This window comes from Rahnella aquatilis CIP 78.65 = ATCC 33071, assembly GCF_000241955.1.
Classification (GTDB): domain Bacteria; phylum Pseudomonadota; class Gammaproteobacteria; order Enterobacterales; family Enterobacteriaceae; genus Rahnella; species Rahnella aquatilis.
Genome location: NC_016818.1, coordinates 2,813,955 through 2,929,297 on the forward strand (window position 1 = coordinate 2,813,955; position 115,343 = coordinate 2,929,297).

The following is a 115,343-nucleotide window of genomic DNA, read 5'->3' on the forward strand; positions in this document are numbered from 1 at the left end:
CTTCACCGTTTTACTGAATGCATCCACCGCCAGAATGGCGTTCGCCACGTCTTCGGCAGAAAGATTGTGGTTCAGGTTACCCAGCGTATCGCCCTCGCCGCCTGCCAGCGCACCGATTTTCACCAGACTGGCAAAAGATTCGTTTTCCAGATGCATTTCTTTCAGCGTGGTGGGTATTTTAATGGCACGGTAGAAACGGACGTATTTCGCGATTTCTTCGTCCGGGCGCTGTTCCAGCACCATCTGTGTCAGCGTACCGTAGGCCACTTTTTCGCCGTGGGTCAGATGGTGAATGTCACCTGAAATCGCGGTGAAACCGTTATGGATGGCATGCGCGCCCGCCAGACCGGCATTCTCAAAACCCAGGCCGGAAAGCAGCGTGTTAGCTTCCACCACCGCTTCTACGGCTGGCGTCACCAGTTTCTGCTCAACCGAGGTATACGCACTGTAGCCGTAAGTCAGCAGCGTTTTCTCGCAGGCCTCAGCTATCGCCATACCGGCAATCGTCGGATCCCCACCCACCATTGAGCGAGAGTGTGAACGCAGCACAGCCTGCGCCTCAACAAACGTCGCCAGACCGTCGGCGATACCCGAAGCAAACAGGCGTACCGGCGCCTGAGCGCACACATGGGTATCTACCAGTACCAGATCCGGGTTTTTATTGTAGAAACGGTAAGATTCGAAAACGCCTTCATCTGAATAGATAACGGAAAGCGCGCTGCATGGCGCATCGGTAGAGGCCACGGTCGGCACAATCACCACGTTTTGTTTCAGTTCATCAGCAATCGCTTTCACGGTATCAAGCGTTTTACCGCCACCGAGGCCGACCACGACCTGGGTCCCCGCCTTGCGGGCAATCCCGGCCAGACGGGTAATTTCGCTGGCAGAGGCTTCACCGTTAAAGCGTTCATAGTGAAATGCAACGTTGGCTTTTTTCAATGACTTCTGCACGCGGTCACCGATAATTCCCCAAACAACGTCATCAGCAATCAGGAATGATTTCCCGCCCAGATCCGGCAGATAATCTCCTAATTCATCCAGCACACCACTGCCCTGAACGTATTTTCCTGGCGAAGAAAAGATAAATTTACTCATGATAAAAACCTCTTTTCATTGATAATGTGAAAGTGAATAACGGACCTGAGCGTATCGCAGCACACCGGGAAGCCCAACCCATTTAATTCACTTTAACAGCATGACTCACAAAGAATTTTTCAAAGTGTGCGGATAATTAAAATAATGAGGGAAATTATTTTTGAATGATCTGATACCCCTTAATGATTATTAAAATCCGCATAATTCATTACTCATAGAACCTGTGCCGACTGTTAGCTTTTAGCTATTGAATGCATCAATAAAAGCGTCTTTCGCTTATCAGGAAAACCCGTAGAATTCATCCCATTGGCAGCACGTCGTAAGCAGTGGTCATTAGCCAGCTCGCTGTTAGCCATTCCATTAATATTTCTGAGATTAATAAGGGACAGCATGTACAATTTTCAGCGCTATAACGCCAAAGAACTGGCGCTTGCCTATATGAGCAGCAAACCACACGACTTTTCGCCGAATGAGTTTTTACAACAGTTGAAAGAGGTCGAGAAATCTTTCGACACGGCGCTGAGAAATCCTCAGCAGCAGCCACAGAACGGAATGCTGGTGAAGGCGTTTTGATTGCCATCTTGGTCTTCATCAGTTGAGTGCCGTGCGTTACCCTTGCTTTACCCGTTGAAGTATTTTGCACGTTCCTGCATTAGGTTCATCTGCAAAAATAAAATAGAAAAAAAGCAAAAGCCCCGAAATATTCGGGGCTTTTTGTATTTATTAATGACAACTCCCCTAAATCATTCAAGTTGCAGGAAGGCGGCAAACGAACGAATCCCGATGCGCTGACTAAAGTCAGTGATTCGGGTGAGCGAATGCAGCCAACGCACCTGCGGTTTGAAGGATGACGGGGACTACTTCGTCATCTGACGGTCATCAATGTACTTGCGTTTATCCGGCGCTGGCGGGAAATACTGATACAGCCAGGTTTCAGACAGCGCAGTCTGGCCGTTGCGCAGGAACATACGCAGCTCGACCGGTGCGACTGAATCACTGTCCGGATACCAGTCGAACAGGATGCGGTAACCGTCGAACGGCTGCACATACAGAATTTCGATATTTTTGATTTTACCCGCCGAGACGTTAATCACCGGCTCGATGCCTTTATCCGCAAAAGCTTTCAGCTCACCGCCAATGAAATCGATAGCGAAACGGCGCGCCCAGACTTGCGGATAGTTCTCACCCGGTGCCCAGCCTTCCGGGAAGCCGCCCATACCGGTACGGGTCGCCAGTACGTTCGCCAGCGGGCTGCGGTGAGGAGGTTCAGAACTCCAGTACAGTTTGTAGCTGAAATTAAATTCAGCACCGGATTTCACCGGATTTTCAGGCTGCCAGAAGCACACCACGTTATCCAGCGTTTCGCCGGTGGTGGGGATCTCCATCAGATTGACGGCACCCTTCCCCCAGTCTCCGACCGGTTCCACCCACAGGCTCGGACGCTTGTTGTACCAGCCAATCACGTCCTGATAGTTGTCAAAGTCATGGTCGAGCTGTAACAGACCAAACCCTTTCGGGCTGTTGTCGCTGAAGGCGTTGAACTGCAATCGCTGCGGATTGTTCAGCGGGCGACAAATCCATTCGCCGCTGCCGGTCCACATTTCCAGGCGGTCAGAGTCGTGGATTTGCGGGTGGATGGTGTCGCAACGACCCCGTTCACTGGTGCCGCAACTGAACATACTGGTCATCGGAGAGATGCCCAGTTGTTTGATATCTTCCCGGGCATGCAGATGGTTTTCAATTTCCATCACCACGCGGGTCGGTTCGCAGTGGATGACAAATTTATACGCGCCGGTAATGCTCATGCCGTCCAGCAAAGCGTAAACCGTAAACGTGGTGTCGCCCGGTTTTGGCGTATCAAACCAGAACGCGGTGAAATCAGGGAATTCTTCCGGCTGATCGGTAAAGGTATCGACTGCCACGCCACGCGCTGACAGGCCATACTGGTAGGTGTCATCCACCGCACGGAAATAGCTGGCCCCGAGGAAAGAAACCACGTCACGGCGCGTCAGCTCAGGGGCTTTATTGACTTTAAAACCGGCGAAACCAAGATTTGAGAAACCTTCAAGCTGTTTGGTATCAACACCTGCGTCGTGATAATTGAACAATTCAGGGCGGAAATGGATTTCGCGCGCCACATGTTTCACCGGGTCCACGGAATACATGCGCACGCGGCGTTTGAAGCCCATGCCGACGTGGAACAACTCCACATCAAGCTGCCGGTCAGGCAGACCATTCCACAGCGAATGTGCGTGATCATACTGAATCGCGTTGTAGGCCTGCGGCGTGAGTTCAGCCAGCGTCTTCGGCAAAGGCTGCGGCGCGCCACCATACGGCTTATCCGCTAAATCTTTCGCCATCTTCTTCAGCGCGTTGAAATCAAATGGCAATTCGCCGCCGTCTGCCACATTCGCCTCTGCCGCCTCAGCGGAACGGGTGAACAGTGTGGACATAGCCGGCACACCACACCAGGCGGCGAATGCCATAGATGCTTTAATAAATGCTCTTCGTTCCATGCCAGAATCGTTTCCTGTACTGGGCAAAAAAATCTGGGGGCTTCGTCACAAAAACGCAGTCCCCGCGTATTCAGAATTTTCGACCCTAAGGCTAACGTAAAATTCACAAGCCGAGTACAAGAAATTGAATGCATTCAGCTAATATTTCGCTTGAAAAAGTTAGCGCTTATGACAGTGCTCATCCCCCGTATGACAGGGGATGAGCCGGTTTTCAGAAACGCCGGTTTTAGCCGTAATTCCTGCCCTGTTGAGGTGCGTAACCGCCGGGTGACTTTAGGAGCATTCTGTTACCGGAAGGTGACTATCACTCATCGCTCAGCGTGTTATTCGGGTCGGTTAGCACGTCTTTTGCCCGTCCTGCTATGCTGAATTCTTATTGTTTTGTGATGTTTTTGTTTACTGCATTGAGGTTTCAGCATGTCCGATGAACAGATTCAGGTGAAAACGCGTGAGCTGTACGCGCAGTTAACGGGCAAAATTTCACTCCCCTGCACGCTGCATGTCAGCGGTACGGGCAATCTTGCGTCTTATTATCCGGTAACCCCGCTGGTTGCCGCCTCTGTCGCGCTGGCGGGTATCACGGTTTCGCAACTGCTTGCGTTAAGAAACGGCAAACACGATACGGTGACCGTGGATCGCCGTCTGGCCTCGTTGTGGTGTAAGACCAGTATCCGGCCTGACGGCTGGGATATACCGCCAGCGTGGGACAGTCTGGCCGGTGATTATGCTACGGCGGACGGCTGGATCCGTTTGCATACCAATGCCCCCGTGCATCGCAAAGCCGTCGAAACGCTGCTCGGCAAAGCGGAGAACCGGGAGGCGCTGGCGTTGCGGGTGTTGATGTGGAAAAAAGCAGAACTGGAACAAGCCTTGGTACAGGCGGGTGGATGTGCCGCACAGATGCTCAGCCCGCAAGAATGGCAACAGCATGTCCAGGGAAAATCGCTGATCGCGGAACCCCTTTTTCAGCATTCGTTATCCGTAAAAGCGGCACCGCCACAATGGGAATTATCCCCGCAACGCCCGCTGGCAGGTGTGAAAGTACTCGATCTGACGCGGATTATCGCCGGACCGGTGGCAACGCGTTTTCTCGCAGGGCTCGGTGCGGATGTGTTACGTATCGATCCTTTCGGCTGGGATGAGCCCAGTCAGGAAGCAGATGTCACGCCAGGTAAACACTGCACACGGCTGAACCTGCATAACCCGCAGGACAGGCACCGTTTCGAAGAATTGCTGCGGGACGCGGATGTGATCGTTCATGGTTATCGCGCTGGCGCGCTGCACAAACTGGGGTACGGCAGTGAGCAACGTCGTACGATTGCGCCGGGGCTGGTGGATGTGTGCCTGAATGCCTATGGCTGGAACGGGCCGTGGCGCGAACGGCGCGGGTTCGACAGTCTGGTGCAAATGAGCTGCGGGATTGCCGAACAGGGAATGCAGAAGTCAGGCAGCCAGAAACCCGTCCCGTTGCCGGTTCAGGCGCTGGATCACGCCACCGGTTATCTGATGGCGGCAGCCGTGCTTCAGGGGCTGGCGCAGCGCGTGGAAACCGGTCAGGGCAGCGAAACGCGGTTGTCGCTGGCGCGCACGGCCCGCGAGCTGATGGAAAATAACCCGCAAGCGGACAACGAACCGCCGATCGGTTCCACCGGACAGGCCGATTATTCTGTGGAACCGGAACACACGGTCTGGGGAACCGGCTGGCGTTTACGGCCTCCGGTCTGGCTGGAGAATTCCCGGCTGGTGTGGGAATTCCCTGCTTCACCGCTCGGTTCCGCACCCGCTATCTGGCGTTAAATCGTCAGAGAAAACGCCGCCTTGCGATACTGCAACGGCGTTTTACCGATCATCTTTTTAAAACGGGTAATGAAATACGGCGCGTCAGTAAATCCGCATTGCAGTCCGATCTCTTCAACCGAACGGTCGGTGGAGCGCAGTAACTCACATGCCCGTTTAACCCGCCGCGTGGCGAGGTAATCCTGAATTGAACCACCGGTTTCCTGCCTGAAAACCCGCGAGATATAACTTTCTGACAGCCCGATGGCCGCCGAGAGTTCCGCCAGAGAAAACTTCTGCACATAATTTTCTTCAATCCACTGCATCACTTTAGAGGCAGTGGTCCGGCTGACGGTTTTAGGCAATGCGTCTTCTGCAGGCATAAATGCCATCAGTTGCAAAATCAGCAGGGTGATTTCTTCCCACTGATCGGCCTGCGCTTCGGATAACTGATTGAACTGTTCGAGAATGACTTCGATATGACTGGCGTATTCGCTGAGATCATAAATGTGTGCGGCACGGTCGGCATTCCACAAGCTGGCGAACCGCGCCCGGCGTTGCGGAAATGATTGCAGGCAGCCATCCAGCAACTGGTGATCCAGATGGATGGTGGTACGCAAATACAGGTTCTTTTCACCGGCCTCGACAAATACTTTGTGCAGTTTAAAAGGCGGAAAGACAAATAGCCGCCCGGGGCGCAGCGTGTATTGCTGATTGTCCACGATGACAATGCCGTAACCCTGACTGACGAAAAGTAATTCCAGACACTGATGCCAGTGGAAATAATTAGCACTTCCGCGGTTCATCCGGTTAAAAGAAACCTGACGTTCATTAAGGGCAATGCGTTCCAGATAATCAGATACCGGCATTCCAGTTTCCCTCAGTTCATTTTTACGCCATTGACGGCAAGGACAACAAAACACAATTTTCAGTCAGCTTTTTATAATTTAAGCCGTTTTAGTCGCGGTTTAATAATCACAATTTCAAAAATCACGCCATTCTGTGAAGCACGTAACAATCAGTGTTTCTCAGTTCTCTATATTTCACTCGCAGCACAGAGAATTGAAATAATATTTCAAATTAATAAACCCTTATTTTCTGCTTCCCTCATGTCACCGGGAGAGTTTTTATGACGCTGAAAAAAGTGAACATCAATAATCCGTTGCAGACCCGCGATGAGGTGCAGCATCTGCTGAAAGAGTTGCTTGCGGCGGTGTCACCTTATACAGAAGAAGGCAAAAGCGGCATCAGTCTCGGGAATTCCACCACCCATTACGGCAAAGAGATTGCCAAAATGGAAGCACTGTCACGCATGCTGTGGGGAATTTTCCCGCTGCTGGCCGGTGGCGGTGAATGTGAAAATTTGCCTTTTTATCTGAATGCCATTCGTTTCGGCACGGATCCGCAGCATCCGCAATACTGGGGGAAAATCCGTGATTTCGATCAGCGCTGTGTGGAAATGGCGGCGTTTGGTGTCGGGCTGACGCTGCTGAATAAGCAACTGTTGCAGCATTTCAGCGCGCAGGAACAGCAAAATCTGGCGGACTGGCTGAACCAGGGACGAGACGCCATCATCCCGAATAATAACTGGAATTTCTTTCCGGTCATGGTGCAGATGGGCTTTAAAGTGTCCGGATTGCCCTGGGACAGCGACGCCGTCGCAGCGCGCTTTGCGCTGATGGAAGATTATTATCTCGGCGATGGCTGGTATTCCGACGGCCCCGGCAGACCGCGTGATTACTACATTTCGATGGCGTTTCATTATTACGGGTTGCTGTACGCACAGAATATGGCGGATGTGGATGCACCGCGTGCGGTCATGCTGCGTGAACGGGCACAATGTTTCGCACAGGATTTCATTACGATGTTTTCTGCGGGCGGCGCGGCGGTGCCTTTCGGACGCAGCCTGGCCTATCGTTTTGCCGAAGCAGCGTTCTGGAGTGCGGCGGCGTACAGCAAACTGGATGTGTTCACCCCGGGCATCATCAAGGGGCTGATTTTACGTCATCTGCGCCACTGGCTGAAAGAGCCGATTTTCGACCGCGACGGCGTGCTGAGTATTGGTTATCACACGCCGAATCTGGTGATGGCTGAAGACTATAACGCGCCGGGTTCACCTTACTGGGCATGCAAACTGTTCCTGGTGCTGGCATTGCCGCCGGACGATGCCTTCTGGCAGGCAGAAGAAGCCCCGCTTCCGACATTGTCCGATACTCACTGCATTCCTCACGCCAGCCAGATTCTGACCCGCGACGCCGAAGGCCAGCATGTCGTGATGCTCACCTCCGGCCAGCTTGAGCTGAATAATTTTGTCAATACCGAAGCCAAATACACCAAATTCGCCTATTCCAGCCAGTTCGGGTTCACGTTAGATCGCGGCCGGTACGGGCTCAATCATGCCGGTTGCGATTCGATGCTGATGCTCTCTGAAGGCGACGGCTATTACCGCGGACGCCGGGACTGTGCCGATACCCGCATCACCGGCGAAATGATTTATTCCCGCTGGCTGCCATGGCGCGACGTATCGGTGCGTACCTGGCTTATTCCCTGCGGCGACTGGCATCTGCGGGTTCATCACATCGAAAATCAGCGTCCGCTGGAGACAGCGGAAGGCGGTTTTGCGGTAATGCAGGAGCCTTCAACACAAACGCAGCAGTTGGCAGAAAAACGTGCGGTCACGGTCACGGCGCGCAACGGCATCAGCCGGATTGTCGCGCTTGAAGACGGCTCGTCGCGCGAAGCCTCCACCGTTGTCACGCCGCCCAACAGCAGCATTATGTTCGCCGAAACCGCCGCCATTCCGGTGCTGAAAAATGCCCTGCCTGCGGGTTCTCACTGGCTGATCACCGCCGTTTGCGCCTCGGCCAGCACGGATATCCGCGACATCACGCTACCGGAAGTTTCCCGTGAGGGGCAGTTGCTGCGCTGGCAATATCCGGGTCATAACGGACAAATCATTTTGGCTTAAACGCCAATACCCGTTTTCAGGAGTCACTATGAAAGCCATAAAAACAGCCAGTAAAACGGCTTACTACAAAATGAGCAGCTTTATATTCCTGTATTTCTTCACCTGGTCTTCAAGCTTCGGGCTATATGCCTTGTGGCTGGGGCAAAAAGCCGGGCTCGACAGTGTCAGTATCGGCACGGTGTTTGCCGTTAACGGTGTGTTCGCGGTGATCATGAAGCCGGTGTATGGCTATATCATGGACAAAATCGGCATGAGCAAATCTCTGCTGTACTTTGTCGTGCTGGTTTCCGCCCTGATGGCACCGTTCTTTATTTTCGTTTATCAGCCCCTGCTGGACAGCCATCTGATGCTCGGGATTATCGTCGGTGCGCTGTATCTGAGCCTCGGCTGGTACGCCGGTGTCGCAGCCTCCGAATCTTATGCTGACCGCTTCAGCCGCCTGTATCACATGGAGTTCGGGCAGGTCCGCATGTGGGGATCACTCGGCTGGGCGCTGGCCGCGTCTTTTTCCGGCGTGCTGTTTAATCTCTCCCCGGCCTGGAACTTCGGGCTGAGCAGCGCCACCTCGCTGGTTATGCTGGCGGTGTTGCTGTCGTTGAAAATCGGCGATGAAGAACTTAAAAATAATGACGTGATTTCACAGCAAAAGATCGTGTTCAGCGATGTGATTTTGCTGCTCAAAAACCGCAAGTTCTGGATGTTCTCGCTCTATGTCGCCGGTGTTGCGTGGATGATGTTTGTCGCCGAACAGCAATTCTCACGCTATTTCGTCACCTTCTTTGACACCAAAGAGCAAGGCAACGCCTGGTACGGTTATCTGAGCACCGTACAGTCCGGCCTCGAATTCCTGATGATGATGGTGATCCCTTTCCTGGTGAATTATTTCGGTGCCAAGAAAAGCCTGCTGCTGGTCGGCGCGCTGGTGGGATTGCGCCTGATTGCTTCCGGGCTGACCAATGATCCGCTGCTGATTTCGATTATCAAACCGTTCTACGGGCTGGAAATCGCGCTGCTGCTGGTGTCGGTGTTCAAATACATCGCCGAGCATTTCAGCAAACGCGTCAATGCCACCATGTATCTGCTGGGCTATCAGGCCATGATTTATGTCGGCTCGATTGTTGTCGCGCCCCCTGCAGGTTACTTCTACGACCGCATCGGTTTTGAACACACGTATCTGATTATGGGCGGTATCGCACTGTGCTTTACGCTGATTTCCGCCTTCACACTATCCGCCTGTCACAGCCTGCGATCAGGCACCCCCGTGCCTGCGGTACAGGCTGAAGTTGAAACTATTGGAATGGAAAGGGAGAAGGTATGACTATCACCATCGCGAAAGAGACGTTATTACCCGTGGAACTGAATCAGCTGGACAGGATCGCCTTTGCACAAAAGATGCAGCGGGCGCGCCAGACCGTGCTGAGCAAAATTTCCCGAAATCTGGAGAAGTTCGGCGATAAGTTCCCGGCGGAAACCTGCGAAAACGGCCATTACCCGCTGACAGAGAATGTGGAATGGACCACCAGTTTCTGGACCGGTCAGCTGTGGCTGGCGTGGGAAATGACCGGCGATAACCGTTACCGGCTGGCGGCAGAAAAGCAGGTGACGTCGTTTGGTAACCGTATCGCCAACCGCCTTGATACCGCGACGCATGACCTCGGTTTTCTCTACAGCCTCTCGTGCGTCAGCGCGTACAAACTGACCGGCAACCGGCAGGCGCGTGGTTTTGCGCTGCTGGCGGCTGAAGCGCTGATGGAACGTTTTAATGCCCAGGCAAAAATCATTCAGGCATGGGGCGACCTGGATGACCCTGAACAGGCGGGCCGCATGATTATCGACTGCAATATGAACCTGCCCCTGTTGTACTGGGCGAGCGAGCAAACCGGTGAACCGCGCTTCGCCGATGCCGCCCGCGCCCATGCAGAGCAGGCGGCGAAATACATTGTGCGCCCCGACGCCTCGACCTATCACACATATTACATGGATACCGTGACCGGCGAGCCGCGTTTTGGCAATACGCATCAGGGATATGCTGATGACTCCTGCTGGTCACGCGGTCAGGCCTGGGGCATCTACGGTTTTCTGCTCAGCTATCGTTATACCGGCGACGAAGACCAGGTCGAGCTGTCACGGCGTCTGGCACATTATTTCCTTAACCGCTTACCGCAAGACGATGTTTGCCACTGGGATTTGGCGCTGCTCGGTACCGATGCTGTTCGTGACAGTTCGGCTGCGGCTATAGCCGTCTGCGGCCTGCTGAGTCTGGCCACCGCGCTGCCAGCCACCGATGATAAACGCGCAAGCTATGAAGAAATGGCGCTGCGTATTATGGATTCACTGACTGAGAATTATCTTACCGGTGAGCAGGAAGATTGTGACGGTTTGCTTAAGCATTCTGTCTATCACATGGCGAGCGGTAAAGGCGTTGATGAGTGTTGCAGCTGGGGCGACTATTTTTATGTCGAAGCCCTGACTCGCGTGACGCAGTGCTGGCAGTCCTACTGGTAATCTCTGTGACGCAGTGTTTACGCACTGCGTCCGGTTTATCTGCCATTTTTCATTCGTGAATTGTTTTTAAGCATAAGCGGGGTTATCCGCATATTGTTATGTGTGCTGGCGTGTTACCGTAACATTCAAATCAATTAACTTTTCTTGTATGCCGTTACATCCATTAAGAATAATCTTAATTCACTCCTTTTTTTGTTCAGTCACACAGTAAATTGTGACATAAACCAAATTTATCAAAACTCTCCCTGCCCCTTAAGGGGTAAATAAATCACTTCCAACAATTCATTTTTCATGCAAAAAGTAGAGTCAGCACGCAGTTTGTACATTTTGTGCTGACACCAAAGAATCCAATCATTATGCAGAACAGGGACGTCCTATGAGGACTTACTATGCAAACGATAATCTTGGATCCATGCCGGTATACGCGTCTCGGATTGCAACAATTTCTCGCCAGTGAACAAGACATCAGTTACATCAGCCATTTTGAGCAACTTCCGGAGGGTTGCAGCAAACTGGATCCTTCCCTTGTTTTTATTAACGAGGATTGCATATCGTCTCATTCAGGTAATAAAGAACGTCTGGGGGAACTGATCACTGAATATCCTGATACGCTGTTTTTTATTTTTATGTCCCGTACACGTATTCATTTCGAAGAGTATATTTTTGTTCGTAAGAACGTCATTATCACCTCGAAATCCATTAAGGCCGGTACGCTTAAGCAGTTAATGAATCATCCGTTATTACCGCAGGCGCAGGATCCCGCCGGCAGCGGAATGCTCGATACCCGGCCCGTGATGCTCAGTCGCTCTGAATCAGCGATGCTCAGAATGTGGATGTCCGGCAACGGCACCCTTGAAATATCCGACAAGTTACAAATTAAAACCAAAACGGTGTCTTCCTATAAGGGAAATATTAAAAGGAAAATAAAATCACCGAATAAACATATTATTTATCACGTCGTCCGTTTATGTGATCAGCTTACCAACGGCCTCTACGTAAATTAATCTCCCCCGCCCTTCTCGTTTGGCTTCCTGCTACAGGCTGCGCAAGGGCGTGGCCTGTAGAAATCCGGGTTAATCTCTGAAAATGAGATCTCCGCCACAAATATAAACTGAATCCCTCCGCCGGATTGCCGATGACACCTTATGGCGATTTTTTCGTCACGACCGGACTTGCCCGCTGGCAATGCCTTTATCGCTGTCACTGACCGCCCGGAACAGGCGGTATGCAGGATCAATTGAGCGGAACAAAATAAAATGGATACTCCTACACACTTAACGACCAGAACTTCTTTTATCAGCAATATTCGCCTTATTACCCTGATTAGCCTGATTCTTACCGGGATCCTTTTCCTTTTTGCAGTTTCCATCGGCACCTCCGGCTTCTTTCTCAAGCAAAGTAATGCCGCGCTGGCAAACGCGACCCAGGAACTGCAAATCCGCCTGGCGCTTTCCAACAGTTCAAACCATCTGCGTACCGCCCGTCTGTTGCTGATTCAGGCCGCTGCGGCCGCGCGTATTGGCGATCAGGATGTGTTTAACCAAAACCTCAAGGACGCTGCCAGCCGTATTAAACAGTCGCAAACTTCATTTGATACGTATATCAACCGGCCAAATAAAACCGATAAAGATCGGGCGCTCGATGAGCCGCTGAAAAAAGCCTACGACGCCTATCTGACCCAAGGCATGGCACCGATGCTGGAATCGGCCAAACAGGCACATTTCGAGGAAGTGATTTCTCAGGAAGCGGAAACGGTACGTGGTCTGGATCTCGCCAATAATATCCCGCTGCTGGCGGCGATTGCCTATCGCACCGAAACCGCTAACGCTATCAATGATAAAGCGCAGCGTAATGCCGTGCTCGGTTATACCCTGATGGGCGGCGGGTTCCTGCTGGCGCTGGTGCTGACCTTCATCACTTACCTGGTCATGCGCAAAGTGATTATTCATCCGCTGAACCGGATGGTGATGCGCATTCAGAAAATTGCCGGGGGAGACCTGACGCAGCCCATACAAGCGCATGGCCGGAATGAAATCGGCGTGCTGAGCAACAATGTTGACCAGATGCAACGTTCGCTGGCGTCAACGGTGCTGACCGTGCGTGAAGGTGCGGTGTCTATTTATCAGGGGTCGACAGAAATTGCTTCGGGCAATACCGATTTATCATCGCGTACCGAACAACAGGCGGCGGCACTGGAAGAAACGGCTGCCAGCATGGAACAGCTGACGGCGACGGTGAAACAGAACTCCGAAAACGCCCATCACGCCAGCAAACTGGCTGCCGATGCCTCAAATAAAGCGCAAAAAGGCGGAAATATCGTCGCAGACGTTGTCAGTACCATGGATAAAATTTCCCGCAGCTCAACTAAAATCGCTGAAATTACCAATGTGATCAACAGCATCGCTTTCCAGACAAACATTCTGGCGCTCAATGCCGCCGTAGAAGCTGCACGCGCCGGTGAACAGGGGCGCGGATTTGCAGTGGTGGCCAGCGAAGTGCGCAGCCTTGCACAACGAAGTGCACAGGCGGCAAAAGAAATCGAAGCGCTGATTGAAGAATCCGTCGATTACGTCGGCGAAGGCAGCATTCTGGTAGGCGATGCGGGTGACACGATGTCCGAAATTGTCACCGCGGTCAGCCATGTGACGGATATCATGGGCGAAATCGCTTCGGCATCGGATGAACAAAGTCGCGGGATCAGTCAGGTCAGCCAGGCAGTATCAGAAATGGATGGTGTCACGCAGCAAAACGCCTCGCTGGTGCAGGAAGCATCGGCAGCCGCCGCGTCACTGGAAGAACAGGCCGCGCGCCTGACACAGGCTGTGGCGGTGTTCCGTCTGGATGGCAACACACGCAGTGTACAGCCACAGCCCCCGGCATCCTCCCGCGCCCTGCCCGGTCCGGCTTCCCGGTCGTCAAAAGGGGTGAACGATGAGCCGAACTGGGAAACGTTCTGATAGTCACATCAGCATGATCCCCGGCAGACAATAAGTAAAAAAATACCGGCGGCAAATCAATTTGCCCCGGTATTTTTTTATTCGTGACGGACGCAGCGTAAATGTTATTCAGAACCTTCACGTGGTTCGACGAACGTGCCGTCTTTGGTGTCGCCTTCATTGAAGAACCAGATACCTGCCGGATAATCTTCCAGCGACACCAGATACATAACGCCTTCGTAAAACTCTTCTACGGCTAATACTTTACCTTCACGGCGCGGTCCGCCGTCGGTTTTCACTGTCACAAGATCATTAACTTTCATCAGGTTATCCCATAGTTTTCAATTATGATTATTGTAGTACAGACCACTGCATAAAGGCATGGCATGAGAGGAAAGATAATGCGAAACGGGCAGATCCTGACAAAAGGCACAAACAACAGACGTAAAAAAACCCGCGCATGCGGGTTTTTGTCATCTGTACTTTTATCGCTGAAACAGCGGTAAAGTAAGATTAGATAGCGGTAACGTTAGCCGCAGACGGACCTTTAGCACCGTTCTCGATAGTGAACTGTACGTTCTGGCCTTCAGCCAGGGTCTTGAAACCTTGATCCTGGATAGCGGAGAAGTGTACGAACACATCTTTGCTGCCGTCAGCAGGAGTGATGAAGCCAAAGCCTTTAGACTCGTTAAACCACTTAACCTGACCTTTCATCATTGACATAGGAATTACCTTTTAAAAATAAATTTCGCCACCATGGGCATGTTATAGCCGGATTTCAGTCGTTACTTATGGAGGCACTAAGAAGGAAATTCGTCAGAGCAGGGTTATCATGGATAACGCTTTAAATTGGAACAACTTTACTCAGGATGTCGTGCATAAATAGGTCTGTACCACAGGCCGGTATGTATTTACTCATGACTGCCCTTTAATAGCAACTCTTTTTAATGCAATGCTGCGGTAAAGTGCAAAATGAGTCGATTTTTGAACCAGATAGTACAATCAATGTACAGCTATCAGGCTATTTTTCAACAGGTTGTGGATTATCGGCCGCTAAAACCGCTCCGCAGTGCGCGCAAAATTTTGCCTCTATTTCATGGCCGGAATGCAGACAAGTCTGACAGGAACGGGCAGCACGACCTTTTTCTAATTCTTGTGACATATAAGCTGTTAAAATCCCGGTCGGCACGGCAATGATCGAATACCCCAGCAGGATCAGCACCGACGCAAGCATTCTTCCCAGCGCAGTATGCGGTGTAATATCACCGTAGCCGACCGTCGTCAGCGTCACCACAGCCCAGTAAACCGACGCCCCCAGCGACGTAAATCCCCCCCTGCCGCCTTCGGCTGCAAACATCAGCCCGCCGAAAAGACAAAGAATGATGGCGACAAAACCGAAGAAGATGCCGAGCTTACGTTTCGCGCGTATCAGGCTGCGCCATAAAACCCCGGCGTCGCTCATGTAGCGCAGCAGCTTCAACACCCGCAGCACACGTAAAATTCTCAGCAGACGGATCAGGAGCTCCACATTCCCCGCCCCCGCAAAGGAAGGCAGCATCCACAGGATGTACATAGGCAAAATGGTGCAGAGATCAATAATGCCGAAAAAACTCAGCGGATAACGGGCTTTGCGCGGCGAACAAACTACCCGTAAGACGTATTCCACCGTAAAAAGCGCGGTAAACCCCATTTCGACCAGGCCGAACAATGGGATGATATCGGGTGTTGCCGGAAACAAATCATGTGCGCTGGATTCGATAAACAGCACCAGAACGCTGAGCAGTGACGCCAGGATCCAGAATATTTCCATCCGGTGGCCGCTGCGGGTCCGGTGTTCAAATAAAAGGGCATAACAACGGCGTCGGGCTGACGCGAAAAAGCGGTAATCCTGAGACATAACCGGCACCCGCAAAAAGGAATTATGGCAAGAATAGCCGCTTTTCATCGCCGCGCCTACGGACAGGAAGTCCAAAAAAAACGCCGGTCACACAAGGTATTGGTTAAATACACGGTGTGACCGGCGTTTGCTGGCAGGTCTGCAGGCGGCACGAGAATTAATCCATTAGTTCAGACACCGCGTGGCGAACATACGCCGTGATTTGCGCGACGTCTTCTGCGCCGGCACTGCCGCCGCCAATCGACCGCACGGTATTCTCCAGATGGCCGATATCCTGCTCAACTTTCTTCGCAATCTGCACTTTAACAATGGTGTCGACTGAAGAGATAAAAGCCCGCATGACGGCTTTCAGCGCGAAAATCTCACCGAAAGAATCGTATGCAGGTTTGTCAGAGACCGCTGGTTGAGCAGCCCGTGGTGGCAAGTTTTTCAGCCTGTCCACATGTTCAATCATCAGATCCATGTCTCTGATGAGTTCATCAAAACTCTTAGCCACTGGTTTTCCTTCGCCCGGCGAAAGGCAGCAGGATACCACCGCGCTTTCAAGGGGAGAAGTCACAGAAACGTGTAAAGCACAAATTTCGGTTCAACACGCCCTGTCAGGCATTTTTCAACGAGGCCATATCCACCACAAAGCGGTATTTCACGTCGCTTTTCAGCATGCGTTCGTACGCGCCGTTGATGTCCTGCATGTCGATCATTTCCACATCACAGGAAATATCATGTGCGGCACAAAAATCGAGCATTTCCTGAGTTTCAGCAATACCGCCGATCAGAGATCCGGCCACGGTTTTGCGGCCCATGACCAGTTTGCCACTGTGCAACGCAGGTTCGATTGGCTCGATCAGACCAACCAGAATATGGGTACCGTCGCGTTTAAGCGTGTCCAGATACGGGTTCAGGTCATGTGGATTGGGCACGGTGTCCAGAATGAAATCAAAGTGGCTTTTGACTGCCGCCATTTGTTTTTCATCAGTAGACAGCACCACGTGGTCAGCGCCCAGACGGTAAGCTTCCTGCTCTTTACCTTTGGAACGGGTGAACAGCGTAACATCGGCGCCCAGCGCTTTGGCAAATTTCAGCCCCATGTGACCCAGACCGCCCAGACCCACCACAGCCACTTTATGACCTTTACCGACTTTCCAGTGTTTCAGCGGAGAGTAAGTGGTGATACCGGCACACAGCAGCGGTGCGGCAGATTTGATGTCCAGTTTTTCAGAAACGCGCAGGACGAATTTTTCTGAAACCACGATTTGTTCGGAATAACCGCCGTAGGTCATCATGTTGTCATGACGATCATGGCTGTTATAGGTCATGGTAGCGCCTTCTTCACAGTACTGTTCCAGGCTTTCCGCGCAGGATCCACAATGCTGACAAGAATCGACCATACAACCAACACCGACGGTATCGCCCACGCTGAAGCCAGAGACTTTCGCGCCAACCTGTTTCACGCGGCCAATAATTTCATGCCCCGGAACCATCGGATAAATGCTTTGATGCCATTCATTACGCGCCTGGTGGATGTCGGAGTGACAGACACCGCAGTACAGAATGTCGATCACAACGTCGGTATCACGCGGGTCACGGCGAACAAAATTATGAGGCGCAAGAGGCGCATCCGCTGAAAGTGCAGCGAAACCACGAACGTTAAGCGTCATTTTTATCTCCTGATTGGATTACGGAATACTTCATGCCCGCCGAAAAGGCAGACACCGTAAAATTATGACGGCTTACATTGACTGACTGGTATAACGATCCTCGCCATTACTTGCCTGAATCTGTTTTTTTCAGGATTTTCAGACGGGATTGTGCAGAGACTAAACAGTGGCGCCCTGCCCGCAAAGCGCCATGTTTTCAGAAAGGATTAAATCAGACCCGCTTCTTTCAGTTCGCTTTTCAGGTAAGCGTAGTAGATAGGTGCAGCCACCACACCGGCTATACCAAACGCCGCCTCGAAGATAAGCATCGCCAGTAAAACCTCCCAGGATTTCGCCTTGATACGGCTGCCAACGATGCGGGCATTCAGGAAATATTCTACTTTGTGAATGATGATCAGGTACGCCAGCACCAGCGCGCCGACCCACAGTGACAGCGACAGACCGACGATGAAAATCAGCGTATTCGAAATCAGATTACCGATCACCGGCAGCAGTCCGCAGACGAAAGTCACGACAACCAGCGTTTTTGCCAGCGGCAGATGAATGCCGAACAGCGGTAAAATGCCGAACAGGAAAATACCTGACAGCACGGTATTGATCAGGGAAATCTGGAACTGCGCAAAGACCACATTGCGGAAGGCTTCGCCCAGCAAATGCATCCGCTGTAACAGCTCTTTTTTAAGCGGTGCATGCAGTTCGCCCTTGCGCGGCTGCTGAAGTGAAATAATCGCACCGAGGATCATACCGATTATCATGGTCAGGAAAACGTGGGCAGCGTTCTTGCCAACCGCCTGAATCATAACAATATGTTCACGCAGCCATTGCAGGAAACTGCGTTGCAATTCTTCAATATTCGCCGGTAAATAATGCAGTAATACGGGCGATAAACGGCTTTGCGCGTCTGTCAGCAGACGCGATACCATGGCGTTAAAAGCGACCGGGTTACGCATATCCTCCATCAGAAAATTTGCAATGCCCGCAATGGCCAGCGTCAGACAACTGATCACCAGGGTAGCAATAATGGCCACCACCACCCAGCGGGCACGTTCGCCGCTGATGATTTTTTGAAAGTACGGGGTAAGCGCATTAATGAGTTCAAACACTAAAAAACCGGCAATAAAACATGCCAGTAAATGAAGAGGAAGAATCAGTAACAGCCCGCCCGTCACGATCAACACACTGAGCCAGCGAATTTGATTCGATCTCATAATCTGCATTGCCTGTATCCTTAGATCACGGTGCACCGGGCCTCGCCCGGACGTGGTCATATCATAGCACTGAAGTCCGGCGCACAATCCTCCGGTAACTTAAACAGTTAAGAAAATTTTGGCAAACAAAGAGGTGCTTCTCTCATCCCCTCTCTTTTTGTTATACCCGGCCAACAGGCCGGGTTAATTATTCTGTTATTTCGCCCGCCCCCTGTCAGATACGCCAGTGATAATTTACACGCCAGTTATTTATTTTTGCCACAGCACTAAGCCTGATATTTCCAGAATAATTTCCTATGACCGCCTCTGCCTTTGCATCTTGCGTTCACCGTTAACGCTTGTTACTTTCCGCCTCACGTTTTTATTTATATACATTAAGAATAAGTAATAACACCCAGTTATTACACGCATATCAGAGCTGTTTATATCCATTAAAAATATAAAACAAACACAATATTATTGAGGGACAAAGTATGTGGGTTTTAATTGGTATTCCGATCGTCGTGCTGGGTTTTGCCCTGCGGTTTAATCCTTTATTAGTGGTGACGGTTGCCGGTATTTCTACCGGTCTGGCAGGCGGAATGCATACTGTCGATATCATCAGCGCATTTGGCAAAGCATTCACCGATAACCGCTATATGGGACTGATATGGCTGACACTGCCGGTGATCGCCATCCTTGAGCGCAGCGGCCTGAAAGAGCAGGCGCGCCATCTGATTTCCAAAGTGCATGCTGCGACCACCGGCCGCGTGCTGATGCTGTATTTCTTCCTGCGCCAGTTGACTGCCGCGCTGGGGCTTAACTCGCTGGGCGGCCACGCGCAGATGGTACGCCCGCTGATCGCCCCCATGGCTGAAGCCGCGGCCACCACTAAATACGGCGATCTGCCCAATGATGTGCGCCAGAAAATCCGTGCTCATGCCGCTGCGGCCGATAACGTCGCGGTTTTCTTCGGCGAGGACATTTTCATTGCGGTGCAATCCATCCTGCTGATTAAAGGTTTTCTGGAACAGTACGGCATTAACGTTGAACCGTTGCACCTGTCTGTCTGGGCGATCCCGACCGCCATTGCGGCACTGATTATCCACTTTATCCGTCTGTGGTTGCTTGACCGCTCGCTGGCTAAACGTTTTGACGTTCAACACGGGAGCACAGCGAAATGATCACCTTGCAGACTGTTTATATCCTTGCGGGCCTGCTGTTCTGCGCCTATGCGTTCTTCAACGTGCGCGATAAAAGCCATTCACGCCGTTATGTCAACGCGCTGTTCTGGGGCATTTATGGCATCACTTTCCTGTTCGGCGCTGAATTGCCGCACTTCGTCACCGGCTGTATGGCGATTTTACTGGCGATCATCGCCGGTAGCGGGCAACTGGGTAAAGGCAAATCAGAAAGCGAGCAGCCCGAACGGGTCGAAAAACGTGAAGCGGGCGCCAAACGCTTTGGCAACAAATTGTTTATCCCTGCCCTGTTGATCCCGGCTGTGACTCTGACTGGCACCCTGACGCTGAAATACACGCCGCTGGTCGAAGCCAAAAACGTCACGCTGATTTCGCTGGTGCTTGGCACGCTGGTGGCCTTTATTGTGGCGCTGATTATGCTGCGTGATTCGCCGGTCAAAGCCGTGAAAGCGGGCGGACAGACCATGGATACCGTCGGCTGGGCGGCCATTTTGCCGCAAATGCTGGCCGCACTCGGTGCGCTGTTTGCACTGGCGGGAGTCGGTGGCGTGGTGTCGGAGCTGGTCAAAAACATCATTCCGCTCGGATCACCCCTGGCGATTGTGATTGCCTATACCTTCGGCATGGCGCTTTTCACGATGATTATGGGAAACGGTTTTGCCGCCTTCCCGGTCATGACCGCGGGGATCGGGCTGCCACTTATCGTCAACCAGTTGGACGGGAATCCGGCAATTATGGGCGCGATCGGCATGTTGTCCGGTTTCTGCGGCACCTTAATGACCCCGATGGCGGCCAATTTTAATATCGTTCCTGCGGCGCTGCTGGAATTGCAGGACAAAAATGGCGTGATCAAAGCGCAGTGGAAAACCGGTGTATTGCTGTTGCTGGTGAATACCGCGTTTATGTATTTCTTTGTGTTCCGTTTCTGATAAGGAAAGGCGATGACGACGCAACAACGTACCACACTGACGCCGGAAATGGCGTCCCGCTTTGCCTCACTGGCACTGAACCATTTGACGCGTGAATTTCCGAACAAACTCATGCATGCCATGAGCAGCGCGGCGGATGCACAAACGCCACGCCAGTTACATCCGATCTTTTACGGCAGCTATGACTGGCATTCCTGCGTGCACGGATACTGGCTGTTGCTGCGTCTGCTGGATCGTTTTCCGCAATTACCGGAAGCTGAAAAAATCATTGCGGTGATCGGCCAGCATTTCACATCAGAAAATGTCGCCGGTGAAATGGCTTATCTGCAACAGCCGCAACATGCCGGATTTGAACGGCCGTATGGCTGGGCATGGTTTCTGGCGCTGAGCCAGCAATTGCATGAGATGGACATGCCGCAGGCTGCTGAATGGGCGAACACGCTGGCACCTGTGAGCCGGTTTTTCGAAAAGAGTTTTAGCGTGTTTCTGCCAAAGGCGACCTATCCCCTGCGGGTCGGCAGCCATTTCAACACCGCCTTTGCACTGGCGTTAACGCTTGATTATGCCCGCTGCGTTAAGCATCACAAACTGGCGGAACTGATTGAAGAGACGGCGCTGCGATGGCATCTGGAAGATGTGCATTGTCAGGCGTGGGAACCGGGCGGTGATGAATTCCTTTCGCCATCCCTGATGGAGGCTGAACTGATGCGCCGCGTATTACCGGCCGAAGCGTTTGTGACCTGGTTTGGCCGTTTTCTGCCGGATCTGGCTCACAGCCAGCCCGCAACACTGTTTACCCCCGCCACGGTCACTGACCGCAGCGACGGTAAAATTGGCCATCTGGACGGGCTGAATCTCAGCCGCGCCTGGTGCCAGCGTTCTCTGGCCTCTGCGCTGCCAGCGGGCGATCCGCGTGTGGTTTTGCTGCGTCAGACGGCAGAAGCACATCTGCACAGCGCGCTGAACCACCTTGACAGCACCTACATGGGCGAACACTGGCTGGCAACCTTTGCCCTGTTAGCACTTGACGCCTGACAGCCCTCTTCCTCTGTTTAGCCGCAGGACTGTCGTGGAGTCGTTAGCGAATGATCCCGCGCGCCGAACGAAGGAAAAAAGTATTGAAGTGGCACAGTAATGGATATTCCGCGCTGAGCCGCTCAATTTCTGACTTCACACGTTCCACTCCTTCCTGCTGGTGATAAAGCAAATCGTACAGATAGCGGATGATGTTTTGCTGCGTACTGCCAGCCTGGCAAAAATCTGCTGTCTGCTCGTTTATCCCTTTAGGTACCGCACGATTTCCACCTGCCATCACAAACGGTGGAACGTCCTGCACCACGCAAGTATTGGCAAGAAGATGGGCACCTGCGCCAATAATACAAAATTGATGCACTGCGCTCAGGGCATCAATCCGCGCATCATTGCCTAATACAACATGCCCTGCCAGCGCACTGTGTTCGCCGATAAACGTGGCATTTCCCACCTGACAATCATGGCCAAGGTGCACGCCCCGTTCAAAAACATTCAGATCCCCTATCCGCGTCATGCCGCCGCCCTGCGCGGTACCGCGATGTAATGTGGCGTGGCAGCCAATCTGGTTTCCATTGCCGATTTCCAGCCCGGTCTCTTCTCCGGCGTATTTCAAATCCTGACTGACTTCGCCAATGGACGAGGCCATGCCAATCTGGTTATCCGTGCCAATTTTGGTATTGCCGTTGATGACGACATGAGAAGAAATGTGGGTTCCTTCGCCGATTTGCACACCGGCGGAAATAAGACAGAAAGGCCCGATAACCACTCGCGGGCCGATAATGACACCTGGCTCTATGATACTGCTGGCCGCAATTGTGGCCGAAGATGAAATCAACACAAACATCCTTCTGACAGCCAGCAGGCAGTCAGTGGTGAATTAAACCGGTCAGGCATAATCAGGGAAAGATCAAAATGAGCGGAGGGAAACGCACTCAGAGAGGTTTAAACAAGGGAGTGTTTCTTTGAACATTCACATCGCTACGCCGCCTAGCATAAGGCTTCAGGGTCAAAAAGACGGTCTCTTATATTTTATTTATTTTCTGAACCTTTTCGGAAATGCTACATGATGAAAATTTTATGACAGGCAGATTAAGGCTTTCTTAAGCTTGAATGACTATTATATTGATCATTCATTTCTATACGTTATGTTTCCCTCACATCAACGCTGCTACCGTCATTCTGTTGGGAGTTTTCATTGCGCAATATATTCCCGAAGATCAGTTATTTTACGCTGACTTTACTGCTGACCCTGTATTTTACGTTTGTTGTTAACCTGCCGATTTTACTGCACTTTTACCGTATCTTACATGCACTCCCCGCCTACAGCCTGGCCTTTGCCCTGAGCATTCCGGTCGCGCTGTTCGCCGCACTGAACTTTGTGTTCACCCCTTTCAGCTTCCGTCCGTTGCTTAAACCTTTCTTTATTATTGTGCTGCCGGTCAGTGCTCTTGCCAGTTTTGCGATGATGACCTTCCAGGTCGTCTTTGACCGCGGCATGATTGAAAATATTCTTGAGACGCAGTCGGCTGAAGCGTCGTCTTACCTGAATCTGAAAGTGGTGCTGTGGTTTGTCTTCACCGGCGTTTTGCCCGCTATTTTGCTTTTCCTGACGCCGGTCAGCTATGAAAAAACGCCACTGCGCCGTCTGGGTGTCCGTCTGGTGTCGATGATCATTTCATTGCTGGTCGTGGCCTCCGTCGCCGGGGTTTTCTACAAAGATTATGCCTCCGTGGGCCGTAACAACCGCACCCTGAATCTGGAAATCGTGCCGACGAACTATCTTTACAGCGCGTTCCAGTACGTGAATCACCGTTACTTCACGCCGAAAATACCGTTCCAGACTATTGGCAACGATGCAAAACTGGTGCAGCAACCGGGGCAAAAACCGAATCTGGTGTTCCTGGTGATTGGAGAAACGGCGCGGGCGCAAAACCAGTCGTTTGAGGGTTACGCCAGACCGACTAATCAGTACACACAGGCTATTCCGGACGTGGTGTTCTTTAATAAAATGACATCATGCGGCACGGCGACGGCCATTTCTGTGCCGTGCATGTTCTCGGATATGAAGCGCACCCGCTACGATGCCAACCGCGCCCGTAACAGTGAAGGCCTGCTGGATATCCTGCATAAAGCCGGGGTTTCGGTGTTCTGGAAAGACAATGATGAAGGCTGTAAAGGCGTATGCGACCGGGTGCCAAACATCACCATAGATACCCAAAAGGACGGGAAATATTGTGATGGTGATACCTGCTACGACATGGCACTGATGCAAAATATCGATGATGACATCAAGACGGACGGCAAAAATACGCTGATCGGCTTACATTTGATCGGCAGCCACGGCCCGACGTATTACAAACGCTATCCGCCGGAATTCCGCAAGTTTATGCCAGACTGCCCGCGCAGCGACATTGAGAACTGTTCGCAGGAACAACTGGTGAATACCTATGACAATACGCTGCTTTACACAGATTACACGGTGTCGCAGGTGATTGAAAAAGCGGAGCAGTATCAGGATAAGTACAACGTGGCAGTGATTTATCTTTCTGACCATGGTGAATCTTTAGGTGAAAATGGCCTGTATCTTCACGGCACGCCTTACAGCGTGGCACCGGCGCAACAGACCCACGTGCCGATGCTGTTCTGGCTGTCAGAAGGCTATGTCAAAGCGCAGGGAATAGATATGCAATGCCTGAAATCTAATGCCGCGAACAAAGACGTTTCGCAGGATAACCTGTTCCACACGGTACTGAGCGCGATGGACGTACAGACCTCAGAACGGGATCCGCAACTGGATATTCTGGCGACCTGCCGGACATCACAAAAGTAATTACGCCTCCTGTTGAAACGGTTTGCTGCCTGAACGTTATGGCAGCAAACCGCACTCCTTCAGTATGCTTTGTGCCAGTGCGCTGACCGTTTTATCGAACCTCTCCGATTCATTATCCATCACCATATACAGAGCCGTCTGCCGTACCGTTCTCGCGGCTAATTCCAGACGACGGAGCAAACCGCTCTCCAGCGCTTTTTCCACACTTTCCAGCGGCAGCCAGCCGTACCCTACACCCACCGCAATCGCTTCCATCGCTGCCCCGACGGTGGTGAATGTCCAGTTGGCCACGGGGCCGGAGCGTACATTTTCTGCATGCGGCGAGTGCCGGTCGGCCACGCTTATCAGCGGGAAACGTGCCAGATCCTCTGCGGTCAGCGGAACGGCGAGACCCATCAGCGGATGATCGCTTTTCGCCACCGGTACAAAATCCACGTCAAGCAGGAAACGGCCCTGTATCGCATTTTCCGGTGCCAGCGTGGTGATGTATAAATCGGCTGATCGTTCATTTAATTGCTCAAGACTTTCGCCGCGCAGAATTTCCGTCAGATGTACCCGGGTATCGGGAAACTGCTGCTGAAAATTTTTGAGCGCGCGAAACAAACGGTATTTGGGAAAAACGCTGTCGACAACCAGGCTCAGTTCGGTTCGCGTTCCGCCTTTCAGCCCGGCAGCACGGTGCTCAAGTTGCAAAAAGGCGGAAATCAACGGCGTTGCCTGCATCAGCAACGCCCGCCCCTGTTCGGTCAGGGTGGCTTTGCGGCCATGAATTTCCAGCAACGGCAGGCCAAGACGCTCCTGCAATCCGCTCAGGGCATAACTGACAGAAGACTGGCTGCGGTTCAGCACCCGCGCCGCCAGCGCATAACTCCCCTGTTCAATGACCGTTTGTAATACCACCCACTGCTCAAGTGTGGTCCGGGGAAGTGGCATACTGTTAACTCCTTCAGAAAAAAACACATCGGAATTTTAGATTATTTTCATCTGAAATTAGCGTTTTTTTATCAATTTTTTAGCGGGTAATATCTCTCTATCGAAACAGCACGTTTCCTGCGACACATCATTAAGGAGAATTATCATGAGCAGCTTTGATAAACATGACCTGAGCAATTTTATCGGTAAACACATTGTTTACACTTACGACAACGGCTGGAATTATGAAATCTATGTGAAAAATGCTGAGACGCTGGATTATCGCATTCACAGCGGGCTGGTCGGCAACCGCTGGGTGAAAGACCAGAGAGCCTATATCGTGCGTGTGGCTTCTGATGTGTACAAAATTTCCTGGACAGAACCCACCGGTACAGATGTCAGCCTGATTGTGAATCTGGGTGACAGCGTGTTCCACGGCACCATTTTCTTCCCGCGCTGGATCATGAACAACCCGGAAAAAACCGTGTGCTTCCAGAATGAACATATTCCGCTGATGAATTCTTACCGCGATGCCGGACCCGCTTATCCGACTGAAGTGATCGACGAATTCGCCACCATTACCTTCGTCCGTGATTGTGGTGCGGATAATGACACTGTGATCGACTGCGCGGCCAGTGAGTTACCGGCTAATTTCCCGGATAATCTGCGTTAATCGCTAAACAGCAGGCATAAAAAAACCGCAGCCCGTAAATGGCTGCGGTTTTTTATGAACAGGGTTTCAGGAATACAGGAACCTCTCAGCGCGCCAGCGTTTTCAGCAACGCCGCATTGAATTTTTCCGGTTCTTCCATCTGCGGAGCGTGGCCCAGACCTTTAAACTCAATCAGTTTCGCGTGCGGGATCAGCTTCGTCACTTGTTTACCCAGCACATTGTAATGACCGATTTTTGCTTTCACCGCAGGCGGCGCAATATCGCTGCCGATGGCAGTGGTGTCAGCCGTCCCGATCATCAGCGTGGTCGGTACGCGCAGATTTTTGAATTCGTAGAACACCGGCTGCGTGAAAATCATGTCGTAGATCAGCGCCGAGTTCCACGCCACCAGCTTGTGCCCCGGCCCGTTGTTCAGCCCCGCCAGCATATCAACCCAGCGGTCATATTCCGGTTTCCATTTATTCACATAATAGGTTTTCAGCTCGTACTGTTTGATGCTGTCCGCGGAGGTTTTCAGCTCACGGTCATACCATTGATCAACTGTACGGTAAGGCACGCCTTTGGCTTTCCAGTCTTCCAGACCAATCGGGTTCACCAGCACCAGTTTTGACACTTCCGGCGCATACATCAGGCTGTAACGCGTTGCCAGCATGCCGCCTGTCGAATGCCCGACAATCACCGCTTTGGTGATCTTCAGGCTTTTCAGCAAATCATGCGTGTTGGTCGCCAGTTGCTGGAAACTGTACTGGTAATGCGAAGGCTTGGTCGACGAACAGAACCCGACCTGATCGGGCGCGATAACCCGGTAGCCTTTACTCACCAGTGCCGAAATAGTGTCACCCCAGGTTGCGGCACAGAAATTCTTGCCATGCATCAGCACCACGGTCTGACCGTTTTTGTGCCCGGTGGGCGCAACGTCGAGATAGCCCATTTGCAGCGGCGCACCCTGAGAATTAAAGGAGAATTGTTTCAGCGGGAACGGATAATCAAATCCCTGTAATTGCGGGCCGTAAGAAGGCGCATCGGCAGCCATGGTTGCGCCGGAGAAGGAAAAGGATAAAACAGTAGCCCAAAAGAGCAATTTAAAACGCGGGAGCATCGGGTTGTCCTGGTGACGTTCACTGAACAGACGGCGTAAAGCCCTATGCTACAAACTTTACGCCGTCAGGAAAACCACTTAACACAAGTGGATTCAGTCCTTCGATTGCAGAATGTAACGGTAAATCAAACCGCCTGCCACGCCACCAACCAGCGGCATCACACAGAACATTCACAATGTGCTGATGAGATTATGTGAGTGTCAGATTGACCTTCTTATTTCTCTTGTGGCAGTGGATAACACCATTATAGGTTATATTGACGGGGCGAATCGTCGCTCACAGGCTCTCACTGGTGGTTACCCTTGGCTTTAAACTGGTTAAACCGACGCTACGTCCGGATATGCCTTTCACTGCTCGCATTCATTGTTGTCGCTGCACTCGGAACACTGGCAATCTCGTGGCAAACTTCCCAGGGATTACGGCGTGATACCGGCGCAAATCTGCAACAGTCGGTGAGGCTGGTGGATATGACGCTGGACAATGCTGCCATTGCGAGCAGCGCCGTTGAAAATTTGATTGGTGTGCCCTGCGATGCCAGAACCGTGCAAGCGCTGCGCTGGCAGGTGGCGAAGGTGCCCAATGTTCGTACTGTCAATCTTTATCGCCAGAATACGATTTACTGCGCTTCCTTGTTCGGCCCGCGATCTGACACTATCTCGACCGATAAATATGTGGGTGGAAGGCTGATGCTGATAAGCGGCAACAGCATCACACCCGATCATCCGCTTATTGCGTATCGTTATGATGTCAACGGCAGCGGCGTTCTGGTCGGTGTCGATGGCTATTTTCTGCATAATATTCTTTCATTGCTCAGCACACATGCTTATCTGATCCTGCAGGTAGGCGACCAGTGGATGGACAGCCATGGCAAAATTCACAGTGGTGAAAGCTGGCCGGACGGCGAGCGCATGGAGCTGACTTCTCAGCACTATCCTTACGCGATTCGTTTAGTCATCCGGCAAAGCGACCACTGGCGTTATGTCTTTGATTACGCCACTCTCAGCCTGGTGTTATTCCCGCTGCTCAGCCTGTTTATGGCTTTCATGACCTATATTCTGCTCGGTCGCGTCGGCGGCCCGAGGGCTGTGCTTAAAGAGGCGCTGGAGAAAAAACAGTTCATCCCTTATTTACAGCCGGTGGTGGATGGCACCACCCATGAGCTGACGGGTGCTGAAGTGCTGATGCGCTGGCAGCATCCGCAATCAGGTCTGATCCCGCCTTATCAGTTTATTCCGCTGGCTGAAGAGAGCGGACTGATTGTGCCCATGACGCGCCTCATCATGGCGCAGGTGCGTGAACAGTTCGCTCCGCTGGCGTCGCAGTTGCCTAAAAATTTCCATTTCGGTTTCAATATCTGCGCCAGCCATTTCAAAGACCTCTCACTGGCGGAAGACTGCAAAGCCTTTATTGATGCTTTCAGCGAGAACCCGATTAATCTGGTACTCGAACTGACTGAACGTGAATTAATCGAACCGAGCGACATCACCTATAGCCTGTTCCGCACATTGCGACAGATGGGAGTGTTAATCGCGATGGATGACTTTGGCACCGGACATTCCAGCCTGGCGTACCTGCAAAAATTCCACATCGATATTCTGAAAATCGACCAGAGTTTCATTGGCCGGATTGGCACCGACGCGCTGGCCGGACACATCGTTGATAACGTGATTGATCTTGCCAAACGTCTGCAAATGATCATCGTGGCGGAAGGAATTGAAACCCAGACGCAGGTGAATTACCTCGCGCCGTACCGGCTGGAATTCCTGCAAGGCTACTTTTTCGGCAAGCCCGTACCGCCCGGCGATTTTATCGGGAAATGGCTCTGACGTTCATACTCTCAGTGACGGACGTTATCCTCGTCACGCGGCGGGCACATTTGTGGCTCTGTGACTAGACTAATAACGTGAGCTACGTCTTATAAGATGCGTACTCTTTTTGCTAAAAAACCGTCGATGTGTAACATCCATACAGAATCCGTCTGATAAATAAGCTAACTTGTTGAAGTTACTTGTATTGGAGTACTCTGGCGGAGAACCCTGCTGACAATCAGAATGATCACTTTGCGAGCAAGATGATGATTAAGTGGCCGTGGAAAGCAAATGAACTGAAAATTGAGAAATCAGGCGCATGGAATGAGGCGCTGAATATCCCACTTTTATCTTGCCTGAACGAAGATGAGAAACTCCGTCTGATTCAGGTCGCCAGCCAGTTGCTGCAACAAAAACGGCTGGTTCCGCTGCAAGGCGTTGAGCTGACGGAGCTGATGCAGGCGCGTATCGCGCTGCTGTTTGCGCTGCCGGTAATGGAACTGGGCGCCGCCTGGCTCGACGGTTTCCACGAGATCCTGCTTTACCCTTCCCCGTTCGTGGTTGATTCTCCCTGGCAGGATGAAAACGGGCTGGTGCATGCCGGTTCACAAATTCACGCCGGCCAAAGCTGGGATCAGGGGCCGATTGTTCTCAACTGGCAGGACATTGAGGACTCCTTCGACAACTCCGGTTTTAACCTGATTATCCACGAAGCGGCGCATAAGCTGGATATGCGCAACGGCGGTGAAGTCAGTGGTATTCCGCCCATTCCGCTGCGCGAAGTGGTGTCATGGGAACACGATTTACAAGCCGCGATGCAAAATCTGCAGGATGAAATTGACACTGTGGGTGAAGAAGCTGCCAGCATGGACGCCTACGCTGCAACCGATGCCGCCGAATGTTTTGCTGTACTGTCGGAATATTTCTTTAGTGCGCCAGAATTACTTTCAGAACGTTTTCCGCTGGTATACGGCCATTTCACCCGTTTTTATCAACAGGACCCGCTGGCAAGGCAACGTCGCGGCCAGCGTTGCGATTGTTAAATCCCGTTTTGACGGACATTTTTTCGCGCTAAAGTGCCCTTTTGTGGCTGCATTGATTAGTTGCTGAGCAGTCGCACGTTTTTGGCAAATTTAGCGTTGACACTCCGCAGCCCTCTGGATATTATGCGCCCCGTTCACACGATTCCTCTGTAGTTCAGTCGGTAGAACGGCGGACTGTTAATCCGTATGTCACTGGTTCGAGTCCAGTCAGAGGAGCCAAATTTATGTTTTCATGCATCTTCACGAATCTTTATACGATTTAGATTCAACAAGTTAGTGTGAAAAATCTTCCCGATGCATTTTTAGTTTTCCCTCCGCATCGGGAGAATTTGGTGGTCAGATTTGGGGTCATGTTGGTTCGATGACGGAGTGACCCCCAAATGTCTCTTAACGACTCAAAAATCCGCAACTTAAAACCATCCCCAAAACCCTTTAAAGTTTCTGATTCTCATGGCCTGTACCTTTTAGTTAATCCAGGCGGTTCACGTCTCTGGTATCTCAAATATCGTATCAATAGAAAAGAATCCCGTCTCGGCTTGGGTGCCTATCCTGATGTCTCTCTGGCTGATGCTCGTCAACAGCGTGACGGTATCCGTAAATTGCTGGCGCAGAATATAAACCCAGCACAACAGCGATCCGCTGAAAGAACCCCTTCCACACCAGAAAAAACCTTCAAACATGTGGCACTGGAGTGGCATAACAGCAACCGAACATGGTCTGAGAACCACGCCTCCCGTCTGCTTGCCAGCATGGACAATCATATATTTCCTGTGATTGGACACTTGCCGGTAGCTGAACTGAAACCTCGTCACTTTATCGACCTGCTGAAAAGCATTGAGAAAAAAGGTCTGCTGGAAGTCGCAGCACGTACCCGGCAGCATATGTACAACATCATGCGTCATGCTGTGCATCAGGAGTTGACAGAGCACAATCCGGCAGCAAATCTGGACGGTATCATCGCCCCTCCCATTAAACGCCACTACCCTGCCCTTCCGCTGGAGCGACTGCCGGAACTGTTGATTCGCATTAGGGACTACCAGCAAGGACGAGAGTTAACCCGCCTGGCCGTATTGCTCACCCTGCACCTTTTCATCCGCTCCAGCGAACTGCGTTTCGCCCGTTGGTCTGAGATCGATTTCAAAAATAGAATCTGGACCATTCCTGCCACTCGCGACTCCATCCCCGGTGTCCGCTACTCTGGGCGTGGCGCAAAAATGCGTACTCCACATATCGTTCCACTCTCTCGTCAGGCCATAACCATCCTGAAACAGATATGGGAAATATCCGGACATCAGGAACTTATATTCCCCGGCGATCATAATCCGTATAAACCGATGTGCGAAAACACGGTCAATAAGGCGCTACGCCTGATGGGCTATGACACAAAAGATGAAATCTGCGGCCACGGATTTCGGGCAATGGCATGTAGTGCCCTGATGGAGTCTGGCCTATGGGCGCAGGATGCGGTTGAACGGCAGATGAGTCACCAGGAGCGTAACAGCGTTCGAGCGGCTTACATCCATAAAGCAGAATATCTCGATGCCCGTAAAGCGATGATGCAGTGGTGGTCGGATTATCTGGATATGTGCCGGAAAGCGTATGCCCCACCTTATATTTGTGGGAAGGAAATCAGTTACACAATGGGATAACCCTTCTGACAAAATAAACCTCAAAAAAAGCCGTATCAGTCTGTACTGGTACGGCATATTTCTAGCTTTAATTCGGAGAAATTGTTAAGCCGTTTATGAGCATCTTCAGAAGCCGGTTATTCCCGATTATGAATGGATCACATACAGGGTCAGGCTCACGAGGAGCAAGCCTAATACTATGGTTTGTTAGATAATGGGGAGCAGGTAATCTATTATCTAGATACTTACACCCGGACTGCTAGGACTGTTCGTGCATTCACCTTCAGCTACGTCGTGAAGACTTGCAGATTAACCACAAGAAAACTCACCGGATTTGTTGTCTGGAAGAGTTAAATCTGAGATGCAAACTTCCTTATCGCCACGTCATGGCAATGCATCGTTAGCAGCAGTCGGTACTAAATTATGTTGATTAGTGCCAGAATATGGAGATAGCAGGATCCTTTTATTACTATCCCCCTGAATAAACAAAGAAAGGCCGCCGTTAAACAAAAAATAGACGGAGCATTAGTATGTTTATTCTTATCTTAATTTCATTGAATAATTATTAGTGTATATGAAAGCAAACATACAAAATCAGTTGAAATCTTGAACTGTGTTTTTTCATTTGAAAAAATGCAAAAATCGCAGAATGCAAAAATTACACTCGCGTATTATCTCTTGTAGCCATAGTCTTCTTTTTGTAATAAAATGGCTTTTCAATAAATCTAAAGCTTAACATTGCAAAGAATATTGATAGTGCACAACATAAACCGAAGCTGATGAATTTATTGTGTATAAATGTCCCATCAAGGATCCATCGAAAAGAATGATTAAATAAAGTATGTATTAAATATAATGATAATGAGCTCTCACCTACATATAATAACCATGGTGGAATTAGAACTTTAATCCAGCCTTCATTAATAACTATGCCGTAAAATAGTATACCTAGTAACCAACCAGACGATGATAAATCGAATCGAATCATGTGTAACCTAAATACTCCCCAATAAAAAACAAAACAAGACATTATTAGGAAAATTACCCTTATAATCTTGTGAATTTTCATCACTCTTTCATAGTGAACACCCAAAATATAGCCTAATAAAAAAACATAAATAATAGGGTTTGTCACTAGATTTAAATATGGAAAACACGAGTCAATACCTTTCTTAGAAAACGTAAAATCATAGCCCATAAAAAAAGGGAAAAGTGAAACAGTAACGAAAAAATATGCCATTATTAATTTCCAATCGTTTTTAATCAAAATAAAACAACCAATTATAATATAGAAGTATATTTCATAATTTAATGTCCACCTTATTCCATATATCCCATCATCACTTAAATAAAAAGGAGGGTTACCACTATCAACCGGCATAAAAAAAAACGCACTGACATAATCTTTCAAAGGGATATTATCTATGACTCCTGTCATAAAGAAATTTAAAGAAAAAGTAATGATTAGCAACCCATAATAAGCGGGGAAAATTCTCTTAATTCTCTTATTACAATAGGATTTAAAATTACAAATATTGCTTTCCATATGCTTTGTTGTTATTGCTATTACAAACCCACTGATAATAAAAAATAAATCCACACTAATTGACATCCACCAAAAAAGGATCTCCCCAAGATTAGAACTAACGGTATTTAGAGACCATCTGAAATGATAAAACATTATAAAAAGAGCCGATAAGCCTCTAAGAGCTTGCACAGAGTAAATTGTATTTTTATTGTTTTCAATCAACATTAGCAGCCCCTTCTAACTAAAAAGATAATTGAGACTATTTTAATTCAGTATTAGTTATATTCACAAACTGTCCCCACTTTGCCTTTTCCACATATCTGCATAAACTCCGTTAAGTTCTAATAATTTTTCATGTGTACCCTTTTCTATAATACATCCATGGTTCAGCACAATTATTTCATCACATTCAATAATTGTAGACAACCTATGTGCAATTATTAAGGTTGTTTTGCCTATGCTAACATCAAGCAAATTACTTTGGATTTCTTGCTCTGTTTTAGTATCAAGTGCGCTAGTAGCCTCGTCAAATATTAATATAGCAGGGTCTTTTAATAGCATTCTAGCTATTGCAATCCTTTGTTTTTCCCCACCGGATAATTTTAACCCTCTCTCACCAACTTGAGAATTATAAGAATCTGGCAAAGAAATTATAAAATCATGGATCTTTGCCATTTTTGCAGCATGGAAAATTTTTTCTTCTGAGGCGCTAGGATTTCCATAGGCTATATTGTAATAGATAGTATCATTAAAAAGCACAGTATCCTGAGGAACGATCCCAAGACATTTCCTAAGGCTTCTCTGAGTAACCTTTTTAATATCTTGGCCATCTATTCTGATTTCACCTTCCGAACAATCATAAAACCTAAATAACAACCTTGATATAGTGGACTTACCACTTCCAGTATGCCCAACTATCGCCAGACGTTTACTCGCCGGTATAACGAAAGAGATATTTTTCAATACAGGCCTAACTTTATCATAGCTAAAACTAACATTATCAAAGAATAAATTACCGTCATTAACCTCTAAGGTTTTAGCTGAACTTTCATCTGTTATTTCTTTATCTACATCCAAAATATCAAACATATTATCCATATCTAGTAATGCTTGTTTTATTTCACGATACATGAGACCAAATGTATTTAATGGTTGATAAATCTGCAAAAGATAAGTATTAACAAGAACAAAGTCACCAATCGTCATATGGCCTTCTTGGATACCTTGTATAGCTAAATGCATCATGAAAAATAAACCAGTAGTTATTATTAAAGCTTGTCCAAGGCTTAAGTAAGAAAATGTTACTTGGTTTTTTATCGCGGCTTTTTCATATCTCAATAACGAATTATTATACCGTTCAAACTCATGCATTTCATTACCGAAGTATTTTACTGTTTCATAATTCAATAAACTATCGATAGACTTAAAGTTTGAATCATAATTTGAGTCATTTAATTCTTTTCTAAGTTTTGTACGCCGCATAACTAAAATAACTGTGTATAATATATAAACCACAGCCATTAATAGAGTCAACAAAGCGAACTCAATATTGAATAGCGTCCATAATATGTACGAAATGAATCCTATTTCAAACAACACAGGGACTAGTGAAAACAATAATTGTGAGAGTATTTTCGATGCACCTTGTTTTCCTCTTTCTAAAGCTAAAGCTACGCCACCAGTTTGCCTAGAAAGATGAAATCTTAAGCTAAGATCATGTAATTGCTTGAACATTTTCAAGGATACTGCTTTTGATGCATGCTGGTTTACTCGGACAAATAGTATATCTCTTAATGTTTCAGTAAACGATGATACCAACCTTAACAAACAATATGAAATAAGCAAGAGATAGACAATATTTATAGATATTGGCGATATATTCAACCTATCGACCAAAAGTTTATAACCATAAGGAACACCAGCAGAAAAAACTTTTGTAAGTATTAACAAAACAAGGGAGGATAAAACCAATAATTTTATTTTCATATTTCCTTGGGGCCAAAGATAATCCCAAAAAAAACGTTTAAAATGATTTTGCTTTTTATTCATAAATGCACTCTGATTAATTAAGGGATTCGATTATCAACATTAGAAGATTCCAATCTGAACTTACGCTCATGAATGATCTTGTAAGCAAGTACAACATCATGATTAGCAATATGACACAATTCATTTACCTTCAAAGGTTTCATAGCAAGTACAGTTTTAGCAATATGCTCTGCTGACTCGCTACCCATAAGAGACTGAAAATACCTTATACTATCTATTATAGTCATCAAAGTCATTTCGTATTCATTAACATTTGAATAAGAAATTCTAGCCCATTCAAAATGCACTCTATATTGATGGTGAGGCCGAGTAATAGCATAGATTTTATTGAATAAATTATTAGCCCATCTGTTTGCTAAAATCTTAACACCAAATGACCAGTCTTGCCATTTTTGTAAACCGAGAAGATAATTGTCACCTGTATCTAAATCAGATTTTCTATAGATTATAGAAGTAGGAACATGATGTTTTGATACGATCAAATCCTCATTTAATGGATAGGAAGAAATTGTCATTCCTGAGTATTCTCCAAACATTTCAGAATAACAATGCACAAAAGCCACGTCGAAATCATTTTCCAATACATTTATAGCCTCATCAATATAAGAGCCTCCATCAATATTATTATGTAGCTTATCATCAGAATCCAGCGTCATTAAAAAATTACCATTAGATTTTACTATACCAATATTCCTAGCATACTGTACACCATGATTATGAGGTAATCTCTCAACAATGACATTATCTAACGACATAAATTTCCCTAATAGATCTAAAGTAATATCATCAGTGGATCCATCATCAACAATTATAACCTCAACAAGACATTTTATTTTTGATGCTAAAATTGAGGCAATACATTCCGCCAAGAAAAAACCAGAATTGAAACAGGGCACAACAATTGAAATCATATTATTCTTGCTATTCATAGACTCTCCTACCTTATAATCATTTCTCACCGAAAAAATTATTATTTTCAATATCCTGGAATGTAAATTCGTCATCATTTACAACCTCAGGCCATTCTGGAAAATCAAAGTTAAATTCAATTTTTATTTTCTCACCATTATTTTTAACTGCCTTTGATAATCCTTCAAGCAAAGTAATTGTTGGAAGATGTGAAGCAATATCACTATATGTTTTCTCTCCCTTGATCCATCGCAGAAATATTTCAGATTCAGAGCAGTAGGAAAATGATTTCCCGTAAGGCTTAACAATTTTTTCTTCCCTGAAAAATTCTTGTGTACCTGCAATATCCGCATTAGAACGAACCGTTACATGCCCAATATTTTTTCCTCTTAAATCTTGTTTATTAACACGGGCGCCAATAGGCGTTTTGACAACATTAGCATTAGCTGAGAATACTGTTGCCAAGCGAACATCAAGGTCTGTACAGTGTAATCTCCCATTTATATTGTATGGGACTTCAGGAAATGGGCCCCAGCTACGCATGCCTGGAGTTGTTTGTTCAAGAGATAATGTTCCTAAGCATATTACTTGATTAGTTTCCTTTAATTTTAGTGAACAAACCATAACGACATCATTTTCTCCATAAACATAATTTTCTTCAAGGTGTTCAAAGTCAGTAATATAATCAGTCAGTCTTGATGTTACGGAATTGGGTATTCTTATATTCTGGTCTGAGGGAAAGGTGCTAAATCCCGTAATTTCTAATAGCATATCTTTATTTGGAAATAGATTTTTATTCATCAATAAGAAACGTGCAAATATGTCAATGTAATGATATGAGCCATGCATGAGCATCCCATATCCAAACTTATAAGGATGGTCCTCTCTTAGCGAGTATTCGTAGGGTAAATTCCATACTCCAGAAGCAGTTTTTAAATGAATTGAAGTAATAGGAACACGTAGTCTATTCATCATGAACATAATATAATTACGTATTTTTTTATCATAAATTTCATGATGCCGCCCTAAGCATATTAAGCTATGCCGGTGAGCATTTTCACCTGCAAGTTCAATTAGCTCATGGACCTTTTCCACCAATTTTTCAGGTGCAAAGAGACCATCTTTCATTGGCAAGATCAATGGTTTAGTGCATAACGTGTCAAATCCCATTTTTATACAATATTTTAAGTACTCTTCGTGTGCTTGGGCTTCCGTAGCGATCACAACTTTTAATAAACCTTTATATTTACAACTTGTTTTTAAAAAATAATCATTTAACCATCCAATCCCATCTGAAATACTGTCTTGCAAAAAAACATCCGGAATAAATATAATATCTAACGGTTGAATAGAGACGCTTTCCAGTCTATTCATTACAACGTCTTTTTTAGATTCCTTATCAATTATGGTATAACCATCAATGTGTTCCCCTTCAACTGCCAGCTTAATAAATCTTGTGTATTTATATCCTGACACTGGACCAAACCCAATAATTATTAAATGACCTTTCATACTTTCCTCACATGTGTAAATAATATCATGGGAAATTACCGTTTATTGAAAACATCCCAAGTCCAATAAATCTCCAACAAAATAGTTCCACTCATCCGGTTCGAACCTAAGATTTCCGCCACATGGATACAATGTAAATTCGCCGAAATATACTCTCCCGTGGATATTATATAAATCCACCCTCAAGAAAGGAAAACCTTCACTAAGTGTTTTTGCGATAGACAACATTTCATTAAAATTTTTAGGTTTCAAAACGGGGCTAGTAACTGGCGCATAATTAGGGTTATGAAATGGCAAGGGATTCCAATTAATATCCAGATGCATTTGCACTCTAATATCATTTCTACCTGAATCGTATTTCACCAACTTTGGTTCGCCATTAAAACAGTAAACTTTATAATCATCAGGTATATCGCCATCAACTTCTAATAATTCCTCAATAATTAACAATGGTTTTTTGATTTGAGAATACGCCCATTCTCCATGCATTAAGTAATGATCATCTTGCAACCATTCTGAGGATTCATTTCTTGACTCGCTCCAGTTAAAAGTATCTTTGTTGAAACAGAATATATTTTTATTCCATGAATGATTTGCTTTTAAAACGAATTTTTTTGGCAAAGCATTTCTATTTACTTTGGATAGGTCATCACCAACCCAGTAACACTTTGGAAGATATTTTTCACCGACTTTGTTTTTTACGATCTCTCTAGCTTTATATTTGTCGACATAATCGCCAATATGACTTTCCCTAAAATTAATCTTAAGCCAATGCAACTTGGAGGATATGTCTTTAGGATTGCACAAATCCAAATCTCTTTTGTTATCAATTCTATATTCCATTTTAGATAAAGATATATCAATATTTTCATCTGGGAAAAGACTTTTAGCTATAGCTCTTTTCCTCTCTACTACATCATGTATCCCACGAAAATCATTTTGTGCAAGAGATAACCTTCTGTCAAAATTATTCATTTCAACTCCTAAAAATTAAAAATGTTTTCAATCAGCCATGTGAAAAAGTTTGTGTTACAACTTTATTTATATCTTCTATAGAACACACATTAATAATCTCAGTTTCAAGATCCAAACATCTATAATCACCTTTGCAATATAAACCTGTCGCGTGTAGCAAGACACTTTCATATTTTTTTATCAACCCTCGATCAATAGCATTTAACACTCCTGTAAATACCATGCTAAATGACCGTTCATAAATATCATAAAATGACTCCGGTAGGATTATGTCTACACTCGTTGATTCTAATAGTTTTTTTATTTCTTTGTGCCGCAATAAACACTCTTGCTCTGAAACGACGATACCGCCGCCTCCGTTATTCCGAATAATTTCCTTCATTTGTTTAGATGTAGTAGGTCTCAAACTATAGAAAGTTGTATCGAGCATTTCTTGTGTATCGCTTGTTACATAAGGAAAGTATGGTGTTTTATTTTGATAATATAAACAATCACTCTCTTGACTATATTCTGGCACGTTTTCTCTTGAAAAAGAGTCGTAATATAGATCAAGTACCATATCAGGATTATACAAATGTTGGACTAAAAAATATTTTTCTTTTAAATCCCTTTGTATTTTATTTTCTAACCATTTAATTCCATAATTATGCCCCAATAAGCCATAAGCACTTGATACAGCATGAGCCTGAATCCTTTCAGGGAAATATTTTATGAAATCCATCTCGATCATGGCTCTTAATGAATCTGCATAGATATAATTCTCAACAGTAAGTGTGAACCAGATGTTTCTACCCGAAGCAGAGATCTCCGCTCCATACCTTTTATTGAAGTCATTAACTAACTCTTTTACGGTTTTTTTTCCGTCAAATATTAAAACTGGATTTGATTTATTTAGATATATGTCATCGTTTAAACCTGACGCCCTTAATTTTTTTATTGAGTTGGCCGGAATAACACTCACTATATTTATTTTATCTGGATTTACCAATTTAAAACTTATGGCTCTTAATACAGCTTCTCGTAATGCCATTGCTTTATTTGCGGAGGATGGTGTTATTATTGTTACACCCTTACCACTACGGTTGATATATGCAACAACTCTAGCCACCATAATCAAAGAAGCAAAAATTTTGGTTGTCTGAGTTTCTTTGTTTTTTGTCATATTTAGAATTGTTATATTTACATTTTTATATTCATCAATCTCTGTCCATGAAACATCACTACAATTAAGAAAGTTTACCATCCTGTCATCGAGTGGAGGCAGTTCATAACCAGGATTAAAATCATCGTTTTGGACAGTTTGACGAAATTCATATTCACCTTTGAGTAAAATTTCTTTTATTTCATTATAATAGAATGCTAATGAATTATTTAAAGTCCCAGACTTTTTTACATCTAAAGAATACGGATTACGTTGCAGTTTATTGTTGCTCATCACATTACCCCCAAACTTTATAATCACATGGTAAATAACTAGTAAATAAATCGCTAATAGAACCATTTATTGTATCTTGTCGAAAAATTTCTGAAGCGTTCTCAAGTGTCTTGTTCATAAGACTATTACTTATTTCAAGATCAGGAATGCTCAACTTTGTCACCATTTTCATTATCGGAAAATAGAGAATATATAATACGTCTACTTTTTATAATCTAAATATCATTTGTGTTTGATAAATAATCAACCTGTCAGAATTGACAGGTTGATTATTTATCACTTTTCATTAAAAGATGAGTACGTTCAAACTTAAGGAACAGATATGAATATAGAGCTATGTACCATCAATGATCTAATTAAAAATGACTTTTTTTTCAAGTGCAGATGTGAAGTTTTTTCAAAACGGTTAAATTGGGACGTTATTGTCAATAATGGGAAAGAATATGATCAATATGATAACGAAAATGCAACCTATATTATAATTTTTAGCAATTATAATATCATAGCTAGCGTTAGATTAATTGAAACTAAGCACCCTCATCTTCTTACAGGTTCATTCAATAATTATTTCTCAAGCAAAAGTGACTCAACTATTGAGGCCACTCGTTTTTTTGTACGGAAAAACTTAACTAGCAGCAAGGAGCCAATTTGCCAAATATTATTTTCTTCCATGATTGAATATTGCATCACAAAGGGACATAGTTCAATCATGGCAATAGTAGGCAGCGGAATGAATAAATTATTAAACAAATATGGATGGACACATGAAATTATTGAAGAATGCATCATAGATGATAAAACTGCTTACTTAGTAAGTCTTCCTATATCATTAGACACTTGTAAAAAAATAAAAGTAAACGCATCAATAGACCCTTGTAAATACTTCATCCCTTCAGTTAAATAAGGCCATAAAGGGCGGCTTTTTTTAGGGCATACTTAGTGTTATTTGCATCAAGTTTTTTTAGTATATTAACCAAATGAAACCTAACTGTCCTTTCACTTATGCCGCATATCAATGAGGTCTCATTATACGTCTTACCTAACCCTAACCACCCTAATATTTCATGTTCCCTAAGTGTGAGTTTTATTTTCGAATTAATTTCGCCTGCGATATCCTCTTCAAAGCATTTCAAAAGTAACATTTGAATTTTTTCTTCTTTTTTTCTCATATCTATAAGAAAATCCCTACTATCATTGTAGTTACATATACTCAAGATAGAAAACACACTTTCACTACGATGCGCAACAAAGCATACTCCGCTTGATATTTCATATTTTTCAGACTGTTCGAATATATTGTCGTTTTCATTACCCTCTTTATTCCATAAGAAAGGAGTGATTTTATATTTTGCCTTTTTCACGACTGGGTCCAATTCATAATATTTATTTTTTAAATATATCTCCAACCATTCTGTGGGGTAGCTTGATATTAATTTAATGCTATTGTTGTTTTTATTTATACGGAGATATGCGTAGGACTCTATGCCACTGTCCTTCATTCCCTCTTTCATTAAGTGAACTAAAAAGCTTTCATTGTCATGAGATTCTATATTTACATCCTTATAGTAAGATTCACCTTTCATATGATCGCACCTCAAGTTATCAGTATGATCACTAATAACTAACTAACATTCTCAGAGCTTTCAATTACTTTTAATTATAAATTATTTCATAATATTTCATGTAAATGTTCTTACCTAAAAGCTTGGCCTTTAGCTCTTTATGTGCATTCCCCAAAAATTTCGCTAAGTTTGGTCACTCCCTGGTGCCATATGAAGATACTATTTGTAATTATTTTTAATAAAATTACACATTATGAATATCATACCTGCTGTGTTTGGATGTTTGTCCTTCATCTTACTTCTGTGATAAAACCTTACAGAGCTGCGGATAGACTCATTTTAGTAAAAAATTTATGATAAAACTATGGTTATGCATTAGAAAACTGTGCTCGAACGTGGCACATCCCATCCTTCAAGGTAAAATGCGATAAACCATCTCTGCCAAAAGTTTATATTAGGGATTATGTCCCTAAAACGTATCATTCTAATTATGCTCCGCCCTCTTCCTCTATGGAGTCGTATTATTCCCAAGCAATTTCTACTCCCGTCAAAGGACAATAACGTTGCATCACTTCCATCAATACATCTGGAACAGGTTAAAGAAAAACTGGCCGAAAATGTTCACAAATCTGCCTGCATATGAATGACGGTATGTTTCCCCGTTCAATCAAGATTGGCCCGGTAGCGTGACCTCGCTCGAATCGGAAATTGACGAATGGATCAATATTAAATTGGTCCGCTGCCAAATAGGCTGAAGGGAGAAAACGCAACAATTTTCCATCAATTAATTACACCGTATAAACCGATGTTCCGCATGTATTGAATGATGGCAATTTCTTTCACTGTGAACCGCTCGAATTCACTTGTGAGGAAATGAATGCCCTCAATCAACTGTCACTTTAGTGAGCTGTTGTTTATCATCAGCAGTTTTTGGCTGTGATGGTTCATCACGATGCATTGCTCCTTATCCTGGCAAAACCACATGAAGAGTTCTGCAGCAGCGGAAAATCAATCACGTCATTCGGCTGGGGGGCGATTGCTCTGCTGAATCGCTATTTTGGTCTCACATCCAATGAGGTCAGCCTACTTCGCCGGTTGCTTGATGTCGCCATCCCTTAGGTTTGATACCCATCCCAGATGAAGAGACTGATGCCCAAATGGCAAAAATGCCAATTGGCTAATCTCGAAACAGCCGATGCACTAAACGCTATGATGCAGGTCACCGTGATATTGTTCATACAGCCCGGTAATCCTCGCTCACTGTCATCTGGAACGGTATTACAACGCTGACTGAAATGAAAAAAGTAATACCCTCCGCATTATTACTCAGCGCCATGGCGTCATATTCAACTTCCGTCATGGCCGCTGACGCCTGTGAAGTGGTGTTATGCATGTACGGTAAAGCCACCGGTAACGGCGGCGGCAATGAATGCCATTCTGCTGAACGCACATTCTTTAATATCGTCAAAAAGAACAAGCACGGTTTTCTGCCGGACCATACCGCCGATGCCAGAAAATCATTTTTACTTGAATGTGACTCGGCAGCCCCGGCAATTATCAGCCAGATTATCAATAAATTCGGCCGCGTGCATGGTTAATTAGCGGAGGTTATCTTTATGACCAAACCGGGTTTTATTCAGCATCCCTGGACACATCAGCGTGGGGATTCCATGCGCGCAGCCTGCGTTATTGAGTACATTGAAAATGAGGCGATGCGTGGATGCGGCATTTATTATGAAATTTATCACTACCGGGTTATATGCCGGTTATTGCAATTACTGCAAACGCTGAACGCTACCGACAGAGTAACGCTGACAGAAGAAGCTAACCTACGTGGATTTACGCTGGATGAAACCAGCATTAAAGAAAGTCGTCAGTGTTATTCCGACATCATCAGGGAAATCCGTGAGAGCCACTATTAATCCCTGCCTTAGTTTTATTCGCAGGTCTCCTATAGTGCCAAAATATTTTAGCCGAGTCCGGCTTAAGGAGTGGCGGTTTTCAGGTTTTTACGGCCCGGCACATTTTTCGCGAATTAAGGAGTGAAAAATGCGGGCCGTAAAAATGAGGCAGCGGACAGAATTATTTTCGCGGGTTAAGGAGCGAAAATAGTTCAGGCGCCGCGCCTCACCGGCAAACAGCCGCGCCCACGCGGATTTTGCCGGCCGGGGGGAGCCGAATAAATTTCGCCGCCCCAGCGAGCGAAAAGCTGTCGCCCACGACAGCGGTTTATTTGGGGGGCATAGCCCCGCACACCGTCGCGGCTAAGTCTCCGGCCAAAAGCCGGTAGCGTGGCGCGACCACCCTCTTTAAAGGTCAGCTTCCCTTTTATTCCCGCTGCGAGGAACGAGCAAAGGGAATAAAAAGGCTAAAGCGACCGTCTTAAAGGGGGTGGTCGCGCGTAGCGGGCGACGGTGTGTCGCCGTTGACGTTGGGGGTTTTGGCACGGCGTCCAGCCGCGACATTACCCCCATGCGACAGGCAATAAGGGCGTCCAGCCCGCATGTAGTGGCGCACGCCGTTTAATGCAGGAAAGCATGCTTCCCTGCATATGGCCGCAACGCGGCCACCTTCTTTACCCCATACGCTCGCCCCGCCTTTTCGCCCAACACCGTTGGGCGAATTGATGGGGCGATGTCGTGGGGCGAACGGCTGACGAAGGAGGCATCGTGATTTTGAATAAGCTGGCCGTTTCACTGTCGCCGATAGTGAATGGCGCGCTGAGCTTCATTGCTTTTATGCAACAGCATCAGCTGATGCTGGCGCTGTTATCGGGGTTGACGATGCCGTTTTTCGCATCGATGAAAAGCGATGAACGGCAAAAAGCCCCGTTGTGGCAAAAGTTGATTATGGCTTTTTCCATGCTGTGTTTTCTTTCCGGTACGATGGCCCCGGTTGTTATCTGGATTTTCCAGTGGCTTTATAAAGGCCGTGTAGTCGCCAGCATTCCCGTTCTGGCATGGCCGGTGCTGATTGCCTTTACCGTAACGGGTTTTATTTTGCATATTCTGCTGCGCAGGGTATTAACCCCTGAATTAGACAAAATAAAGAAACGCCTCGTCATAAAGACAACGCTTGAACGGGAATTGCGCACCGATATCCGCACGGTGAAATCACTGCTGCCGGAAACACTGCATTATGACCCGCTGGATTATATCGACCTGAACAAAGGGTTATTTATCGGCATTGACCGCGATATTCATCCGATGTATTTGCCGTTAAAAGACTGGCAAAAACAACACGCGGATATTATCGGCACCACCGGGGCCGGCAAAGGGGTTGCCACCGGGATATTACTTTATCAAAGTATTCTGGCCGGTGAAGGCGTATTTGTGATGGACCCCAAGGATGATGAATGGGCTCCGCACCTTTACCGAAAAGCCTGTGAAGATGCCGGGAAGCCCTTTGCCTTAATTGACCTGAGGAAACAGGCATACCAGTTAAATCTGATTGAAGAAATCACCGCCGATGAGCTGGAAGAGCTTTTTGTTGCCGGTTTCAGCCTGGCGGAAAAAGGTCAGGAATCTGACTTTTATCGCATTGACGACCGGAAAGCGGCCCGGATAGCCGCGCAGTTTGTCACCCGTAATACTGCCTCAACCATTCGGGATGTTTATAACGGCGACTACGTTCAGGGTATTGCAGATAAGATAAAAGCCTTCTTCGGGAAAATTGAAGAGCTGGCCCTACTCAATGCCATTAATGCCCCCACCGGATTTTCGCTTAATAGGATATTTGATGAAGGGGGTTGCTGTTATGTGATTGGCTCAATGCGCAACAGCAAAATCATTACCGCTCAGCGCATGCTGCTGGTTCGCCTGTACCAGCTGGCAGAAAGGCGCGAGCGGGTGAAAGACGTCCCCCGCCCCATTGCTATTTATCTTTCCGAGCTGAAATACCATTTATCCAGACCGGCGCTAGAAGGCTTAGGCGCGGCACGCGATAAAGGCGTGCATATTATTATGGACCATCAGTCGATTGCCGATTTAAAAGACTGCCCGGCAGATTTGAAAGGTGACGCCGTTGTCGGCGCTGTCGTTGAAAACGCCAAATTCAAACTGGTTTATCGTGTCATGGATCCGGACACCGCTGAATGGGTGGCCAGAATGTCGGGTACTATATTAGTCGATGATGAGGTCCGCAAAGCGAAAATCGACGCCGTGCTGACAGAGACTATCGACAGTGAACGCACCATCAGGCAGGCCGAACGTTTCTTTACCGACAGCAATATGATCCTGAACCTCCCCGATTTTGTCAGCTTTATCTTTACGACGAGAACACTTCCCTCCGCCTCACTGATTTCCCCCATCAGGGTGAAAAAACGCGCACTGGAGATCTGCGCCGTGTCGCCCGCGATTGCCGCCAGCGCCGCAACGGTAAACATCACCCTGGATTTTAACGAGGAGGAAACTTCCCCCGGACCCGCATCAACACCGGATATCACCACAACGCGGCCCGATCTTTTTTTTGATGGGGCGGACAAAAAAGACACGACAACACAGAATACCGGTAAAGAGGAAAACCCGTCATTACTGGATTTTTAGTAGGGGGAATGATGCTGATCACCGCATATAGCGAACGCCAGACGCGACACCGCGAAAAAATACAACGACTGCTGAATTTCCTGAAAGAAGAAACGTACAGTGATTTTAAAACGCTGATGCTGCTGTTTGGCTTCAGAGATCATAAATCGCTGTATTCCCTGCTTTCAAAAGTCGAAGGCATGGGCTTAATACAAAAGCACGTCCTAGTATCGCGCACGATGAAAATTTCATTGTGGGGAATAACCAGTGACGGGATAGCCGTCGTGTTGACCCCCGACGATGCGCTTTTCCCGGCGCGGTTTGAGCCTTCAAAAATCACCGGCTGGACGCTGGAGCATCACCTTGATAATCAGGCGGCCCGGATCATCCTTGAGCAAAAAGGCGCATCCGGGTGGATAAACGGCGACCGCACAACCTTCCTAAGCCGTTATCAGACCAGTCACCGCCCTGACGGGCTGATTACCCTGCCCGGCGGCACCGTGATCGCCATTGAGACCGAGCGTCGCATGAAAACCAGAGCCCGTTATCAGTCGATTATCGCCAGCCATTTACTGGCCCGGACCCGTAAAGACTGGATTTACGTTTTTTATATCGTGCCGGACCCGCAGAAAAAACGCGGTCTTGAACGGCTCTTTGACAACATCAGGCACGTCATCGTTAACCATCAGCACATCCCGCTGGAAACCCGCCACCGAAATGTCTTCCGCATCTACACGCTCGACGAGTTGCAACGGCTGGATTTAGGCAACTGCATATAGTTGTTCTGTATCACCAACTGCCCCAACCAGCCCACCAGCAGCGCAACGACCGGAAGTAATGCCCTACCGAAATATTCCCCCATCATCAGAACAGACAGGAGTCCAGAATGAACAGAGAAACTGACAGACTTTCGGACGTACTAACCGAAATGAGCGCAAAAGCGCTGGTGACATGGATGACGCATTCCGCGTTAAAGGGCGTGCCACGTGAAGTATTACTGGTTCGCGGCAATGATTTTGTCTATGCCCTTCACGCAAATTTTGTGCTGCTGCGTGATGTTCTGTCAGAAACACTGGAAGATATTGAGCAGCAGAGTCATGGCCTCGAAGAAAAACTGGATAGTTTGGAACAGCGGCTGCAGACGCTTCAGAAAGATACTGATAATTTGTATTAACTCAGACTTGACCTGACACAACTACGACACAGGGCCAAACCTAATCTGACAGGCAGCTTTGTGCCATGAGCGGAAGTTGCTAACAACAGTCTGTGTGGAACAACGGGGTAGTAGATCATAATGCTTGAAGCTGAGGAGGAATGGATGAGCTTCGATTAGCTTTTGCCGCTGATTATCATCGGACCGTTCGGTGCCAGAAGCGAATTTCGCTTTGCACATCCCGCAATAAACTTAGAGACAGGCATGCCCAATCGATTGTATAAACATAGTCAGCCAACCCTCTAAATGGTACAGTTTTGCGTAGCATTATTACTTAATTATATTAACCAGCTAGTTAGAAATTGTTTGAGTTCCACAAAAAAATATAAGGGAGTTTTATTTTGGAATTAACACCTTTCTACATAGTGTCATACACATCAGATAGAATAATGTTACCTCTGCATGATGTGGCCGACGGTAAGTCAGGACCAAAAGTTTCAGTTATAATCGGACCGAATGGATCCGGAAAAAGTTCAGCAATCGCGAGTTTAGTAGATGAGTTGGAGGTGATGTACCTTCTGTTAACCTCATCTAAAGATAACTTTAAGAAATTACGCCATCCTAAACAAGCAGAAATTGAATTTAGATATGGCGGGGATATATTTAAAATTATGCGGGATGGATTAGTTCTTACCGCTTTAAAAAATGAAGTTACCATCGATATAGACCGAGATTCATTCCCAAAGCATGCATTAGCTGTAGCACATTTACCGACAGATAAATTTAGATTTTCTCGCAATGATGATAATTTATTTTATCGGTATTTAGGGTTGCGGCAAGCGACAAATATGGTAACTACAGGTGCTCTTGAAGCAAAAGTAATATCAAGTCTTCTTAATCAATCTCAATGTAGTAGTTATCATCAGGCACTTGAGGAATGGTTGAAAGTGCTTAATGTTGGAGGTGATTTCGAAATTGAATTTCGGGGTTTGAATACTGATGTATTCCACATGGGCGAAATTAAAGACCTCAATAGCATATCCAGACGCATTCAATATCGAAGCGTGGAAGACTATATTAATCATTTACAGGAAACCGTTGATGCTTCGATAACAGAATCAAGCATTACTATGTTCTTAAGCATTTTTGGTAAAATTTGTAAAGAGTTAGGGGAGGAAAACCTAGACTCCAAAGGCAAGAGAAAAAACTACATACTTCCCCTCAATTTGCTAATAGATGATAGCAAGATCGATAGCATATCTTGGGATCTAGGGGTGGAAATTATACGCAAACTTCGAATCTCTGACGAAATACGCCTAATTGTCAGCAAGAATGGGGAAAAAAAAGCATTTTCTGATCTAAGCTCAGGAGAACGCTGTGTCATTGGTACAGTGGCACGCTTGTTTGAATTCGCTACAGAAAGATGTGTAATTGCTATTGATGAACCCGAAGTGAGTTTACATCCCTCATGGCAGATAAAATATATACCCACACTAATGAAAGCAATGAAACATCTAAAGTCGGCACATGTTTTAATTGCAACTCACTCGCATTTTTTAGTTTCGGATGTGGATGAGTCTTCATCGCTTATTATAGCAAGTAACAATGATGTGGGGCAGATTCAGTTTGATAGATTTGATGGGGATGTTTATGGTAGGACTCCCGATAACATTCTCTATAGGGTATTTGGTGTTGGTGCTGCGACAAATTTCTACGTTGAGCATGATCTCTCCGAGGCCCTTCAAATTCTTTCCGAACCAGAAAATATGAATTTTGTTAAACTTAAAGAAATTAGAAGACGGCTTAATAGAGTTTCGGCAGATGATAATCCAGCTTTTAATGAAATATTAAATATTATAGATAAATCTTTGGAAGGGGTTAATGATGCTAAAAATTAATAACCCTGCAACTATCGACCCTGCCGTTCAGAGAAAACTGGATGATATTCCCGAAGTTGAACGCCCAATAAAATGGGATACTTCAAGAACTAATGCTATTAAAAACTTCAGAAATGAAATCATGACACATGGGTTAAAGGAGCAAGATAACAGATGTGCCTGGTGCACGCTTCCTGTTGGCGCAACTGGCAGAAGAACTGCTCATAGAGATCACATTGCTCCGAAGAAGCTTTATCCAAAATGGACATTTCATGCGAAAAATCTGGTTGTCGTATGCGAATACTGTAATGGTTTCGCTGTTAAATGCGACCTTGATACCGTTAAAACAGAAAAAGCAGCTTATGATGACATGGAGTTTTTTATAGTACATCCGTACCTTCACGACACCGAAAAACACATTCGATTCCGTGAAAAAGAAGGAAATGAACCAGGGGTTGTTGTTGAAGGAATTACTCCAGAAGGTATTTGGACGGTCAATCAACTCAAGCTTTATGAAGATGGATTAACAGTACTTCGTGCACAAGAACTAGTTTATTATCGCAAGATAAATAAACTCCCTCATCACTTCCAAATTCTTCTAAATAAAGCGACTGGCCGTGAGTAACATATGAAGTTCAGGCTAATAGTATTAGTTAGCCAACATTGATGTCCGCTCTTCGCTCACAGCGGACACCGCCCTGCTTGCCAGTCTGCTTCGTGCCATGAGCGGAAGTTGAAGGACTTATGGTAAAACGGTTGTATTAGGGGGTGAGCCTGACAGATTGTTATTCAACACGTATCACATCAGGATGACGCTCTGTTGCTGCTTCATGGAAAATATCGCCCAGCCAGCCAATGATCTCGTCTTCTGCCATACTGTCCGGAATAGTAATATTGTAAAGTCGGGAAAGTTTTCGCTCTGTCAGGTCTGCGCGAAATATCAGTAGCGATCATCTTCGCGCTTGATCCCAATGTGTCGTCCCAATACGTTGTAAATCAACATTATTGTTTGTGCCATTCGGCATGGGTCAGTGTAAACAGCATGCTGGCTGGAGCATTTTCCACATCATGAATGTCACGTACATACCTTAGTCCGGCATTCGTTAGGACTTTCTGTGACGCCAGGTGATTTGCTCTTACTGTGGCAGATATATCAGGCAGTTTGAGCTCATTAAACCCATAGCTGACCGCATAGTTAGCAAACTCTGTCGCCAGGCCTTTTCCCCATGACTCAGTGGAGAAACGATATCCCAAGTTATTGATAGAAATATCGGCATAACTGCGGATGTTTAGCCCGCCAAAACCGATAATCCTTTCAGGATTCTCTTTTAACGAGATAGCCCAGTTTCCGAAACCGTAATCTTCCCAGTGTTTAAGCCATCGAGCCAAGACATCACGAGCATAATCAATATCAGGATACGGTCCTGCAGGATTAAACGTATTTGTGGCAGGGTCGCCATAAATTCTGAAAAGATCATCTCCGTCTGAGTTGATTACAGGGCGAAGATGCAGTCGAGAGGTAGTTATCGGCAAAATGTCTCCTGAGTTTTTGATTCATTCAATGAGTTATCTTGCTGTTTTTATAACCAAAACCCTTCAGATTCACAACAGGGATGTTATGCTTAAAATGATGAAAATATTTAGTAGTCCTCAGTAAACGTCTGCTGTTCGCTCTCAGCTGACTTTGGGCTTAGTTTGCTTGTCCGCTCATGCCATGAGCGGACAAGCAAAGATGCTCCTTGGGAAAATGTTTAAATTATCTCTTTAAACCAATTATTTAAATTAATATTTTTTCTAAGAAACCTTGAAAACATCTGTTTTTTAGATGTAATATCAGGTTTAGCATATTATCAAAGTAAATTATAAGTTTAAATAACATGAGCCAACCATTATGATTTTATCTTCATTCAAAGCTAAAGGAATCATTCAATGAATCCCGAACTTAATTTAGCCTGCAATATAAGGATTTTAGAGTCAAATGAAAAGTATAAGTACATTGCAAGTTATTTGTTTTTCTACTCCTTATTAATTTCAATACGACAGAATCATGAAAAACTTATCTGTGACTTGTCAGATTTACAAGATTTAAATTTCAAAACCGATAAAACCAACATTTTAGATAAAAAAGTTAGAGTGCAGAACTCTTTGTTAAACCTTTTGAATTCCCATAAATTCTTCATTGACATTTTGGAACGGGAATATAAAAAAACAGAGCCTAAAATGTACCGGCGTTTTAAGACTGTCGCTGCTTATCATTATGATAATGATTTTAATTATCGTATGTTCGAGGCTTTAAGAAATTATTGCCAGCACGCTAACATAATACCCATGGATATTTTTTCTAATTTCGAAGGTATGAGCTATATATTTATAAATAAGCAAGAACTTGGTAAGGATATTAAAATAAAAAAGAAGATTAAAGGCGAGATTGACTCCCCTCATCCTATCGAGTTAAATTCTATCGTTGTTGAATGGACAGATACTGCCTCGCATATACATGAACTCGTTTTGGATTATTTTGCATACAAAGCAAAGCCAGTTGTTGATGATTACCTAGGTCAACTAGGGATGAATACACTCTCAATAAGTTCAGATCCTGACGTAATGGAAGCCCTTCGTTCAGTCGAGTTGAAAATTATTAAAAAGAACATTTTATTCCCAGTTTTGCCTGACCCCAGAATAGCTGTAAATAGTATTCATGAAAGACTAAAAACTTCAGAACACGTAGAGAGATACTTAAGAATGCAGAAAATCTATCTTAGTAACCGATCTGCTAAAAATTCAAAGCGACATCTAAGTAAATTAGGCGCCGATTTTGAATTTCCGAGATTTGACACATTGTTTTTTAAAAACATAAATAAATGGTTAAATGGTGAGGATCCTTTTTAATTAAAACATTACACGTTCTAAGTTTATAAGAACACCACCATAAAGCCATGGAAGAATTATGAGCTACAAACAGCCACTAATTAATATAAACATATTTTTTAATGGATTAGTCTTGGAAGACAGTGTGGCTACGTCCGCCTTTCGCTCATAGCAGACCTCGCCACGCTTCGGGCAGTCCGCTACGTGCCAAATATAGTCATTCGAACCCTGAGGGTTACACTTTTAAGTGATTCAGGGTATGCGCTTACTGGTTACGAATATTGTGCCAGAATCATGTGATTTGATGATTGCCGCTTTGCTTTCGAGCCAGTAAGTGCTCCACGTTCGCTAACGAATACTCAGGGCATGCAGATAAACTGCTGACTATATTTCTTTCGAAGGGCGTGGAATGCATACCAATCCCCGGTTAAAAGGAGTTGGTGATGACTGCTATAGATCAGTTTGCTGCTCATGTTGGTTTGGACTGGGCGGATAAAAAGCACGATGTCTGCGTTCAGTTTAAAAACGGTGAGCGCACATTCCATGTGATTAACCATACGCCGGAAGCGCTTGATACCTGGCTCAATGAGTTGCACCAGAAGGTCAAAGGCAGGATCGCTATCGCCCTTGAACTGAAGAAAGGTCCGGTAGTATATGCTCTCCAGAAATACCCCTTTATTACTGTCTTTCCTGTACACGCGTTATCATTGGCCCGCTATCGGCAGACCTTCTGGCCAAGTGGTGCGAAGGATGATCCTCAGGATGCCGAGTTGGCGTTAGATCTGATGCTTCGCTATCCCCAAAAGATAAAAGCCATCGAATCCGACAATGCTGATATCCGTTTACTTCTACAACTAGTCGAGCAGCGTAGGCTGCTGGTAGAAGACAAACGCCGCTTTGTTAATCGGCTCATTAACACGCTTAAGCAGTATTATCCTCAACCCCTGGAATGGTTCTCGCATCGGGACAGTTCATTGTTCTGTGAGCTCATAATCCGCTGGCCAAGCCTGCAACAGCTCAAACGTGCCCGGAGTGATACCGTCCGTCATTTTATGAACGCAAGAGGTGGTCCCGCTGTTGCGTATACAGAACAGCGGGTCACAAGCATTGCCAACGCGATTCCCTTGACCACTGATAAAAGTGTCATCGAGGCGAACGCGCTAATGGCAACAGCTCTTGCATCACAAATCAAACTTGTAGGTGAACTTATCAGAACCTACGACGAACGAATCGAATCGTTATTCGATAAGCTTCCGGATGCAGAGCTGTTCAAATCACTACCGGGCATGGGGCCGTGTATGGGCCCACGTATGCTTGCCGCACTGGGTGATAACCGCGACCGCTTCAACAGCGCTGAGGAAATTCAAAACTACGCAGGTATTGCACCGGTGACTGAACGAAGTGGCCAGAAATCCTGGGTTCACTGGCGATGGCAGTGTGCCAAGTTCGTCAGGCAAACCTTTGTCGAATGGGCCGCCAAAACGGTTAACTCATCATACTGGGCCAAGCTGTATTATCAGAGGATGCGAGAAAAAGGAAAATCTCATCAATCAGCGATCCGGGCTCTGGCATTCAAATGGATAAGGATTATTTACCGCTGCTGGAAGACCAGAACCCGTTATGACGAAGCGAAATATTTGCTGGCACTGGAAGCGCGAAAATCGCCTTTACTAATGCTGTAGAAAGCTTGTCGAATGTCTCAGGGCGTGAAGCGGACTTTGCAAATATCACTGTTTTAATTAGAGGATAACAGGTCATAATATGTGGGCCTCATTGACTGCGTTCCATCAATTCAAGCGTCTGACCATCAGGGCTTTGTAAATATATTACTCTGGTTCCCTGCATGGGGCCTGACAACACTGTCTGAGGTTTACCCGGCGTCTTCCAGCCGTAGTCCGATACTTTGCCCAAGAGCGTATCAAGATCCTCAACTATAAAAGCAAGGTGAGCGTAGCCTGGGATATAGGGCGCTGAAGGTTCTTCTGGCTGCTCAATGTTATTGTATTGTAGTAATTCAATTTGAATATCAGCCAGTTCAAGCAAAGCCATTCGTACATCAGCTCCCCTTGCACCTGTTACCTCATCGATTATAGGTCCAGACATTTTTCCTTCACGTAATAATTTACCTCCAAGAATCTGAGTCCAAAATAATAATGAGTCTTCAATGTTTTTAACTGAAAAACCAACGTGATTAACACTTAAGATCATGCAATTACCTGCTGAGTTTTGAAAATTCATCATCCAACTATATAGAAAGCCTGCTTTATTTCTACACGATAAATGCGCTGACCTGCCCCCAGGATTAGATACAACCGTCAGTTAGTAATGTCGGTTTGTTTACCTTCACATTTTCCATTTCGCCACCGTGCTGCAAACTCTGATGGCGTCAGATAATTCAGTGCCGAATGTGGACGACACTCGTTATAATCCTGCCTCCAGTCGTTAATGGTTTTCCTGGCGTGAACGATATCGCTGAACCAGTGTTCGTTCAGACACTCATCGCGAAAGCGTCCGTTAAAACTCTCAATAAATCCGTTCTGCGTTGGCTTACCTGGCTGGATAAGCCGTAGTTCCACACCATGCTCAAAGGCCCATTGATCGAGCGCGCGGCAGGTAAATTCCGGGCCCTGATCGGTTCTTATTGTCGCCGGATAGCCCCGAAACAACGCGATGCTGTCCAGAATACGCGTGACCTGAACGCCTGAAATACCGAAAGCAGCGGTGATCGTCAGACACTCCTTCGTGAAATCATCCACACAGGTCAGGCACTTGATCCTGCGACCGTTGACCAGTGCGTCCATAACGAAATCCATCGACCATGTAAGGTTCGGCGCATCCGGGCGAAGAAGCGGAAACCGTTCGGTCGCCAGCCCTTTACGGCGTCGTCTGCGTTTTACGCTCAGTCCATTAAGGTGGTAAATACGGTATACCCGCTTGTGATTGACGTGAAGGCCCTCCCTACGCAGCAACTGCCAGATACGCCGATAACCAAAACGTCTGCGTTCAAGCGCCAGCTCAGTAATACGCCCTGATAAATGTGCATCAGCAGCCGGACGCTGAGCATCATAACGGCAGGTCGACAGGGACAAACCTGTAAGCCTGCAGGCACGACGTTGCGACAGACCGGTCGCATCACACATCAACATCACGGCTTCCCGCTTCTGGTCTGTCGTCAGTACTTTCGCCCCAGAGCCACCTGAAGCGCCTCCTTATCCAGCATGGCTTCGGCAAGCAGCTTCTTGAGCCTGGCGTTCTCTTCCTCAAGCGACTTCAGGCGCTTAACCTCGGGCACCTCCATACCGCCATACTTCTTACGCCAGGTGTAAAAGGTGGCGTCGGAAATGGCGTGCTTACGGCAGAGCTCACGGGCAGAAACCCCGGCTTCAGCCTCGCGGAGGATACTGATGATCTGTTCGTCGGAAAAACGCTTCTTCATGGGGATGTCCTCATGTGGCTTATGAAGACATTACTAACATCGTGGTGTATTAATCAACGGGGAGCAGGTCAATGTCCAGTTGGCATGAGTTATTTCAGTAAATAATCGAACTTCTCTTCCCAATTAAAACTCAGATCTTGCAGTTTTACCCTCTCAAAAACCTCGATAATTTTATCGAAATAATTGCCAAGACCCACCTTGGATAGCTCGGAACTCAACCATATTATTTTTACTGGTCTTTCAATATCAGTGCTAAGGCGATCCCACAATGCATCAAGATTTCTGCCATAGTAAGGTCCAAAGTTTAAAGATAAAGAAATAATAGAATGAAATTCTTTTTCAGATAGGACGCATGCTCCATCCAAATAAAATTCATTAACACTCATTTTCTGTTCACTCACTTTGACGTTCTACCCGTTAATTAACACACAAAAATGCAAGTGATTTCCACCTTAACGGCTTTAACAATTGCGAACTTCCGCTGTTCGCTCACAGCGGACACCGCCCTGCTTGCCAGTCTGCTTCGTGCCAAAAGCGGAAGTCACGAACAGTAAAGTGCGTTAATCAAAGGGATGCAGGTCAATCACTCAACTCGACGCTGCTTTAATATTTTGCCTATTTCGTTCACTGCCGCCTGCTCTTCTTTTTGGAACGTATTTGGTTCAATGGTCGCAATCAAAGATTGATAACCTAAAAATGCGGAAACAGCTCCCATCAATATCGTAATAAGATCAGTCTTTCCGTTGTACATAGCCCAGATAGCCGCAGCGAAAGCTAACAAAACGGTAAGAGCATAGAACGGCTTCAAGCGCTGGATTTTCTTTCGTTGTTCAATTTTGATGTTTTCAGCTCTAAAGGGACGGTCAGCCAGTAATTCTTCGTTTGTGCAATAAATATAGAGTTTAAACTCACTTTTAGAATTATCATTTACATTAAAATCCCCGCTAACGTTTATGTCACCGCCATTGTTAAAGTCTCTCAATTTTAACTCCATACTGTAACATTCCACGATTGAATGCTAACAATTTAATAGATGGTGCCTCACCCGTAAGTGATGCACTCCCCACCTTCTTTTCTGATCATTACTCATACCAAATTAACGTCGATATACATCTTTTTCAACATGTTTTCCTGAAATAGCCAATACGTCTCCCGATAAAATTTATACATAGAGTATAAGTATTCCGCTTAGCGGCCGCGTCAGAATCAGCGGTATTTTTGAAAACTCTTCGTATTCTCATTTGATTTTATCTAGGCTGCTCATTAACACCGTCATTTTCCTAAGCGGGTGTATGCAAATTCTCCTAACCCGGCATTTCCTGTTTGCGGGGTTAGAAGGTGTTCAGATTTTTTCAGTCAACCAGCCACGCCTCATGGCAAAGAGTGTATTACTCAACTATTACGCCCTTTTAGATGCATTCTTAGCATACCAAAAGGAGGGGAATCACCACTTAGCTCCAAGACTACATACCGCTCTCGAATTCCAGATGAGTCGCTTGATTTGTATTTCGAGAAATTGAGCCTGAAGATGAGGCCCCGTTTGCAGGATTTGAGTGTATCGTCGAGCCAGCCACACTCTGCCCACAGGATACCGGCACCTGAATCACAAAGGACCGACTCTGCCCGATGAGGCTGCTAAAGCCCGTCTTATCCAGTACGACGGGTAAGACGGGCGAACTGAGAATCCAGTGCGCACAGCCAGTTTGCCGCCATGACGGGCAGACACAAGGATTTTTCATTATATAAATATTGCATTCAGAACCCTCCCGTTGTCAGTCTGACTAAAAACATAAGAATCCTATGCCAACACCCATGTTGGCATGGCCTTTTCTAATCCAAGGTGAGAAAAATGAAAATCAGTCAGAGCGAATGGGAAATTTTTTTAAATAAACACGGCGATATTGAGAGTAATTTCAAATCGGCAGCAGAGCTGGCCGCTGACGCTGAAAGGCGAAAAAGCTGGATGCTGGCAGCTCAACTATGGCTAAAAGCCCAGGAACTGGCAAAAAAGCCAGATAATAGAGTCTGGGCCGAGCGGCGCAGCGAAATATGTTGTGTACAAGGACTCATACTGCTCTGACGCCATCCCTAAATTTTAGCTAACCCACAGATAAACCTGTTGCGCAGGAGAGACTACGCCCCGGCCTGGATCCCCATACTGTTCTTTGCGTAACATATGACTCTGTGCAAATGCGGGCCAGAATGGTCTGTGCATGGCCAAACACCTTAAACGACTCCGCCTCTGTAATGAGGACCGTGAGTAGACTAAGTATAAAATCCTACGTTAAGCTCAAAAGCCTTAACGTAGGATAATTTCCAAACTCCCAGCAACCTATTTAATCTACCGAGAATATTGATAAAAACCCTGTTGTTTCATCTGCAATATAGAGGCGCCTATTTTTTTCATCAAAGACAACGGAGTCTGCCTGAGCGCTAATGTCAGTGACATAACTTCTCAATGTCACTAAGTCAAAAATTACAAGATTGCCCCTTTTATCGCCTTCAAGGTCATTGTCAGGAATAGCAAAAATAGAATTATTTTTACCATCTAAAATTATATTAAACTGGCCGAGTTCAGAGGGGAGTCTTAAAAACTCACCTTTTGTACCCAGTCCCGTATCGGTAATCCCTAACCGCCACAACCCAACGCTATCACTTGACTGAATAGCAACGTACAACTTTTTATTTCCATAATCCACGGCAACATCCCAAGGGATATACAACCGGTTATTTGCCTGAATATTTCTGTATAAAAAAACCTGGTTGTTTTTTATGTTGTACGTAGTAATTGAACCATAGGATGGATTAGCGAAAAAAATGAATTCCGAACCAAACATCCCCAATCCGGAATTGTCAGTAGATAAATCTGTATTGTCATTTACATAATTATCAACCGACTGCACATATTTATTTTGTCTTGCATCGCATTGTATGATGCTAAATGAACCTTTAGGATATCCCAGAGGCCCTCCAGTCGCCTGCGGACCTGTAGCAATAAATAACTGTTGCGTTCCCTCGTCAAAAATAATATTTTCAAACATCGAGTTGTACTCTACTTCCTCTTGTAAAGGGATCGATATGAATCCAACCTTCAAGTAATCATTATTTGGATCAATTATCCTCACCCCATAATCAAAATCGGAACCGCTTACATAAGAAAAATATAGTAAACCAGACCGTGGGTTAACAGCCATCGAATCCGATGGTTCTACAAGGATTTTAGAATTTAATATTTTATATTCCCCATTAATGAAACCAATACACGTTATTTTATTGTCAAAACCGCCAATATATGCATCAGAAAAAACATAAGCCAACTGCCTTTGTTGATCCAGAGCGAGTCCCCAGGGAGCATCGCCAATATAAAGATCTTTTATTTTAGTTAATTTATTCATAACTTTCCTCACATTCCTATTTATTTAGCTTATTCACAGATGAATTTAATGTGTTCCTCCTGCCATCCAACGTCCTGAAAAAAGAAAAATGGAACGCCGTGTTAAATAGCAGCACCGTTAGGTGGCAGAGGGATAGCAAAATAGCATCAGCTAAAGTGATGCAGTTCATGATTATGAATTTGTCTAACTCTTCCGATGTCGTCAGGACGGGAAAGCGGGACGCTTTCAGGCGTTACCGACCTGCTATTCTCCCGGGATCACCTGGGAAATGCAAAACCTCCAACGTTAATCATGTACTTTAACGGTCCGGTTAATTATTAAGTTGGCTATGCGGTTGCTGCCGTTGCCTGCACGTGCTACGCAAAGGCCAGGCAAAGTCATTTTATTTCGACCATCTTCTGAGAGAGTGCGCCTGACAAGAAAAATTTCTACAATGTTAGTCTTTGTCACTGAGACATAAACTTACTCATCCCTCTGTTTGCAACAGGACCTTTAACAGGCACTACATCCAGTTTTTTTTGAAAAGGGTCCAAGTTTTGTTACAACTAAACAACAAATGAAATAAGTAATCAGGTAAATAATTTTTTTTAAATAATATAATACTCACAGCTTTACTGTTTCATTAGACCTTTCTAATGACATTCTTATTATACAAGGATCTCGAAAAATGGATTATCAAAACGTCTTTCAATTAACTGATGCAGAAAGAAAAGAATTATTTTTAGCTTTGGATAAAATCACGTACGATCCCACTGGGGGTGATGCGTATATAAATGCCATCCGTTCGACTATGACAATGTTCTTGCCACGCAGAATTAATGCGGCATTAAGTCAGCAAAGAGCTTCAATCAAACCAAGACCGTATCTTATTTTAAAAAATGTACCTGTAGATAATGAGATTTTTTTCTCTCCATGTCCCAATCAATACACACCATCCGCTAAATCAGGAAATATTAGTGAAAACCTTTTAGTCGGCATATCCTTGCTGGTCGGTGAACCCTATTCGATGTATTTTGAAGGTAAGGAGCTGATCAATAATTTGATTCCAAAGCGTGAAGCCAAAAAAGAGTATACCGGGCTGGGATTTGACGTCGAATTGGATTTTCATATAGAAAATGCGGCGTTGAAACATCTGCAACAATTCAATGTTTCACCGATGGGCTTGCTGCTGGCAGGAGTGCGAAGTGATCCGCAAAGCCCACTGACGCGCATTTCTGACTCGCGCCTGGCCATCGCACAGCTAGACAGTGAAGACATTGCGACACTCACCAGCCCGCTGTATAGCATCAAGCTGCCTTACCGGTGGCGACAGTGTACGCAGGGGGGACGTGAAGAAACGGAATTAGTACCACTTATTTCACAAAACCATGTGCTGCCAGATATTAGTGCTGTCTTTTACCCTGGAATGATCTCGGCCAGCACACTGCGAGCTAAAGCTGCGTTGGACCGTTTCTACAACCTGGTGAAAGAGAACGCTACCTGCATCGATATTTGCCCTGGAGATCTGGTGTATATCGACAACCGTTTTTCTTTGCATTCACGCGATAAATTCACGCCTTCTTATGACGAAAAAGAGACACCATTACGTTGGGTTCAGCGCGTCTTTGTTTCGGCAAATTTATGGAATCATCGCAATCTCAACCAGGTCGAAGAGCGTATTTTCTCGATTTAAGGTGAACATCGATGTTAAATGTTTTTCTTTCCATATTACCCATTTTCTTGTTAATCTTTCTTGGTTTTTTGTCAAAATTTTATATAAAGGATGTTGCTGTATTCTGGAGTTTTTCTGAAAAATTTGTTTATTATTTATTTTTCCCGGCACTATTAATACTGGATGTCAGCGAGGCAGACTTCAGCGGGGCGGAAAGTTTTTATCCGGTAATGGCGACGATTATTGCTACATTGACGGTCGCACTGATTATTTTTGCCGGGAAATTACTCTTTGATACCCCACCCGAACTGTTTACCTCTATTTTTCAGGGTGGAGTTAGATATAATTCTTATGTTTTTATCGCACTGTCTCAATCATTGTTCGGCAGTAAAGGAGTGGCTTTGTCCAGCTTCTTTGTGGCGTACATGATTATTTTGACCAACATTATGAGCGTGTTGGTGATGAATTATTATGGAAGCTGCAACAAAAAAAGCCTTACCGGTGCCCTGTTGGCACTGACAAAAAATCCGCTCATTATCGGCGCGCTACTGGGAGTTGTGGTAAACATGTGCAACGTGCATATCACCGGGTCGATCAAACAGGTGTTCCTGTATCTGGCTAACGCCGCCACGCCATTGAGCCTGATGTCCGTCGGCGCGGGATTGATCATCAGTATGCATATCCGAAAGTTGGTTTTCATCTCATACGCAACCCTGCTAAAACTGATAGCAATGCCGTTGATCACCATCGCTTTGATCCACTATTTCGGTGCCTCCGGCATGGCAGCCCACATTGCCATTCTTTACTCCGCGGTTCCTTGTGCAGGCAATGCCTACATCCTGGCGCGGCAGATGGGGGGGGATCATGAAGCAATGGCATCCATCATTACCTGGTCGACGTTGCTATCAGTGTTCAGCGTGGCGTATATTCTGAGCACCGTTACGCTCTAAACGTTAACAAAACCGGGATAGGGGCTCTCTGGTCTAAACCCCTATCCTTCTCATCATGGCCCCGAGCACAATGACTTTAAACACTTCCGAGCCGTTCTTCATTATCGCGTCTCATGGTAAACCGCCTCAATATTATAACCGTCAGGATCAAGGACAAACGTGGCGTAATATCCGGAATGATAACGAGGCCTGTATCCCGGCGCACCATTATCTTTTCCACCGGACCGGAGGGCAATACAGTGAAATGCATCCACTTCCTCTTTGTTTTTTGCACTGAAAGCAAGATGCATTCGGGGCGTTGATGGCGTACCCTGCGTGATCCAGAATCCGCCTCCCGGGTCTGCACCTTCATCGGGTCGGGCAGGACCAAAACCTACCGCCTTCTCAGGGATTTCAAGCCGGGCAAGATGACCAAGGCTTTCCAGAACATGCGTGTAAAAAAGTTTACTTACTTCAAGATTGGTGACGCTGAATCCGGTGTGATCAATCATTCTTATATTCCTGTCAGCGAAGAAGAGTATGCAATATAAGGGGTCTGAAGCCCAATAAGATGCCGTTACCTTACGAAGATATTCTGGTCAAATTAACGGAAATAAAAATCTATCTCTCCATTATTTATTTCATTTTTAACTATCTTGCCGTTGATTCCTGATGGCGTTTCTGGCTTGTATTGTTCACTGTCAACGAAAGACCATTTCAACGGAGTATTCGGGGGAGTAGAAAACATAACATCAAGGGAAATATCATGCATTTTAATAAGCAGGTCGGGTGGAAAATATTTATAATTATCAGTATAAGGCTCGAAACAAAGCAATGCCATACCATAATTTTTTGTCGTGGTAACTGATTGCGTTAAATGTTTAAACCTCTCACCGCTAAAACGCACTTCATAATGGTAAGTTGTTTGGATACCAACTCCCCCTGACGAGCCTTTATACTCTATAACACCTTCAAGCTCCTCCCCTGTTTTTACCAGGAAATAAGGAGAATAATTGTAATGCCCATTGTCATCTGTATAAACTGTGCAGGCATACCAGCCATCCGCCCATGCAAGCACTGGTTGAATTATCCCTTTATAATCAGATGACTCAAGCCCATTCCAAAGAAAAAGCGAAATGGGTATCCCGTTCTGATCCCACACATATTCTGGATGGGAAGGAACAGTCCACTTTGTCTTGAACTTCCTTATCCTACCTTTATTTTTAGCAATATCTATCTGCGCAAGATAGCTTCCCTGGGCATCGTCAGTTGTTTGCATCGGATGTTTATTGTGCAAATAAAACCTTTCGGTGCGGTTTATCATCACTTCCCCTTACATTATAAATGGCTAAAAGCTTCATGGAAATATGCATTTTAAATTAATATCATCCGTAATTATGCATAATGTTATCTTTTACGCGTCCAAAATTTTTATTCAGTAAATTGATACTAACGTCAGAACCCATAATGCAATTTTTTTGTTGAAAAAGTGTGACACGTATCCATGAAACTCCGCACATAGTTGGTAATGGATAATTCATACTAGCAATGTCACCGAAACCAAATCATTATTATATATTGAATACTGATGAGAAAGTTTTGCATGGTTACGTTCGGCAAGATTTAAAAGGAAGGTAGAATGAAAAAAATCATTTTAATGGCGGCGTTACTGGGGGGATCGACCTTCTCCTTTGCAGCGGCCGTATTTTCCCCCACTGAAGGCGTAGTATGCGATAAAAAGGCCAATTTCTGTGTGGATAATCAGGGTATTTCCATGAGATTCACCGCGCAGTATTTGGGGAAACAAGCTCAGCGGACATTACAAAAAAGTCTGGGGGATGGTACGGGAATTGACCTTGGAGAATATACATTCAGTAATGGCGTACATTGTGTTTCCGAAGATAAACAGTGTTATTCAGATCGTTTTTATCCACGAACAGGGGATAAATATGAGTCTACATGGACTGCAAAAATTTTCGATAAAGCGCGTTAGAGCATTTTGTCTTTTGCAAGGATAGGGAAGAAATGAACGGCAACTCTCTGAGCAGCGGGACTAGAAGCTCAGGGTTTGGTTTTGGGAAGATCATAAATAAGCCAGATAAAAGATCTAGAAGCCACTATTGCACAATGATGCATAGGGCTTCTGTTTTTAAAAAAAGGCTTTAAACAGGCATGTTAGTTGATGAATGGATCCCAGTGGTATCCGCCACACGGATCATTTCCGCCGCCACCGCCACCATTACTACCTTCACAACCACCACCACCACCACCACCACCACCTACGTAGAGTTGGAACTTGGTGTGGTAGGTTACCTTACCCGTTTTCAGTACGGTTGATTCCCAAAATACATCTTCTTTTGAGGTGAGAATAACCCTATTCGAGACCGCATCAAGCTGCGGAGTTATAATCGTTTCCCTTCCGAGCACAGGCGGAGTGATATTTACCGCCCCATTATTGATGACAAACCCCGTGATCACTCCCTGATAATTGCCCCCCATTGAGAGGGTCGTCATACGCCACCGGATTTTGTCGCCTTGCTTAGCGAAGACATCAAGTTCCGAATCTGCTTCATCCCGCGCATGATACCATGTAGCGATCATGTATATATAACCATGCGCCTCCCCAAGGCTTTGATATTGCCCTGTTTTTGCAACATCATTTTTATGAAAATCACGAATTATTCGTGGTGCGTCAACGGCAATCAAAACATCAACGATTTCCATCTTAGTGACTCCTAATCAATTAGAAAGGAACAACTCTTCTTGCGAGGAAAGCCAAATCTGCTGGTGAATGAAGCATCACGCTGATAGCTTTCCAAACGCCTGTTATTTAGTAAAATTAAAACTATAAACCTCTGGCTACTTATGCATAAAGTAAATGAAAAACTCGCAAAAGTTGCATCGATTTCGCGACTTATTAGCTCAGTAGGTGCAAACAGCAAATATCGTCACCCACTATTTATCACTAGCCCAGAGATACCCTTTGTTTATGTACACGGGAGATACGGATAAGCAATCAGTTTGGTTGTTAATTTAGCTGTGGCGATTCAGATGGTATTAGGTGTACGATTAAATAATTGTTTTTCTTCAGTATTGAAGTGACTCTTTTATGGCTAGCCTCTACCTCATTTTGTGTCCACTAGCTTGTCAGGTATTTCAGGCTCTTCCACGGTACTGAAATAACGCTTACTCTCTATCTGCCTCTTTTTAAGCAGTTTTCAAACTTTATTGGGCTTTTTTGAATAAATCGAACTTTTGCCGCAATCAGGATCAGATCACCACATCACTGCCCCTGTAGTGGTACCCCGTGGCAAAACAAAAGTTCAAAATCACCAATTGGAAAGCCTACAATAAGGCGCTCATCAATCGAGGCTCACTGACATTCTGGTTGGATGAACTGGCTATTCGGGACTGATACGACGAACCAAAAACGCCGTCACGTGGTCGTCCACAACGTTATTCTGCGCTCGCTATTTCCACAGTACAGATGCTCAAACGCCTCTTTCGCCTCACGCTGCGCGCCGCTCAAGGATTCATTGATTCCATTTTTACCTTAATGAAGCTCCCGCTCCGTTGCCCGGATTATTCCTGCGTCAGCAGACAGGCTAAGTGTCCGTCAATATTCCTTTCAAAAACCCCACGCGCGGCGAGATTGCCCAGCTCGTTATCGATTCCACCGGCTTAAAAATCTTCGGTGAAGGCGAATTGTACCGGGTTAAACAACTGTTCGGTGGGCACCTGACGCTGCGTGACTACGATGTGCAGGTTGGTGAGGCTATGGCCATGAACCATGCATTGAACAAAATAACGCGTGCAGGTATGCCAGAAAGTGTACGAACTGCCTGAGGAAATGACTGAGTGGGGGCAGTTTTATCTAAATCCGACTTATTCAACAAAGCCTCGAAAAAGGCGCCGCAAAGAAAGCCCTTTGCATAATAAGTTATAAGCATATGCTCTTAATTTAGTAGGCCATTAAATGGCATGTGCTGCCACTATTGTCGCAGCACACGTGTCTAATAACCTATAATGGTTCCATGCACATTACGTTAACAAGATTATTGCCAGTCATATCATCCGCCATGATATTTAGAGATACATTGTATCCCCAGTATCCATTTGGACTATTATATGTAGTCCAGTAGGTATCACTTACGAAGCCCCCACCATTATATTTACTCAGGTCTCTCCATTCACCCAAATGACCGGGTTGATTATTTCCATCCGAAGAGGTTAAATCATCAAAGCCAGGCATTTCTGCTGAGTTTTGTTGACAATAGTTAACTCCATCATCGTGATTCTTTAAATCTGCAATATTCGTAAACCATTTTTTAACTGTAAATTCATAAAGTTGCTTTTCTCCCTTACCATTTTTTGGCGTTGCTGTAATAGTGACCTTGTTTTTATTACCTTTGCCGGTAAAGGTCACTACTCCGTTGGTATCTACAGAAACCCATGTAGCATCAGACACCCAGTCAAAATCCTTTGCATCACCATTACTAATATCAAATGCGAAGGATGCACCTTTAAATCCTGTTCCAGGGAAACCCAATGTTGAGGCCACACTTAATGCCAAATCATTGCCCTGGACGTCAATACCGCTAAGTTGTGGAATTGCGGCCAGAGTAGCCGTGCCCTGCAGGCTGCCAATCGGGTTGCCGCCGAACTGCGGTGTCACGGTGAAGGTGTCGGCCTGGATCCCCATGAGGGTGGCGGTGTAAACGCCGGTGGTGCCGGTCTCGGTAAGGGCGCTGACTGTGACGCGGCCAGTGGCCGGCGCCGTGCCGTTGCTGTCGCGAACGGCGAAGGCGACCTGCGCGGCCTGGCCGGTTATGGCATTGCCGTTAGCATCGCGGACCGTCAGGGTCAGGGTGGCGGGCGTGGCACCGTCGGCGGGCACGGAGGCGGGGGAGACGGTCAGGCCTGACAGTGTCCCGCCCGGTACTGAGCTCTCTATGTTTACTTTAGAAGAGGGCAATTTATAATCATTTAGTTCAGGAGTGATAGTCAAAAGGTCTGGACTGCTGCCTGCAGTAATAGTTATTTCATAAATACCGGGGGATTTTTTGATCGGTTCAGAAACAACTGTTTTTAAGTTATTCCTGGAGCTGATTATAAATTTTAAGAACGATGTGGGTACATCAATATAATTATCATTATTGTCTTTGAGTGTGAGCACTAAAAGTTGAGTACTTTTCCCATCCGCAGGAAGGTTACTTGCGTTTGGTAAAAAAGTACTTTTATCTTGGCTTATTACCGGGGCCATGACACTAACTTGTGTCTCACTTTTGCGAGAGTGATTTCCCTTTAAGTCAATTGCGGTGCCATTGATTATATATGCATTAACCGATTTCCCATCAAACTGGTAATAGGGGAGGGTTATTACATAATTATTTGAATTTAGTTGTGTAATTTTTCCACCATTAGAATAAAATTCGGGAGCAACCCATTCAATTCGATCCAAACCATACTTACTATCAACACTAACTTCTAATGGTTTTTTTTCACCAGGATAACCAGTAATTAGTTTAGCTACACGCAGGCGGATAGTCTCTTTTTTACGATATTCAAGTATTATATTATTGTTTCGATCAACAAGATCATAACGTGAGCCAGCCAATGTACGCATGGTTGATACATAATCAGTTGTAATTTGTTGCTGCCACGGCACACCAATTTTGTAGTTTAACTGCATACTTAGTTGAGAGTCATTCTGACCGGATTTACCTTGACGCTCCTCAGCACTAAATGTGACCAAAGGTATTGGAGTATAGTTAATAGAAGCAGAAATAGCATTTGGGTTGCGTTTGCGGTGTTCCTTACCAAACAAGTCAACCTCATTTCCATAATACTGCTCATATTTCAATTTCGCCCCTAACTGAGGGACATCTGGTAACCATGCTTGAGCATGTAAGTCCCAACCATTCGCCGGGCGTGCTTGATAATCTCTAACATCTGGCGAATCTTTCCAGTTTGTAATGCGGATATAACTGTTCGCACCTAGTTTAACAAAATCACGCCAGTATTCGATCCCTAAACCTGTACGAACATAGCCCCTGGATAAATCATCATCCAAAAAAATGTTTCCGCCATACATTGAGGAAGAATCAAAACTACGTAAACCAAGCCCGAAGTTTATTTGGCTTCTGTCATCGGTACGATGAATGCTTGATTGGTTAAATAAGAGAAATTCTTTATTTTCAAAAACGGGCAATAATAAATCTAGCTCAGAATTATCAAGAGAGAGATCTCGGTCAGTACCGATTTTGACTTTTGCAGTCCCAAAATGACTTAGCCAGTGCTGAACTTGCTCACTCGCCTCACTGGAAGCGAGTCCTAATGCCATTGAAGATGCAGTTGTGCTATTCGGATCATGTGAAAAAAAAGTACCAGTCTGAGAAGCTATATTTGCTACAGATTGTGTATTGGCAAATTTGTCAGGGGCTTTATTGACTGATCTATTTCCATTTTGTTCTGAGGCCGAAAAAAAACGAGATTTTGATGATTGTAAGGGAATGTCAATTTCATCACCTTGCTTCAAGTGATTGAAACCATGAGAAAATGTTCTGAACTCATTGATTTCGCGAAGTTTCGACAAAGGAATTCCTAGTTTAATGGCAACAGTTGAAACAGTTTCACCATAAGAAAGAACATAGGGTTCAGTATCGTAAGTATAATTTTCATACTTACCCACTGGATTTTGAGATGCATTTTCTTCAGCAACTGCTTGCGGGGGGTAAAAAAAGGCCAGTGACAATATACACTGCATTATAAAGTAGACAGTGAACATCGTCCTAAAGGAGCATAGATTATGTATAGTGTGTTTAGCAGCAGTTGTTTTCATGATTTTTGACCATCAATTCTTGACCGTAAAATGAGATTTCTTACACCAACTTGAGGTTGATGGACTAATAATATAATCGCGGATAACCCTTTTAAAAAAATTGGCTCGCTTTACTTTTTAGATCTAAATGGGAATGATGTTTTATGATGAATATATTCTGCTTCACTACATTTATCTGAAATTACTAATCTTTAAAAAACACTCGACCATTTATGTTGCCTGTTTTATAACTTTTTGCTATAGGAAGCACCTCTATTTATATGATATTGAACATTCTAAACAAAAGTGTACTGCAACTAACATATGTATTAAGGAAAACCAGCCTTTCCATAATGGAATCAATCATCGGAATGAGCCTAATCACGAGAGAGGTATAAATGCAATAGGCGATATAAAAATTGTGAGCAGACTAATCACAGGATAATAAAAGTGGGTAGTTCAGTTTTTTTATTCGTTTTGACCTGCCCCCAGGATTAGATAAAACGCTCAGTTAGTCATGTCGGATCCTTGACCCGTTCCCCGTATATGATCCATTCATAATGAGGAATAACCGGCTTCTGACCCGCTCCCCGTATGTGATCCATTCATAATCAGGAATAACCGGCTTTGTGTTGGTTGTGTATTCTGGCAACCGGCAGACTTCTCAGCAAATTCTGACGGGGTCATCCAGCCCAGCGCAGAATGGGGACGACTCTGGTTATCGTGTATGCGCCAGGCCTCGTTTTTGCACCGTGCATCCTCCGAAGACATGAACCCGTTCTCGTTCAGGCATTCCTGCCGCAACCTGCCGTTGAAGTACTCGACCGTAGCGTTGTCCGTCGGTGTTCCCAGGCGTGAGAAGTCGATCCTTATCCTTCTTTCATATCCCCACCTGTCCAGTTTTTTCCCTGCAAATACAGAACTATTATCAGTTTTCAGCAACTGCGGTGAAGGACGCCTGAGGAAATAACTGAGAGGGGGCAGTTTTATCTAAACCCGACTTATTCAACAAAACCCCTTTTCGATTAAAATTATTTAAAAAATGTTGTTGACTTAAACTATCTACCGTTTTCATAAAGAGTACGACATATAGAAAAGGTAGTAAGACTCAACCTTTTCATTGATATGAGGTTTGAAGGTGTATTAATTACATCAACTTTTTATATAAACAATCACGAAATTATCAAAAGGAAAAAATTATGCCTGGTATCTATTCCTACGACGTACCTAAAAATGCCGCTGTCATCAAAGGGCAATCCGTTCGAATTCTAGTAACATACAAAGCAGCTTCAGCAGTGGGTAATAAGCTTTTAAAACTTGGGGCTACTGATGGTATATTATATTCCCAAATAGAACTACAAACTTATCCTGATCCAAACACTATACAAGCTTTCGTTGATTTGACAATCGATCGTAATGCAACAAATCCACCCTCCTTTACTATAGCTAATACATTGAATGCAGATACAGACACTCACCCATTTACTGCTTATGATATTAATACAATAGACCAAGACGCTCTATCCCCCATCATTAGTGGAGGATTTATAAAAGATCCTAATCCGGTAGTTTTTCCAGCAATACCAGACATTGACACGCACATGCACGTATCGATGCAACTAAATGCTCGTGATAATAATAATCAAAGTTTGGCTAACTATCAATTTCCATTAGTCGTTGATGCCAATCGAACAGCGATAAGGTTATTTAAAGCAACAAATACCGGCGGAAGCACAACCATTGGTGATGAAATAAAACCAAGTAAAGATGGTGGTACTGCATTTTATGTAAACACCGATACATCAGGAACAATTAATCTATTAATCTTCGCTGACAAAAGAGTAACTAGCAGTCAAGCTGGCTTAGCTGAAATATACGTTAATCTTAATGAAGTACTAAAGGATCCTGCATCACAAAGTGTACTAATTACTACAGTAGAAACACTTACTGGTAAAAAACTTAAAGCTATCATAATCCCAGAATTAAAAGGTGACATTCTTGATGCTACCAATCATGATTTAAATTCAGAATTCCGCGTTGTAATTCCGGAATATACGGGTCACTTTCCTACTGACACTGCCTATATAATAGCCTTTGATACAAAAAACAAGAAAGATACGTTTTTAAACAGTGGTACATTTCCTGAAGATTATAAATGGGGCATACAGCCTTTCGCATTTATTCCTTACGACGCTTTCCCTAGAGTTGGGGATTATGATATTTACTATTACGTTCGAGATAGTAACCTTAGCATTTCTCAATCAATACCGCTTCATATTAAGTTGACAGGTCAAGCACCAAATAAGCCAGATAAAAATCAAAATAGGCCATATAAAAAAGTTGTTACTGTTTATGATGGCTCTCAACATGAAATAACTGATCATAGAATTAACGCTGATGATATCATTGGAGGCATCACTATCCGCGTTCCGGTCTCAACTTCTCCAGGATATGTAAATAAAGGACAATATATTCAAATTGAGATGAAGACTGATGGTTGGGATCCTCAGGAAAACAAAAAAGCTGTAACGCTTCAATTCCCCCCTACACCTCAATTAGTAACAGACGCGGATATTGCTAAAACCTATGCTGAAATTCACATCCTTGCTTCAAAATTTACCGGTTATGAATCAGGCCCGGATGGGTACCCTGGAGATATTTCATTTCAATATCATGTAGATGATAATTATTCTGAACCCTGGAGCGGCTATCTGGATACAACCGCACCAGGCAGTGTTTAACCTTCCGTTAGCGCTTATATTAAGCGCTACTATTTCCATATATTAATATCTTGGTGACACTTCACATTAAGTGCCTTAGATGAATTGTTCCATTGTAATCTTCTGCTTAAAAGGGTAAAAAATGTCAACTCAAAACTCAGCAGATAAAGAACTCAAGTTAACCTGGATATCAGGAATTAGGAAGGAGTCCTATTTAAAAAAAATAAAAGTAGCACTCAAGGTAAGCAAAAATAATTATTTGATGCCTAACAAATATATTAAATTCACCTTAGATGGAACGGATATTAAGTTCTCTGATCATTCTAAAACCCCGCAAGAGATTATTGTTTCAACGGATATCCTTGGAAGAGCAAAGGTAGAAATATCAGCAGTCAATAAGAAAGTTGGAAAATTTAAACTTAACGCTTGCTTATATGCCGATAGCTCAATAAAAGCACCTTCTTTGGAGCTGGAATTTATTAATCCGCAGGTTTCATCTCTTACCCTGCAAACAGTTACGGATAATCAAATTGCTAATGGCTCAGCAGAAGATAGGATCATTGCTACCGTGTATGATGAAAACGGACATTCACTATCACAGGATATCGAGGTCGACTTTACTTCTACCTCCAATGAGGTAACCATTGTAACTCCTAAAGTTCTAACCGATCAAAATGGAAAATCATCGACAAATCTTACTAGCAGAACACCTGGTCAGTTTTCAATAACTGCAACCGCAGGAGGAAGATCTGCAACCGTCAGTGTGACATTCCTTCCTATTGTACCACCGGTTAAGGAGGGAGATTTTAGGCTCGTGTCTGTATACTGGAATCCTCAGCGTAAGCTTGAAACTGCAGTAATAGCTGCCAGAGATGAAAAGGAAAAACTTTTAAAAGGAAAAAATGTCAGCGTTGAGCCTGGAATAGATAATATTTTTAAAATGTTACGATTTGACAATAAAACCGACATTGATACTGGTACCTTTAATATAGACTTATCGGGTAATGAAGGAGATTCTGGGTTGCTTACCATAAATGCGTCAGGTTATTGTGGTTCCTTGGCCATTGTAATTGGCCAAGATCCTAAGAACGCTAATACTTTAGGAGATTAAAATGAAAAGTATTATAGTCGAACAATCAAGTGAAAAAATCACTAATTCTGAATCGGATCAAAAGCCTTTCTTATTTTCAACTTTTGCTAAAGGTGATTATATTTCATGGATCTGCACCACTCAAGCGGCAAACCGAGTTCACGTGATTTTAAGAGATTCCGAAAAAACTTATATTGACGCTGAAAAACAAAGCAGAAATATTGATCCGCCCTTGAGTGTTAGTCATGATAGAATGGTAGGTGATAATCTACAGCTTCTTGTTCTCGAAAATAATAACTCAGTCAAGAAATTTCAGAAATCAGTTACTATGCTTACATCTGATGATGGAACTCCAATTGGTTCGGTGGTGAGTTTAGCTTATGAAGATGAAAATGATGATGATTATAATGATATTTATTTCAATATAGTTTCCTGGAAAACAGAGGGTTAATTTATACAATGGTACACCTACTGAGGCGTGCCATTTATCCCTCATTATTAAATATTTAGCTCTTATAAATATTTTTCTTACCTTTTTTATTAGAGGAATGCTATGAATAATCAATCCATATTATCAGCAGTACATAAGTGTATCATTACGCAGAATGCTGCACCTTCCGATATAACTAATTATCCTAATCTTAATCCATCAAACATTGTAACTGTTTACGGAACGCCTGGAATCCCCCTTATTGCAAGTGTATCTGGAAATGTTTATTTCTTGGATGACCACGGGACTAAAGGGTCATCCTCTATCCCTTTTAGTTGTGATGAGGATGGTGAGGCTAGTTTTCGGATACAGGCACCTTTATCTTCGATGATTGAAATGAATTTCGATTTAAGTGCATCACTGACAATTTCTTCTTTGGATGGCAGCATCCCCATATTAACTTACCCACTTATTTTTCTAGGTTACATGGAATCAACATTAGCTATAGAATTTATTGCTTATAACTACACTACAGGTGCTCCTGGAGATAACAAAACGCCGTGTAGCATCTATCTTCTTGTCGATCGTGAAAGGAATGGAGTGGATCACGTTACAATAACTGTTGACGTACCTGTTCAAATTGTTGGTCGTAAAACAACATGTGTTGGTAAAAAAAATTATGCAGATATACCCTTACTTTCAGATGGCTCCGCAACGATAGATTTAGTTTGCGCAAAGAAAAACACATACCATGTCCAACTAACCGCAACGTCCGATGGCGATAATGTGGATTTTGACATTTCATTTTTAGACATTTAATGTGGAATTCATTATGCTCACGAAAAATTCTTTACCAGCTCCTTTTTTACCACAATTGGATAAAAATGGTATTATTGACATTGCAAAAATCCAAGAAAAGAACACTCTGATTATTAGACTTGACAAGTATGTTCCTAAACCATACGATACCTTGGTTGGGTTTGCTAACAATATCCTCTCCACCCCTTTAACAATACCTCAACCTGCTACTTTCCCCAATGAGATTTATATTCCTTTTTCTGATATACCAGATGGCGCGTATGATATTGGATATAATGCCACTGACTTTAGCGGAAACATTGATGGGTCATCAAATGTGGTACAAGCCATCATCAAAAACTCACCATCAATAAAGTTCCCCCCTCCCTATTTCCCCGATTCAGTTAACTTTATTGTTTCCTTCTCATCGTTGATAGCGGAGAGCGGCCTTATTGTTCGCATCAAATATGAAACCATGAAAAAAGAAGATTGCATTTCTTTCTCTTGGTCAGGAACTGATGCTCAGGGGAATTATATTAATGATTCGAAATGGGAGTATACCACGACCATCTCAGTTAATGATGTCGCTCAAGGGTATAAAGAGTTTATTGTCCCAATTAAGTATGTGGTATGTTTAGGTCAAAATGGGACTGGGATGGGGATATATATTGTCAATAAGAATACAACTTCAACTCCTGGCACAACTATGGTGAACCTTGAGGATATCCCATACATTAGAACTCATTCTACCTATGGCTCCCCTTTGAGCACGGATATTATTTCCAATTATTTCCCACATAATACTGTTACTGTTTTTTCTCAACCCGGTAAAGAGTTAATTGCAACAATAGATAACGGGCTAATTTACGGTAATTCAACAGGGGGAATAGATATAAATTCAACTAACTCAGAATATAGATTCACGCCTGATAGTTTTGGTTTGGCTCAATTTTCAGTACTTAGTTATGATAAAAATGTTGTAAATTGTACAATTGGCTCTGTTGACGGGGCTTTACAAGCTAACCTGGAAAATATAACTTTTTATCTTTGGCATGATGGTGTTGGTGCTTTCAAAGCTTATGCTTTCACTACTGCTGCGTTGGCTGACGGCCGCTCAAGTTGCATTTTTTATATTCTAATCGATAGAGATACCTATAGCGGGAACCAAATCGTAGTTTCTGCAAATGGGAATAGCTCTATCGTTGGGTGTTATCAAAAACCAACAAATGTAGATATCTTAAAAAATGGCGTGGTTATTTTCAATATTATCAATGATAATGTGGAAAATAATATAATCACAATTTCACTGCCTGATACAAAAGATAGTATCGATATTCCAATCTTTTTTTCAGAGCCAAAATGGTATTAAAATAAAACCCTTAACTTAAATTGAAAAGTCACTTCTTATATATCAAGATGCGTATCTTTAATATTTTTATTTTAAATAAATGAGGTTGTATGTTAAAATTAAACTTAAGTACAATTTGAATATTGGGAATTATTTCTAGTTAAACTATTTCTTCAACCATAAAATACTATCGGAGATTACTTTTTGAGCAGCGCATCAGTTTTTCATCGGTGTGATCAACTATTCATTGTTAATTCATGAATCAGAGAATTTTTTTTGGCGGGGTGAGCGATAGAGAAAGAGGTATTTCTCACCTTCGCATTTTTTGAGCACATCCCTACCTTGTCGAATATGCTGTCCATGTTTTTACCTATGAAGGTTTGATACCGGTGCATCTGATTACATAACGTATTGGCTACCGTCAAATAAATAATAATATTTGGACATCTACGATGGGATATTGGCTTTGTTGAATAAATCGGACTTTTAGCAGCAATCAGGGTCAGATCACCACATCACTGCCCCTGTAGTGGTACCCCGTGGCAAAACAAAAGTTCTAAATCACCAATTGGAAAGCCTACAATAAGGCGCTCATCAATCGAGGCTCACTGACATTCTGGTTGGATGAACTGGCTATTCGGGACTGATACGACGAACCAAAAACGCCGTCACGTGGTCGTCCACAACGTTATTCTGCGCTCGCTATTTCCACAGTACAGATGCTCAAACGCCTCTTTCGCCTCACGCTGCGCGCCGCTCAAGGATTCATTGATTCCATTTTTACCTTAATGAAGCTCCCGCTCCGTTGCCCGGATTATTCCTGCGTCAGCAGACGGGCTAAGTGTCCGTCAATATTCCTTTCAAAAACCCCATGCGCGGCGAGATTGCCCAGCTCGTTATCGATTCCACTGGCTTAAAAATCTTCGGTGAAGGCGAATGGAAGGTGAAAAAACACGGTCAGGAAAAGCGCCACGTCTGGCGGAAACGGCGATGCACCTGGTTAAACAACAGTTTGGTGGTCATCTGACCCTGTTGGATTACGAGGCAAAAGTCGGAGAAGCTATGGCCATCGTCCGTGCTTTAAACAAAATGACGCGTACAGGTGTGCCCGAAAGTGTACGGATTATCTGAGAAAATGACTGACAGGTGACCTGTTATCTAAATCCGATTTATTCAACAAAGCCACTTTGAGCTTTACTCATAATGACACCCCGCCGTTGCAACCCACAATGTTGATATCCCTGCGCAGACTCGTTGTAAGGGGGGATAATATGCTCAACCCAACTGTATTTTTTAGAATAAAAGATTTTTCAAGTAGTGCGTGTAATTGCATAATAAATACCAAATTATTTTTAACGGAGCAGTATGGCGATGAAATAACAGTATCGAGGAATTAGATTGCAATAAGGACTTTAACCACCACTTAAGAAAACCTTATTGACTCCAACTGAAATTAACAATTAATAATTAATTAAATAAGTTCACGTATTTATAAACTCAACTAACTCATAGATTTAAAGAAATGATAATGTATTGAAAATAACGATACTTATTACCAACAAAAGGGTCGCGTAGTGGCCTTCATCGTCCTCTGGCAACAACGATTGCTATTATCAGAAGGGTTATGTCTTAAAGACAATGCATCGCCCTCATTAATAGGCAACAACACGCACACTGCGATGATTAATCCCACTAAATCTAAGATGCTTAATATATTACACACGGCTCAGGCATAATGAATCCCTTATTAAGAAAAGCATGTTTTCCATAATGGAAACGATGACCTAAGCCTAAGCACGAGAGAATCGATAATGCAATCTTTAATGAGAAGATCATGAAATTTTTTTAGGAACGAATTCCTCACCAGAAACATATGCAGGATGGAAATTAAACTGTTATTAATCAGTGTATTGCTGAAAGTTTTGTTTCGTGAGTGAATTTTCTGATTAATTCGCCATCAATTCACACACAACTTTGTGGATAATATTTTCATCTGTAACGTGAAGCCCCACGATGAAGATCCCTTCCCGGACGAACAAACCATCAGTATCCTCAGTTAAAAAGAAACTGTTTTTCTGCCAGTAAAGTGCGGCAAACTTGCTATTTTCAATGCAATGTTTTATATATAGAGCGACAAGTTTTTGACATGTTAATCCTCAACCTTAAGTGACTGATAGACTTAAGCCTTCAGAAAAGTCGAAATACTAAGGAGTGACTGGATAAGAAAGCAGTGGCTTAGGGAACAGTAAAAATAACGACTGAGAAATAGCGGGAATCTATTATATTGATGAATTAGGCTATGGGGTATTCGCGACGTTGTGCAAACGGCTTCAAAATTTCGTAGGTTAAAGGCAAACCGTCGTTTTAATGGCATTGCAGGTCTGGGATTATTCAGCAAAGTTAAGAACCCGGCTTCAATCCCACTTTACCTCCCGTGCCTTAGCCAGCGGTTCAACTGAGCAAGATAGTGACAAAATCGGTTAGGAATAAACTCAAGATTTGCACAGTATCTGCAACTTAACTCACGGAATCATATGATTCCGTAGGAATTTACATCGGGATAGTAAAAAATTAATTGAGCGTTAAACAAGCCAGCATCCCTGACTGCCTGGCCTAATTCATTTTGTAAATTGTGTATTGTGATAAGACTCATTAAAATAGAGTTTTTTGTTGCTATACTACCTTATGTTTTAATGAACTAAATTTTTTAACAAACTAAAAATGACATCTGCCAGGCAATGAGTAGAAGTCTATAACTCAATGTAAACACCATAAAAAACGCATAAACCACGCAAGAAAGATTGTGAGAGTTAAGTCTAGTATAATTCTATAAACATACCTTTTAATCTGCTAGTAACAATTAACCTAGAGGCCAGATGAGATGCATACAGAATTGAAAGATATTAAAACCCCTCATATTCTTATTGTTGATGACAATCCAGACAACATCAAGTCGGTTATTAACATCCTCTTACAGCAGAAATGGAAAGTAACAGTAGTAAAATCGGCAAAGTCGGGTTATCAACATGCAATTGCTCTTAAACCAGATTTGATTTTGTTGGATGTTGTGATGCCAGGCATGGATGGGTTTGCTATGAGCAGACTGTTGGGCGAAAGTATTTCTACAAAAACCATACCTGTAATTTTTTTGACTTCTTCCGGGTTACTGGATGAACGACTTAAGGGATTCGAATTAGGAGGGGTAGATTATATTATTAAACCTTGTGAGGCTGAAGAGGTATTAGCCCGTATAAAGTTACATTTAAATTTAAAAAATATATTCCTTATAGAAAAAACCCACCATTTGATCATTGATGACGCCGATATCCATGGAGGGGATGAAAATGATACAGTGTTATTTCATGCTGCGATAAAGTTCATTGATGGGCATTTATCAGATGTCCTGTCATTATCTCTCATTGCAAGTTCTGTTGGAACTTACGATAAAAAATTGTCGCGAATTTTTAGATTGAAATTAAACATGACTGTTTTTGAATATATCCGAGATGTGCGTTTAAAGAAAGCAAAACAACTGCTTAAATCCAGTGATATGTGTATTCAGGACATCGCTACTTTAACAGGATATTTAAACGCATGTAACTTTACCACCTCCTTCCGTAAGGCTCATGGACTGACACCTATGGAATACCGTCGACACAGAACAAGTATTAATAACAACGTTTACCATACGCACTCCTAGATACAAACGAATAAGCAACTGAAGAAAAATGTACAAACCTTGCTCTCCAACAGATCATGAAAGGGTTGTTTTTAGATCAATTTTGCGGGGAACACATGCCTAAAATAGCGACTGCTTTTATATTTATTACTATGATGTGGATATTTCCCTCTCAAAATACATTTGCTTTTGATGACGTATGCAGCATTGATAGTGGCCATGTTGAGCCAACCACAACAATATTTGAAGATAAGTCAGGAATACTGACGTTAGACAATATAATTAATAAACATTCAACTGAATTCTATCCACTTTCGAAGTCGAACTTAATGCTACATTATTCAAGGTCAGCATATTGGCTCAACATACAAATTCAAAATAAAATTTTTTTTAATTGTACCAGATGGTTAAGCGTAGGTTCCCCCAGAATTGAAAATATTCAAGTATATTATATAAATAATGGTCAATGGAAAGAACTCAAAGCGGGGCCTGATTTTTTATTACAACAATGGAGTATTGCGACTACTCAACCAATTTTCCCATTAGAATTGATAGGATCAAGTCAAATAAGTGTATTCGTCAGAATTGCTGGAGATCTATCCCTGGTAGTCAAACCTGAATTATGGTCATCAGGGCAATTTATAGAATCTCAGCAAGAATCCAATGTTTTCGGGGGGCTTGTCGCAGGGGCTGTACTTGTGATTTCTTTGATAACAATTGGGGTTGGATTGTTAACACGTTCCCTTCTGTTGCTTTCTCAAAGTTTGGCCTTGTTGTCATATCTAATTATTACAGCATTGTTAAACGGTTACCTTATTTTCTTGCCAGGGATGCTATCTTCATTCAGGGTTATATTAACATCAACAATGGTAGTAAGTTTTGCCTTAACAATGATGTATTTATGGTTTTTACTCAAAGTGCAATACTCCACATGGTATGTCAAGTTATGTTATTATTGCATTGTAGCTCTCTATTTTGCATGCAATATCTGGTCCCTTATAGTTGATTCAACTCAAGGCCGAGAGCTTTCCTTCTTAGTTTTACGATTAATATATCCTGTTGTCGCTTTAACGGTTATCGTAGGTATCAAAAAGAAAATACATCTTTCCTGGATGGCGTGGGTAATGATAATCCTCCTGGCCATTCAATTTGTTCTGCGATATATGCTCCATTTGGAGAATACTCCCTGGAGAACCAGTCAAGACATAAGGGGACTTTTTTCTATTGGACCAGGGACAATAATTTTATTATTGACACTTTCTTTAACTATTATTGAAACCAGAAAGCGACACCTTAAAGCAGAAAAACTATTAGCAGAGCAGCGTCTACTTGAACATAATAAACTTGAGGATTTAGTTCAGATTAGAACGAAACAACTGCAAGAGTCTCTGAATGAGCGCAATGTTTTACTCGCTCATATTAGCCATGATTTGCGCTCCCCGTTAGTTGCAATAATTGATAGCTTAACAATGCTTGGTACTAAGGAAAATCATTCAGTGTTAAACTCTATTAAATTTCATGCAAATTACCAGTTAGATTTAATTAAAGAGTTAGTAGAGTTTTCAAAAAATAATTTAAAAACAATTGAACTTAACCCTTCAGTAGAATTTTTCAATGCATTCTGCTTGCAGTTAGAAATCGAAGGGAAATTTTTGGCAACAAGAAGGAAAAATCACTTCTCCAGTCAAATATCTCAAACTTTACCCACCGTTGTTATCGCTGATTACACCAGGCTGCGCCAAGTTGTCGTGAACTTGTTGGATAATGCCGCTAAATATACAGAGGAAGGTGATATATTATTATCTATTGAATGTAATTATATTGATGAATCATGCGTTGAGGTAAAGTTTTCAGTAAAAGATAGTGGTCCGGGAATCTCATCCGATGATACAGATAAAATGATGCAGCCTTATACTCGTGGGGACAATGTCCAATCAACGATAGGTAGTGGCCTGGGGCTTTCAATAGTAAAGCAATTACTTGAGAATATGAACTCGGCATTGCATATTGAACATAATTCAGAGCAAAGAGGTATTACTTGCTGGTTTGATGTTCAGTTAATGATTTCAGATGAGTCACAAATTGAAAGTTGTATTAATGAAAGCCACATCCCTTTCTTGATCGATTGTGATAAATATTCACTTCTTATTGTAGATGACGCAGAAAATAGCCTTGAAAACTTATATGATTTTATTTTGGGTTATGGATTTAATGTAGTCACGGCAAAAAATGGTCTTGAAGCTTGTAATATTTTAAGTAAGGAAAAGATAGACATTATCATTACCGATCTGAAAATGCCAGTTATGAATGGGTTATCGCTTTTAAGATATGTAAAATCGTCACAACCAGATATAAAGATTATTTTACTTACAGCCCAACCATATGAATCTAAATTGGATTTGACAGGTTATTATTTTGATAGTGTCTTACTAAAGCCAGTCGGGGGTGATATTCTCTTAAAAACCATACTTAAAGTAATCTCCGATGCTAACTCATACAACGTTATTCATTAAGCCCATAAAAAGCGATTGGTGTTAAAGCTATCGCAATTAAAATACACCCGTTTCAGTTCCACCTGCATTTTGGGATTTATCAGGTCGTCATTGAGGTTGTTGAAACAGTTCATTCCCCTATTCTGCCTTCCCGTTATAATAACTGACCTCTGAATCACATCAGACATCCTTCACAATTTTTCTGAATTTGATGGGAAAATCCCCTGCGAGGGAGCGAGGAGTGGATAAGTAATATCAAATGAATCACCCTGCAACATAAGTAGATTTATACTCCTTTTTTTGAACAAAAACGATAGTTTAGTCCACCCATTCAATTTAACACTTTAACTACAACAACTTAACACCAACTCAGTGTAATGCATGAAATACCCTCCAGCAAAGGAAAAAAACTGTTTAGCAAAAGTTAAGGTGACTTATATTGATAATATTCTATATGAAAATATTAACTGTGATTTACATGACGAGTCACATTTAATTTATAATGAGATAATTTAATTATCCAATAATATAGTAGCCGATAGATTCATAAATACCGGGGAAGTTTTAATTAACGAGCCATAGGCTTTAAATTAAGTACATGAAAACCGGAGATATAACCATGAGAAATTCACAAGAAAATGCAACTAGAATGTCCACGCCATGTATTATTAAAGGCACACAAAGTAACCATGGTTCCTGGCACTTACCGCAAAACTTACAACATCTTGAGTCTCCTCCAATGTGGTTAGCTGTTGCATGGTGGGGATTACTGAGAAAAGAAGCAATATCTCGAGATGATGTCAGTCAAGCATTTCACATTTCTCAACGCCGTGCCGGAGACGTTTTATATTATTTATCTAGTCATTGCACGCAAACTGTTATTTCGTGCTGGAAGAAAAGTACGACTAAAACAAGCAAAGGCACATCTATTAGATGCCGACTTTTTATAACGGAAATAAAAGAAAAACCTGCCAAAGACCGAGTGAAAAAATATCCAGACAATCTACTATCGGTTAAGAAAAATAACCCTAATAGAAATGAAGAAATTGCTTTTAATAATGTGATTAAAAAATTCCTGACGGGTACTCTAACCACTAGAAAGCTACAATAACAATCAAACTCCGGCGGTTTCAACCCGTGAGTTATGAAAGTGCGAGTTTTATTAATACATGACGCCTTATATTTTATCTTTGACCAATACATTCATTAAACATGATAAGATTTATACTAAGGAAAATAATATGGTTAATAATGAGTTAGATCTAAAAGAGATTGCCCAGGCTATTTATCATGATGCTTTTGTCAATCATGGTGATAATAATGATACCACGGGTCATCTCGACGGCCCCGACACAGAACTTATAGATAAACTGGTTGAATCTTATCGTCAAAGTGAGAAAGAAACGTGGTTTATTAATGCCCGAGATGGGACTAAATTGAATGCCTATTATAAGCGCGCCCTAAAACGTCCGGAGCAAGCCTCCCGAACTGTGCTAATAATCCATGGGATTACAAGCCAGGCAGACAATACAGGGCCCTGGGTAAGTGTTTTTGAAAAGCTGGGGTTGAGCGTGCTAACTCCAGATTTGAGAGGACATGGTAAAAGTGCAACGAACCTACGAAATCTGGGCACGCTTGATGCAAGAGATATGGTTGAGTGGATCAAAGAAATTATAAAAGTGAGAGGGGCGAGTGAAGAAATTATCCTGTTTGGTTACTCGCTTGGTGCAGCCACTGCGTTGTCAGCAGTGAGTTATGCTCAAAAGCAACGTATAAATAACTTGAAAGCTATAATTGAGGATTGCGGATATTCATGGCTGGAGGAGTTTGTCGAGGGTTATATATTACGTCAATATCCGCAGTTGAGTTACGCGCAAGTGCCTCAAGTAAAAGAACTTGTTGACGACATTTTACAAGAGCAACAACATGTCACTATTGGGTCAGGTGTGAGTCCCTTTGTCATCGCGGAGTGCAAACTGCCTTTACTTATCATTCATGGCACAGAAGACACCACAGTACCAATTTCTCAAGCTCATCTCATTCGAGACATTTATGGGGCAGGTAACGAAAGTGTAACAACCAATTTTGTAGAAGGTGCTAATCATCCACAGAGTATTGCGTTTGGAGTGGAAAATTATTTCGTTCATATTAAGAATTTTTTAAGTGCTCTCGATAATTAGTAAATTCCGCCTTACCTTTTTCTGATAAGATCTGATGTGCCGAGGATACCCTGGCAATTAACATGTCAGAGAAACCCGCTACCTGTTAAATACCCCCTACTTCGCTTTCGCACAAGTAAAGAGGTGGGGGTATTTTCCAACCTCAAGCTTAAGTTTGGCACTACAGTAATAAGAAATAAAAAGCTTTCAGACCTCATCACGTCGCGTATAGGTAACTGACTTGTGTATCATGGCTGTTGGTACCTGAATGAATTATCTAAATCCGACAAAACATCCTCTGTCAATCGTTTTAATACAACGTGTCCCGATATAAGAGCAGCCTGTGGCTGGGTGGTTTTTATATTCAGGGAAAAATCAACACATAAACCACCACACTTAAATCCAAACCCTGGATGCGGAACCCAATTTTAGTTTTTAATGAATACTTTCAAATCTGAGATTTTGTAATTACCGAACGGTTATCCCACTTTTCACCGATAAACACAGAGAATTCTTTAAATAGCGGGGTGTGAAATTGTCTTTGTTTCCAAATTAGGTATACAGGAAGGTCTGGTATGGTCCAGTCAGGGAGAATTAATTGTATCTGATTATTGTAGATTTTTTGGGCTGCTAACCAGCCTGGCGTGCAAATGCTAATTCCATGTCCTAAAAGAACAAGATTCAATATCGAAACTAAGTTATTTGAGGAAAATCTGAAGTTATTGCTTTGTTGCAATGTGTACGTTTCAATTCCGCGAAACATCGTCAAAGGCCCAGCCAAACCATGGTGATGGAGGGGAAATACTGAATGCTTTTCTAAATCTTTTGGTTCTGTTATTTCAGCATGCGTCGACAAATACTTCGGAGAGGCGCACAACACTAACTTTAGTGGCGAAAGTCTTTTATGAACAAGAGATTCATTTTCAACCTCACCTGTTTTAAGTATTAAATCATTTTCTTCAATGGCTTCATTTGTAAACACATCACGGGTATCCAAAAATACCTTTGCTTTCCTATGTTTCTGAAGAAATTCATAAATCCATATGTTCGCCATATACTCGCCAATAACAGAAGGTACAGATAAGCGGATACTCCCTTTCACTACATCATCGGGGTTACGTGCTTCAGCATATAATTCATCCATCGATTCAAGTATTGATTTGATTTTATCATATACCAGTATCCCCTGAGGAGTAACAGCCAGGTTTCGCGAATTCCGAAAAAAAAGGGTTACTCTTAGCTCTGCTTCAAGTTTTGAAATCATTTTACTTGCAGCCGAAGGAACGATATTCATATCCTTAGCCGCAGCAGTAATACTCCCCTTCTCAACTACCTTCACAAAGATTTGCCATGCTTTCATTAGATTATCCTACAACTTCACCGTAATTGAGCCACCAGCATCCAGCTTTTCGTCTTTCAGCATCGGCGGCCAGCGCTGCTGCCAATTCGAAATTATTCTCAATATCGCTGCATTTATTTAACGATATCGCCCCTTCGCACTATGTGTTTACCTTTTTCCTCACCCTAGATTAGAAATTGCCATACCGGAACTGGTAGAGCCTTTTCAAGGTTTGTGAGCCTGACAACGGGAGTACCTTGAGTGCAATATGCAGGCGATAAAATTGAGTCTTACATTACCTGCGACAGTGCCTTCTTTCCCCTGGTGTGGATAAGTTTTTTTAACACACGCAGCAAGGCATCGCTGAATTTCAGAACGACCGCGCAGGAGGAAAATGAGTGAAGGGCAACCTGAGTAGATATGTCACTGAAGTCTTCCTCGCCCGGGAGAACAGGATTTGATATCCGGTTGGTAAACGTACGGAGAAAAGCGGCCTGCACAATTTTTGTTTATAAAATTCGGGTCGAACATGCTACCAATTTCCCAAACACTTTCGAGCGCAGGTAGGTTCAGCAACTGCAGTGGGCGTAAGAAGCTAAATCTTGCAGATAATGCTGCGCATCCCACCGGGGGACGTGTCTCAGGAATAGCGGTTTCAGCAGAGTTAGAACCATTGAAAACGGAAATGCCTTTGGCGCTCCTCCGGTTCGAACCGTTAAGCCGATGAGGCGGTTGGGAAGTTTCAATAGCAACGCTTCATTTTCTGGGAATAGAATAGTAAGGATCATCACATGTCGCGGAACGCTCATACCAGATTTACGTAACCCATCACTATTGGTGGTCATTCTGGGGGTCTTGACAGGAGTAGCACTCTCCTTTAGCTTATTTATTAGCCAGTTATTGGCAAGGGCGATCCCAGTCAGAGGAGCCAAATTAGAAAAGCCCGCTTAAGGAAACTTAAGCGGGCTTTTTGCTTTTTTGCGTCAGGCAACTGCCGTCCGGGAGAGATGTGGGGGGCTGATTGAGGGGCATTTGCGGTGAGATAATGACGTGACCACCAAAGGTGTCTTTGGTTTTGACCCCATATATCCATCCACTGCCCGACCACCTTTAGCATTCCTAAAAATGACGAACGGTTTCACTCTTGGCACGTTTTAGCTGTTGAAGCTGGGCCAGCGGATAATCAGTTCACAGAACAACGAGCTGTCCCGATGCGAGAACCATTCCAGGGATTAAGGATAGGGATCACTTTCGTTCCGTTCGGGACAGTAGATATTTGTTGTCCTCACGGTGAGGCCTTTTCGAAGGCCTCGGGGCTGAAACCCCTAAGATGACTGTGACGCCGGGTTCGGTTGTAGAGCACTTCAATGTAATCGATGGAAGCGGCATCCATCACATCACTTCAGCTCTATTTTGAGAGTAAGGGGGCTGGCCCTCTTTCAAGGTGGGGGGTTAATACAATATAGCTGCGTGTTCCAGTAAAACCGTCAATTGAATGAATCACTTCCAGCAGGGCTTCAAGTGACTGAGTATTCTGGGTTCTGACTTTTAGCAACATGGCACTATCACCTGCTACGGTGTGAATTTCCTCGACATCGGAAAGCGACTTTAAAGAGAGTATTGAGCGCGTTACAGCCCAACTCGACGTATCGACATGGATGAATGCCAGCAGCGGGCGCCCGATTTTGTTGCTGTCCAGCCTGGCCACTGTCCCTGTAATCACCCCTTCACTCTTAAGCCGTTTGACCCGCTCATGTACCGCCGGTGCTGAAAGGTGCAGTTGACGCCCAAGTTCCGAATAGCTTAGTGAGGCGTCTTCAGCCAGGATGGCTAATAATGTTCGGTCCTTCGCATCCAGTTTCGGCTGTTGAATCAGTTTTGTCTGAACGACATTCACATCTTTATCCATCTCAAAAAAACCTGTTGATAGACTAATTTTATAAGGTAATTATGAGAATACTTCTTATGAAATTCAAAAAAAAGTCATATGCAAAAGATTTATTTAGTTCCTCTGTTCCGGTCCTGTGTTGAGACAAACAGAATTAAAAACTCACTCTGCTTCAAATCAGGGTCAATAAAACGGAAAACGCCCGAGATTTTTGGCGACGACAAGGAAGAAATACAACAACAGGACTGGAGTAGATGAGTATCACAGCACAGCAGTTGAGCTCCTTTCTGGTTCTGGCGATCGTTATGTCCGTCACCCCAGGACCAAACAACCTCATGGTCCTTTTTTCCAGCGTCCGGTTTGGAGCGCGTAAAACACTGGGTCACATATCCGGCGCAAGTGCCGGAAGTGCACTCATGCTACTTTTAGTCGGCTTGGGACTGCATGAAATATTTACTTTATTCCCTTATATCCAGGTGTTCATGAAGTATAGCGGCGCAGCCTATATTCTTTATTTGTCCTGGAAGATTTTGGGAAGCACCGGTGAAATCAGGTCGGCAGACACATCACACCCAATGAGTTTTATCGGAGCCGCTTTTTTCCAGCTCATCAACCCGAAATCCTGGATTATGGCAAGTGTGGCAATATCCACATGTCTGCCCAGCGTGTTTTCATTCGAGGATATAGCGCTATACACCGTTCTTTTTGCTGCCGTGAGTTTTCCCTGTGTTGGGATCTGGGCCTGGTTTGGTGCAATGATCAAACACTACCTTACGGATGCGCGGTTAGTCAGGCGCTTTAACCAAAGTTGCGCAGGCATACTCGCTCTTTCTGCTTTGTCCATGACGCTGTTTTAATCGTCATAAGACAGTACCAGAACCACCAGATGATGAGAGGACCCTCTGCACAACGATATGATGATCGGCGTTGAACCCACCGGCAATTCATAAAGCAGTCTGCCATTCCCGATCCCGGCAGGAACCACTGGTGCAACTTACACTAACCCGCAGGGTATCAACCTGGCACCCTGCACCTACTGTGGTTTCTGCGGTTTTTACGGCTGTGGTAACTTCTCGAAATCTTCCCCGAATATCTGCGTGGTCCCGGCATTGATGGACCGAACCAACTTTATCCTGCTGACTGAATGTACCGCGTTGTATATCGATAAGGCCGAGGATGGCAAAACCGTAAGGTGTGTAACCTTCCTCGACTCTGATGGTAATACCGGCTTCCAGCCTGCCGATACCAGGACTGTTGCTGAGGCACGTAAGAAGCTTAACGTCGCCCACTGACTAAGAGATAAAATAATAAGTAACACTCCACAAGTTGATTAACATACTTGTGGAGTTTTTTAGAGCTAAACGTTCAGTCTGCAGCCTTCCATTCAGAAAGCATTTTAAGGGCGCTGTCGTAGTGACCCGTCGCCCCGGCTGTACGTAAAAATTTGGCGCGCTCAACGATGATTTCATCAGGCGCCGGGTCTGCATGCAAAAGGTCGAGCGTCTCAGTCAGGAAGTCATCCAGCGGCATGGCATGCTCGTCATTTCCCTGTCCGAACAACGAGGTACGCACGCCAGGGGGCGCCAGCTCAATCACGCGCACGGGCGTGTCGGCGAGCTGAACACGCAAGCTTTCAGTGAATGAATGAACCGCAGCTTTTGTGGCGCTATAGGTCATGGCAATAGGGAACGGAACAAACGCCAGTGCGGAACTGACATTAATGATGACACTGTCATTCTTTTGAACCAGCTGCGGTAAGAACGCATAAGTCATACGAATGGTCCCCAGAAGGTTGATCTCAACGGTCTGTTGCGCAATCTTCACTGCATCCTGATCCAAAACATTTTCGCTCAACATAATCCCGGCGTTGTTGATGACGACATTCAGGTCGGGGTAACGTGCTGCTGCGAGTTCGCTCGCCCGGGTAATGGATCCGGCATCAGCAATATCGAGTTCAATGGCCTCGATGCCGGGATAGTCGTTTATGATTTGATCAAGTAAAGCCTTGCGACGGCCAGCGACAATGACCTTATTGCCTGCTTCATGAAAACGTACCGCCAGGCCCAGCCCTATCCCCGAGGTTGAACCCGTGATGAGGATCGTATTACCTGAAGTTTTCATATGTTTCTCCGGATTGATGAAAAAGGTAGAATGCCAAACGGACAGTTGTCCGACTGGAAAAAATTAACGGACAATTGTCCGTTAAGCAAGTTTTAATATTGTGGACAGGAGGACTGGTGACACAACAACAAAAAACGGAGCGCCCGGCACGCGCTGATGCGCAGCAAAATCGCGAACGTATTCTGTCGGTTGCACTTCAGGAACTGACCGTTTCCGCAGACGTGCCCCTAAGCACGATCGCGAAGAAGGCAGGCATCGGGCAGGCCACTTTTTATCGCAACTTCCCGACTCGGGAGGTATTAGTGATGGAGGTTTATCGCTATGAGATGTTGCAGGTCACAAAGTTTGCAGAACATTTGCTCCGGACCTGCGCACCCGAACAGGCGTTGCGTGCCTGGATGAATCGCCTTGCCGAATACGCGATGACCAAAGCAGGCCTGGCCAATGCCATTCGCAAGGTATCGCTCTCGCGGGACTGTCCGGAAAAGGCAGGCTATGCCCCTGTCATTGCTGCCGCTCAGTTGTTACTTGATGCCAATAAGAAAGCGGGAACTATCCACCCGGGGGTTACCACTGACGACTTTTTCCTGACAATTGCAGGGATATGGCAGCTCGATTTTAATGATGAGTGGCAGCCCCGGCTAACCTGGCTCATCGACATGGTGATGGCGGGATTGCGCGCGGGGGCACCGCTACGCTCAGTTTCTCAGTAGACGACAACCACAGCGTACATGCAGGAGAGTGGCGAAACAGCCGAAGTCTCCCGGGGGTCTGAACAATAATTGCCTCGCCTTTTCATTATTTTTTAAGCCTGGCATTGATTGATATTTGCAATACGTGGATCGGGTTAAAAACATCAGACGCAAAGGTGTTCTTATTTGCCGGGATTATTACATGCTCCATCCAGACAGCGCCTCAGTCGCAAACTTCACTCACACCGCAACTTCCGGGTCGAGCCGTCCAAACCCGGGCCGGCTATTCATCCTATGCGGAGCAGACGCGATGAAGCAAACTGGTTGTACAGGTAAAAAGCGCGCGGTTGGAAATAGCACTGTGCACTTCCGACCTCATCAACGGTAAGAATCTCAGAACGCTATCGCGTGCCTAACCCTGATTTTTTTCCTGTTTTTATTTTGATGGTAGTTTTTCATCAGTTTTCGGTTTAATAAATTATTAACCATACTCTATATAGGTATATTTCCTGAATTTGTTATCCGTAACATCATGTCTGGTAGAAAAACAATGCATAGAGATTTTCTTCCTGACGGTGAGGAGTCTGTGGTTGCTTTCTAAATACCACATGCTGAAATTTTCACAGGAATTAATAGACAGAAAAAATTACTTTAGTTAATTAATTAAATAAAATTTTTTTGGCTTCTTTGTTTTTTCTGGCTTAAGAAACGTGAATGTTATTTAAGGTGATTCGCGTTATATATATTTAAATGTGAGTATTTTTCAACCAAGTGATATATTTCAGTAACTCATTGATTATATGATGTTTTTTTGAAACCCAAGAACCAGGCGACTCATAATAAGGTTGAAATCATAGGGGGTTGCTGAATGCTTATGGATATTTTGTGTGTAAAAATCGTTATTACTATTGATATTTTAACTGTCAATATTTTTTTTGTTAATTTTTAATGACATTGAAATCATGTATTTCACTTATGATTTTAATTTAAAAAAACAATAATGTTCTACATCTGGCTGCCGATAGATATTATGTAATTTAATAAATAGTTTTTAATTCAGAATAATAAGGATAATACATGACAATTACACAACGGCTGTTCCTGACTTTTTCCCTGCTCTCGATAGCGCTCATCGCAATAGTGGTTACAGCAGTCCTGGTGCTATCAGGTTTTCAGGCCCGTTTTCAGTATGTGCAGGAAAACACAATTCCCTCTGTTGCGATTCTCGACGATATGATAGCAGACAGTAACGGATTAACTATCTGGCTTTACCGGCATCAAAGTTCAAAAAGCCTTGAGCAACAGTCGGCGATTGAAAATGAGCTGGCTCAGCAGATAGAGAACTTAAAAAAACTGAATCAAAAATATCTGGATAATTATCTTTCAGGTGAGCAGGATAAAAAATTGAGCAGGCATGCTTTTGTAATCATTCAGGATATTCAGACAAAGCTTCCTCAGTTTGTCGCGGGTTCACGCGCTCAGAATGATGACATAGCGCTGACAGCGTTGCAGGGGAATACGGGCGTAGGCCAATCGGTTCGTGAATTGATTGAGGGTTATAAAAAACAACGTCAGATTAACATTGATGTCAGCAACGAATACAAGAGCGATAATCTCCGTATCTATCATCAGACTTTATGGGCACTGATCATCGGTTCTTCAGCCGTTGTCATACTGCTTAGTCTTTTGACATTCAGAACCATAGCGGGTATCCGAGTACAGCTTAAGAACATACGTTCACTGATGGAAAATGCCAGTGAAAAACTTGATTTAACCTTACGTGCCGATGAAACACGTAAAGATGAGATTGGTCTAATGGCTAAAGCTTATAACCATCTTATTGAAAATGTAGCATTATCATTAACTACCGTCAGGTCATCAGCGCAGTCTGTCAGTACCGCCTCCGCGCAAATATCAGCGGGTAATGAAGATTTGTCTTCACGCACGGAAGAACAGGCTGCTTCCCTGGAACAGACTGCTGCCAGCATGTCCCAGCTTAGCGAAACAGTCCGTCAGACAGCTGAGAATACCCGTCTTGCCAGTCAGCTATCTAAAAATGCATGTGACATTTCCGAGGATAGTTCGTCACGTGTTCATAATTTGCTGGGCACAATGGGCGATATCAAAACCAGTTCGTCGAAAATCACTGATATCATCTCACTTATTGAAGGGATAGCATTCCAGACTAATATCCTTGCGTTGAATGCTGCTGTCGAGGCTGCCCGTGCTGGTGAACAGGGACGTGGCTTCGCTGTTGTCGCTGGTGAAGTCCGCAATCTGGCACAGCGCTCCTCAGCTTCAGCTAAAGAAATAAAAGAACTGATCGAGTCTTCTATGCAGTTCGTAGAAGCAGGAGTTAATCAGGCTGAAGGTGTAGGGCACAATATGAGCAGGATGAACGATGCGGTCCGTCAGGTTACTGACCTTATTGATGAGATCTCCGTTGCCGCACACGAGCAGTCGCAGGGTATTGAACAAGTTCATGCGGCGGTAAACCAGATGGACGACGTCACTCAGCAAAACTCAGCATTGGTCCAGGAGGCCTCGGCCGCTTCACTCTCTTTAATGGCGCAGGCCAGTGCTCTGAATAAACTGGTCAGTGCGTTTACTGTGGGTGAGTTAGAGAACCATAAAAGAAAGTACGAAACAGAGCGGGAAACGCCGCTGAAGCCGATTCCAAACAATCATGTTTTAAAAAATGCACGTGCTGAAAATGCACGTGCTGATGATGACTGGAAAAACTTCTAAAAATCGACGGGCACTGACTCAAATAACCTTTATTAGCGTTTGTTAAAGCTGTTTCTTCATCAGCTTTATTACATAATATTGAGATGGCGTCGCTGGCTAACAAAAATCAGCGATCCATTAATCTATTCAGTGTCTATCATTAATTCTCACTTGATAAGATAATTGTTATTTTTATTATGTCTGGGTCGATTTTTAATGCGTTTAGTTTTGGATGCCTGGACTAAACGCTGCTTCCTGTGTCTTAATTTTTAGTTTAATTAATTTCTATTGTTTATGGTGAACATATGCATGAAAAACATAAGGGTTTTAAAGAGGTCAAAGAGCATGCGGATTTCCTGATGAAGCAGCTCGCTGGAGGTGATTACAAATCATTAGATATTTATTCAAATAACCTCATACACCTTACGAGAACGTTCCGCGAGTTCGGTTTGTATACCAGTGATATTGAGTTCCTGGCCTGGCTTCAAAAAAATGACCCGGTACTACTGAAAGAAACTGTCATGACGGGCAAGCTTATATTAATCATAGCGAATTTTCTCCGACTGGTATCTCTGGATGATAAATGATTTTAATATAACTTAATGGATTATTGCCCTTTGTGTTTTTTACAAGCACTTATTTTTCTGAGTTAATGTGCTTTTAATAGCTGCTAATTTAAATCATTATTGCAATAACTATCGTGAGGGAAATGAATGAATTCCTTAAAAGAGGAAGGTAGATGGTTCATTTTCATTTAATTTTCGTGATGCTAATAATAGAGTCAAGGGTGAGTATTTTTATATACGTCTCGATAGCGGTGATGAAGCATTATGGAGAAATTATTATGGAAACAATGAGCTGTAGTTACAGACTGAACTTGCATCTGTTAGCCATTGGTATGGCTAACGCCGCAAATAAATCTTTACGTTGCTTTGAACTACCAGATCCCGATTACCCAACTGGACCTGGGACAATATTGTTACGGAACTTGCCCGTCATAGCATGACAAAAAGTATTAATTATGCTCTTGAAAGATATCGATTTTATCCATACCACCTTGTTCCCCCATACGACAAGGGAAACAAGGAATCTACGGATATCAGAGATTAGCGTTCAGATCTTTAACCGGCTTATTACTCATTTTTTCAGGGGAGCCCAGTACCTGTCTGAACCAGTCAACAACCCTGTTGATTACCGCTGGCTGGAACCAATGGTTATCGCCATGTTCAGCACCTTCAACAATTACGTAATCAGCGCTGTTACCTCCACTCCTGAGTGCTTTATATAGCTTCGCACTTTGTTCAGGGGATACCAGTGAATCCTTACTCCCATGCATAATCAGGAATGGAGGTTTGTGTCCGTTAAGATGTCCGATCGGACTTGCTGCAAGCGCTTTCTGGGGCGAGTCCGTTACAGACGCTCCGGCAAAATTTCTGAAAGCGGCGCCATTGACCAACAAGGCTTCTGTTGCTGCCGGTGAACGATGAACTTGCTGAACAGTTTCCGGAAAGCCTTCGCCGATGTCCCGCAGGTCAGAAATCCCGTAAAGCGTCGCTACAGCCTGAACATCGGAAGACTGATTGAGAAAGTCACCTTTATCAAACGATTTATCTCCATTTGTAGTTCCCAGCATCTGAGCCAGCCATCCACCTGCAGAGTCTCCCAGTACGCCAATGCGTTTCGGGTCGACGCCATATTCTACTGCGTGCTGCCGAAGGTATCTGACAGCCGCTTTCGCATCCACAACCGGCGCCGGGAAGACATCAGGGATCGTACGATACTCTGCCGCTGCGACAACAAATCCCGCCTCTGCGAGTGCCATACGCATCTCTATGAACTTATCACGCTCAGCGGTTGTAAATCCCCCACCGGGAAAATAGATAATTGCCGGTTTCAGATCGTCGTTACGTGGTACTAAAACGGACATATGCAACTGTCGGACTGAACGGGTATTTTTTATCTGTTCGTATACCACATCCCCAATGTTATCTATCTGGTCGCGGCGGGTCTTAATCTGAACAATTTCTGCTCCTTCAGTGTATCCGGGCATTGTGTGCTTTTCGGATGCTATCGATCCGGTAGTTGCTGAAATCATCAAAAAAACTCCAGTCAGGGAAGCGTGCCACAATTTCATAATGTTATCCTCTAGTGTCACAAAATCTATTCTATTTACTGATCTTTATAACTTTTCTGACTTCTGAAATTTTCATCAAATGGCTGTAACCCTCTCATGTGTGACCCTACGGAGATGAATTTTGTACCTTAGGTATAAATTGTGGCGATTTGATGGAAATGCCTGAAAAAATCAGACTGCTGGTCATTTCAGCACTCCGATCCCATGTGAATGTTTTATAAAGCTCAACAGGCAATTCCCGGGCTTGTTGCGTCGACCCGTTGAACTCATAGCGAAAAGCGAACATCTGATAGGGATAACTCTGCATGCAATGCCATGTCTTGCGGATTTTATGTTCTCCCGCTTTTCATCTTCTGATGCTGATGTTGGAAAACGCCTGAATATGTTCCGATTGTCATATTTGGCCGTCTACGAAAATCTCCCACAACTCTTCTACTGCCCGGGACATCCTTGCTGCGGGTCTGAAAAGTCTGATGTCTATGGGTATCCAAAGCGCACTGTCTTTCTTAGCCGCAACGGCAATGGAGCCGGCATCCACATCCGGCGCTGCTAGGGTTTCTGGTAGCCATGCGATGCCGTCGCCGGCCCTGACCATAGCCAGTAATGTGGCAGCAAGATCGGCAGTGAACGCGATATCCATCCCACGTCTGGCACGATTTACCTGTGAAGTGTTGGAAAGGATCCGGCCGAGTCCGGACTCCGCTGAATAGGACAGGAAGGGAAACTTTTTACTGCCTGAAGCATGCCAGACCGGCTCGCGGGTTGCCGGATCGCATCTGGAATAAGGCAGTAAAGTTTCCCGTCCGAGCCGGACGCTGAGGTATTTGGACTGATCGAGATTGATGTGCATATGAGGATGGTAATAACAAAGTAGAAACTGTGCGTCACCTTTGTCAATCATACGTTCGCAGGCACTTAACGTGTCAGATAACAGGCGAAAAGAGCCGAAGCGCGCGATTTTTTCGTTATTACGCATCAGCGCGGGAAAAAATGAAAATGACAAAGAGTGTGTAGCGGAAAAAATAACGTCCGGTTTGGTTTCTCCCGCTGCTTCTATAGATTCACTTCTCAGGGTATAGAGTGCGCGAATAAGTTCAGGGATCTGCGTGACGAAAACCTCCCCGGCGCGCGTCAGGCTGACGCCCCGACGATTTCTTTCAAAAAGCGGGGTTCCAAGCCACTCTTCCAGCGAAACAATTCTCCTGCTGAATGCTGGCTGCGTCACATATCGTGAAGCTGCTGCACGGGAGAAATTCAGGGACTGTGCCAGAGCCACACAGTCCTCAAGCCAGGTTAATTCAAGATGATGCCTGTTTTGCATTACAGCCTGCCTCTTTGGCATTAGAACGGAATCCATGAACTGCTTAGGATGAAGTCAGACAGGGCAATAAGCTCCCTGAACACTACGTCAATGTATTATGCCAATAAATATATGGCATGACATAACCCATTGCGTAGGTACGTAAGTTAGATGTTATTTGACTGAGAACTGCCGGAGAGAACATGCGTATCCTTGACGTTGTAGAAATTACCAAACCCATTGCTTCCCCTATCCGTAACGCTTACATCGATTTCAGCAAGATGACGGCCAGTCTGGTTGCCGTTGTGACAGATGTTGAGGTAGACGGACGCCGCGTAGTGGGATACAGCTTCAACTCTAACGGCCGTTACGGTCAGGGTGGGCTTATCCGTGAACGCTTCCGTAACCGCATCCTCGAAGCCGAACCTGAAAACCTGCTGAATGCCAAAGGCGACAACCTGGATCCGCATAAGATCTGGAACGTCATGATGAGCAACGAAAAGCCGGGCGGTCACGGCGAACGTTCAGTTGCGGTAGGTACGCTGGACATGGCTATCTGGGATGCAACCGCAAAAATTGCTAACAAGCCGTTGTTCCGCCTGCTGGCAGAAATGAAGGGGGTTGAGGCTAATCCGCGCGTCTTCGTATACGCAGCTGGCGGTTATTATTATCCGGGTAAAGACCTGAGCGCGCTGCGTCAGGAAATGCGCGGCTACCTGAACCGCGGCTACAACGTCGTGAAAATGAAAATTGGTGGCGCATCTCTGGAAGAAGACCGCCGTCGTATTGAAGCCGTGCTGGAAGAAATCGGTAGCGAAGCACGACTCGCCGTTGACGCCAATGGCCGCTTCAATCTGGAAACCGGTATTGCCTACGCGAAAATGCTGCGCGAATACCCGCTGTTCTGGTATGAAGAGGTCGGTGATCCGCTTGATTACTCCCTGCAAGCCGCGCTGTCAGAGTTCTACCCGGGCTCAATGGCCACGGGTGAAAACCTCTTCTCTCATCAGGATGCTCGTAACCTGCTGCGTTATGGCGGTATGCGGCCTGACCGTGACTACCTGCAGTTTGACTGCGCGCTCTCTTATGGTCTGGTTGAGTATCTGCGCACGCTTGATGTGCTTGAGCAGTTTGGCTGGTCACCGTCACGCTGCATTCCTCACGGCGGTCACCAGATGTCCCTGAACATTGCCGCCGGTCTCGGCCTGGGTGGCAATGAAAGTTATCCCGATCTGTTCCAGCCTTACGGCGGTTTCCCGGACTCAGTGAAGGTAGAAGGTGGCCATATCATCATGCCGGAACTGCCGGGTATTGGTTTTGAGGGTAAATCAGACCTCATCAAAGAAATGCGGGCTCTGGCTGAATAAGTTCCTGCTGGCATATCGTCTTGCTTAATTTAATGACGCCCTTCCGTTATGTCGAAGGGCGTTGCGGGAAAACCGCAGGTATTTCTTAATGAGGAAGTTATCATGAGTGAGAATGCTCTTAAAGATAATGCACTTACTCCCTGCATAGCATGCTGGCTTACGGCTTTACCCTCTGGCTGCCGACGGCACTCAAGGATTACGGAACGCTCAGTGAATTCTTTCTGATATGCCCTGACTTATTAAATCAATGCATTAACTTTTTACATGTCTTACATTCCAGGGACTGTTGTGTAACCATCACAAACAATGTCAGCTCTTCGGTTGTGTTTCACTTGCCCCCCATCCTTTCTTCAGCATGTCGCTAAGTACAACTCGTGTCCGTTGATCTGCGACCTTAATGCCGCTTGCCCATGCTACAGCCAAGGCTGCGATGAAAATGTCACGCCCGTTCAAATCCCGACGGGCAAGCCCATCATTTTGAGCTGCCTGAAGAATAGTCTCAGTCTTGTCGATGACATTAAGGCAGGCAGGAGTCAAAGCCGACTGAGCCTGGCATGCAGCCTGCAAAGGTTCAGGAAGGCCGTGATAAGCAAGCATCCAGTCGCCCAGCGCGTCGATCCACTTCTCCAGTGATCGTCCGCTATCGCTTTCTTCCGCCTCAATGATCAAACGCTGTTGTTCCAGTACTAAATGATGGTGATCCAGCAGCGAAGCAAGCAATGCATCTTTACTTGGGAAATGACGATAAAGGGTCCCGGCCCCCACCCCTGCTTTTTTGGCAATTGCATCCATAGAAACATTGACGCCTTCGCTCACGAATGCCTGGCGGGCTACATCAAGAATGTGCTTTCGATTACGTTGTGCATCCTTGCGGAGCCCAGTCAGGGAAGATATATCAGTCATAGCAACTTTTTGACCTTGAAAAATGGAGAGAGCCTCCGTATATTCTATTAAACGGAGATATACTCCGGATGATATAGAGTGTGGCTGCGTTGTACAACCGGGCAGCATAGATAACGATATCTGAAGACCAGGCAGATAATGCTCGACATGCACTTCAGCAACGCAAACTGGAGAAATCATTATGAAGATAGGTATTTTAGGCACTGGTAATATCGGAAAAACACTCGTCCAGAAACTGACCAAATCAGGCCATGAAATTAAAGTCGCGAATTCTCGCGGGCCCGAGACGATTGATGTTCAGATCCTGACTTCTGGCGCCCGTGCGGTAACATCTCAGGACGCGATGAAGGACGTAGACGTAATTATTCTCTCAATCCCCTTTGCGAGCCACTCGACGATTAAGCCCCTTATGGCAGAGGTTCCTGAGGAAACTGTAGTGATCGACACTGCTAATTATTATCCGGTACGGGACGGTATAATTCAGGATATTGAGAACGGCATGGTGGAAAGCCTGTGGGTTGCCGGGCTGTTGGGTAGGCCGATTGCCAAGGCATGGAACGCAATAGGAGCACGTGCTTTTGCCGAGTCAGGGATGGCGTCAGGCAATCCAGATCGTATCGCAATTCCCGTCGCAGCAGACCGAAAGAATGATCGTGATATAGCAATGCGATTGGTAGAAGCAACGGGTTTCGATGCATTCGACGCTGGCACTCTGGCTGATTCATGGCGTCAGCAACCCGGAGCGCCAGTTTACTGCACAAACCTCACAAAGCATGAGATGGCTACAGCGCTGGATACGGCAGAAAAAGCACGTCTCCCCAAACGCCGTGACCTGGTAACAGCAGTGGTACTAGAACGTTTCGGCGCAGAGAAGTTGAGTAATTCCGATGCAGATTTCCTCACGACTTTGAACCGCATCATTTACAGATAGATTATGGATTGACTCTCCATGACCCGGCTGTTTTGAGACAGCCGGCTTCCATTCGCTTTTCCGGGACATGTATTGAATCTGTACTAGCAGTTGCGCCATATTGAATGGTAAATCCATATTGCTCATAAACATGCCCTTCTGACCTCTTTTATCCTGGCGAGGATTTGTTCTGTTTGCTGACTTTTCTGGCTGAGATAGTGCGTCATCCAGTGGATCAGCATCTTTTCATCGACACGGAGATCAAATGCTTCTCCTTTACGGCAACGCCAGTCATCATTTAGCCGCAAATCAAATTCAAGGGCGGTTTCTTCATTTTCCGGAAAAGCACCAATGCTGTAGTAAGTATCCTGATAGAACGCACTGACCTGATTAATATGTGTCATCGCGCTACGGTCCGTCTGCAGATAAAAACGAATATCACGGTGCTGTGAGAAGTAACGTTCGGCCGACGCGACCAGATCTTCAACCGTAAATAACGAAAAATAGCCACCCAGCCATTGGATACCGTTGACCAGCCTGTTATTGAGACGTTCAATAAATCCCTTTACATCACCTTTGCGAACCTGATGAATAACGTGCACCCAGCGGGTAGTGAACTCCATAGCAATGAGGCTGGTAGATCGCCCCATTTTCACTGCGTGCACGACCCACTGAGTATGAGCCTGCACGTTTAGCTTCTCCTGCCGTTCGGCGACCGTGTCCTGTACAGAAGACGTGGACTCAAAGAAACCCTCATCGCGACCCTTTTTGTATTTTCCATATAAATGGGCGGCGGCATCGGCGGAGCAGTTGATAATCATCATGGCGTTGTACCCTTAGTCAGTCGCTACGTTGAAACATACCCGAAAGTGACGGTGCGTTAAAGCGCTGACCGACACCTCTTTAGTGTGATAGTTGCCGTATTTACGGGCGGTATGCGGCGGAAGCTCTGCCCGCAAAACCGATGCCTACGGGCATCCGGGCACGCTGTAGATCTCAGAGATCACTTGCATCGTTGCGTCTTCGATCGTTCCTTCATTACGGCATAAAACCCAGCCGTAATTTGCCATTTCTCGCTCGAACGCCCTGGTACAAGCAACATGATCTTCGAGCTTATGAATCACCGTACTACTCAGCCCACGCGGTCGGGCTGCGGCCCTTGCCCATGAAATCTCAGGCGCTGTAACTACTCCGACATGCAGGTCTGGCACTCGCACGCTTCGTTCAAGGTTAAGCTGTAAAATCTCTGCAAACGGGACCCTCCGGCGAAACGCGGCATCCGACGGATACCAGCGATCCATCAGGATAATGCTGTCCGGTGGCTGTTTAGTCAGCACGTGCCGGGAAATCCAGGCGCGGCTATCAGCAAAGCGCTCACAAACCTCTAATTCCAAATCCAGGCTGGGATTTCTGGCGAGCCTGTTAACGAGGGCCATTGTTTCCTTCCTGCAGGGATCGCTTTTTTTCTCGCAAAGTCGGATCACCTTCTTGTTGTCTGCCCTGAGTACTTTCGTGATGGCCTCCAGCAGTGTGGTTTTGCCGGTGCCCTTAGGCCCATCCAGAGAAACAAACAGCGGACGACTCATTCCTGAAATGACGATTGATATAGGGTTTTTGTAAAGCTCAGATCGGGCAAAAGCATCTTATTTCCTTCTTGTGAACAGTTAAACTCTTCAGGTTTCTGCTCAGCTATCAAAGTTCGGTGAGATAACCTCTTTCACTCGAGAAGTGTCATACACCTCCTGGGCCCGCTCCATTTCGGCTCCATGCTCCAGCGCCCATCCGTACAATGCAATAAACGGTTCCTGTAGCGTCTGTGCCAAAGCTGTAAGACTGTATTCCACACTCACCGGCGAAGTAGGAAGCACCTTGCGATATACCAACCCGTTACGTTCGAGACGCTTAAGCGCATCGGACAATGCTTTGTGAGTAATCCCCTCTAATCGGCGGCGGAGTTCATTAAAGCGGGAGGGTTTAGTGCAAAGCACCGTGAGAATTAAAATCGACCATTTGTTCGTGATGTTCTCAAGAATAGGACGGGTTTTCCCTACATCTCTTAAGTCACGGCTATCGATTTGTGTCATAGCGATATACTCCAGGATACTTAGTTTACGTAAAGTGCGTAATTGTTATTAAGTATAAAAATTATATCATCTCTTTTCCCTTCGAACAGGAGTAAACAGATGAGAATATTAGACAACAAAGTGGCCCTGATACTGGGCGGAGCAAAAGGCATTGGTCTCGCAATTAGTCAGAGATTTGCCAGTGAAGGTGCGACAACCTGGTTCACCTCCCGGCGGGATGAAGAGTTAGAAGCCGCCGGACACACTATAAAGGGCAACGCCAGGCCGCTACGTGCTGATGTCAGCCAGATAAACGAACTGACACGGATCGTTGATTTGATCAAGACAGAGTCCGGCCAGATAGATGTGCTGGTCATTAACGCCGGAATGGCAGAATACTCGACGATTGATGACGTCACCCCGGCACATTTTGATTCTATTTTCGGCCTGAATGTGCGCTCACCGCTTTTTGCTATGCAGGCAGCACTTCCCCTGTTGAAAAAGGGAGCGAGCGTCATTCTGATAGGGTCGGTTGCCGATGTGATTGGCACGGCGGGATATGGCGTATACGGTGCCAGTAAAGCGGCACTTCGTTCTTTTGCCCGCACATGGACACGTGAACTCTCCGCCCGCAGCATTCGGATTAATGTGGTCGCCCCTGGCCCTGTCGATACACAGATGATGCTTGCAGCCTCCGAAGAACTCCGTAATGAGATAATCAGCGCAATACCGTTAGCAAGAATGGGCAAACCTGAAGAAGTTGCAAACGCTGCACTATTCCTGGCGAGTGATGAAAGCAGTTATATCGCGGGAGCCGAAATCTGTGTGGACGGTGGGCTGACACAGGTTTAGTTGTCGCGTTGCCTCCGGCACTAAACTGCCCACAAAAACCCGATCCCCACGACACCCATAGTTCGGTTATCAACGAAGTATCGATGGCTTTAATAACTACAATTGAGCAAAATTTTTTTGAGGATGCCAGTTGATGAGAACATCGAACTTTTTTGGCAAAAAAGTCGTGGTTGCGAATTTTGCGATGGCGATTTTCGGTTGGGGCATCGGTTTTTTATGGGCCGCCAATATCCATGTATGCCGGCATCTCCTCATCATGTTTAATGCCTCTAACTTGGGCAATAGATCATCCCTAAGAAAATCACGGGTTGCTTCTTTTGCCATCAATGTATACATTGTATACATTGATTACGAGTTGACGTTGAGGAAAACATGAGCAGAAAAAATAATGTAGTAACCGTAAGATTAACTGATGAGCAACTGAAGGTTTTCACAGACTGGAAGGAAAATTTAGAGGGCGAATTAGGGATCGATGTGCCTTTGGGGGCAGTTATCCGTCGGGCGTTAGATGGCGCTATTCAGATGTATAACCAGCGTATGGATCATGAAGCCCAGGCGGAGATAAATCCGGAGGAACATGCTGCACGAACACAAGGTGCTAACGCCTATATCAGTGACTACAAGGAAGGAAAATAATCATGACCCTCATCGACAGTAAGGCACATCATGCAGGGTTCAGAGAGCATTATGTCGATAATGCTAAGCCCGTGTGGGATATCGGTCGCCCGCAAAAACCTTTCATCGAAAGCGCCTCTGATATACGTGGGCCAATCTTGGATATTGGCTGTGGCACGGGTACGCTTGCCACTTATTTTGCTCAGCGTGGTGAGCAGGTTACCGGGATTGATTTTGTCGAAGAGGCTGTCGGGCGTGCTACCGCGAAGGCGAAGGCCGCGGGTCTTAACATCGACTTTATGGTTAAAGACTTTTTTACTATAGGCAGTTGGGATCGGAAGTTTCAGACCATTATTGACAGTGGGCTGTTTCATATCTTTTCAGGCGATGAGGTGAGAAAAGCGGCTTACCTGGATATCGTGAGTAAATTACTCAGCGATAATGGCCGACTTTATGTTCTGGCCTGTAAAAAAGAAACCGGGATCGATGCAGGTGTTAACGCTGATGAGATTTTTGAGACCTTTCGTGAACGCTTTATCGTTGAGTCATTGCATGAGTTTGAGGCCGAAACCGTCATTGACGCAGCGGAAAACGTCCCCGGCAAGCAGTGGCTAAGTTATTTTGCGGTGATTAAAAAACGCTAATGTTAAAGGGGCTGCGTCCCCCATTTTCAGGATTTAAGGTTCCAGGATAAAAGAGAGAATAAAGATCAGCCGTCTTTGATTAAATGTGCACGCTTATTAGCACATTACCTTTATTTTACTGTGATTCACCTAACCTCAATGAATCACAGCCCGGAGAAGTGAGAATCAAAAGTTCGTGAGCACAATCTTGCCCTGAATACTTCCTGACGCAGCACGCTTATGCGCATCTGCTGCCCTGGCTAAGGGATAGGTGCTATCAATAACCACCCTGATAATTCCTTTTTCCAGAAGATTGCCGGCTTCAACGAGTTGCGCACCACTTGATCGTACTTGCGTGGATGACACGGTAATGTTCTTTTTATTGGCCTCATGCTGGCCGCAAAAACCCACAGGATTAACAAGAAATAGTGCTCCGCCCTTTTTTATACAGCTCAGGAAGCGCTCCATGTTTGACCCCCCCACAGCATCCAGCACGAGATCGACATTGTTTACTACAGTCTCGGCGGCTGTAAGGGTGTAATCGATGAATTCATCCGCACCCAGGCTGCGTAAAAGTTTCTCATGTCGGGACGAAGCTACGGCAATGACTCGCGCCCCTTTCCACTTCGCTATCTGTACGGCAAGATGCCCCACGCCTCCACCGGCACCATTTACCAACACTGTCCGGCCGTCCAATGGAACCGCTGTATGCTGAAATGGCTGGAATGGATTTGGTGCGTCGTGACCCCGTTCAACAAGGAATTGCCAGGCCGTAAGAAGCGACATCGGTGCACCCGCTGCCTCAATATGTGTGATCCGCTGAGGTTTTAACGCCAGTTCCGATGAGGGAATACTCACATAGTCTGCATAGGCACCGCTGCCATTCATTATCCCTTCCGGAAAACGCACCATTGAATAGACCTCATCTCCTGGGCTGAACCCGGAGACGTTATCACCGACCGCTGCAACAACTCCGGATACATCAGTTCCCGGAATGAGCGGGAATGTTGGGTTTGGCCACCATTGAGGCGGAAGCGCCCGATAACCTTCCCTCAGATACCCGTCAGGCGGATTAAGGCTGGCTGCATGCACTTGAACAAGTACTTCGTCGCTTCCCATAAAGGGTCGTGCCGCGTCTTCATACAACAGATTCTCTGGTCCGCCAAAGGCATGCAGTTGTACGGCTTTCATTACGTCAGTCATCATAATCTCACTCATAAAGGACTCAGGTGACAAATGATATAACTACTCTCTGAGATTGATAATCAGGCTGGATTTCGCTTTAATTGTGCCATGAAGGAACAAATAGGTTTTGAAAGACTCACGGGTCTTATTGCATTCGCTCGCGCAGGCGCGCTCGGTAGCTATACTGCCGCTGCCCGTTCGCTGACGGTCTCACCTTCGGCAATCAGTAAGAGCATTCAGCGGCTGGAAAATCATCTGGGCGTCACTTTATTTGCACGGACCACGCGTTCATTGGTTTTGACTGCGGAAGGCCGCGAGCTTCACGAGCGCGTTTTACAATTGCTGCAGGTTGCTGAGGACATTGAGCAGTTAGCAAAACGAAAACGCGCGGAGCCAGCAGGGACATTACGAATTTCGGCATCGTATCCGATCGGTCTGCATATGATTGCCCCTGTCATTCCACAGTTCTGCACGATATACCCCAATGTGAAAATTGATCTACGGTTGAGCGATCGCGTGTTAAGTCTCGTTGATGAGAATATTGATATTGCTGTCCGTCTGGGCGACCTTGCGGATTCAAATCTCCTTTCGCGTCGCCTCTCATCCTATAGGATGGGTTGTTATGCTTCTCCGGAATATCTGGCACAATGCGCGCCCCCAAAACACCCTAATGACCTTATGGGGCATAAGACAGTCAATCTTCGTTACCAGAACACCGGGCAGCTTTTTCGCTGGCCATTCCAGGTTGGGGGGCGAGAGATTGAAATTTTGCCATCATCAAATGTCGTTGTTGATGCAAGCGAGGTCGTGCTGGCGTCAATTGTTGCCGGTGCTGGGATAGGAATGGCGACGAGCTTTATGGCTGATTCGTGGGTAAAGAATGAAAAACTCGTTCCCCTGCTGACGGATTTTACCGTAGAGCGGCATAATATTTCTGCACTATGGCATGAAAGTCGGCGCTCGAATCCTGCTGTTCGGGCATTCCTGGATCATCTGATTGGACATTTTTAAATTCTTTTAACCAGCTTGCGTATATTCAGGTCACCAGAATGATGAATCTGTCCGCTGTGAGCGATGAGCGGACGTTATATTTTTAAGCCTGTTCGTACACAATTATGCTTTTCTGTTGAAACAATGCTGTAGCATCAGTATGTTGTGATAAAGGCATGGTTACACAAATCCTTCCAGTATCTGCTTTGCTTGAATATAATCGTAAGACGTAACTTCTATTTTGTTATTACTGAGATCGCTAAAGTATACGGACATCGATACTTCATGGTCGCTGACGGTAAAAGGGATTTCGTTGTTCTTGAGGATCGGTATTAGCTCGATGAAAGATTGTGCTCTCACTCCGAAAGCCATCGTATGACCAGGATGCTGAGATTCTCTAAGGAAAAGGGAAAGTGACGCCCCGTTATTGCTTATGACCAGCGGTCCACCCTGTTCAAACCAGAAGTACAGCGAGCTGTCGCGTGAGAAGCCAAGGACCTCTTTATACCAGTGTTCTGCCTGCTCAATATCTTCAACGTATACATGTATATGATCGATCTCAGCTATCTTCATAACGCCACCACCTGATTTTTCTTACCGGAAATACTCGCTGAAGCATTTTTAATAAACAACCCGCAAAGCACATGATAACCAGAAATTTATCTTAAATGCTTATCGCACATATTCAGTGGTTGACGTCCACTGTTGGCACAAACCGGCCCATTACATTGGAAACGTCGGCTCTGAGCGAGCAGCGGACCTTTTATAAAGACTTTTTCATAAAGATACGGCTTGTTCCTTCGGGTTTGCAGCCAATACGTCCGAATTCTTCCCAACCGTGCTTTTTATAGAAATCAGGGGCCTGAAAACTAATTGTGTATAAGAATGCCGAAGTGCATCCCCTTTTTCTTCCTTCCTCTTCGAAGCGGTTAAGTATTTCTGTACCAACCCCCATATTCCGCAACTCCGGTGGAAGATAGAAAAGGTCTATAAAAAGTAGGCCTAACGAAGAGCGTCCTTGCATTCCGCCTAATATTTCACCAGTTTCATTTGATTTTACCAATACAGATAATTGCTGACGATCACTCATCCCCGTCATTAAGTCATTGAAACTGTTCAAACCTTCTTCAATAGGAAGTAATTGTTCCGCATTTGGATTGGCGCAGACTTCTAAATTTATCCCCTCGACAAAGCTATTCATTTCAAATGTCCTTTTAAATTAAATAACTGTATAAAAATACAGATTTCAAATGAAATCTCCAGAGTTTTGTCGTTTATAGTTAACGCTTAAGCTGCATCATCATGAAATTCCGCTCTGGCACACAGCAGGCAAACACGTGACGCTGAAGGTTTGCTGTGAGCGAACAGCGGAAGTTCGCAATTGTTAAAGCCGTTAAGGTGGAAATCACTTGCATTTTTGTGTGTTAATTAACGGGTAGAACGTCAAAGTGAGTGAACAGAAAATGAGTGTTAATGAATTTTATTTGGATGGAGCATGCGTCCTATCTGAAAAAGAATTTCATTCTATTATTTCTTTATCTTTAAACTTTGGACCTTACTATGGCAGAAATCTTGATGCATTGTGGGATCGCCTTAGCACTGATATTGAAAGACCAGTAAAAATAATATGGTTGAATTCCGAGCTATCCAAGGTGGGTCTTGGCAATTATTTCGATAAAATCATCGAGGTTTTTGAGAGGGTAAAACTGCAAGATCTGAGTTTTAATTGGGAAGAGAAGTTCGATTATTTACTGAAATAACTCATGCCAACTGGACATTGGCCTGCTCCCCTTTAGCCAATGTAAGGCGGACTTAATAAAGTCCGCTCCTGGCACAGGCTGTGTGAAAACTTTTTTGGCCGCTGAAACTGCCAAAAACAGAGCTGAAAACCGCGCTCATACGTAAAATTCGGCTCTACTAAACCAGTCGATCAATTCCAGATTTGCGTAGACTTGCGCACTTCAGTTTTTGGTCAGGGTTTTCACACAGCCTGGGCACACAGCAGACAAACACGTGACGCTGAAGGTCTGCTGCGAGCGAACAGCGGACGTTCGTATAGTGTAAAAATGGCAATGTTGCTTACATCGTCAGAGCTGTCAGCGAAGTGTTGACCATTTTGCAGGGTGTCCGATGAATTCACGCAATGCGTCGAGAAATACCGTAACTCTGGCTGGCGGATTGCGTAACGTACGTAGAGCATATATTCCTGTAGATACATGCAGTTGCGAGATAATTTCCGGGAAGAGTTGTACCAGCGCGCCACTGTTAATGTCATCACCTGCCACCCAGTCCGGCAGGAACGCGATCCCCAGCCCCTCAACCGCAGCCTGACGCATCGCTTCGAAATCATCACAGCCAAACATGGGCTGGCTAGTGTTTTCTCTGGCCGGATGGCCAATCACACTCGACCAGCAAAGCAGATCGGCACCGTGCAGCTTATCGATTAAACGATGTGAGGCGATGTCATCCAGCGAGGTGGGAATCCCCGCGTTTTCCAGGTAGGCCGGGCTTGCGCACAGCACACGTATTTGCGTTGCTATTTTGCTGGCAATCAACGTGCTGTCGGCCATATCACCAATACGGATGACAACATCAAGGCGTTCAGCAACGGGGTCTGCCAGCCGTTCGGTCAGATCCAAATCGAGGCTCAGGTCCGGATACTGGCGAGAAAGTTTTGCCATCACCGGCAGCACATAGCGTTTACCAAATGTGGGATAACACGCCACTCTCAGCACGCCGGTTACTTCACCCTTCATTGACGCCAGTTCCTGCTGCGTATCCACCAGTGAATCGAGGATCTGTCTGGCGCGAATCAGCAGTATTTCCCCAGCATCGGTCAGGGTTAAATGCCGTGTAGACCGCAAAAAGAGCGGAGTATCCAGGTAAGCTTCCAGCGCATCAATCTGGCGTCCTATCGAGGAGGGCGTGCGTCCGCGGCGGCGACCAGCACCCGAAAAACTGCTCTCACGGGCGACATCGACAAAGACTCCAAGGAACTCGGCAAATTTCTCTGATTGCATCTGTGCATTTCTTGCATAGCTGTTGTGGGGAGAAGCCATCTTATCAGTTATGTACGCTGAACTTAATATCCCCTCAGCCGAATGACATTACATAAACACGCACACGCTGAGGATAACGACCATGCAAAATCATCAATACGATCCCCTTTATCTTTTCATCGACGGTAACTGGATTGAAGCGGGCAATCGCGACACCGTCGCTGTGATTAACCCAGCAACCGAAGTCACCATCGGCCGCTTGCCGCTGGCGACCGCCGCCGATCTTGAACGTGCTCTTTCAGCCACCCGTTCTGGTTTTGACGTCTGGCGCCATACCGTGCCTGCCGAACGCGCCCGCATTATGAAAAATGCCGCCGCCCTGATGCGCGAACGCGCTGAACATATTGCCTCGCTAATGACGCTGGAAGAAGGTAAACCCCTGTATGAAAGCCGCGACGAAGTGCTGCGGGCAGCCGACTATTTTGAATGGTTTGCAGAGGAAGTCCGCCGCATTGATGGACGTGTTGTACCGTCAAATCGCCCCGGTGTGCTACAACTGGTCAAAAGAGAGCCCATCGGCCCGGTTGCCGCCTTTACCCCGTGGAATTTCCCGGCCATTACCCCGGCACGCAAATTATCAGCGGCACTGGCCGCTGGTTGTAGCGTAATCCTGAAACCCGGTGAAGAGAGCCCGGCGACGGCGCTGGCTCTGGCACGCTGCCTGGATGATGCCGGTTTGCCTAAAGGCGTACTGCAAATTGTGTTTGGCGTGCCAGATCAGGTTTCCGCCACTCTTATCGCCTCACCGGTTATTCGCAAAGTGGCATTCACCGGTTCTGTACCGGTAGGTCGACTGCTGTCTGAGCGTGCTGCCGCAGGTGTTAAACCAATTACCCTGGAACTTGGCGGCCATGGACCGGTACTGGTTTTTGCCGACGCAGACATTGAAGCGGCGGCGGTTGGCGGGGCGGCTAACCGGTTCCGGGGCACTGGCCAAATCTGTATCTCTTCAACCCGCTTTCTTATTCAGCGTAGTGTTTACACACAGTTTGTCGAACGCTTTGTGAGTGCGACGGAGCAACTGGTTATCGGCGATGGGATGGCAGAAAACACCCAGGTGGGGCCGCTGGCGAATATCCGCCAGCTGGAAAAAATGGAAGCGTTGATTGCCGATGCTGTCGCCCTGGGCGCGAAAGTGCTCACAGGTGGGAAACGACTCAACCGTCCAGGCTTTTTCTTTGAACCCACGGTGCTTGCCGATGTGCCGATGGAAGCACGGATCATGCACGAAGAACCCTTTGGCCCAATTGCCGTGATGCGTCCGTTCGACGCGCTTGAGGATGGTCTGGCAGAAGCAAACCGTCTGCCGTATGCCCTGTCAGCTTACGCTTTTACGCGAGACGCCCGTACCGTTCTGGATGTTGGTGATGGCCTTGAAGCCGGGATGATCGGCATTAATCAGTACCGCATGGTGGCGACGGAACTGCCTTTCGGCGGAATGAAAGAAAGCGGGCATGGTTCAGAGGGCGGTCGGGAAGGTATCAGCCATTACCTAGTGAATAAATTCATCAGCCAAATCTAAAACACACTATCACTGATGACAGAATATAAGAGGAACTGACCATGAAACCTGTTGATTTTACTCGCCCGCGTGAAGCTGCCCGCGCATTTACCCCTAAACTTTCCGACTTCGTTGAGCAACCGCTGTATTCCGATGTCTGGACAGATCCGGACCTGGCACCCCGCGACCGTAGTCTGATTACCATCGCCTGTCTTATTGCGCTGAATCACTCCAATGAACTACCGGCCCACTTGCGTCGCGGCATTGAAAACGGTCTGACCAAAACAGAAATTTCCGCCCTGATTACGCACATGGCGTTTTACGCAGGCTTTCCGGCAGCGATTACCGCGTCTGGCTATGCCAATGCCACGTTTGACGACCAGGCCTGAACGACGGGTTATCCATCTTCTTATTTCGGGAAACAGAATCATGAAAGCAATCACCTTTGATCAATTCGGCCCGGCTGATGTATTTAACATCAGTGAAGTCGCAGACCCACAGTTACGTCCTAATGATCTGCTGATCCGCACGCGGGCGGCGGGGGTCAACCGGGCCGATCTCACCCACCGACGCGGCGGGTATGGCCGCCCTGATTTCGGCGACTCGACGATTATGGGGCTGGAAATCGCCGGTGACGTTATTGCCGTTGGAGAGAATGTAAAAGGCTATAATGTGGGTGACCGTGTTATGGGTATCGTCGGGGGCGGGGCTTACGCGGAAATGGCCCGCATTGATTACCGGATGGCTATGCCGGTGCCGGAAGGTATGGACTATATCCATGCGGCGGCCATTACCGAGGTCTTTGTAACCGCGCATGAAGCGCTTATCCATCTGGGTAAACTGAAACCCACGGAAACGGTACTGATCCACGCCGGAGCCGGCGGTGTGGGAGGCGCCGCCGTGCAACTGGCGCATGCGACTGGCGCGACGGTAATCACCACCGCGAATGCTGCAGCGCACGATCTCGTTCGCCGCCTGGGTGCCGATCATGCCATTGATTATGTGACGGAAGACTTCTCCAAGGTTGTCGCCAGCATCACGGATAACAAGGGGGTGGATCTTATTCTCGATTTTATTGGCGCGCCTTATTTTGAACGGAACGTGAACGCACTCAACTTTGGCGGACGTCTGGTGCAGATTGGCATTATGGGGGGCATTGAAAACGCGAAGATCCCGCTGGATCGGGTGTTGTACCGCCATCTGCAGATTATCGGTACGGTAATGAAATCGCGTTCGCAAGAAGTGAAACATGAAATGTCCCGCCGCTTTAAAGAGTGCTGGTTAACCCGCTTCGGAAAAGATGGGCTGAGCCCGGTGATTGACAGCGTGTTCCCGCTGGCTGAAGCCAGCAAAGCTCACCAGCGTATGGAAGACGGCCTCAACGTCGGAAAAATTGTGTTGACGATGTAAATGACGCAAACGAGAAGTTTTTTTCTGCCTTTTCGCCGCAATCCCTTCGCTATCCGACATGAACAGCCCGCGCAATACCTCAGGGCTGTTCGATGTCAGAGAATGAATCAAGTGCCGCCATAAAAAAAGATCACTAATGGGTTAAAAGTAATATCAGAGTATTGCTGTTACATTGTTTGTCAAAGCTAAGTTCAGGTGTCTGTGGTTGGGGTGGGGCTAATTTGAAATGTCCGCTTCTGGCACGAAGCAGACATGCGGGCGTAAATGCTCCGCTTTGAGCGAACAGCAGACGTTTACTGAGGACTACTAAATATTTTCATCATTTTAAGCATAACATCCCTGTTGTGAATCTGAAGGGTTTTGGTTATAAAAACAGCAAGATAACTCATTGAATGAATCAAAAACTCAGGAGACATTTTGCCGATAACTACCTCTCGACTGCATCTTCGCCCTGTAATCAACTCAGACGGAGATGATCTTTTCAGAATTTATGGCGACCCTGCCACAAATACGTTTAATCCTGCAGGACCGTATCCTGATATTGATTATGCTCGTGATGTCTTGGCTCGATGGCTTAAACACTGGGAAGATTACGGTTTCGGAAACTGGGCTATCTCGTTAAAAGATAATCCTGAAAGGATTATCGGTTTTGGCGGGCTAAACATCCGCAGTTATGCCGATATTTCTATCAATAACTTGGGATATCGTTTCTCCACTGAGTCATGGGGAAAAGGCCTGGCGACAGAGTTTGCTAACTATGCGGTCAGCTATGGGTTTAATGAGCTCAAACTGCCTGATATATCTGCCACAGTAAGAGCAAATCACCTGGCGTCACAGAAAGTCCTAACGAATGCCGGACTAAGGTATGTACGTGACATTCATGATGTGGAAAATGCTCCAGCCAGCATGCTGTTTGCACTGACCCATGCCGAATGGCACAAACAATAATGTTGATTTACAACGTATTGGGACGACACATTGGGATCAAGCGCGAAGATGATCGCTACTGATATTTCGCGCAGACCTGACAGAGCGAAAACTTTCCCGGCTTTACAATATTACTATTCCGGACAGTATGGCAGAAGACGACATCATTGGCTGGCTGGGCGATATTTTCCATGAAGCAGCAACAGAGCGTCATCCTGATGTGATACGTGTTGAATAGCAATCTGTCAGACTCACCCCCTAATACAACCGTTTTACCATAAGTCCTTCAACTTCCGCTCATGGCACGAAGCAGACTGGCAAGCAGGGCGGTGTCCGCTGTGAGCGATCTGCGGACGTTCGCAATTTATCGATAAAAGATGCAGGCTTGTAAAACGGTCGCGCATTTATCTTGTAGAAATAAAGCAGGCTTTCTATATAGTTGGATGATGAACTTTCAAATCTCAGCAGGTAATTGCATGATCTTAAGTGTTAATCACGTTGGTTTTTCAGTTAAAAACATTGAAGACTCATTATTTTTTTGGACTCAGATTCTTGGAGGTAAATTATTACGTGAAGGAAAAATGTCCGGACCTATAATCGATGAGGTAACAGGTGCAAGGGGAGCTGATGTACGAATGGCTTTGCTTGAACTGGCTGATATTCGAATTGAATTACTACAGTACAATAACATTGAGCAGCCAGAAGAACCTTCAGCGCCCTATATCCCAGGCTACGCTCACCTTGCTTTTAATGTAGAGGATCTTGATACGCTCTTGGGCAAAGTATCGGACTACGGCTGGAAGACGCCGGGTAAACCTCAGACAGTATTGTCAGGCCCCATGCAGGGAACCAGAGTAATATATTTACAAAGCCCTGATGGTCAGACGCTTGAATTGATGGAACGCAGTCAATGAGGCCCACATATCATGACCTGTTATCCTCTAATTAAAACAGAGATGTTTGCAAAGTCCGCTTCTGGCACCAAGCCGTCATCAAGGAATCTTAGTCATCTTAGCGCGAGGAGCGGAAGTACAGTAAAAGATATAAGACTTTCCCTGATACAATTGCAGTAATATCAAGCGCATCATTTGGCTTACACTTTTTATTCACACATAAATAGAAATGTTATTGTATAAAAAGGTGCATAGCCGCGGGTAATCCAAACACTTGCGCACCGTTAGTCATTATCGTGGCTCGTGGTAAACCGCCTCAATATTATACCCGTCAGGATCAAGGATGAACGCGGCGTAATATCCGTGGTGATACTGAGGCCGGTATCCCGGCGCACCATTATCTTTTCCACCAGCCTGAAGGGCGCTAGAGTGGAATGCGTCCACTGCCTCTTTGTTTTTTGCACTGAAGGCAATATGCATCCTGGGCGTGGAGGGCCTACCCTGAGTGATCCAGAACGCGCCCCCCGGATCGGCCCCTTCATCAGGTTTGGCTGGACCAAAACCTACCGCTTTATCCGGGATTTCAAGCCGGACAATATGACCAAGGCTTGCCAGAACTCGCTTGTAAAACAGTTTACTGTCTTCAAGATTGGTGACGCTGAATCCGGTGTGATCAATCATTCTTATACTCCTGTCAGCAAAGAAGAATATGTAGTAAAACATTCAACCACCGGATGATGTTTGATTTGGCATAAGAACAGATGATTATGTCAGTGCTATTTCTGTGAAATTATTCACACAGATTCAGTTGACCCGCTCGCGTTGTTTAATACATTGCGATGTCCGCCTTTGGCACAGAGCTTGCCTGATGCGGACGGGCAGTCCTCTGTGAGCGAACAGCGGAAGTCCGCAGTTGTTCTCATTACTGATGAAGGCATTACTTAAATCGCGGTGCGTAAATCAACGGGGATTAAGCCATATGGCCTGAGATGCTTCACGGTATTGACGAGCGTGTCGTTCTAGCAAGCTTTATCGCCGTCAGCCCAGCGCTTGATATCACTTATATTTGGCGACCGGATGCCCACACTCAAGATGTTCTTGGTTGTGTATAGGCTGACCTGTGCTTTGCCCCCATCATGTCTTTCTATTTGAATTAGCGTGTTGTTAATCAACAGTCCCTGCGCAAGGAGCTTTTGATTGATCTCACCTTCATTGCGCTCACCGTCAAACTCGCTTAATACGATGACCGGATTCCCTGAATATGCCTCATATTCCAGGCACTGCCTTGCCATGTGTCTTAAGGTTCGATAGGTATCGGAGGGCTCCGTCTTGCTCGTGAAGCTGCCGTCATAAGATGATTGACTGCTTTTTAATTCGCTGATGGTTATGGCGCACCCGCTGATTGAGATAGAAAATAATAGTACAGACAGGGTCAAATATTTCAATTTCAACTCCATTGTTCTGACAGAGGCCCTCCGCTGGGCTGGTATCAAAATCATGTTTTCTTTCAGGCGGACTTGTGGTTTGGAAAGTCAACAGTCACCATGAGCCCACCTTCTGCAGACGTACTCAGGCATACGCTGCTGTTGTGTTGCTGCGCAACCGCTTTGACTATTGCTAGCCCCAGTCCACTCCCGCTTTGTATCTGATTGGGATCGCGAAAAAACCTATCGAACACGCGCTCCCTCAATTCAAATGGAATGCCGGGCCCTGCATCTGAAACACGTAGCTGAGTAGATTTATCAAGTGATCCTACATCGACCTCAACCCGTCCGCCCTCAGGGCTGTACTTCACGGCATTTTCAATTAAATTATCAATCAGCGACATCAGGCGTTCCCTGACGCCTGTGATCCAGACTTCATCATCAGAGTAGAATTCGAGCTCAATCCTGCGCTCAGCCGCTAGCGGTGCCAGTGCAGCCATTCGCTCTTGTATGAGCGTTGTCAGCGGCACAGGCTCCATAACAGTGTCAATACGCACTTCGCTGTGCATCATCAGCAGCAACTGATTGACAAGACGCGCTGCACGGCTATTGCTGCGAATAATCCCTGCAAGCAACTCCTGTTGATTATCGCTGCTTACATAGGACTGCAAAGCCTCCACATTGATTCGCATCGCAGCCAGTGGGGTACGCAGTTCATGAGCGGCATCTGCAATGAAAACCCGTTCCCTATCAGAACTCTCTCGCACCCTGGCAAGAAATAGATTAGTAGCGTCCACCATTTGGCGAAGCTCCATGTGCTTTGGCACTTCTTTTAAGGGGGAGAGATCTTCTGAAGTTCGTAAGGAAATTTCATTTACCACCTTGTTCCAGGGTCGCATTGCAATACGGATTGACAGCCACGCGGGAAACAAAAGAAAAGGAATGCACACCAGTAGCGGCAATATGTAGTATCCACGCGAGTTCAGGTATATAAAAAAGTTCCAGCCTCCGGCAGGGGTGACAAGTGTTACCTCCGCATCGGATCTCCCGGACTTGAGAGTACGGCTAGTCCAGGTGCGGCCTCCACTCCGGATGCTCTGAATTTTCCCATATCGGGTGTTTGTCACCCCTGCCGGAGCGCCATCAGATGAATAAATTATCTCTTTATTCTTCCGGACGATTAGGCTGATTGACAGTTTCGGATCTTCACCTCCGCCATAACCTTCCCGCAACGCTGTGCTGAACTTTTCCAGCACGGCGGTGAGATCCTGCGGGCGATCATCCATACGATCAACCAATGTAAGAATGGTTTCGTAGGTATTGTTGCCCGTTAGCATAGGGGGGCTACGCAAGTTCTCCCACAAAATGTAGGTCAGAAAAAGACACC

The 115,343-nt window shown here is 45.2% G+C and carries 104 protein-coding genes, 1 tRNA gene and 7 pseudogenes (2 of these 112 cut by a window edge); 62 read left to right on the plus strand and 50 right to left on the minus strand.

Annotated features, from left to right (window positions below; all coding sequences use genetic code 11):
- Positions 1–1,095: the 5' portion of a glycerol dehydrogenase gene (locus tag RAHAQ2_RS12710; protein ID WP_015697624.1), read on the minus strand. It extends 3 nt beyond the left edge of the window; the window shows 1,095 of its 1,098 coding nt (coding positions 1–1,095); it begins with the start codon at positions 1,093–1,095; the stop codon falls past the left edge of the window.
- Positions 1,096–1,485: 390 nt separating this feature from the next.
- On the opposite strand from RAHAQ2_RS12710, the gene RAHAQ2_RS12715 reads away from it, so the two are divergent.
- Entirely contained in the window at positions 1,486–1,668 is a 183-nt protein-coding gene (locus tag RAHAQ2_RS12715) for a hypothetical protein (protein ID WP_015697625.1), read from the plus strand.
- A 284-nt stretch (positions 1,669–1,952) separates the two neighbouring features.
- Here the strand turns inward: RAHAQ2_RS12715 and RAHAQ2_RS12720 are convergent, their stop codons facing one another.
- Positions 1,953–3,611 (minus strand): glucan biosynthesis protein D, encoded by a 1,659-nt coding sequence (locus tag RAHAQ2_RS12720; RefSeq protein WP_015697626.1) that lies wholly within the window; start codon positions 3,609–3,611, stop codon positions 1,953–1,955.
- Positions 3,612–4,028: 417 nt separating this feature from the next.
- Here RAHAQ2_RS12720 and RAHAQ2_RS12725 point away from each other — a divergent pair, with 417 nt between their 5' ends.
- Entirely contained in the window at positions 4,029–5,408 is a 1,380-nt protein-coding gene (locus RAHAQ2_RS12725; RefSeq protein WP_015697627.1) for a CoA transferase, read from the plus strand.
- On the opposite strand, the gene RAHAQ2_RS12730 is transcribed toward RAHAQ2_RS12725, so the two are convergent.
- Complete coding sequence (locus RAHAQ2_RS12730) at positions 5,405–6,256, minus strand: AraC family transcriptional regulator (protein WP_015697628.1); 852 nt, start codon at positions 6,254–6,256, stop codon at positions 5,405–5,407. The genes RAHAQ2_RS12725 and RAHAQ2_RS12730 overlap by 4 nt on opposite strands.
- 260 nt (positions 6,257–6,516) lie before the next feature.
- Here RAHAQ2_RS12730 and RAHAQ2_RS12735 point away from each other — a divergent pair, with 260 nt between their 5' ends.
- From RAHAQ2_RS12735 to RAHAQ2_RS12755, 5 genes are all read left to right on the plus strand, one after another.
- A complete protein-coding gene (locus RAHAQ2_RS12735; RefSeq protein WP_015697629.1) occupies positions 6,517–8,355 on the plus strand; it encodes a DUF2264 domain-containing protein in 1,839 nt (612 codons plus the stop codon).
- A gap of 28 nt (positions 8,356–8,383) precedes the next feature.
- A complete protein-coding gene (locus tag RAHAQ2_RS12740; RefSeq protein WP_015697630.1) occupies positions 8,384–9,673 on the plus strand; it encodes an oligosaccharide MFS transporter in 1,290 nt (429 codons plus the stop codon).
- Positions 9,670–10,860, plus strand: a complete 1,191-nt coding sequence (locus RAHAQ2_RS12745; RefSeq protein WP_015697631.1) for a glycoside hydrolase family 88 protein — start codon at positions 9,670–9,672, stop codon at positions 10,858–10,860. Before RAHAQ2_RS12740 ends, RAHAQ2_RS12745 begins: the two co-directional genes overlap by 4 nt.
- A gap of 389 nt (positions 10,861–11,249) precedes the next feature.
- The gene (gene rcsA, locus RAHAQ2_RS12750; protein WP_015697632.1) at positions 11,250–11,864 is read left to right on the plus strand and encodes a transcriptional regulator RcsA; all 615 of its coding nucleotides are present in this window, start codon (positions 11,250–11,252) and stop codon (positions 11,862–11,864) included.
- Between the two features lie 252 nt (positions 11,865–12,116).
- The gene (locus tag RAHAQ2_RS12755; protein WP_015697633.1) at positions 12,117–13,817 is read left to right on the plus strand and encodes a methyl-accepting chemotaxis protein; all 1,701 of its coding nucleotides are present in this window, start codon (positions 12,117–12,119) and stop codon (positions 13,815–13,817) included.
- Positions 13,818–13,921: 104 nt separating this feature from the next.
- Here RAHAQ2_RS12755 and dsrB read toward each other — a convergent pair whose 3' ends face one another.
- The 6 genes from dsrB to RAHAQ2_RS12785 form a co-directional block, all read right to left on the minus strand.
- The gene (gene dsrB / locus RAHAQ2_RS12760) at positions 13,922–14,119 is read right to left on the minus strand and encodes a protein DsrB (protein ID WP_015697634.1); all 198 of its coding nucleotides are present in this window, start codon (positions 14,117–14,119) and stop codon (positions 13,922–13,924) included.
- 190 nt (positions 14,120–14,309) lie between these two features.
- Positions 14,310–14,519, minus strand: coding sequence for a transcription antiterminator/RNA stability regulator CspE (gene cspE / locus RAHAQ2_RS12765; protein WP_013575246.1), 210 nt, complete (start codon positions 14,517–14,519; stop codon positions 14,310–14,312).
- Between the two features lie 298 nt (positions 14,520–14,817).
- Complete coding sequence (locus RAHAQ2_RS12770; RefSeq protein ID WP_015697635.1) at positions 14,818–15,741, minus strand: potassium channel family protein; 924 nt, start codon at positions 15,739–15,741, stop codon at positions 14,818–14,820.
- 109 nt (positions 15,742–15,850) lie between these two features.
- Positions 15,851–16,189 (minus strand): hypothetical protein, encoded by a 339-nt coding sequence (locus RAHAQ2_RS12775; RefSeq protein WP_015697636.1) that lies wholly within the window; start codon positions 16,187–16,189, stop codon positions 15,851–15,853.
- Between the two features lie 103 nt (positions 16,190–16,292).
- The gene (locus tag RAHAQ2_RS12780) at positions 16,293–17,351 is read right to left on the minus strand and encodes an NAD(P)-dependent alcohol dehydrogenase (protein ID WP_015697637.1); all 1,059 of its coding nucleotides are present in this window, start codon (positions 17,349–17,351) and stop codon (positions 16,293–16,295) included.
- Positions 17,352–17,557: 206 nt separating this feature from the next.
- Positions 17,558–18,568 (minus strand): AI-2E family transporter, encoded by a 1,011-nt coding sequence (locus RAHAQ2_RS12785; protein WP_015697638.1) that lies wholly within the window; start codon positions 18,566–18,568, stop codon positions 17,558–17,560.
- 464 nt (positions 18,569–19,032) lie between these two features.
- Between RAHAQ2_RS12785 and RAHAQ2_RS12790 the strand changes: the two genes are divergently transcribed.
- From RAHAQ2_RS12790 to RAHAQ2_RS12800, 3 genes are read left to right on the plus strand one after another with little or no spacing between them, the layout of a single operon-like run.
- On the plus strand, positions 19,033–19,722 hold the full coding sequence (locus RAHAQ2_RS12790; protein ID WP_015697639.1) for a DUF969 domain-containing protein: 690 nt from the start codon (positions 19,033–19,035) through the stop codon (positions 19,720–19,722).
- Positions 19,719–20,669: a DUF979 domain-containing protein gene (locus RAHAQ2_RS12795; protein ID WP_015697640.1), complete on the plus strand. Its 951-nt coding sequence runs from the start codon at positions 19,719–19,721 to the stop codon at positions 20,667–20,669. Before RAHAQ2_RS12790 ends, RAHAQ2_RS12795 begins: the two co-directional genes overlap by 4 nt.
- A gap of 12 nt (positions 20,670–20,681) precedes the next feature.
- Complete coding sequence (locus RAHAQ2_RS12800) at positions 20,682–21,704, plus strand: DUF2891 domain-containing protein (protein ID WP_015697641.1); 1,023 nt, start codon at positions 20,682–20,684, stop codon at positions 21,702–21,704.
- A 43-nt stretch (positions 21,705–21,747) separates the two neighbouring features.
- Here RAHAQ2_RS12800 and lpxA read toward each other — a convergent pair whose 3' ends face one another.
- A complete protein-coding gene (lpxA, locus tag RAHAQ2_RS12805; RefSeq protein ID WP_193785481.1) occupies positions 21,748–22,545 on the minus strand; it encodes an acyl-ACP--UDP-N-acetylglucosamine O-acyltransferase in 798 nt (265 codons plus the stop codon).
- A gap of 351 nt (positions 22,546–22,896) precedes the next feature.
- On the opposite strand from lpxA, the gene RAHAQ2_RS12810 reads away from it, so the two are divergent.
- Positions 22,897–24,531: a phosphoethanolamine transferase gene (locus RAHAQ2_RS12810; RefSeq protein WP_015697643.1), complete on the plus strand. Its 1,635-nt coding sequence runs from the start codon at positions 22,897–22,899 to the stop codon at positions 24,529–24,531.
- A gap of 36 nt (positions 24,532–24,567) precedes the next feature.
- On the opposite strand, the gene RAHAQ2_RS12815 is transcribed toward RAHAQ2_RS12810, so the two are convergent.
- Positions 24,568–25,464: a LysR family transcriptional regulator gene (locus tag RAHAQ2_RS12815; RefSeq protein ID WP_015697644.1), complete on the minus strand. Its 897-nt coding sequence runs from the start codon at positions 25,462–25,464 to the stop codon at positions 24,568–24,570.
- Positions 25,465–25,606: 142 nt separating this feature from the next.
- Here RAHAQ2_RS12815 and RAHAQ2_RS12820 point away from each other — a divergent pair, with 142 nt between their 5' ends.
- Positions 25,607–26,116, plus strand: a complete 510-nt coding sequence (locus RAHAQ2_RS12820) for a phenolic acid decarboxylase (RefSeq protein ID WP_162470877.1) — start codon at positions 25,607–25,609, stop codon at positions 26,114–26,116.
- Positions 26,117–26,201: 85 nt separating this feature from the next.
- Here the strand turns inward: RAHAQ2_RS12820 and RAHAQ2_RS12825 are convergent, their stop codons facing one another.
- Complete coding sequence (locus tag RAHAQ2_RS12825; protein WP_015697646.1) at positions 26,202–27,215, minus strand: alpha/beta fold hydrolase; 1,014 nt, start codon at positions 27,213–27,215, stop codon at positions 26,202–26,204.
- Between the two features lie 303 nt (positions 27,216–27,518).
- Between RAHAQ2_RS12825 and RAHAQ2_RS12830 the strand changes: the two genes are divergently transcribed.
- From RAHAQ2_RS12830 to RAHAQ2_RS12845, 4 genes are all read left to right on the plus strand, one after another.
- The gene (locus RAHAQ2_RS12830) at positions 27,519–29,042 is read left to right on the plus strand and encodes an EAL domain-containing protein (protein WP_015697647.1); all 1,524 of its coding nucleotides are present in this window, start codon (positions 27,519–27,521) and stop codon (positions 29,040–29,042) included.
- 248 nt (positions 29,043–29,290) lie between these two features.
- Positions 29,291–30,067 carry a DgsA anti-repressor MtfA gene (gene mtfA / locus RAHAQ2_RS12835; RefSeq protein WP_015697648.1) on the plus strand — a complete coding sequence of 259 codons (777 nt, stop codon included), beginning with the start codon at positions 29,291–29,293 and terminating at the stop codon, positions 30,065–30,067.
- Between the two features lie 143 nt (positions 30,068–30,210).
- Positions 30,211–30,286 (plus strand) — tRNA-Asn (locus tag RAHAQ2_RS12840).
- Between the two features lie 161 nt (positions 30,287–30,447).
- Entirely contained in the window at positions 30,448–31,716 is a 1,269-nt protein-coding gene (locus tag RAHAQ2_RS12845; RefSeq protein ID WP_015697649.1) for a tyrosine-type recombinase/integrase, read from the plus strand.
- A 637-nt stretch (positions 31,717–32,353) separates the two neighbouring features.
- On the opposite strand, the gene RAHAQ2_RS12850 is transcribed toward RAHAQ2_RS12845, so the two are convergent.
- Genes RAHAQ2_RS12850 through RAHAQ2_RS12875 form a run of 6 tightly spaced genes read right to left on the minus strand, consistent with a single transcriptional unit; the run spans position 32,354 to position 40,103 of the window.
- Positions 32,354–33,448, minus strand: a complete 1,095-nt coding sequence (locus RAHAQ2_RS12850) for an acyltransferase family protein (RefSeq protein ID WP_015697650.1) — start codon at positions 33,446–33,448, stop codon at positions 32,354–32,356.
- 60 nt (positions 33,449–33,508) lie between these two features.
- Positions 33,509–35,272, minus strand: a complete 1,764-nt coding sequence (locus RAHAQ2_RS12855) for an ABCB family ABC transporter ATP-binding protein/permease (protein WP_015697651.1) — start codon at positions 35,270–35,272, stop codon at positions 33,509–33,511.
- A 17-nt stretch (positions 35,273–35,289) separates the two neighbouring features.
- Positions 35,290–36,201 (minus strand): glycosyltransferase family 2 protein, encoded by a 912-nt coding sequence (locus tag RAHAQ2_RS12860; protein ID WP_015697652.1) that lies wholly within the window; start codon positions 36,199–36,201, stop codon positions 35,290–35,292.
- Positions 36,202–36,220: 19 nt separating this feature from the next.
- Complete coding sequence (locus tag RAHAQ2_RS12865) at positions 36,221–37,693, minus strand: Gfo/Idh/MocA family oxidoreductase (protein ID WP_015697653.1); 1,473 nt, start codon at positions 37,691–37,693, stop codon at positions 36,221–36,223.
- 42 nt (positions 37,694–37,735) lie between these two features.
- The gene (locus tag RAHAQ2_RS12870; protein WP_015697654.1) at positions 37,736–38,668 is read right to left on the minus strand and encodes an ATP-grasp fold amidoligase family protein; all 933 of its coding nucleotides are present in this window, start codon (positions 38,666–38,668) and stop codon (positions 37,736–37,738) included.
- Between the two features lie 31 nt (positions 38,669–38,699).
- Positions 38,700–40,103, minus strand: coding sequence for a DUF6002 family protein (locus RAHAQ2_RS12875; protein ID WP_129990859.1), 1,404 nt, complete (start codon positions 40,101–40,103; stop codon positions 38,700–38,702).
- A 322-nt stretch (positions 40,104–40,425) separates the two neighbouring features.
- On the opposite strand from RAHAQ2_RS12875, the gene RAHAQ2_RS12880 reads away from it, so the two are divergent.
- On the plus strand, positions 40,426–41,007 hold the full coding sequence (locus RAHAQ2_RS12880; RefSeq protein WP_015697656.1) for an acyl-homoserine-lactone synthase: 582 nt from the start codon (positions 40,426–40,428) through the stop codon (positions 41,005–41,007).
- Here the strand turns inward: RAHAQ2_RS12880 and RAHAQ2_RS12885 are convergent.
- Positions 41,000–41,686, minus strand: a complete 687-nt coding sequence (locus RAHAQ2_RS12885; protein WP_015697657.1) for an autoinducer binding domain-containing protein — start codon at positions 41,684–41,686, stop codon at positions 41,000–41,002. The two genes, RAHAQ2_RS12880 and RAHAQ2_RS12885, sit on opposite strands and share 8 nt — an antisense overlap.
- 579 nt (positions 41,687–42,265) lie before the next feature.
- Here RAHAQ2_RS12885 and RAHAQ2_RS25970 point away from each other — a divergent pair.
- The 9 genes and pseudogenes from RAHAQ2_RS25970 to RAHAQ2_RS12920 all read left to right on the plus strand — a co-directional run.
- A pseudogene (locus RAHAQ2_RS25970) lies at positions 42,266–42,420 on the plus strand (AlpA family phage regulatory protein); the annotation flags it as partial.
- A gap of 64 nt (positions 42,421–42,484) precedes the next feature.
- Positions 42,485–42,948, plus strand: a pseudogene (locus RAHAQ2_RS26205) (DUF2857 domain-containing protein); the annotation flags it as partial.
- A gap of 12 nt (positions 42,949–42,960) precedes the next feature.
- The gene (locus tag RAHAQ2_RS12890) at positions 42,961–43,263 is read left to right on the plus strand and encodes a TrbM/KikA/MpfK family conjugal transfer protein (RefSeq protein ID WP_015697658.1); all 303 of its coding nucleotides are present in this window, start codon (positions 42,961–42,963) and stop codon (positions 43,261–43,263) included.
- Positions 43,264–43,281: 18 nt separating this feature from the next.
- Entirely contained in the window at positions 43,282–43,587 is a 306-nt protein-coding gene (locus RAHAQ2_RS12895; protein WP_015697659.1) for a hypothetical protein, read from the plus strand.
- A gap of 747 nt (positions 43,588–44,334) precedes the next feature.
- On the plus strand, positions 44,335–46,209 hold the full coding sequence (locus RAHAQ2_RS12900; RefSeq protein ID WP_015697660.1) for a type IV secretory system conjugative DNA transfer family protein: 1,875 nt from the start codon (positions 44,335–44,337) through the stop codon (positions 46,207–46,209).
- Positions 46,210–46,220: 11 nt separating this feature from the next.
- Positions 46,221–46,967 (plus strand): MobC family replication-relaxation protein, encoded by a 747-nt coding sequence (mobC, locus tag RAHAQ2_RS12905; protein WP_037039693.1) that lies wholly within the window; start codon positions 46,221–46,223, stop codon positions 46,965–46,967.
- Between the two features lie 107 nt (positions 46,968–47,074).
- Positions 47,075–47,362 (plus strand): hypothetical protein, encoded by a 288-nt coding sequence (locus RAHAQ2_RS12910; protein WP_015697662.1) that lies wholly within the window; start codon positions 47,075–47,077, stop codon positions 47,360–47,362.
- Positions 47,363–47,742: 380 nt separating this feature from the next.
- Complete coding sequence (locus RAHAQ2_RS12915) at positions 47,743–49,239, plus strand: AAA family ATPase (protein WP_015697663.1); 1,497 nt, start codon at positions 47,743–47,745, stop codon at positions 49,237–49,239.
- On the plus strand, positions 49,223–49,843 hold the full coding sequence (locus RAHAQ2_RS12920; RefSeq protein WP_015697664.1) for an HNH endonuclease family protein: 621 nt from the start codon (positions 49,223–49,225) through the stop codon (positions 49,841–49,843). Before RAHAQ2_RS12915 ends, RAHAQ2_RS12920 begins: the two co-directional genes overlap by 17 nt.
- Positions 49,844–50,003: 160 nt before the next feature.
- On the opposite strand, the pseudogene RAHAQ2_RS12925 reads toward RAHAQ2_RS12920, so the two are convergent.
- Positions 50,004–50,221 (minus strand): annotated as a pseudogene (locus RAHAQ2_RS12925) (DUF7661 family protein).
- Positions 50,221–50,751, minus strand: coding sequence for a GNAT family N-acetyltransferase (locus RAHAQ2_RS12930; RefSeq protein ID WP_015697665.1), 531 nt, complete (start codon positions 50,749–50,751; stop codon positions 50,221–50,223). Before RAHAQ2_RS12930 ends, RAHAQ2_RS12925 begins: the two are co-directional and overlap by 1 nt.
- Before the next feature lie 396 nt (positions 50,752–51,147).
- Here RAHAQ2_RS12930 and RAHAQ2_RS12935 point away from each other — a divergent pair, with 396 nt between their 5' ends.
- Together RAHAQ2_RS12935 and RAHAQ2_RS12940 are read left to right on the plus strand one after the other, a co-directional pair.
- The gene (locus tag RAHAQ2_RS12935) at positions 51,148–52,107 is read left to right on the plus strand and encodes a hypothetical protein (protein WP_015697666.1); all 960 of its coding nucleotides are present in this window, start codon (positions 51,148–51,150) and stop codon (positions 52,105–52,107) included.
- 422 nt (positions 52,108–52,529) lie between these two features.
- Entirely contained in the window at positions 52,530–53,768 is a 1,239-nt protein-coding gene (locus RAHAQ2_RS12940) for an IS110 family RNA-guided transposase (RefSeq protein ID WP_015697667.1), read from the plus strand.
- An 88-nt stretch (positions 53,769–53,856) separates the two neighbouring features.
- Here the strand turns inward: RAHAQ2_RS12940 and RAHAQ2_RS12945 are convergent, their stop codons facing one another.
- From RAHAQ2_RS12945 to RAHAQ2_RS12965, 4 genes are all read right to left on the minus strand, one after another.
- Positions 53,857–54,294 (minus strand): VOC family protein, encoded by a 438-nt coding sequence (locus tag RAHAQ2_RS12945; RefSeq protein WP_015697668.1) that lies wholly within the window; start codon positions 54,292–54,294, stop codon positions 53,857–53,859.
- A 107-nt stretch (positions 54,295–54,401) separates the two neighbouring features.
- Positions 54,402–55,522 (minus strand): IS3-like element ISRaq1 family transposase gene (locus RAHAQ2_RS12950; protein ID WP_119261136.1). Its coding sequence is split into 2 segments (ribosomal slippage): positions 54,402–55,264 and positions 55,264–55,522, totalling 1,122 coding nucleotides; the frame shifts between segments, so codons are not numbered across the junction.
- A gap of 89 nt (positions 55,523–55,611) precedes the next feature.
- Complete coding sequence (locus RAHAQ2_RS12960) at positions 55,612–55,923, minus strand: barstar family protein (protein WP_238532032.1); 312 nt, start codon at positions 55,921–55,923, stop codon at positions 55,612–55,614.
- A gap of 182 nt (positions 55,924–56,105) precedes the next feature.
- The gene (locus tag RAHAQ2_RS12965; RefSeq protein WP_015697671.1) at positions 56,106–56,516 is read right to left on the minus strand and encodes a hypothetical protein; all 411 of its coding nucleotides are present in this window, start codon (positions 56,514–56,516) and stop codon (positions 56,106–56,108) included.
- A gap of 855 nt (positions 56,517–57,371) precedes the next feature.
- Here RAHAQ2_RS12965 and RAHAQ2_RS12970 point away from each other — a divergent pair.
- Complete coding sequence (locus tag RAHAQ2_RS12970; RefSeq protein ID WP_015697673.1) at positions 57,372–57,602, plus strand: ANR family transcriptional regulator; 231 nt, start codon at positions 57,372–57,374, stop codon at positions 57,600–57,602.
- A gap of 256 nt (positions 57,603–57,858) precedes the next feature.
- Here the strand turns inward: RAHAQ2_RS12970 and RAHAQ2_RS12975 are convergent, their stop codons facing one another.
- Positions 57,859–58,917 carry a hypothetical protein gene (locus RAHAQ2_RS12975; protein ID WP_015697674.1) on the minus strand — a complete coding sequence of 353 codons (1,059 nt, stop codon included), beginning with the start codon at positions 58,915–58,917 and terminating at the stop codon, positions 57,859–57,861.
- Positions 58,918–59,584: 667 nt separating this feature from the next.
- Here RAHAQ2_RS12975 and RAHAQ2_RS12980 point away from each other — a divergent pair.
- The gene (locus RAHAQ2_RS12980; protein ID WP_015697675.1) at positions 59,585–60,589 is read left to right on the plus strand and encodes a TauD/TfdA family dioxygenase; all 1,005 of its coding nucleotides are present in this window, start codon (positions 59,585–59,587) and stop codon (positions 60,587–60,589) included.
- An 11-nt stretch (positions 60,590–60,600) separates the two neighbouring features.
- Entirely contained in the window at positions 60,601–61,518 is a 918-nt protein-coding gene (locus RAHAQ2_RS12985) for an AEC family transporter (RefSeq protein ID WP_015697676.1), read from the plus strand.
- Between the two features lie 101 nt (positions 61,519–61,619).
- On the opposite strand, the gene RAHAQ2_RS12990 is transcribed toward RAHAQ2_RS12985, so the two are convergent.
- On the minus strand, positions 61,620–62,009 hold the full coding sequence (locus RAHAQ2_RS12990; protein ID WP_015697677.1) for a VOC family protein: 390 nt from the start codon (positions 62,007–62,009) through the stop codon (positions 61,620–61,622).
- A gap of 92 nt (positions 62,010–62,101) precedes the next feature.
- On the minus strand, positions 62,102–62,821 hold the full coding sequence (locus RAHAQ2_RS12995; protein WP_015697678.1) for a hypothetical protein: 720 nt from the start codon (positions 62,819–62,821) through the stop codon (positions 62,102–62,104).
- A 315-nt stretch (positions 62,822–63,136) separates the two neighbouring features.
- Between RAHAQ2_RS12995 and RAHAQ2_RS13000 the strand changes: the two genes are divergently transcribed.
- A complete protein-coding gene (locus RAHAQ2_RS13000) occupies positions 63,137–63,490 on the plus strand; it encodes a YcgJ family protein (protein WP_015697679.1) in 354 nt (117 codons plus the stop codon).
- 182 nt (positions 63,491–63,672) lie between these two features.
- On the opposite strand, the gene RAHAQ2_RS13005 is transcribed toward RAHAQ2_RS13000, so the two are convergent.
- The gene (locus RAHAQ2_RS13005; protein WP_015697680.1) at positions 63,673–64,221 is read right to left on the minus strand and encodes an inclusion body family protein; all 549 of its coding nucleotides are present in this window, start codon (positions 64,219–64,221) and stop codon (positions 63,673–63,675) included.
- Between the two features lie 583 nt (positions 64,222–64,804).
- Between RAHAQ2_RS13005 and RAHAQ2_RS24955 the strand changes: the two are divergent.
- Positions 64,805–65,343, plus strand: a pseudogene (locus RAHAQ2_RS24955) (transposase).
- Between the two features lie 175 nt (positions 65,344–65,518).
- On the opposite strand, the gene RAHAQ2_RS24660 reads toward RAHAQ2_RS24955, so the two are convergent.
- Entirely contained in the window at positions 65,519–68,251 is a 2,733-nt protein-coding gene (locus RAHAQ2_RS24660) for an inverse autotransporter beta domain-containing protein (RefSeq protein ID WP_158309243.1), read from the minus strand.
- Positions 68,252–68,872: 621 nt separating this feature from the next.
- The gene (locus RAHAQ2_RS25535) at positions 68,873–69,259 is read right to left on the minus strand and encodes an integrase core domain-containing protein (protein ID WP_158309244.1); all 387 of its coding nucleotides are present in this window, start codon (positions 69,257–69,259) and stop codon (positions 68,873–68,875) included.
- 257 nt (positions 69,260–69,516) lie between these two features.
- Between RAHAQ2_RS25535 and RAHAQ2_RS13020 the strand changes: the two genes are divergently transcribed.
- The 11 genes and pseudogenes from RAHAQ2_RS13020 to RAHAQ2_RS13060 all read left to right on the plus strand — a co-directional run bounded on the left by RAHAQ2_RS13020 (position 69,517) and on the right by RAHAQ2_RS13060 (position 83,054).
- Positions 69,517–71,058, plus strand: coding sequence for a hypothetical protein (locus RAHAQ2_RS13020; RefSeq protein WP_015697682.1), 1,542 nt, complete (start codon positions 69,517–69,519; stop codon positions 71,056–71,058).
- A 121-nt stretch (positions 71,059–71,179) separates the two neighbouring features.
- Positions 71,180–72,148, plus strand: coding sequence for an Ig-like domain-containing protein (locus RAHAQ2_RS13025; RefSeq protein ID WP_015697683.1), 969 nt, complete (start codon positions 71,180–71,182; stop codon positions 72,146–72,148).
- Position 72,149: 1 nt separating this feature from the next.
- Positions 72,150–72,578 carry a hypothetical protein gene (locus RAHAQ2_RS13030; protein WP_015697684.1) on the plus strand — a complete coding sequence of 143 codons (429 nt, stop codon included), beginning with the start codon at positions 72,150–72,152 and terminating at the stop codon, positions 72,576–72,578.
- Positions 72,579–72,680: 102 nt separating this feature from the next.
- Positions 72,681–73,376 carry a hypothetical protein gene (locus RAHAQ2_RS25540; RefSeq protein ID WP_015697685.1) on the plus strand — a complete coding sequence of 232 codons (696 nt, stop codon included), beginning with the start codon at positions 72,681–72,683 and terminating at the stop codon, positions 73,374–73,376.
- 13 nt (positions 73,377–73,389) lie between these two features.
- Positions 73,390–74,724: a hypothetical protein gene (locus RAHAQ2_RS13040; RefSeq protein WP_015697686.1), complete on the plus strand. Its 1,335-nt coding sequence runs from the start codon at positions 73,390–73,392 to the stop codon at positions 74,722–74,724.
- Between the two features lie 539 nt (positions 74,725–75,263).
- Positions 75,264–75,688 (plus strand): annotated as a pseudogene (locus RAHAQ2_RS13045) (IS5 family transposase); the annotation flags it as partial.
- A complete protein-coding gene (locus RAHAQ2_RS26210) occupies positions 75,640–75,834 on the plus strand; it encodes a hypothetical protein (protein WP_420802822.1) in 195 nt (64 codons plus the stop codon). The pseudogene RAHAQ2_RS13045 and the gene RAHAQ2_RS26210, both read left to right, overlap by 49 nt.
- A gap of 1,750 nt (positions 75,835–77,584) precedes the next feature.
- Positions 77,585–78,403 (plus strand): response regulator transcription factor, encoded by an 819-nt coding sequence (locus RAHAQ2_RS13050; RefSeq protein WP_015697687.1) that lies wholly within the window; start codon positions 77,585–77,587, stop codon positions 78,401–78,403.
- Between the two features lie 95 nt (positions 78,404–78,498).
- Positions 78,499–80,895 carry an ATP-binding protein gene (locus tag RAHAQ2_RS13055; RefSeq protein WP_158309245.1) on the plus strand — a complete coding sequence of 799 codons (2,397 nt, stop codon included), beginning with the start codon at positions 78,499–78,501 and terminating at the stop codon, positions 80,893–80,895.
- Between the two features lie 598 nt (positions 80,896–81,493).
- Positions 81,494–81,985 carry a CaiF/GrlA family transcriptional regulator gene (locus RAHAQ2_RS24965; protein ID WP_015697689.1) on the plus strand — a complete coding sequence of 164 codons (492 nt, stop codon included), beginning with the start codon at positions 81,494–81,496 and terminating at the stop codon, positions 81,983–81,985.
- 130 nt (positions 81,986–82,115) lie between these two features.
- A complete protein-coding gene (locus tag RAHAQ2_RS13060; RefSeq protein WP_015697690.1) occupies positions 82,116–83,054 on the plus strand; it encodes an alpha/beta hydrolase in 939 nt (312 codons plus the stop codon).
- A gap of 427 nt (positions 83,055–83,481) precedes the next feature.
- Here RAHAQ2_RS13060 and RAHAQ2_RS13065 read toward each other — a convergent pair whose 3' ends face one another.
- The 4 genes and pseudogenes from RAHAQ2_RS13065 to RAHAQ2_RS13070 form a co-directional block, all read right to left on the minus strand.
- Entirely contained in the window at positions 83,482–84,393 is a 912-nt protein-coding gene (locus RAHAQ2_RS13065) for a LysR family transcriptional regulator (protein ID WP_015697691.1), read from the minus strand.
- Positions 84,394–85,466: 1,073 nt separating this feature from the next.
- Positions 85,467–85,601: pseudogene (locus RAHAQ2_RS26215) on the minus strand (IS110 family transposase); the annotation flags it as partial.
- Between the two features lie 56 nt (positions 85,602–85,657).
- Complete coding sequence (locus tag RAHAQ2_RS25545) at positions 85,658–85,768, minus strand: IS3 family transposase (RefSeq protein ID WP_274378166.1); 111 nt, start codon at positions 85,766–85,768, stop codon at positions 85,658–85,660.
- 12 nt (positions 85,769–85,780) lie between these two features.
- The gene (locus tag RAHAQ2_RS13070; protein ID WP_015697692.1) at positions 85,781–86,281 is read right to left on the minus strand and encodes an Lrp/AsnC family transcriptional regulator; all 501 of its coding nucleotides are present in this window, start codon (positions 86,279–86,281) and stop codon (positions 85,781–85,783) included.
- A 233-nt stretch (positions 86,282–86,514) separates the two neighbouring features.
- Between RAHAQ2_RS13070 and RAHAQ2_RS13075 the strand changes: the two genes are divergently transcribed.
- Positions 86,515–87,117: a LysE family translocator gene (locus RAHAQ2_RS13075; protein ID WP_015697693.1), complete on the plus strand. Its 603-nt coding sequence runs from the start codon at positions 86,515–86,517 to the stop codon at positions 87,115–87,117.
- Positions 87,118–87,372: 255 nt separating this feature from the next.
- The gene (locus tag RAHAQ2_RS25975) at positions 87,373–87,552 is read left to right on the plus strand and encodes a hypothetical protein (protein ID WP_037039756.1); all 180 of its coding nucleotides are present in this window, start codon (positions 87,373–87,375) and stop codon (positions 87,550–87,552) included.
- A 73-nt stretch (positions 87,553–87,625) separates the two neighbouring features.
- Here RAHAQ2_RS25975 and RAHAQ2_RS13085 read toward each other — a convergent pair whose 3' ends face one another.
- Positions 87,626–88,381, minus strand: a complete 756-nt coding sequence (locus tag RAHAQ2_RS13085) for an SDR family oxidoreductase (protein WP_015697694.1) — start codon at positions 88,379–88,381, stop codon at positions 87,626–87,628.
- A 116-nt stretch (positions 88,382–88,497) separates the two neighbouring features.
- Here RAHAQ2_RS13085 and RAHAQ2_RS13090 point away from each other — a divergent pair, with 116 nt between their 5' ends.
- The 3 genes from RAHAQ2_RS13090 (at position 88,498) to RAHAQ2_RS13100 (ending at position 92,387) form a co-directional block, all read left to right on the plus strand.
- A complete protein-coding gene (locus RAHAQ2_RS13090) occupies positions 88,498–89,094 on the plus strand; it encodes a TetR/AcrR family transcriptional regulator (RefSeq protein ID WP_015697695.1) in 597 nt (198 codons plus the stop codon).
- 1,056 nt (positions 89,095–90,150) lie between these two features.
- On the plus strand, positions 90,151–91,821 hold the full coding sequence (locus tag RAHAQ2_RS13095) for a methyl-accepting chemotaxis protein (RefSeq protein WP_015697696.1): 1,671 nt from the start codon (positions 90,151–90,153) through the stop codon (positions 91,819–91,821).
- Between the two features lie 284 nt (positions 91,822–92,105).
- Positions 92,106–92,387: a hypothetical protein gene (locus RAHAQ2_RS13100; RefSeq protein ID WP_015697697.1), complete on the plus strand. Its 282-nt coding sequence runs from the start codon at positions 92,106–92,108 to the stop codon at positions 92,385–92,387.
- A gap of 512 nt (positions 92,388–92,899) precedes the next feature.
- Here the strand turns inward: RAHAQ2_RS13100 and RAHAQ2_RS13110 are convergent.
- The gene (locus tag RAHAQ2_RS13110; protein ID WP_037039759.1) at positions 92,900–93,934 is read right to left on the minus strand and encodes an alpha/beta hydrolase; all 1,035 of its coding nucleotides are present in this window, start codon (positions 93,932–93,934) and stop codon (positions 92,900–92,902) included.
- Between the two features lie 394 nt (positions 93,935–94,328).
- The gene (locus tag RAHAQ2_RS13115; RefSeq protein ID WP_015697700.1) at positions 94,329–95,255 is read right to left on the minus strand and encodes a LysR family transcriptional regulator; all 927 of its coding nucleotides are present in this window, start codon (positions 95,253–95,255) and stop codon (positions 94,329–94,331) included.
- 182 nt (positions 95,256–95,437) lie between these two features.
- On the opposite strand from RAHAQ2_RS13115, the gene RAHAQ2_RS13120 reads away from it, so the two are divergent.
- The gene (locus tag RAHAQ2_RS13120) at positions 95,438–96,601 is read left to right on the plus strand and encodes a mandelate racemase/muconate lactonizing enzyme family protein (RefSeq protein ID WP_015697701.1); all 1,164 of its coding nucleotides are present in this window, start codon (positions 95,438–95,440) and stop codon (positions 96,599–96,601) included.
- 309 nt (positions 96,602–96,910) lie between these two features.
- On the opposite strand, the gene RAHAQ2_RS13125 is transcribed toward RAHAQ2_RS13120, so the two are convergent.
- A complete protein-coding gene (locus RAHAQ2_RS13125) occupies positions 96,911–97,504 on the minus strand; it encodes a TetR/AcrR family transcriptional regulator (RefSeq protein ID WP_037039763.1) in 594 nt (197 codons plus the stop codon).
- A gap of 181 nt (positions 97,505–97,685) precedes the next feature.
- Here RAHAQ2_RS13125 and RAHAQ2_RS13130 point away from each other — a divergent pair, with 181 nt between their 5' ends.
- Positions 97,686–98,435 carry an NADPH-dependent F420 reductase gene (locus tag RAHAQ2_RS13130; RefSeq protein ID WP_015697703.1) on the plus strand — a complete coding sequence of 250 codons (750 nt, stop codon included), beginning with the start codon at positions 97,686–97,688 and terminating at the stop codon, positions 98,433–98,435.
- Positions 98,436–98,557: 122 nt separating this feature from the next.
- Here RAHAQ2_RS13130 and RAHAQ2_RS13135 read toward each other — a convergent pair whose 3' ends face one another.
- From RAHAQ2_RS13135 to RAHAQ2_RS13145, 3 genes are all read right to left on the minus strand, one after another.
- Complete coding sequence (locus tag RAHAQ2_RS13135; RefSeq protein WP_015697704.1) at positions 98,558–99,238, minus strand: DUF6933 domain-containing protein; 681 nt, start codon at positions 99,236–99,238, stop codon at positions 98,558–98,560.
- Positions 99,239–99,382: 144 nt separating this feature from the next.
- Positions 99,383–100,000 (minus strand): dTMP kinase, encoded by a 618-nt coding sequence (locus RAHAQ2_RS13140; protein WP_015697705.1) that lies wholly within the window; start codon positions 99,998–100,000, stop codon positions 99,383–99,385.
- Positions 100,001–100,099: 99 nt separating this feature from the next.
- The gene (locus RAHAQ2_RS13145) at positions 100,100–100,498 is read right to left on the minus strand and encodes a winged helix-turn-helix transcriptional regulator (RefSeq protein WP_015697706.1); all 399 of its coding nucleotides are present in this window, start codon (positions 100,496–100,498) and stop codon (positions 100,100–100,102) included.
- A 99-nt stretch (positions 100,499–100,597) separates the two neighbouring features.
- On the opposite strand from RAHAQ2_RS13145, the gene RAHAQ2_RS13150 reads away from it, so the two are divergent.
- Positions 100,598–101,329 (plus strand): SDR family NAD(P)-dependent oxidoreductase, encoded by a 732-nt coding sequence (locus RAHAQ2_RS13150; RefSeq protein WP_015697707.1) that lies wholly within the window; start codon positions 100,598–100,600, stop codon positions 101,327–101,329.
- Between the two features lie 96 nt (positions 101,330–101,425).
- On the opposite strand, the gene RAHAQ2_RS25700 is transcribed toward RAHAQ2_RS13150, so the two are convergent.
- The gene (locus RAHAQ2_RS25700) at positions 101,426–101,653 is read right to left on the minus strand and encodes a hypothetical protein (protein ID WP_156105440.1); all 228 of its coding nucleotides are present in this window, start codon (positions 101,651–101,653) and stop codon (positions 101,426–101,428) included.
- 48 nt (positions 101,654–101,701) lie between these two features.
- Here RAHAQ2_RS25700 and RAHAQ2_RS13160 point away from each other — a divergent pair, with 48 nt between their 5' ends.
- Entirely contained in the window at positions 101,702–101,965 is a 264-nt protein-coding gene (locus RAHAQ2_RS13160; RefSeq protein ID WP_015697709.1) for a hypothetical protein, read from the plus strand.
- Positions 101,966–101,967: 2 nt separating this feature from the next.
- Entirely contained in the window at positions 101,968–102,588 is a 621-nt protein-coding gene (locus tag RAHAQ2_RS13165) for a class I SAM-dependent methyltransferase (RefSeq protein ID WP_015697710.1), read from the plus strand.
- Between the two features lie 165 nt (positions 102,589–102,753).
- Here RAHAQ2_RS13165 and RAHAQ2_RS13170 read toward each other — a convergent pair whose 3' ends face one another.
- Positions 102,754–103,770: an NADP-dependent oxidoreductase gene (locus RAHAQ2_RS13170; RefSeq protein ID WP_037039771.1), complete on the minus strand. Its 1,017-nt coding sequence runs from the start codon at positions 103,768–103,770 to the stop codon at positions 102,754–102,756.
- 90 nt (positions 103,771–103,860) lie between these two features.
- Between RAHAQ2_RS13170 and RAHAQ2_RS13175 the strand changes: the two genes are divergently transcribed.
- The gene (locus RAHAQ2_RS13175; protein WP_015697712.1) at positions 103,861–104,763 is read left to right on the plus strand and encodes a LysR family transcriptional regulator; all 903 of its coding nucleotides are present in this window, start codon (positions 103,861–103,863) and stop codon (positions 104,761–104,763) included.
- Between the two features lie 159 nt (positions 104,764–104,922).
- Here RAHAQ2_RS13175 and RAHAQ2_RS13180 read toward each other — a convergent pair whose 3' ends face one another.
- Positions 104,923–105,315: a VOC family protein gene (locus RAHAQ2_RS13180; protein WP_015697713.1), complete on the minus strand. Its 393-nt coding sequence runs from the start codon at positions 105,313–105,315 to the stop codon at positions 104,923–104,925.
- Positions 105,316–105,505: 190 nt separating this feature from the next.
- Positions 105,506–105,943, minus strand: coding sequence for a GNAT family N-acetyltransferase (locus tag RAHAQ2_RS13185; protein ID WP_015697714.1), 438 nt, complete (start codon positions 105,941–105,943; stop codon positions 105,506–105,508).
- A gap of 247 nt (positions 105,944–106,190) precedes the next feature.
- Between RAHAQ2_RS13185 and RAHAQ2_RS13190 the strand changes: the two genes are divergently transcribed.
- Entirely contained in the window at positions 106,191–106,502 is a 312-nt protein-coding gene (locus tag RAHAQ2_RS13190) for a barstar family protein (RefSeq protein ID WP_148267129.1), read from the plus strand.
- 336 nt (positions 106,503–106,838) lie between these two features.
- Here the strand turns inward: RAHAQ2_RS13190 and RAHAQ2_RS13195 are convergent, their stop codons facing one another.
- Positions 106,839–107,762, minus strand: coding sequence for a LysR family transcriptional regulator (locus RAHAQ2_RS13195; RefSeq protein WP_015697716.1), 924 nt, complete (start codon positions 107,760–107,762; stop codon positions 106,839–106,841).
- 121 nt (positions 107,763–107,883) lie between these two features.
- Here RAHAQ2_RS13195 and RAHAQ2_RS13200 point away from each other — a divergent pair, with 121 nt between their 5' ends.
- The 6 genes and pseudogenes from RAHAQ2_RS13200 (at position 107,884) to RAHAQ2_RS13225 (ending at position 112,553) form a co-directional block, all read left to right on the plus strand.
- Complete coding sequence (locus tag RAHAQ2_RS13200; RefSeq protein ID WP_015697717.1) at positions 107,884–109,323, plus strand: NAD-dependent succinate-semialdehyde dehydrogenase; 1,440 nt, start codon at positions 107,884–107,886, stop codon at positions 109,321–109,323.
- 41 nt (positions 109,324–109,364) lie between these two features.
- Complete coding sequence (locus RAHAQ2_RS13205) at positions 109,365–109,691, plus strand: carboxymuconolactone decarboxylase family protein (RefSeq protein ID WP_015697718.1); 327 nt, start codon at positions 109,365–109,367, stop codon at positions 109,689–109,691.
- 40 nt (positions 109,692–109,731) lie between these two features.
- Entirely contained in the window at positions 109,732–110,712 is a 981-nt protein-coding gene (locus RAHAQ2_RS13210) for an NAD(P)H-quinone oxidoreductase (protein WP_015697719.1), read from the plus strand.
- 417 nt (positions 110,713–111,129) lie between these two features.
- Complete coding sequence (locus tag RAHAQ2_RS13215; RefSeq protein ID WP_015697720.1) at positions 111,130–111,660, plus strand: GNAT family N-acetyltransferase; 531 nt, start codon at positions 111,130–111,132, stop codon at positions 111,658–111,660.
- Positions 111,660–111,877, plus strand: a pseudogene (locus RAHAQ2_RS13220) (DUF7661 family protein). Before RAHAQ2_RS13215 ends, RAHAQ2_RS13220 begins: the two are co-directional and overlap by 1 nt.
- A 238-nt stretch (positions 111,878–112,115) precedes the next feature.
- A complete protein-coding gene (locus RAHAQ2_RS13225) occupies positions 112,116–112,553 on the plus strand; it encodes a VOC family protein (RefSeq protein ID WP_015697722.1) in 438 nt (145 codons plus the stop codon).
- Between the two features lie 270 nt (positions 112,554–112,823).
- Here RAHAQ2_RS13225 and RAHAQ2_RS13230 read toward each other — a convergent pair whose 3' ends face one another.
- The 3 genes from RAHAQ2_RS13230 to RAHAQ2_RS13240 all read right to left on the minus strand — a co-directional run.
- Entirely contained in the window at positions 112,824–113,213 is a 390-nt protein-coding gene (locus RAHAQ2_RS13230; RefSeq protein WP_015697723.1) for a VOC family protein, read from the minus strand.
- A 338-nt stretch (positions 113,214–113,551) separates the two neighbouring features.
- Positions 113,552–113,989, minus strand: coding sequence for a hypothetical protein (locus tag RAHAQ2_RS13235; protein WP_015697724.1), 438 nt, complete (start codon positions 113,987–113,989; stop codon positions 113,552–113,554).
- Between the two features lie 50 nt (positions 113,990–114,039).
- Positions 114,040–115,343: the 3' portion of a sensor histidine kinase gene (locus RAHAQ2_RS13240; RefSeq protein ID WP_015697725.1), read on the minus strand. The gene runs 85 nt beyond the window's last position; the window shows 1,304 of its 1,389 coding nt (coding positions 86–1,389); its start codon lies beyond the right edge, outside the window — the gene reads right to left on this strand; it ends in the stop codon at positions 114,040–114,042.

Bases quoted from the DNA above. Each gene is read 5' to 3' on its own strand.
- RAHAQ2_RS13005 (WP_015697680.1), bottom strand. From the start codon at position 64,221: ATGGAAATCGTTGATGTTTTGATTGCCGTTGACGCACCACGAATAATT.
- RAHAQ2_RS12890 (WP_015697658.1), top strand. From the start codon at position 42,961: ATGAAAAAAGTAATACCCTCCGCATTATTACTCAGCGCCATGGCGTCA.
- RAHAQ2_RS12720 (WP_015697626.1), bottom strand. From the start codon at position 3,611: ATGGAACGAAGAGCATTTATTAAAGCATCTATGGCATTCGCCGCCTGG.
- RAHAQ2_RS12815 (WP_015697644.1), bottom strand. From the start codon at position 25,464: ATGCCACTTCCCCGGACCACACTTGAGCAGTGGGTGGTATTACAAACG.
- RAHAQ2_RS13120 (WP_015697701.1), top strand. From the start codon at position 95,438: ATGCGTATCCTTGACGTTGTAGAAATTACCAAACCCATTGCTTCCCCT.
- RAHAQ2_RS12855 (WP_015697651.1), bottom strand. From the start codon at position 35,272: ATGAATAAAAAGCAAAATCATTTTAAACGTTTTTTTTGGGATTATCTT.
- RAHAQ2_RS12940 (WP_015697667.1), top strand. From the start codon at position 52,530: ATGACTGCTATAGATCAGTTTGCTGCTCATGTTGGTTTGGACTGGGCG.
- RAHAQ2_RS12970 (WP_015697673.1), top strand. From the start codon at position 57,372: ATGAAAATCAGTCAGAGCGAATGGGAAATTTTTTTAAATAAACACGGC.
- RAHAQ2_RS13195 (WP_015697716.1), bottom strand. From the start codon at position 107,762: ATGCAATCAGAGAAATTTGCCGAGTTCCTTGGAGTCTTTGTCGATGTC.
- RAHAQ2_RS13085 (WP_015697694.1), bottom strand. From the start codon at position 88,381: ATGAAAACTTCAGGTAATACGATCCTCATCACGGGTTCAACCTCGGGG.
- RAHAQ2_RS12790 (WP_015697639.1), top strand. From the start codon at position 19,033: ATGTGGGTTTTAATTGGTATTCCGATCGTCGTGCTGGGTTTTGCCCTG.
- RAHAQ2_RS24965 (WP_015697689.1), top strand. From the start codon at position 81,494: ATGAGAAATTCACAAGAAAATGCAACTAGAATGTCCACGCCATGTATT.
- RAHAQ2_RS13075 (WP_015697693.1), top strand. From the start codon at position 86,515: ATGAGTATCACAGCACAGCAGTTGAGCTCCTTTCTGGTTCTGGCGATC.
- RAHAQ2_RS12880 (WP_015697656.1), top strand. From the start codon at position 40,426: ATGAATATAGAGCTATGTACCATCAATGATCTAATTAAAAATGACTTT.
- RAHAQ2_RS13030 (WP_015697684.1), top strand. From the start codon at position 72,150: ATGAAAAGTATTATAGTCGAACAATCAAGTGAAAAAATCACTAATTCT.
- RAHAQ2_RS12875 (WP_129990859.1), bottom strand. From the start codon at position 40,103: ATGAGCAACAATAAACTGCAACGTAATCCGTATTCTTTAGATGTAAAA.
- RAHAQ2_RS13150 (WP_015697707.1), top strand. From the start codon at position 100,598: ATGAGAATATTAGACAACAAAGTGGCCCTGATACTGGGCGGAGCAAAA.
- RAHAQ2_RS13100 (WP_015697697.1), top strand. From the start codon at position 92,106: ATGCATGAAAAACATAAGGGTTTTAAAGAGGTCAAAGAGCATGCGGAT.
- RAHAQ2_RS13230 (WP_015697723.1), bottom strand. From the start codon at position 113,213: ATGATTGATCACACCGGATTCAGCGTCACCAATCTTGAAGACAGTAAA.
- RAHAQ2_RS25700 (WP_156105440.1), bottom strand. From the start codon at position 101,653: ATGGCAAAAGAAGCAACCCGTGATTTTCTTAGGGATGATCTATTGCCC.
- RAHAQ2_RS13170 (WP_037039771.1), bottom strand. From the start codon at position 103,770: ATGACTGACGTAATGAAAGCCGTACAACTGCATGCCTTTGGCGGACCA.
- RAHAQ2_RS25540 (WP_015697685.1), top strand. From the start codon at position 72,681: ATGAATAATCAATCCATATTATCAGCAGTACATAAGTGTATCATTACG.
- RAHAQ2_RS12770 (WP_015697635.1), bottom strand. From the start codon at position 15,741: ATGAAAAGCGGCTATTCTTGCCATAATTCCTTTTTGCGGGTGCCGGTT.
- RAHAQ2_RS12735 (WP_015697629.1), top strand. From the start codon at position 6,517: ATGACGCTGAAAAAAGTGAACATCAATAATCCGTTGCAGACCCGCGAT.
- RAHAQ2_RS13055 (WP_158309245.1), top strand. From the start codon at position 78,499: ATGCCTAAAATAGCGACTGCTTTTATATTTATTACTATGATGTGGATA.
- RAHAQ2_RS12995 (WP_015697678.1), bottom strand. From the start codon at position 62,821: ATGATAAACCGCACCGAAAGGTTTTATTTGCACAATAAACATCCGATG.
- RAHAQ2_RS13025 (WP_015697683.1), top strand. From the start codon at position 71,180: ATGTCAACTCAAAACTCAGCAGATAAAGAACTCAAGTTAACCTGGATA.
- RAHAQ2_RS12910 (WP_015697662.1), top strand. From the start codon at position 47,075: ATGAACAGAGAAACTGACAGACTTTCGGACGTACTAACCGAAATGAGC.
- RAHAQ2_RS13160 (WP_015697709.1), top strand. From the start codon at position 101,702: ATGAGCAGAAAAAATAATGTAGTAACCGTAAGATTAACTGATGAGCAA.
- cspE (WP_013575246.1), bottom strand. From the start codon at position 14,519: ATGTCAATGATGAAAGGTCAGGTTAAGTGGTTTAACGAGTCTAAAGGC.
- RAHAQ2_RS12730 (WP_015697628.1), bottom strand. From the start codon at position 6,256: ATGCCGGTATCTGATTATCTGGAACGCATTGCCCTTAATGAACGTCAG.
- RAHAQ2_RS13140 (WP_015697705.1), bottom strand. From the start codon at position 100,000: ATGAGTCGTCCGCTGTTTGTTTCTCTGGATGGGCCTAAGGGCACCGGC.
- RAHAQ2_RS12795 (WP_015697640.1), top strand. From the start codon at position 19,719: ATGATCACCTTGCAGACTGTTTATATCCTTGCGGGCCTGCTGTTCTGC.
- RAHAQ2_RS13210 (WP_015697719.1), top strand. From the start codon at position 109,732: ATGAAAGCAATCACCTTTGATCAATTCGGCCCGGCTGATGTATTTAAC.
- RAHAQ2_RS12725 (WP_015697627.1), top strand. From the start codon at position 4,029: ATGTCCGATGAACAGATTCAGGTGAAAACGCGTGAGCTGTACGCGCAG.
- RAHAQ2_RS12895 (WP_015697659.1), top strand. From the start codon at position 43,282: ATGACCAAACCGGGTTTTATTCAGCATCCCTGGACACATCAGCGTGGG.
- RAHAQ2_RS13065 (WP_015697691.1), bottom strand. From the start codon at position 84,393: ATGAAAGCATGGCAAATCTTTGTGAAGGTAGTTGAGAAGGGGAGTATT.
- RAHAQ2_RS12800 (WP_015697641.1), top strand. From the start codon at position 20,682: ATGACGACGCAACAACGTACCACACTGACGCCGGAAATGGCGTCCCGC.
- RAHAQ2_RS13225 (WP_015697722.1), top strand. From the start codon at position 112,116: ATGATCTTAAGTGTTAATCACGTTGGTTTTTCAGTTAAAAACATTGAA.
- lpxA (WP_193785481.1), bottom strand. From the start codon at position 22,545: ATGTTTGTGTTGATTTCATCTTCGGCCACAATTGCGGCCAGCAGTATC.
- RAHAQ2_RS13070 (WP_015697692.1), bottom strand. From the start codon at position 86,281: ATGGATAAAGATGTGAATGTCGTTCAGACAAAACTGATTCAACAGCCG.
- RAHAQ2_RS13000 (WP_015697679.1), top strand. From the start codon at position 63,137: ATGAAAAAAATCATTTTAATGGCGGCGTTACTGGGGGGATCGACCTTC.
- RAHAQ2_RS13185 (WP_015697714.1), bottom strand. From the start codon at position 105,943: ATGAATAGCTTTGTCGAGGGGATAAATTTAGAAGTCTGCGCCAATCCA.
- rcsA (WP_015697632.1), top strand. From the start codon at position 11,250: ATGCAAACGATAATCTTGGATCCATGCCGGTATACGCGTCTCGGATTG.
- RAHAQ2_RS26210 (WP_420802822.1), top strand. From the start codon at position 75,640: ATGGAAGGTGAAAAAACACGGTCAGGAAAAGCGCCACGTCTGGCGGAA.
- RAHAQ2_RS13145 (WP_015697706.1), bottom strand. From the start codon at position 100,498: ATGACACAAATCGATAGCCGTGACTTAAGAGATGTAGGGAAAACCCGT.
- RAHAQ2_RS13205 (WP_015697718.1), top strand. From the start codon at position 109,365: ATGAAACCTGTTGATTTTACTCGCCCGCGTGAAGCTGCCCGCGCATTT.
- RAHAQ2_RS12935 (WP_015697666.1), top strand. From the start codon at position 51,148: ATGAATCCCGAACTTAATTTAGCCTGCAATATAAGGATTTTAGAGTCA.
- dsrB (WP_015697634.1), bottom strand. From the start codon at position 14,119: ATGAAAGTTAATGATCTTGTGACAGTGAAAACCGACGGCGGACCGCGC.
- RAHAQ2_RS13135 (WP_015697704.1), bottom strand. From the start codon at position 99,238: ATGATGATTATCAACTGCTCCGCCGATGCCGCCGCCCATTTATATGGA.
- RAHAQ2_RS13040 (WP_015697686.1), top strand. From the start codon at position 73,390: ATGCTCACGAAAAATTCTTTACCAGCTCCTTTTTTACCACAATTGGAT.
- RAHAQ2_RS12865 (WP_015697653.1), bottom strand. From the start codon at position 37,693: ATGAAAGGTCATTTAATAATTATTGGGTTTGGTCCAGTGTCAGGATAT.
- RAHAQ2_RS12715 (WP_015697625.1), top strand. From the start codon at position 1,486: ATGTACAATTTTCAGCGCTATAACGCCAAAGAACTGGCGCTTGCCTAT.
- RAHAQ2_RS13200 (WP_015697717.1), top strand. From the start codon at position 107,884: ATGCAAAATCATCAATACGATCCCCTTTATCTTTTCATCGACGGTAAC.
- RAHAQ2_RS12740 (WP_015697630.1), top strand. From the start codon at position 8,384: ATGAAAGCCATAAAAACAGCCAGTAAAACGGCTTACTACAAAATGAGC.
- RAHAQ2_RS13095 (WP_015697696.1), top strand. From the start codon at position 90,151: ATGACAATTACACAACGGCTGTTCCTGACTTTTTCCCTGCTCTCGATA.
- RAHAQ2_RS12990 (WP_015697677.1), bottom strand. From the start codon at position 62,009: ATGATTGATCACACCGGATTCAGCGTCACCAATCTTGAAGTAAGTAAA.
- RAHAQ2_RS12780 (WP_015697637.1), bottom strand. From the start codon at position 17,351: ATGACGCTTAACGTTCGTGGTTTCGCTGCACTTTCAGCGGATGCGCCT.
- RAHAQ2_RS12885 (WP_015697657.1), bottom strand. From the start codon at position 41,686: ATGAAAGGTGAATCTTACTATAAGGATGTAAATATAGAATCTCATGAC.
- RAHAQ2_RS12975 (WP_015697674.1), bottom strand. From the start codon at position 58,917: ATGAATAAATTAACTAAAATAAAAGATCTTTATATTGGCGATGCTCCC.
- RAHAQ2_RS12785 (WP_015697638.1), bottom strand. From the start codon at position 18,568: ATGCAGATTATGAGATCGAATCAAATTCGCTGGCTCAGTGTGTTGATC.
- RAHAQ2_RS12860 (WP_015697652.1), bottom strand. From the start codon at position 36,201: ATGAATAGCAAGAATAATATGATTTCAATTGTTGTGCCCTGTTTCAAT.
- RAHAQ2_RS12980 (WP_015697675.1), top strand. From the start codon at position 59,585: ATGGATTATCAAAACGTCTTTCAATTAACTGATGCAGAAAGAAAAGAA.
- RAHAQ2_RS25975 (WP_037039756.1), top strand. From the start codon at position 87,373: ATGGACCGAACCAACTTTATCCTGCTGACTGAATGTACCGCGTTGTAT.
- RAHAQ2_RS13130 (WP_015697703.1), top strand. From the start codon at position 97,686: ATGAAGATAGGTATTTTAGGCACTGGTAATATCGGAAAAACACTCGTC.
- RAHAQ2_RS12920 (WP_015697664.1), top strand. From the start codon at position 49,223: ATGATGCTAAAAATTAATAACCCTGCAACTATCGACCCTGCCGTTCAG.
- RAHAQ2_RS12825 (WP_015697646.1), bottom strand. From the start codon at position 27,215: ATGCTCCCGCGTTTTAAATTGCTCTTTTGGGCTACTGTTTTATCCTTT.
- RAHAQ2_RS12985 (WP_015697676.1), top strand. From the start codon at position 60,601: ATGTTAAATGTTTTTCTTTCCATATTACCCATTTTCTTGTTAATCTTT.
- RAHAQ2_RS12965 (WP_015697671.1), bottom strand. From the start codon at position 56,516: ATGGAGTTAAAATTGAGAGACTTTAACAATGGCGGTGACATAAACGTT.
- RAHAQ2_RS13110 (WP_037039759.1), bottom strand. From the start codon at position 93,934: ATGAAATTGTGGCACGCTTCCCTGACTGGAGTTTTTTTGATGATTTCA.
- RAHAQ2_RS13175 (WP_015697712.1), top strand. From the start codon at position 103,861: ATGAAGGAACAAATAGGTTTTGAAAGACTCACGGGTCTTATTGCATTC.
- RAHAQ2_RS12850 (WP_015697650.1), bottom strand. From the start codon at position 33,448: ATGTTGATTGAAAACAATAAAAATACAATTTACTCTGTGCAAGCTCTT.
- mtfA (WP_015697648.1), top strand. From the start codon at position 29,291: ATGATTAAGTGGCCGTGGAAAGCAAATGAACTGAAAATTGAGAAATCA.
- RAHAQ2_RS12745 (WP_015697631.1), top strand. From the start codon at position 9,670: ATGACTATCACCATCGCGAAAGAGACGTTATTACCCGTGGAACTGAAT.
- RAHAQ2_RS12945 (WP_015697668.1), bottom strand. From the start codon at position 54,294: ATGATCTTAAGTGTTAATCACGTTGGTTTTTCAGTTAAAAACATTGAA.
- RAHAQ2_RS13180 (WP_015697713.1), bottom strand. From the start codon at position 105,315: ATGAAGATAGCTGAGATCGATCATATACATGTATACGTTGAAGATATT.
- RAHAQ2_RS13165 (WP_015697710.1), top strand. From the start codon at position 101,968: ATGACCCTCATCGACAGTAAGGCACATCATGCAGGGTTCAGAGAGCAT.
- RAHAQ2_RS13115 (WP_015697700.1), bottom strand. From the start codon at position 95,255: ATGCAAAACAGGCATCATCTTGAATTAACCTGGCTTGAGGACTGTGTG.
- RAHAQ2_RS13050 (WP_015697687.1), top strand. From the start codon at position 77,585: ATGCATACAGAATTGAAAGATATTAAAACCCCTCATATTCTTATTGTT.
- RAHAQ2_RS13020 (WP_015697682.1), top strand. From the start codon at position 69,517: ATGCCTGGTATCTATTCCTACGACGTACCTAAAAATGCCGCTGTCATC.
- RAHAQ2_RS12845 (WP_015697649.1), top strand. From the start codon at position 30,448: ATGTCTCTTAACGACTCAAAAATCCGCAACTTAAAACCATCCCCAAAA.
- RAHAQ2_RS13125 (WP_037039763.1), bottom strand. From the start codon at position 97,504: ATGACTGATATATCTTCCCTGACTGGGCTCCGCAAGGATGCACAACGT.
- RAHAQ2_RS13235 (WP_015697724.1), bottom strand. From the start codon at position 113,989: ATGGAGTTGAAATTGAAATATTTGACCCTGTCTGTACTATTATTTTCT.
- RAHAQ2_RS12755 (WP_015697633.1), top strand. From the start codon at position 12,117: ATGGATACTCCTACACACTTAACGACCAGAACTTCTTTTATCAGCAAT.
- RAHAQ2_RS12870 (WP_015697654.1), bottom strand. From the start codon at position 38,668: ATGAATAATTTTGACAGAAGGTTATCTCTTGCACAAAATGATTTTCGT.
- mobC (WP_037039693.1), top strand. From the start codon at position 46,221: ATGCTGATCACCGCATATAGCGAACGCCAGACGCGACACCGCGAAAAA.
- RAHAQ2_RS13060 (WP_015697690.1), top strand. From the start codon at position 82,116: ATGGTTAATAATGAGTTAGATCTAAAAGAGATTGCCCAGGCTATTTAT.